The 93,325-nt window shown below is 66.3% G+C and carries 85 protein-coding genes, 31 pseudogenes and 1 riboswitch; of the genes and pseudogenes, 74 read left to right on the top strand and 42 right to left on the bottom strand.

The window, feature by feature from the left end:
* The 3 genes and pseudogenes from FQ389_RS05870 to FQ389_RS05860 all read left to right on the top strand — a co-directional run.
* Positions 1-797, top strand: a 797-nt coding sequence (locus FQ389_RS05870) for an APA family fibronectin-binding glycoprotein (protein WP_144206338.1), incomplete at its 5' end; no start/stop codon positions are given.
* Positions 798-934: 137 nt separating this feature from the next.
* Positions 935-1,587: pseudogene (locus tag FQ389_RS05865) on the top strand (acyl-CoA dehydrogenase family protein); the annotation flags it as partial.
* Positions 1,588-1,600: 13 nt separating this feature from the next.
* Positions 1,601-2,602 (top strand): annotated as a pseudogene (locus FQ389_RS05860) (glutathione S-transferase C-terminal domain-containing protein); the annotation flags it as partial.
* 122 nt (positions 2,603-2,724) lie between these two features.
* Here FQ389_RS05860 and FQ389_RS22165 read toward each other — a convergent pair.
* From FQ389_RS22165 to FQ389_RS05845, 3 genes and pseudogenes are all read right to left on the bottom strand, one after another.
* A pseudogene (locus FQ389_RS22165) lies at positions 2,725-3,541 on the bottom strand (hypothetical protein); the annotation flags it as partial.
* Positions 3,542-3,660: 119 nt separating this feature from the next.
* Positions 3,661-4,146, bottom strand: a complete 486-nt coding sequence (locus tag FQ389_RS05850; RefSeq protein ID WP_144206337.1) for a DUF2771 domain-containing protein — start codon at positions 4,144-4,146, stop codon at positions 3,661-3,663.
* Positions 4,143-5,798: an MFS transporter gene (locus FQ389_RS05845; protein WP_144206345.1), complete on the bottom strand. Its 1,656-nt coding sequence runs from the start codon at positions 5,796-5,798 to the stop codon at positions 4,143-4,145. Before FQ389_RS05845 ends, FQ389_RS05850 begins: the two co-directional genes overlap by 4 nt.
* A gap of 118 nt (positions 5,799-5,916) precedes the next feature.
* On the opposite strand from FQ389_RS05845, the gene FQ389_RS05840 reads away from it, so the two are divergent.
* The gene (locus FQ389_RS05840; protein WP_144206336.1) at positions 5,917-6,711 is read left to right on the top strand and encodes a DUF3027 domain-containing protein; all 795 of its coding nucleotides are present in this window, start codon (positions 5,917-5,919) and stop codon (positions 6,709-6,711) included.
* Positions 6,712-6,904: 193 nt separating this feature from the next.
* On the opposite strand, the gene FQ389_RS05835 is transcribed toward FQ389_RS05840, so the two are convergent.
* Together FQ389_RS05835 and FQ389_RS05830 are read right to left on the bottom strand one after the other, a co-directional pair.
* Positions 6,905-7,360 (bottom strand): SRPBCC family protein, encoded by a 456-nt coding sequence (locus FQ389_RS05835; RefSeq protein ID WP_144206335.1) that lies wholly within the window; start codon positions 7,358-7,360, stop codon positions 6,905-6,907.
* 27 nt (positions 7,361-7,387) lie between these two features.
* On the bottom strand, positions 7,388-7,663 hold the full coding sequence (locus FQ389_RS05830) for a DUF2530 domain-containing protein (RefSeq protein WP_144206334.1): 276 nt from the start codon (positions 7,661-7,663) through the stop codon (positions 7,388-7,390).
* Positions 7,664-7,755: 92 nt separating this feature from the next.
* Between FQ389_RS05830 and FQ389_RS05825 the strand changes: the two are divergent.
* A pseudogene (locus FQ389_RS05825) lies at positions 7,756-8,223 on the top strand (TrmH family RNA methyltransferase); the annotation flags it as partial.
* A 58-nt stretch (positions 8,224-8,281) separates the two neighbouring features.
* Positions 8,282-8,569, top strand: coding sequence for a DUF2537 domain-containing protein (locus FQ389_RS05820; RefSeq protein ID WP_144206333.1), 288 nt, complete (start codon positions 8,282-8,284; stop codon positions 8,567-8,569).
* Between the two features lie 21 nt (positions 8,570-8,590).
* Here the strand turns inward: FQ389_RS05820 and sepH are convergent, their stop codons facing one another.
* Complete coding sequence (gene sepH, locus FQ389_RS05815) at positions 8,591-9,391, bottom strand: septation protein SepH (RefSeq protein ID WP_144206332.1); 801 nt, start codon at positions 9,389-9,391, stop codon at positions 8,591-8,593.
* Positions 9,392-9,525: 134 nt separating this feature from the next.
* Positions 9,526-10,644 carry a phosphoserine transaminase gene (gene serC / locus FQ389_RS05810; protein WP_144206331.1) on the bottom strand — a complete coding sequence of 373 codons (1,119 nt, stop codon included), beginning with the start codon at positions 10,642-10,644 and terminating at the stop codon, positions 9,526-9,528.
* Positions 10,645-10,891: 247 nt separating this feature from the next.
* On the opposite strand from serC, the gene FQ389_RS05805 reads away from it, so the two are divergent.
* Both FQ389_RS05805 and FQ389_RS05800 read left to right on the top strand, forming a co-directional pair.
* A complete protein-coding gene (locus tag FQ389_RS05805) occupies positions 10,892-11,917 on the top strand; it encodes an AurF N-oxygenase family protein (protein ID WP_144206330.1) in 1,026 nt (341 codons plus the stop codon).
* 17 nt (positions 11,918-11,934) lie between these two features.
* Positions 11,935-13,626 (top strand): annotated as a pseudogene (locus FQ389_RS05800) (FAD-dependent oxidoreductase); the annotation flags it as partial.
* Here the strand turns inward: FQ389_RS05800 and FQ389_RS05795 are convergent.
* A pseudogene (locus tag FQ389_RS05795) lies at positions 13,623-14,066 on the bottom strand (VOC family protein); the annotation flags it as partial. The pseudogenes FQ389_RS05800 and FQ389_RS05795 sit on opposite strands and share 4 nt — an antisense overlap.
* 138 nt (positions 14,067-14,204) lie before the next feature.
* On the bottom strand, positions 14,205-15,326 hold the full coding sequence (locus FQ389_RS05790; RefSeq protein WP_144206328.1) for a citrate synthase 2: 1,122 nt from the start codon (positions 15,324-15,326) through the stop codon (positions 14,205-14,207).
* 71 nt (positions 15,327-15,397) lie between these two features.
* Here FQ389_RS05790 and pdxH point away from each other — a divergent pair, with 71 nt between their 5' ends.
* Both pdxH and FQ389_RS05780 read left to right on the top strand, forming a co-directional pair.
* Positions 15,398-16,069, top strand: coding sequence for a pyridoxamine 5'-phosphate oxidase (pdxH, locus tag FQ389_RS05785; protein WP_260860525.1), 672 nt, complete (start codon positions 15,398-15,400; stop codon positions 16,067-16,069).
* Positions 16,070-16,295: 226 nt separating this feature from the next.
* Positions 16,296-17,588 carry a citrate synthase gene (locus FQ389_RS05780; protein ID WP_144206327.1) on the top strand — a complete coding sequence of 431 codons (1,293 nt, stop codon included), beginning with the start codon at positions 16,296-16,298 and terminating at the stop codon, positions 17,586-17,588.
* Between the two features lie 5 nt (positions 17,589-17,593).
* Here FQ389_RS05780 and FQ389_RS05775 read toward each other — a convergent pair.
* The 5 genes and pseudogenes from FQ389_RS05775 to FQ389_RS05755 all read right to left on the bottom strand — a co-directional run bounded on the left by FQ389_RS05775 (position 17,594) and on the right by FQ389_RS05755 (position 22,831).
* A pseudogene (locus FQ389_RS05775) lies at positions 17,594-19,130 on the bottom strand (phytoene desaturase family protein).
* Positions 19,131-19,145: 15 nt separating this feature from the next.
* Positions 19,146-19,398 (bottom strand): annotated as a pseudogene (locus FQ389_RS05770) (DUF2630 family protein); the annotation flags it as partial.
* Positions 19,399-19,467: 69 nt separating this feature from the next.
* Positions 19,468-20,808 carry a sensor histidine kinase gene (locus FQ389_RS05765; RefSeq protein WP_144206326.1) on the bottom strand — a complete coding sequence of 447 codons (1,341 nt, stop codon included), beginning with the start codon at positions 20,806-20,808 and terminating at the stop codon, positions 19,468-19,470.
* A gap of 15 nt (positions 20,809-20,823) precedes the next feature.
* Positions 20,824-21,534, bottom strand: a complete 711-nt coding sequence (gene prrA, locus FQ389_RS05760) for a two-component system response regulator PrrA (RefSeq protein ID WP_139813522.1) — start codon at positions 21,532-21,534, stop codon at positions 20,824-20,826.
* Positions 21,485-22,831 carry an MFS transporter gene (locus FQ389_RS05755; protein WP_260860524.1) on the bottom strand — a complete coding sequence of 449 codons (1,347 nt, stop codon included), beginning with the start codon at positions 22,829-22,831 and terminating at the stop codon, positions 21,485-21,487. Before FQ389_RS05755 ends, prrA begins: the two co-directional genes overlap by 50 nt.
* A gap of 135 nt (positions 22,832-22,966) precedes the next feature.
* On the opposite strand from FQ389_RS05755, the gene FQ389_RS05750 reads away from it, so the two are divergent.
* The 3 genes from FQ389_RS05750 (at position 22,967) to FQ389_RS05740 (ending at position 27,191) form a co-directional block, all read left to right on the top strand.
* Positions 22,967-24,160 carry a glycosyltransferase family 4 protein gene (locus FQ389_RS05750; RefSeq protein ID WP_144206325.1) on the top strand — a complete coding sequence of 398 codons (1,194 nt, stop codon included), beginning with the start codon at positions 22,967-22,969 and terminating at the stop codon, positions 24,158-24,160.
* Positions 24,157-26,292 (top strand): amylo-alpha-1,6-glucosidase, encoded by a 2,136-nt coding sequence (locus FQ389_RS05745; protein ID WP_144206324.1) that lies wholly within the window; start codon positions 24,157-24,159, stop codon positions 26,290-26,292. The genes FQ389_RS05750 and FQ389_RS05745 overlap by 4 nt, the downstream gene beginning before the upstream one ends.
* A 464-nt stretch (positions 26,293-26,756) precedes the next feature.
* On the top strand, positions 26,757-27,191 hold the full coding sequence (locus tag FQ389_RS05740; RefSeq protein ID WP_260860523.1) for a TetR/AcrR family transcriptional regulator: 435 nt from the start codon (positions 26,757-26,759) through the stop codon (positions 27,189-27,191).
* Here the strand turns inward: FQ389_RS05740 and FQ389_RS05735 are convergent.
* On the bottom strand, positions 27,137-28,639 hold the full coding sequence (locus FQ389_RS05735) for an acetyl-coenzyme A carboxylase carboxyl transferase subunits beta/alpha (RefSeq protein ID WP_144206323.1): 1,503 nt from the start codon (positions 28,637-28,639) through the stop codon (positions 27,137-27,139). The two genes, FQ389_RS05740 and FQ389_RS05735, sit on opposite strands and share 55 nt — an antisense overlap.
* 26 nt (positions 28,640-28,665) lie before the next feature.
* On the opposite strand from FQ389_RS05735, the gene FQ389_RS05730 reads away from it, so the two are divergent.
* The 7 genes and pseudogenes from FQ389_RS05730 (at position 28,666) to FQ389_RS05700 (ending at position 33,870) form a co-directional block, all read left to right on the top strand.
* Complete coding sequence (locus FQ389_RS05730) at positions 28,666-29,397, top strand: enoyl-CoA hydratase (protein WP_144206322.1); 732 nt, start codon at positions 28,666-28,668, stop codon at positions 29,395-29,397.
* Positions 29,398-29,521: 124 nt separating this feature from the next.
* The gene (locus FQ389_RS19195; protein ID WP_260860522.1) at positions 29,522-29,665 is read left to right on the top strand and encodes a hypothetical protein; all 144 of its coding nucleotides are present in this window, start codon (positions 29,522-29,524) and stop codon (positions 29,663-29,665) included.
* A gap of 118 nt (positions 29,666-29,783) precedes the next feature.
* Positions 29,784-30,362 (top strand): MBL fold metallo-hydrolase, encoded by a 579-nt coding sequence (locus FQ389_RS19190; protein ID WP_313901956.1) that lies wholly within the window; start codon positions 29,784-29,786, stop codon positions 30,360-30,362.
* Between the two features lie 285 nt (positions 30,363-30,647).
* A pseudogene (locus FQ389_RS05715) lies at positions 30,648-32,626 on the top strand (HAD-IC family P-type ATPase).
* Between the two features lie 59 nt (positions 32,627-32,685).
* Complete coding sequence (locus tag FQ389_RS05710; RefSeq protein ID WP_144206321.1) at positions 32,686-32,880, top strand: antitoxin; 195 nt, start codon at positions 32,686-32,688, stop codon at positions 32,878-32,880.
* 4 nt (positions 32,881-32,884) lie between these two features.
* Positions 32,885-33,358: a type II toxin-antitoxin system Rv0910 family toxin gene (locus FQ389_RS05705; RefSeq protein WP_144206341.1), complete on the top strand. Its 474-nt coding sequence runs from the start codon at positions 32,885-32,887 to the stop codon at positions 33,356-33,358.
* 77 nt (positions 33,359-33,435) lie between these two features.
* Positions 33,436-33,870 (top strand): hypothetical protein, encoded by a 435-nt coding sequence (locus FQ389_RS05700; protein WP_144206320.1) that lies wholly within the window; start codon positions 33,436-33,438, stop codon positions 33,868-33,870.
* An 18-nt stretch (positions 33,871-33,888) separates the two neighbouring features.
* On the opposite strand, the pseudogene FQ389_RS05695 reads toward FQ389_RS05700, so the two are convergent.
* The 4 pseudogenes from FQ389_RS05695 to FQ389_RS05680 form a co-directional block, all read right to left on the bottom strand.
* Positions 33,889-34,320: pseudogene (locus FQ389_RS05695) on the bottom strand (VOC family protein).
* 75 nt (positions 34,321-34,395) lie between these two features.
* Positions 34,396-35,202 (bottom strand): annotated as a pseudogene (locus FQ389_RS05690) (carotenoid oxygenase family protein); the annotation flags it as partial.
* A 1-nt stretch (position 35,203) separates the two neighbouring features.
* A pseudogene (locus tag FQ389_RS05685) lies at positions 35,204-36,137 on the bottom strand (VOC family protein); the annotation flags it as partial.
* Between the two features lie 31 nt (positions 36,138-36,168).
* Positions 36,169-36,648: pseudogene (locus FQ389_RS05680) on the bottom strand (DUF2332 family protein); the annotation flags it as partial.
* Between the two features lie 53 nt (positions 36,649-36,701).
* On the opposite strand from FQ389_RS05680, the pseudogene FQ389_RS05675 reads away from it, so the two are divergent.
* The 7 genes and pseudogenes from FQ389_RS05675 to FQ389_RS19185 form a co-directional block, all read left to right on the top strand.
* Positions 36,702-36,905, top strand: a pseudogene (locus FQ389_RS05675) (mycofactocin radical SAM maturase); the annotation flags it as partial.
* A gap of 2 nt (positions 36,906-36,907) precedes the next feature.
* A pseudogene (mftD, locus tag FQ389_RS05670) lies at positions 36,908-38,096 on the top strand (pre-mycofactocin synthase MftD).
* Between the two features lie 122 nt (positions 38,097-38,218).
* Positions 38,219-38,740, top strand: coding sequence for a creatininase family protein (locus FQ389_RS05665; protein WP_144206317.1), 522 nt, complete (start codon positions 38,219-38,221; stop codon positions 38,738-38,740).
* Entirely contained in the window at positions 38,737-40,149 is a 1,413-nt protein-coding gene (mftF, locus tag FQ389_RS05660) for a mycofactocin biosynthesis glycosyltransferase MftF (RefSeq protein WP_144206316.1), read from the top strand. The genes FQ389_RS05665 and mftF overlap by 4 nt, the downstream gene beginning before the upstream one ends.
* A 7-nt stretch (positions 40,150-40,156) precedes the next feature.
* A complete protein-coding gene (mftG, locus tag FQ389_RS05655) occupies positions 40,157-41,587 on the top strand; it encodes a mycofactocin dehydrogenase MftG (protein WP_186296283.1) in 1,431 nt (476 codons plus the stop codon).
* 654 nt (positions 41,588-42,241) lie between these two features.
* A pseudogene (locus tag FQ389_RS05645) lies at positions 42,242-42,874 on the top strand (glycosyltransferase); the annotation flags it as partial.
* Positions 42,875-43,091: 217 nt separating this feature from the next.
* Positions 43,092-43,256: pseudogene (locus FQ389_RS19185) on the top strand (MbtH family protein); the annotation flags it as partial.
* Here the strand turns inward: FQ389_RS19185 and FQ389_RS19180 are convergent.
* On the bottom strand, positions 43,250-43,648 hold the full coding sequence (locus FQ389_RS19180) for an MFS transporter (protein ID WP_260860533.1): 399 nt from the start codon (positions 43,646-43,648) through the stop codon (positions 43,250-43,252). The pseudogene FQ389_RS19185 and the gene FQ389_RS19180 sit on opposite strands and share 7 nt — an antisense overlap.
* A gap of 394 nt (positions 43,649-44,042) precedes the next feature.
* Here FQ389_RS19180 and FQ389_RS05635 point away from each other — a divergent pair, with 394 nt between their 5' ends.
* Entirely contained in the window at positions 44,043-44,651 is a 609-nt protein-coding gene (locus tag FQ389_RS05635; RefSeq protein WP_144206312.1) for a TetR/AcrR family transcriptional regulator, read from the top strand.
* Between the two features lie 12 nt (positions 44,652-44,663).
* Here the strand turns inward: FQ389_RS05635 and FQ389_RS05630 are convergent, their stop codons facing one another.
* Both FQ389_RS05630 and FQ389_RS05625 read right to left on the bottom strand, forming a co-directional pair.
* Positions 44,664-44,978, bottom strand: coding sequence for a hypothetical protein (locus FQ389_RS05630; protein WP_144206311.1), 315 nt, complete (start codon positions 44,976-44,978; stop codon positions 44,664-44,666).
* A 30-nt stretch (positions 44,979-45,008) separates the two neighbouring features.
* Positions 45,009-46,241, bottom strand: a pseudogene (locus FQ389_RS05625) (cytochrome P450).
* Positions 46,242-46,698: 457 nt separating this feature from the next.
* Between FQ389_RS05625 and rpsJ the strand changes: the two are divergent.
* The 31 genes and pseudogenes from rpsJ to FQ389_RS19140 all read left to right on the top strand — a co-directional run bounded on the left by rpsJ (position 46,699) and on the right by FQ389_RS19140 (position 62,565).
* The gene (rpsJ, locus tag FQ389_RS05615; protein WP_144206310.1) at positions 46,699-47,004 is read left to right on the top strand and encodes a 30S ribosomal protein S10; all 306 of its coding nucleotides are present in this window, start codon (positions 46,699-46,701) and stop codon (positions 47,002-47,004) included.
* A 14-nt stretch (positions 47,005-47,018) separates the two neighbouring features.
* On the top strand, positions 47,019-47,672 hold the full coding sequence (rplC, locus tag FQ389_RS05610) for a 50S ribosomal protein L3 (RefSeq protein WP_144206309.1): 654 nt from the start codon (positions 47,019-47,021) through the stop codon (positions 47,670-47,672).
* Complete coding sequence (gene rplD / locus FQ389_RS05605) at positions 47,672-48,340, top strand: 50S ribosomal protein L4 (RefSeq protein WP_144206308.1); 669 nt, start codon at positions 47,672-47,674, stop codon at positions 48,338-48,340. Before rplC ends, rplD begins: the two co-directional genes overlap by 1 nt.
* On the top strand, positions 48,340-48,642 hold the full coding sequence (gene rplW, locus FQ389_RS05600) for a 50S ribosomal protein L23 (RefSeq protein ID WP_144206307.1): 303 nt from the start codon (positions 48,340-48,342) through the stop codon (positions 48,640-48,642). The genes rplD and rplW overlap by 1 nt, the downstream gene beginning before the upstream one ends.
* Positions 48,643-48,676: 34 nt before the next feature.
* The gene (gene rplB / locus FQ389_RS05595; protein ID WP_144206306.1) at positions 48,677-49,519 is read left to right on the top strand and encodes a 50S ribosomal protein L2; all 843 of its coding nucleotides are present in this window, start codon (positions 48,677-48,679) and stop codon (positions 49,517-49,519) included.
* Between the two features lie 18 nt (positions 49,520-49,537).
* Complete coding sequence (gene rpsS, locus FQ389_RS05590) at positions 49,538-49,819, top strand: 30S ribosomal protein S19 (protein WP_144206305.1); 282 nt, start codon at positions 49,538-49,540, stop codon at positions 49,817-49,819.
* Positions 49,816-50,325 carry a 50S ribosomal protein L22 gene (gene rplV / locus FQ389_RS05585; protein ID WP_144206304.1) on the top strand — a complete coding sequence of 170 codons (510 nt, stop codon included), beginning with the start codon at positions 49,816-49,818 and terminating at the stop codon, positions 50,323-50,325. The genes rpsS and rplV overlap by 4 nt, the downstream gene beginning before the upstream one ends.
* Positions 50,325-51,167, top strand: a complete 843-nt coding sequence (gene rpsC, locus FQ389_RS05580) for a 30S ribosomal protein S3 (RefSeq protein WP_260860520.1) — start codon at positions 50,325-50,327, stop codon at positions 51,165-51,167. Before rplV ends, rpsC begins: the two co-directional genes overlap by 1 nt.
* Complete coding sequence (rplP, locus tag FQ389_RS05575) at positions 51,145-51,561, top strand: 50S ribosomal protein L16 (protein ID WP_144206303.1); 417 nt, start codon at positions 51,145-51,147, stop codon at positions 51,559-51,561. Before rpsC ends, rplP begins: the two co-directional genes overlap by 23 nt.
* Positions 51,561-51,806: a 50S ribosomal protein L29 gene (gene rpmC / locus FQ389_RS05570; RefSeq protein WP_144206302.1), complete on the top strand. Its 246-nt coding sequence runs from the start codon at positions 51,561-51,563 to the stop codon at positions 51,804-51,806. Before rplP ends, rpmC begins: the two co-directional genes overlap by 1 nt.
* The gene (rpsQ, locus tag FQ389_RS05565) at positions 51,806-52,147 is read left to right on the top strand and encodes a 30S ribosomal protein S17 (protein ID WP_144206301.1); all 342 of its coding nucleotides are present in this window, start codon (positions 51,806-51,808) and stop codon (positions 52,145-52,147) included. The genes rpmC and rpsQ overlap by 1 nt, the downstream gene beginning before the upstream one ends.
* 184 nt (positions 52,148-52,331) lie before the next feature.
* Positions 52,332-53,638 (top strand): annotated as a pseudogene (locus FQ389_RS05560) (sulfatase-like hydrolase/transferase); the annotation flags it as partial.
* A gap of 447 nt (positions 53,639-54,085) precedes the next feature.
* Positions 54,086-54,340 carry a hypothetical protein gene (locus FQ389_RS05555; protein ID WP_144206300.1) on the top strand — a complete coding sequence of 85 codons (255 nt, stop codon included), beginning with the start codon at positions 54,086-54,088 and terminating at the stop codon, positions 54,338-54,340.
* A 141-nt stretch (positions 54,341-54,481) separates the two neighbouring features.
* Positions 54,482-54,697, top strand: a complete 216-nt coding sequence (locus tag FQ389_RS05550) for a hypothetical protein (RefSeq protein WP_186296278.1) — start codon at positions 54,482-54,484, stop codon at positions 54,695-54,697.
* Entirely contained in the window at positions 54,698-55,093 is a 396-nt protein-coding gene (locus tag FQ389_RS22160; protein WP_260860519.1) for a DUF4436 domain-containing protein, read from the top strand.
* A gap of 179 nt (positions 55,094-55,272) precedes the next feature.
* Positions 55,273-55,668, top strand: coding sequence for a DUF4436 domain-containing protein (locus FQ389_RS22155; RefSeq protein WP_260860518.1), 396 nt, complete (start codon positions 55,273-55,275; stop codon positions 55,666-55,668).
* Positions 55,658-56,725 (top strand): DUF222 domain-containing protein, encoded by a 1,068-nt coding sequence (locus tag FQ389_RS23065; RefSeq protein WP_456085316.1) that lies wholly within the window; start codon positions 55,658-55,660, stop codon positions 56,723-56,725. Before FQ389_RS22155 ends, FQ389_RS23065 begins: the two co-directional genes overlap by 11 nt.
* Positions 56,694-56,987, top strand: coding sequence for a hypothetical protein (locus FQ389_RS19155; RefSeq protein WP_260860517.1), 294 nt, complete (start codon positions 56,694-56,696; stop codon positions 56,985-56,987). Before FQ389_RS23065 ends, FQ389_RS19155 begins: the two co-directional genes overlap by 32 nt.
* Before the next feature lie 240 nt (positions 56,988-57,227).
* Positions 57,228-57,596: a 50S ribosomal protein L14 gene (rplN, locus tag FQ389_RS05535; RefSeq protein ID WP_003403649.1), complete on the top strand. Its 369-nt coding sequence runs from the start codon at positions 57,228-57,230 to the stop codon at positions 57,594-57,596.
* Entirely contained in the window at positions 57,597-57,914 is a 318-nt protein-coding gene (gene rplX / locus FQ389_RS05530) for a 50S ribosomal protein L24 (RefSeq protein ID WP_144206299.1), read from the top strand. It begins immediately after the preceding gene.
* Between the two features lie 4 nt (positions 57,915-57,918).
* Positions 57,919-58,482, top strand: a complete 564-nt coding sequence (rplE, locus tag FQ389_RS05525) for a 50S ribosomal protein L5 (RefSeq protein ID WP_144206298.1) — start codon at positions 57,919-57,921, stop codon at positions 58,480-58,482.
* A 2-nt stretch (positions 58,483-58,484) separates the two neighbouring features.
* Positions 58,485-58,670, top strand: a complete 186-nt coding sequence (locus FQ389_RS05520; RefSeq protein WP_003873499.1) for a type Z 30S ribosomal protein S14 — start codon at positions 58,485-58,487, stop codon at positions 58,668-58,670.
* A gap of 138 nt (positions 58,671-58,808) precedes the next feature.
* On the top strand, positions 58,809-59,207 hold the full coding sequence (gene rpsH / locus FQ389_RS05515) for a 30S ribosomal protein S8 (protein WP_144206297.1): 399 nt from the start codon (positions 58,809-58,811) through the stop codon (positions 59,205-59,207).
* Between the two features lie 23 nt (positions 59,208-59,230).
* Positions 59,231-59,770, top strand: a complete 540-nt coding sequence (rplF, locus tag FQ389_RS05510) for a 50S ribosomal protein L6 (protein WP_144206296.1) — start codon at positions 59,231-59,233, stop codon at positions 59,768-59,770.
* A 38-nt stretch (positions 59,771-59,808) separates the two neighbouring features.
* Complete coding sequence (gene rplR / locus FQ389_RS05505; protein ID WP_186296281.1) at positions 59,809-60,177, top strand: 50S ribosomal protein L18; 369 nt, start codon at positions 59,809-59,811, stop codon at positions 60,175-60,177.
* A gap of 22 nt (positions 60,178-60,199) precedes the next feature.
* On the top strand, positions 60,200-60,877 hold the full coding sequence (rpsE, locus tag FQ389_RS05500) for a 30S ribosomal protein S5 (RefSeq protein WP_144206294.1): 678 nt from the start codon (positions 60,200-60,202) through the stop codon (positions 60,875-60,877).
* On the top strand, positions 60,874-61,071 hold the full coding sequence (gene rpmD, locus FQ389_RS05495; protein WP_144206293.1) for a 50S ribosomal protein L30: 198 nt from the start codon (positions 60,874-60,876) through the stop codon (positions 61,069-61,071). Before rpsE ends, rpmD begins: the two co-directional genes overlap by 4 nt.
* The gene (gene rplO, locus FQ389_RS05490; protein ID WP_144206292.1) at positions 61,068-61,511 is read left to right on the top strand and encodes a 50S ribosomal protein L15; all 444 of its coding nucleotides are present in this window, start codon (positions 61,068-61,070) and stop codon (positions 61,509-61,511) included. Before rpmD ends, rplO begins: the two co-directional genes overlap by 4 nt.
* Positions 61,512-61,759: 248 nt before the next feature.
* Complete coding sequence (locus FQ389_RS19150) at positions 61,760-61,945, top strand: hypothetical protein (RefSeq protein WP_260860516.1); 186 nt, start codon at positions 61,760-61,762, stop codon at positions 61,943-61,945.
* A 226-nt stretch (positions 61,946-62,171) separates the two neighbouring features.
* Entirely contained in the window at positions 62,172-62,387 is a 216-nt protein-coding gene (locus FQ389_RS19145; RefSeq protein ID WP_260860532.1) for a hypothetical protein, read from the top strand.
* Entirely contained in the window at positions 62,335-62,565 is a 231-nt protein-coding gene (locus FQ389_RS19140) for an alpha/beta hydrolase family protein (RefSeq protein WP_260860529.1), read from the top strand. The genes FQ389_RS19145 and FQ389_RS19140 overlap by 53 nt, the downstream gene beginning before the upstream one ends.
* On the opposite strand, the pseudogene FQ389_RS05480 reads toward FQ389_RS19140, so the two are convergent.
* The 6 genes and pseudogenes from FQ389_RS05480 to FQ389_RS05450 form a co-directional block, all read right to left on the bottom strand.
* Positions 62,566-63,342, bottom strand: a pseudogene (locus FQ389_RS05480) (LLM class flavin-dependent oxidoreductase); the annotation flags it as partial. It lies immediately after the preceding gene.
* A pseudogene (locus FQ389_RS05475) lies at positions 63,342-63,967 on the bottom strand (AI-2E family transporter); the annotation flags it as partial. The pseudogenes FQ389_RS05475 and FQ389_RS05480, both read right to left, overlap by 1 nt.
* Before the next feature lie 73 nt (positions 63,968-64,040).
* Entirely contained in the window at positions 64,041-65,150 is a 1,110-nt protein-coding gene (locus FQ389_RS05465) for a 3-beta-hydroxysteroid dehydrogenase (RefSeq protein WP_144206339.1), read from the bottom strand.
* A 57-nt stretch (positions 65,151-65,207) separates the two neighbouring features.
* Complete coding sequence (locus FQ389_RS05460) at positions 65,208-65,480, bottom strand: exodeoxyribonuclease VII small subunit (protein WP_144206290.1); 273 nt, start codon at positions 65,478-65,480, stop codon at positions 65,208-65,210.
* Positions 65,470-66,729, bottom strand: coding sequence for an exodeoxyribonuclease VII large subunit (xseA, locus tag FQ389_RS05455; RefSeq protein ID WP_144206289.1), 1,260 nt, complete (start codon positions 66,727-66,729; stop codon positions 65,470-65,472). Before xseA ends, FQ389_RS05460 begins: the two co-directional genes overlap by 11 nt.
* Entirely contained in the window at positions 66,726-67,310 is a 585-nt protein-coding gene (locus tag FQ389_RS05450) for a lipid droplet-associated protein (protein WP_144206288.1), read from the bottom strand. Before FQ389_RS05450 ends, xseA begins: the two co-directional genes overlap by 4 nt.
* A gap of 91 nt (positions 67,311-67,401) precedes the next feature.
* Here FQ389_RS05450 and FQ389_RS05445 point away from each other — a divergent pair, with 91 nt between their 5' ends.
* The gene (locus FQ389_RS05445) at positions 67,402-68,400 is read left to right on the top strand and encodes a 4-hydroxy-3-methylbut-2-enyl diphosphate reductase (protein WP_144206287.1); all 999 of its coding nucleotides are present in this window, start codon (positions 67,402-67,404) and stop codon (positions 68,398-68,400) included.
* A 22-nt stretch (positions 68,401-68,422) separates the two neighbouring features.
* Here the strand turns inward: FQ389_RS05445 and FQ389_RS05440 are convergent, their stop codons facing one another.
* Positions 68,423-69,592, bottom strand: a complete 1,170-nt coding sequence (locus tag FQ389_RS05440; RefSeq protein ID WP_144206286.1) for a DUF6542 domain-containing protein — start codon at positions 69,590-69,592, stop codon at positions 68,423-68,425.
* Positions 69,593-69,727: 135 nt separating this feature from the next.
* Between FQ389_RS05440 and ychF the strand changes: the two genes are divergently transcribed.
* The gene (gene ychF, locus FQ389_RS05435) at positions 69,728-70,801 is read left to right on the top strand and encodes a redox-regulated ATPase YchF (protein WP_144206285.1); all 1,074 of its coding nucleotides are present in this window, start codon (positions 69,728-69,730) and stop codon (positions 70,799-70,801) included.
* 125 nt (positions 70,802-70,926) lie between these two features.
* A pseudogene (locus FQ389_RS05430) lies at positions 70,927-71,119 on the top strand (VOC family protein); the annotation flags it as partial.
* On the opposite strand, the pseudogene FQ389_RS05425 reads toward FQ389_RS05430, so the two are convergent.
* Positions 71,078-71,675: pseudogene (locus FQ389_RS05425) on the bottom strand (adenylate/guanylate cyclase domain-containing protein); the annotation flags it as partial. The pseudogenes FQ389_RS05430 and FQ389_RS05425 sit on opposite strands and share 42 nt — an antisense overlap.
* 129 nt (positions 71,676-71,804) lie before the next feature.
* Between FQ389_RS05425 and FQ389_RS05420 the strand changes: the two are divergent.
* Both FQ389_RS05420 and gnd read left to right on the top strand, forming a co-directional pair.
* Positions 71,805-73,214 carry a glucose-6-phosphate dehydrogenase gene (locus FQ389_RS05420; protein ID WP_144206284.1) on the top strand — a complete coding sequence of 470 codons (1,410 nt, stop codon included), beginning with the start codon at positions 71,805-71,807 and terminating at the stop codon, positions 73,212-73,214.
* A 14-nt stretch (positions 73,215-73,228) separates the two neighbouring features.
* The gene (gene gnd / locus FQ389_RS05415) at positions 73,229-74,251 is read left to right on the top strand and encodes a phosphogluconate dehydrogenase (NAD(+)-dependent, decarboxylating) (protein WP_144206283.1); all 1,023 of its coding nucleotides are present in this window, start codon (positions 73,229-73,231) and stop codon (positions 74,249-74,251) included.
* On the opposite strand, the pseudogene FQ389_RS05410 reads toward gnd, so the two are convergent.
* Positions 74,248-74,522, bottom strand: a pseudogene (locus tag FQ389_RS05410) (alpha/beta fold hydrolase); the annotation flags it as partial. The gene gnd and the pseudogene FQ389_RS05410 overlap by 4 nt on opposite strands.
* 18 nt (positions 74,523-74,540) lie before the next feature.
* On the opposite strand from FQ389_RS05410, the pseudogene FQ389_RS05405 reads away from it, so the two are divergent.
* From FQ389_RS05405 to FQ389_RS05395, 3 genes and pseudogenes are all read left to right on the top strand, one after another.
* Positions 74,541-75,089 (top strand): annotated as a pseudogene (locus tag FQ389_RS05405) (alpha/beta fold hydrolase); the annotation flags it as partial.
* Positions 75,090-75,093: 4 nt separating this feature from the next.
* Positions 75,094-75,315, top strand: a complete 222-nt coding sequence (locus tag FQ389_RS05400; RefSeq protein WP_144206282.1) for a hypothetical protein — start codon at positions 75,094-75,096, stop codon at positions 75,313-75,315.
* A pseudogene (locus FQ389_RS05395) lies at positions 75,249-75,668 on the top strand (DUF1298 domain-containing protein); the annotation flags it as partial. The gene FQ389_RS05400 and the pseudogene FQ389_RS05395, both read left to right, overlap by 67 nt.
* A gap of 1 nt (position 75,669) precedes the next feature.
* Here FQ389_RS05395 and FQ389_RS05390 read toward each other — a convergent pair.
* Positions 75,670-76,275, bottom strand: a complete 606-nt coding sequence (locus FQ389_RS05390; RefSeq protein WP_144206280.1) for a winged helix-turn-helix domain-containing protein — start codon at positions 76,273-76,275, stop codon at positions 75,670-75,672.
* A complete protein-coding gene (locus FQ389_RS05385) occupies positions 76,272-77,891 on the bottom strand; it encodes a pyruvate, phosphate dikinase (protein WP_144206279.1) in 1,620 nt (539 codons plus the stop codon). The genes FQ389_RS05390 and FQ389_RS05385 overlap by 4 nt, the downstream gene beginning before the upstream one ends.
* A 138-nt stretch (positions 77,892-78,029) precedes the next feature.
* Here FQ389_RS05385 and FQ389_RS05380 point away from each other — a divergent pair, with 138 nt between their 5' ends.
* Positions 78,030-78,542 (top strand): DoxX family protein, encoded by a 513-nt coding sequence (locus tag FQ389_RS05380; RefSeq protein ID WP_144206278.1) that lies wholly within the window; start codon positions 78,030-78,032, stop codon positions 78,540-78,542.
* A gap of 28 nt (positions 78,543-78,570) precedes the next feature.
* Here FQ389_RS05380 and FQ389_RS05375 read toward each other — a convergent pair.
* The 4 genes and pseudogenes from FQ389_RS05375 to FQ389_RS05365 form a co-directional block, all read right to left on the bottom strand.
* Positions 78,571-79,551, bottom strand: a pseudogene (locus FQ389_RS05375) (DUF222 domain-containing protein); the annotation flags it as partial.
* A 10-nt stretch (positions 79,552-79,561) separates the two neighbouring features.
* Positions 79,562-79,732 (bottom strand): hypothetical protein, encoded by a 171-nt coding sequence (locus tag FQ389_RS22150; protein WP_407662766.1) that lies wholly within the window; start codon positions 79,730-79,732, stop codon positions 79,562-79,564.
* A 96-nt stretch (positions 79,733-79,828) separates the two neighbouring features.
* A pseudogene (locus FQ389_RS05370) lies at positions 79,829-81,171 on the bottom strand (flavin monoamine oxidase family protein).
* Positions 81,172-81,370: 199 nt separating this feature from the next.
* On the bottom strand, positions 81,371-82,786 hold the full coding sequence (locus tag FQ389_RS05365; protein WP_144206277.1) for a short-chain fatty acyl-CoA regulator family protein: 1,416 nt from the start codon (positions 82,784-82,786) through the stop codon (positions 81,371-81,373).
* Positions 82,787-82,905: 119 nt separating this feature from the next.
* On the opposite strand from FQ389_RS05365, the gene prpD reads away from it, so the two are divergent.
* From prpD to FQ389_RS22140, 5 genes and pseudogenes are all read left to right on the top strand, one after another.
* Positions 82,906-84,411, top strand: coding sequence for a 2-methylcitrate dehydratase PrpD (prpD, locus tag FQ389_RS05360; RefSeq protein WP_186296280.1), 1,506 nt, complete (start codon positions 82,906-82,908; stop codon positions 84,409-84,411).
* Positions 84,408-85,163 carry an isocitrate lyase/phosphoenolpyruvate mutase family protein gene (locus FQ389_RS05355; protein ID WP_144206275.1) on the top strand — a complete coding sequence of 252 codons (756 nt, stop codon included), beginning with the start codon at positions 84,408-84,410 and terminating at the stop codon, positions 85,161-85,163. The genes prpD and FQ389_RS05355 overlap by 4 nt, the downstream gene beginning before the upstream one ends.
* On the top strand, positions 85,142-86,287 hold the full coding sequence (locus FQ389_RS05350; RefSeq protein WP_144206274.1) for a bifunctional 2-methylcitrate synthase/citrate synthase: 1,146 nt from the start codon (positions 85,142-85,144) through the stop codon (positions 86,285-86,287). Before FQ389_RS05355 ends, FQ389_RS05350 begins: the two co-directional genes overlap by 22 nt.
* Positions 86,288-86,445: 158 nt before the next feature.
* Positions 86,446-87,149: pseudogene (locus FQ389_RS19135) on the top strand (DUF3556 domain-containing protein); the annotation flags it as partial.
* Positions 87,150-87,164: 15 nt separating this feature from the next.
* Positions 87,165-87,817: pseudogene (locus FQ389_RS22140) on the top strand (DUF3556 domain-containing protein).
* A gap of 63 nt (positions 87,818-87,880) precedes the next feature.
* Here the strand turns inward: FQ389_RS22140 and metE are convergent.
* From metE to FQ389_RS05325, 5 genes and pseudogenes are all read right to left on the bottom strand, one after another.
* Positions 87,881-90,151, bottom strand: coding sequence for a 5-methyltetrahydropteroyltriglutamate--homocysteine S-methyltransferase (gene metE, locus FQ389_RS05340; protein ID WP_144206273.1), 2,271 nt, complete (start codon positions 90,149-90,151; stop codon positions 87,881-87,883).
* A 153-nt stretch (positions 90,152-90,304) separates the two neighbouring features.
* Positions 90,305-90,519, bottom strand: a riboswitch (cobalamin riboswitch).
* 37 nt (positions 90,520-90,556) lie between these two features.
* Positions 90,557-91,206, bottom strand: a pseudogene (locus tag FQ389_RS05335) (NAD(P)H-binding protein).
* A 32-nt stretch (positions 91,207-91,238) separates the two neighbouring features.
* On the bottom strand, positions 91,239-91,430 hold the full coding sequence (locus FQ389_RS05330; protein WP_144206272.1) for a hypothetical protein: 192 nt from the start codon (positions 91,428-91,430) through the stop codon (positions 91,239-91,241).
* 43 nt (positions 91,431-91,473) lie between these two features.
* Complete coding sequence (locus FQ389_RS17750) at positions 91,474-91,635, bottom strand: hypothetical protein (RefSeq protein WP_186296277.1); 162 nt, start codon at positions 91,633-91,635, stop codon at positions 91,474-91,476.
* A gap of 196 nt (positions 91,636-91,831) precedes the next feature.
* Entirely contained in the window at positions 91,832-92,071 is a 240-nt protein-coding gene (locus tag FQ389_RS05325) for a hypothetical protein (RefSeq protein ID WP_144206271.1), read from the bottom strand.
* Positions 92,072-92,373: 302 nt separating this feature from the next.
* Between FQ389_RS05325 and FQ389_RS05320 the strand changes: the two genes are divergently transcribed.
* Positions 92,374-93,325, top strand: a 952-nt coding sequence (locus FQ389_RS05320; RefSeq protein WP_144206270.1) for an NAD(P)H-binding protein, incomplete at its 3' end; no start/stop codon positions are given.

Raw genomic sequence — 93,325 nt, 5'->3', positions numbered from 1 at the left:
CACTGGCCGCCCCCGAGGTCCCCACCCCGGTCCCGGCAACGACCATCGTCCCGCCCCCGGCTGCCTCCCCGGCACCGGCGGGCACCCCGGCCTCCGCGTCTCCGGCACCGGCGGGACAACCGGCCTCCGCGTCTCCGGCACCGGCGGGACAACCCGCGCCCGTCGACCCCAACGCCGCGCGCATCACCAACCCCGTCGGCGGCTTCAGCTACATCCTGCCCGGCGGCTGGGCGGAGTCGGATGCGTCGCACCTCGACTACGGTTCGGCTCTGCTCAGCAGGATGATTGGCCCGCCGCCGGCGCCCGGCCAGCCCGCGCCGGTCGCCAACGACACCCGCATTGTGATGGGACGGCTCGACCAAAAGCTCTACGCCAGCGCGGAAGCCGACGACACCAAGGCCGCCGTCCGGCTCGGCTCCGACATGGGCGAGTTCTTTATGCCGTATCCGGGCACGCGGATCAACCAGGAATCAACCCCGCTGGTCGGCGCCAACGGGATCACCGGTAGCGCGTCGTTCTACGAGGTCAAGTTCAGCGACCCGAGCAAGCCGAACGGACAGATCTGGACCGGCGTCGTCAGCGCACCCGGGGCGTCCACCGCCGGACCACCGCAGCGCTGGTTCGTGGTGTGGCTGGGGACCAGCAATAACCCGGTGGACAAGGTCGGCGCCAAGGCACTGGCCGAGTCGATCCTGCCGTTCACCCCGCCGCCCGCTCCGGGAGCACCCACACCGGCGCCCGGGCAAGCGCCGGCCAGTGAAGTGGCGCCCGCCCCGGAGCGCAGCTATACCGCCTGAATTCGCCGACGATTGGCCACACCCGCGCGGGTATATCTCCTTCGTCCCGTCTGTAGCTAATACTCGAAGGAGCCGGTCGCGGTTTGCACATCATCTGGCTAAATTGTTTTGGTCTGGTCGCGCGTCTTCTCGTCCCGGGCAAACAGCCCATGCAGATCCGTGGCGGACGCGGCTACGAGACTGCGGAGTCGCTCGGCGCGCGCGGCAAGCGCGGTCCCCGCCAAGCAGGCGCTGCGCGATCTGCGGATCGACTTCAATCTTCGAGGGGTCCAGCGGGATCATGCGGCTGCTCATCGCCCGCGAGGCCGTCGACGCCCACCTGAATGCGGCCGGTGACCTGGCCAAACCCGATACGGGGTTGCGTGAGAAGGCCGCCACGGCGGTCGGTGCGAGCGGATTCTACGCAAAGTGGTTGCCCCAGTTGGTGTTTGGTGAAGGGCAGCGCCTCAGGGCTTACAGCGAGTTCGGTCCGCTGGCCACGCACCTGCGTGTCGCCGATCCGATGTTGGGCAAACAGGCTTACGCGCTGGCCGAAATGTTCTGTCGGCAAGCGACTTTGCGTGTCCAGGCCTTGTTCGAGGCGTTGTGGACCAACACCGATAACGGTGATGTGGATCTGACCCGTGAGGTGCTGCAGGGCCGCTTCACCTGGCTGGAGGACGGGATCGTCGACCAGTCGGAGGGCACCGGGCCGTGGATCGCGCATTGGGAGGCGGGCAAGTCGACCGAGACCAACTTAGCTCGCCGGTTCCTGACGGCCTCGGTGTCGACGGGCTCGACGGCGCATTAGCACAATTGTCGGCATGCCCACCTACGTTGCCGGCGCCGGCGAGTTCACCCGTGACACCGACTACATCAGCACCCGCATCACCGCCGACGGCGCGACGGCTATTTGGTGGAACCGGGCCGGTACGGGCTGGTGGTCGCCCGGGCCTGTCCGTGGGCTAACCGCGCCATCATCGTGCGGCGCTTACTAGGCTTGGAAGATGTTCTCTGCATTGGGTTTTGCGGATCCACCCACGACGAACGCAGCTGGACTTTCGACCTCGACCCCGGTGGTGTCGACCCGGATCTGAAGATCCCGCGGCTGCAAGACGCCGCCTTCAAACGGGTCCCCGATTACCTCAAAGGCATCATCGTCCCGGCCATTGTGGACGTGCCCACCGGCGCCGTCGTCACCAACTACTTCGCGCAGATGACGCTGGACTTCTCCACCGAATGGACCGCCTATTACCGCGAGGGGCGCCCCGGCTGTACCCGGAACACCTGCGTGCCGAGATCGACGAGGTGAACAAGTCGTCTACACCGAGATCAACAACGGCGTGTACCGATGCGGATTCGCCGGCTCGCAGGAGGTGTACGAGGCCGCCTATGACCGACTTGTTCACTGCCCTGGACTGGGTGAGCAATCGCCTGACCACCCAGCGATACCTGGTGGGCGACCCACCATCACCGAGGCCGACGTGCGGCTGTTCACCACCTTGGCCCGCTTCGACCCCGTCTACCACGGACATTTCAAATGCAACCGCAGCAAGCTCAGTGAGATGCCGGTGCTGTGGGCTTACGCACGGGATCTGTTCCAGACGTCGGGCTTCGGCGATACGACCGACTTCGTTCAGATCAAACAGCCCTACTACATCGTGCACTCCGACATCAATCCGACCGGGATCGTGCCGAAGACCCCGGAGCTCGCCGGCTGGCTTTCGGCGCATGGCCGGGAAGCGTTGGGCGGCCGACCTTTCGGCGACGGAAGTCCTCCCGGCCCGACGCCCGAGGCGGAGCGGGTGCCGGCCGACCACGGCGCCTGGGGTTTGTCGGGCCCGAACGTCGACTTGTTGTGCCCAAACGCTCCGAATCTCCCCGACGACTCGACGTTCGATGCATCAAAGTCGATAACCGGCGGCCAGCAGGGCTGCACTGGTGTCGCCACGATGACGTCGGGACGGTGACGCACCATGTCGGCGCTCACTCGGAGGATCGCCCCGCCCCGCGCCTGCAGCTCGGTCAGTCGATCGATGTCTCGCGTCCGCTGCGCCGGGTCGGTCCAGTGTTGGGCCCCGTCGAAGTTCCACGCCGACCTTCCATTCCTCCCACCCCATGTCGATGCGCGCTATACCGCACCCCAGTCGTTGAGTACCTTGATCTGTGTTTGCGTCCGCGGTAATCCACCGCCCACAGGGATCAGCCGGGTCTTGGTTTCGTAGGGCGATTCGGCGCCGGCGTCGGTCAGGAGCAGCGCTTGTCGTAATTGCACCACACCACGCGCTCCGCAATGCCGGTCGGCCAACAGTTCGACGCGGCCGACTTCAGCTCAGTTGCGTGCATCACGCGTCACGACGAATAACCGCCCTGGCCAAACCTTTTCGCCTGACCAGATCGAACACCGTGCGCGCCGGCGTGGTCATAGTGATCCCGTCGCGCACGCAAACCTCATCGTCGTCGAGCGCGTCACTGTGCAAGATGATGCCGCGCACGTTGTCTCGACTGCGCCGGTTCGACTCGGCCGGCAGCCAGTAGTCGATCCATGCCGTGCGGTGTAGTGCAGCCGCCGACAAGCCGGCCAGCGACGCCGAACGCCCCGACCACAGCCACGCGGCGAACCGCTCACGTCACGGGTATCAGTTTTGTTCCTCGCGGGATGTAAACGTTGCGAACCGGTTCGAAATCGGGTCTGCAACCGATGCGGCGTGAGGAGCCCGGCTGCCAGCGCTTCATCCTCTGGACGGCCACTCTAGGTTATGCATGCCGACACAGTGCCCCGCTGCCCCGACAGATGCGGTCCAACGTCGACTTGTTGGGCCCAAACGGCCGGAACTTCCCCAACAACTCGACGTTGGGAGAAGGTGTCGGTCGACGTTGGGCGTTAAAAGACGGTCCGCACTGACCATTCGGCGTGCGGGACGTCGTGCAGCTCGCCCGACGGATCGACCACCAACGTCAGCAGCTGCACCACGATTCCGGTCAGCTGGCCGCGATGCATGTCGACCGAGGGGATCGTGACGGCAGACCGGGTATTGGGCCGGAACATGGTGGTGGTGGTGTTGGCGGGATCCTCGTACACTTGCAGCAGCCGCCACGGCGCGCGCGAAATCGCGTCGGGCACCGAGAGTAGCACCGGGTCGCGGCCGTTGACGTGTAGTTCGCCTTGCGCCTGCGGTTCCTGACAGTCGTTGAGGTTGAGCACGTTGCAATACATGTAGGGTCCGACGCGGACCAACTGTCCATGCGAGTATGCGCTGATCTCGGGCGCCGGTGGGCCGGGCTTGTGCAGCAGCCACCAGGTGCCGACGACGGCACCCCCGGCCAACAGCACCGCCGCCACGACGGCGGCGGCCACACCACGTTTCACTGCGGCGCCGTCGTGGTCATGCCGGGGTCCCGGGGCATGCCTTCTTGTTCGATCATCACCGGCCGGTTACCTCCGAGACCCGGGATCAAGGAGTTGCCGCGGAAGCTGACCACGGTCTGCGCCAACCCCAGGATCAATATCGCGCTGATGGCCGTGAAGCCTACCCACAGCTCGGTGTAGACCAGAACTCCCAGCGTCCCGCCCAGCACCCAGGCCAACTGCAGCGTCGACTCGGAGCGGCCGAAGCCTGACGCCCGGGATTCCTCCGGCAGGTCGTCCTGCAGCGAGGCGTCCAGCGAGGCCTTCGCGATCGCGCTGGCACCTGAGGTGACCAGGGTGGCGATCGCGGCCGCCGCCAGGGTTCCCGCCACCGAGGCGGTCAGGGCCACCGCGCAGACGGCCACCGTGCAGCGGACGACGAGCACCGCGGGCCGCCCCAGTTTCAGCCGTGCGCTTATGAAGTTGCCGACGAAGTTACCGATCCCGGCCGCGGCGCCGATGATGCCCAGCATCGCGAGCTGCACCCACCCGTCGGCGTCGTGCGCCTTGGCGACGAACGCAGGGTACAGGAACAGGAAACCGACCATCACCTTAATGGTGCAGTTTCCCCACAGTGAGGTAATGATGTTGCGGCCCAACGGTTGTCGCAGCGCCCCGCCGACCTTCTTGAACTCCCCGTGCCAGTGGTACCGCTGCGGCTCGCTGTCCTGATGATAACTCAGGGTGGCGGGGACCTCGCCCGCGGTCACCTCCACCCACCGCGGAATCCGCATCGACAGCATGGCGCCGGCGACGGTGACCGCGACGACGACGAACAACGCCCCGGGCAGCTTGAGCAGGTGGGTACCGAGGAACTCGACACTGCCAGCGATCGCGCCGCCGACGATGGTGCCGCCGAGCAGACCGAACATGGTCAGCCGGGCGTTGACCCGGACGAGGTCGATGGTCGGCGGCATGACGCGCGGTGTCACCGCGCTGCGCAGCACGCTGAACGACTTCGAGAACACCATCATGGCCAGCGCGCAGGGATAGAGCACCCAGGAGGGGAAGCTGCCGCTCTCGCCGTCGTAGTTCATGATCAGCAGCACCGCCAGCGCGGTCCGCAGCCCGAACGACAGCGCCAGCGCGACGCGGCGGCCGTGCTGTAGCCGGTCGAGCGCCGGGCCGATCAACGGGGCGATCACCGCGAACGGCGCGATGGTGATCAACAGGTAGAGCGCCACGCGGGATTTGCTCTCCCCGCTGGCCGCGGCGAAGAATAGGGTGTTGGCCAGCGCCACGGCCATCGCCGAGTCGACGGCGGAGTTGGCGACCACCGGCCAGGTCAGCGCCGTGAGACCGGACTTGTCGGCGCCGTCGGCGGTGGCCGCCCGCTGCACCATCCAGTACATTCGCGATCCCATCTCCCGGCTGCGCAGGGCGGCGGCGCGGGTGACGGTGATCCGTGCCCCGGACGCGGGACGGCGCGGCAGTGGTGCGGCGCTGCGGTCCGATTCTTTCTGCCGGCCGAGCGGGAGCAGATAGCGATTGGCGCTGGGCGGAGGTGGCGGGCGGCGGGTGCGTCGACCCGAGTCGTCGGTCGGGTAGTTGGCCATGCCCGGATGCTCATTCGACACCCCGGTGCGGGTGCGGCGGCCCTGGTAGGGGCCCAACCGGCCCGCATCATCACGCCGTTGTCCAGACACGAATCAATTCTGTCTCATGGCGAGGGTCAACCGGGCGTGGCTCGCCCAACCTAGTATTGGAGACGCAATGCATGGAGACGAAAGCGTGACCGGACCCGTCGAGGAATCCGCCGTGGCAACCGTGGCCGAGTGGCCCGTCGAGTTGGCGGCGGTGCTGCGGGGTGCGGTGGACCAGGCCAGGGCGGCCGTGGTGGAGTTCAGCGGCCCGGACGCGGTGGGGGATTACCTGGGCGTCAGCTACGAGGATCCGAACACCGCGACGCACCGGTTCCTGGCGCATCTGCCCGGTTACAACGGGTGGCAGTGGGCCGCCGTCGTTGCCGCCTACCCCGGCGCCGGGCAGGCCACGATCAGCGAGGTAGTGCTGGTCCCCGGGCCGACGGCGTTGCTGGCGCCCGAGTGGGTGCCGTGGGAGCAGCGGGTGCGGTACGGCGATTTGAGTCCGGGCGATCTGCTGCCGCCGGCCGCCATGGACGAGCGGCTGGTCCCGGGCTACACGTTGAGCGGTGACCCGCAGGTCGACGAGACCGCTGCCGAAGTCGGGTTGGGCCGGCGGTGGGTGGTAGGCCCGTGGGGTCGCGCCGAGGCCGCCGAGCGGTGGCACACCGGCGACTACGGCCCCGACTCGGCGATGGCGAGATCCACCAAACGTGTGTGCCGCGACTGCGGTTTCTTCCTGCCTCTGGCCGGATCGTTGGGGGCGATGTTCGGGGTGTGCGGCAACGAGCTGTCCGCCGACGGACACGTCGTCGACAAGGACTACGGGTGTGGCGCGCATTCGGACACGCCCGCCCCGGCGGGTAGTGGATCGCCGATGTACGAGCCCTACGACGACGGCGTGCTCGACATCATGGAGCCGGCCCCCAGGTGCCCGACGTGACGGACGTGTCCCGAGCCGAAACCGATGGAGCATGCCGGGGCGCCCGAACCGGAGTCGAGCGACTCCGCCTAAACCACCTAATCCACTGGGGAGTCACCACCTAATCCACTGGGGAGTCACCACCTAATCCACTGGGGAGTCACCACCTAATCCACTGGGGAGTCACCACCTAATCCACTGGGGAGTCAATGGACTAGCCGTTCTCGGTGGCCGCCTTGATCTTGGCCAGCGAGGCGTTCATGCCCTCGACCAGTTCCCGCTCGAAGTTCGCCGTCCTGCCGAACAGCAGGTTTATCGCCATGTTGGAATACGCGGTGACGCCGTTTTCGGCATGCCGGCTCTCGACCACCCGGGTCCCGTGGTCGCGCGGCTCGAGCTCGTAGCTCCAGATGGTTCTGTTGGTGCCGATCCGGAAACCCAGCTTCTGCTGCGGAATGACCTCGACGATCGTGGCGGTCGTCGGCCAGTACGCGTGGAAGCGCCGGTTCAGGTTGAGCGTGCGCGTCCCCGGGCGCAGCGGACCGAACGCCTTCATCCAGCGGCACTGCGGACTCCACTCCGGCATCCGTCGCAAGTCAGCCACCAGGTCCCACACCTTCGCCGGTGGTGCGTCGTTGTCGATCTGCGCTTGCAACAGCGGGGCTACCATAGCTCTTTCGGTTCTCGTTCGTCGCACCTAGTCACGGTCGAGAAAGGCCTCCAACCCGGCCTGTGCGCCGCGTTCGCCCCGGCGGGCGCCGGCGAGCTGCAGCAAGAAGATCGACGTACCCAGCACGCCAGTGCCCAGCCCGGCCAGCGCCACCGGCCGCCAGCTCTGCAGCGACGGAACGAGGAACGCGGCGATGGCGACGCTCAGCCAGCCCAGGGCGCCGATGGTGATGAACGGCCACGCCCGGAGCAATGCGGGCGGCAGCGTCGGCGGCTGCGGGCTGGGGCAGGGTTCGGCGCTCATTGCGAACAATCTACCTAGCGCCGGCGTGAGCACGGCACCGACGTCTGTGGTGCAGCGAAGCGCGTCACATGCCACCTTCGCCGTTTCTCGGCGTCGAAGGCGCCCGGACCATCGCCGTGCTCGAAGGGGTCAACGACCACGAGAACCTGGGCTCGATCTTCCGCAACGCGGCGGGGCTGGGTGTCGACGCGGTGGTGTTCGGCAGTGGCTGCGCCGACCCGTTCTACCGTCGCGCAGTGCGGGTGTCGATGGGGCATGCGCTGCTGGTGCCCTACGCGCGGTCCACCGACTGGCCCGCCGATCTGGTGAGGCTGCAAGATCGCGGCTTCCGGCTGCTGGCAATGACTCCGGACGACACCGCCCGCCCGCTGGCCGAAGCGATGCGGGAGGCGCGCGACGACCGCGTCGCCGTGGTGGTGGGTGCCAAGGGGCCCGGGCTCACCCTGGCCACCCTGCGCCTGGCCGACGTGCGGGTGCGCATCCCGATATCGCGGGGAACCGACTCGCTGAACGTCGCTACCGCCGCGGCGCTGGCGTTCTACGAGCGGGTCGCCCGGTGACGATGCGGCCCGTGGCGCGGCCGGACCCGCGGCCCGGCGTTCGGGTTAGGCTCGCCGAGTGAGCGACAAACTCGGCAAGCAGGGCCAGTCTGTGCCCTGGGCAACGGGTTTGACGGTGACGGGATTTGTCGCCTCAGTGACCGGGGTGGCGATTATGGTGCTGAGCCTCGGGCTGATCCGGGTGCACGTGCTGCTCGCCGTGGGGCTAGACGCGGTGGCCGCCGGCGGCCTGGCGCCGACGTTGTGGGGCTGGCGGCGCACGCCGGTGCTGCGTTGGTTCGTGCTGGGTGCCGGGATCGGCGTGACCGTCGCGTGGGTGGCGCTGCTCGCGCACACCCTGTCCTAGTCAGTCCGGGTCAGGTCCTTGCTAGCGCTGTCCGCCCGAGCGCACGCCGAGCAGCACGTCCTCCCACGCCGGGATGACCGGCTTGCCGCGACGGCTGTGCACCGGCTGCCGTTGCCGGGGTTCCTCCGGCGCCTTTGGCTCCGGGAGCGCCGGCTCCGGCGGATCCGACGAAACGGGTGCGCGGGGCTCGTCGAACTCGACGTGGGCCACGGGCGCAAGGGGTCGCAGCGGTCGCTCGAAGTCCGGGTCGATCAGTTCACTGGCGCCGTCGTCGATGGCGGTGACGGTTCCGCCGTGCGCGCCCGGCGTGAAGTGGAAGTGCGCCAGGTTGTCGGAGTGGCCGACCTTCCACGCCAATAGCACGGTCCACCGGTTGTCTTCGTTGCGCCACGCGTCCCAGCTGAGTCCGGTGGGGTCTAGGCCGCGAGTGACCATCGCGGCGCTGACGGTTTCCAGCAGCGTCATGACCGCGGGCCCGTCCGCGAGCATGGGATGCGCCGCGGTTGCCAGCTCGGCGGCGCGGAACCGCTCCAGCAACACGGGATGGGCGAACCGCCGCACCCGCGAAATGTCGGAGCCGGACGCGGCGGCAACTTGCTCGACGGAGGCACCGGCGCGGATCTTGGCCTGAATTTCTTTGGGGCTCAGCATGTTGGTCACCTCGATGTCGAGGTGCGGTTGCTCGAGCGGCTCCGGTTTCTTGTTCAGCAGATCCCGTAGCCGGTCGTTGGCTGCCACCTTGAATTGCTCCGCGGGAGCATCACCCTCGCAGATGATGTATTTGCTGTTGGCGTCGAGCCCAACCACTTTGAGTTCCCGCATGGCTTCTCCTCGCAGGCTTCGTACAGGTCGGCTCCAATTTCTAGGGACCCATCACTCTGCCGCACTCTAGTCCAGCTAACGCCCACACCTGTGCTGACACGCTGGGTGGTTGCGCCTCGATGGTGGCCGCGACGCTACAAACGCTCGACCACCCAGTCGACGCACTGGGTCAATGCGCTGATATCGTCGGGGTCGACGGCGGGGAACATCGCGATCCGCAACTGGTTGCGACCGAGTTTGCGGTACGGCTCGGTGTCGACGATGCCGTTCGCCCGCAAAGTCTTGGCGACGGCCGCGGCGTCGACCTCGTCGACAAAATCGATGGTCCCCACCACCTGGGAGCGCAACGCCGGATCGGCGACGAACGGCCTGGTGTACGACCGCTCCTGCGCCCATGAGTATAACCGCTGCGATGAATCCGCCGTGCGTTTGACCGTCCAGTCCAGTCCGCCGTTGGCGAGCATCCAGTCGAGTTGCTCGGCCATCAATGCGAGGGTGCCGATCGCGGGGGTGTTGTATGTCTGATCTTTGAGGCTGTTGTCGATCGCGATCGGCAGCGACAGGAAGTCGGGCACCCAACGACCCGAGGCGGCGATGGCCTCGACCCGGGCCAGCGCGGCGGGGCTCATGATCGCCAGCCACAGGCCGCCGTCGCTGGCGAAGTTCTTCTGCGGCGAGAAGTAATAGGCATCGGTGTCGGCGATGTCGACGGGCAACCCGCCGGCACCCGACGTCGCGTCGATGACGACCAGCGCGTCACCCGAGCTGGCCGGGCGGCGGATCGGAACCGCGACACCGGTCGACGTCTCGTTGTGCGCCCATGCGATCGCATCGACCGACGGGTCGGTTTGCGGCTCCGGGGCGCTGCCGGGCTCGACCTTGACCACGATCGGGTTGCCGACGAACGGGTTGTTGGCGACCGCGGAGGCGAACTTCGCGCTGAACTCCCCGTAGGTCAGGTGCAGCGACCGTTTGTCGATGAGTCCGAAGGCGGCCGCATCCCAGAATGCCGTGGCACCGCCGTTGCCCAGCACGACCTCATACCCGTCCGGCACCGAAAACAGCTCGGCCACGCCCTTGCGCACCCGCCCCACCAAGTTCTTGACCGGCGCTTGCCGGTGGGAGGTGCCGAACAGGGCCGCGGCAGTGGTGTTCAACGCCTGCAGTTGTTTGGGCCGAACCTTCGATGGACCGCAACCGAAGCGGCCGTCGCGCGGTTTGATGTTTGCGGGGATCTGGAGCTGGTCAGCCATGCTCACCAGGGTAGTGAGCGGATCTGGCAGGGCGATGCGGCGGCCCGTTTGTTCCGCCACCCCAGCTGCTATGCACCAGCGGGCAACGGTCCGACGCCCCGTCTGGCCTGTGATGCAGGTCGCCCAACCGCGGTGACCCCCCGTCAGGCAACAGAGTCTCACAAAGGGCCTAGCTAATTCCCGGTACCTGCGGTACCGTTTTGGACATTGCACGTCCAAATGTAAACCTCGTTGGGGAGGCTTGGATATGGCCAGGACGCGAATGGTCCGGCGGTGGCGCCGCAATATGGAAGTGCGCCACGACGCCGAGTACGTGAAGTCGCTCGCCACACTGTCTGAGGGGTCGGTGCGGCGAAATTTCAACTCGTACACCGATATCGATTGGGATTCCCCGGAGTTCGCCGTCACCGAGAACGATCCCCGGTGGATTCTCCCGGCGACCGACCCGTTTGGCCGCCACCCCTGGTATCAGGCCCAGTCCGAAGAACGCAAGATCAAGATCGGCATGTGGCGCCAGGCCAACGTGGCCAAGGTCGGCCTGCACTTCGAGTCCATCCTGATCCGGGGTCTGATGAACTACACGTTCTGGGTGCCCAACGGATCGCCGGAATACCGGTACTGCTTGCACGAATCGGTCGAAGAGTGCAACCACACCATGATGTTCCAGGAGATGGTCAACCGCATCGGCGCCGACGTGCCGGGCATGCCACGACTGCTCAAGTGGATCTCGCCGCTGGTTCCGTTGGCGGCCGGGCCGTTGCCGGTGGCCTTCTTCATCGGCGTCCTCGCGGGTGAGGAACCGATCGATCATACGCAGAAAAATGTTCTGCGCGAAGGCAAGTCGCTGCACCCGATCATGGAGCGGGTGATGGCGATCCACGTCGCCGAGGAGGCGCGGCACATCTCTTTCGCGCACGAGTTCCTCCGCAGGCGCATACCGGAATTGAACAAGCGGCAGCGGTTCTTCACCGCGCTGTTCCTGCCGTTGACCATGAAGGTGCTCTGCCGGGCAATCGTGGTGCCGCCCAAGCAGTTCTGGCGCGAGTTCGACATCCCGCGCGAGGTCAAAAAGGAACTGTTCTTCCGGTCTCCGGAGTCGCGCAAGTGGATGTCCGACATGTTCGGCGATGTGCGGATGCTGGCCTACGACACCGGGCTGATGGACAACCGATCGGCGCAGCTGATGTGGCGCCTCTGCAGGATCAACGGAAAGCCGTCGCGCTACCGCAGCGAACCGCAACGGCAGCACCTGGCCGCCGTGCCGGCCGCCTGAGGACCGCGAGTTCCGTTATGCCGCACGTGATCACCCAGTCGTGTTGCAACGACGGGTCCTGCGTTTTCGCCTGCCCGGTGAATTGCATTCACCCGTCGCCGGACGAACCGAGCTTCGCCACGGCCGAGATGCTCCACATCGATCCGGATGCCTGCGTGGACTGCGGTGCCTGCGTGAGCGCGTGCCCGGTGGGGGCGATCGTCTCCGACAACCGGCTCGACGCCAAGCAGCTGCCGTTCGTCGAGATCAACGCCTCGTTCTATCCCGACCGGCCCACGGACGTGAAGCTGCCGCCGACGTCGAAGCTGGCGCCGGTGCTGCCGGCCCCGCAGGTGTGCGCCCGCCGCCGGCCACTAACCGTTGCGATCGTCGGATCCGGGCCGGCGGCGATGTACGCCGCCGATGAACTGCTGACCCAGCACGGCGTCCGGGTCAACGTGTTCGAAAAACTGCCCACGCCTTACGGTTTGGTGCGTGCTGGAGTGGCGCCGGATCATCAGAACACCAAACGGGTCACCAACCTCTTCGATCGGGTCTCGCGTCACCGTCACTTCCACTTCTACCTCAATGTCGAGGTCGGCAAGCACCTGAGCCACGCCGAGTTGCTGGCTCACCATCACGCCGTGCTGTACGCGGTCGGCGCGCCCAACGACCGACGGCTGGATATCGACGGCATGGGGCTGCCGGGGACCGGCACCGCGACCGAATTCGTCGCGTGGATCAACGGCCACCCCGACTTCAGTGATCTGCCCGTCGATCTCAGCCATGAGCGGGTGGTCGTGATCGGCAACGGCAACGTCGCCCTTGATGTTGCCCGGATGCTCACCGCTGACCCGGAGGATCTAGCCTGCACCGACATCTCCGACCGCGCCCTGGCCGTGTTACGTACCTCGGCGGTCCGCGAGGTTGTCATCGCGGCGCGCCGGGGTCCCGCGCACTCGGCGTTCACGTTGCCCGAATTGATCGGGCTCACAAAGGCATCCGACGTCGTGCTCGATGCCGGCGACCACGCGCTGGTGGCGCGTGATCTCGCGGCCACGACGGACCGGCTGACGCGACACAAGCTCGAGATCGTAAGCAACCTGGGCGACAGCACGGTGCCCGGGGGCGGCCGGCCCCGCATCCGGCTGGCGTATCAGCTCACCCCCGCACGCGTGCTGGGCGAACGCCGTGCGACCGGTGTGGAATTCTCGGTGACCGGCACCGGCGACGTGCGCCGCATCGATGCCGGCCTGGTGCTGACCTCGATCGGCTACCGCGGCAACCACACTCGCGATCTTCCCTTTGACGAAGCGGCTGCCGTGGTGCCTAATGCGCAGGGCCGTGTCGTCGACCCCGACTCCGGTCGGCCGATGTCCGGTGCCTATGTCGCGGGCTGGATCAAACGCGGGTCGACGGGCTTCATCGGCACCAACAAGTCCTGCGCGCTGCAGACGGTTCAAGCGCTGGTCGCCGATTTCAACGCCGGGAAGCTGACCGATCCCGTCGGCCAGCCCGCGGCACTGAACGAGCTGGTGCACACCCGGGCGCCCGACGTCGTCGACGCGGCGGGATGGCGCGCCATCGACGCCGCCGAGATCGCGCGTGGTCTCGACGACGGGCGGGCGCGCAACAAGTTCACCGCGCTGCACGACATGCTTGCCGCCGCCGCGGCTGCGCAGCCGGCGCCTCCGCGCCGGCTGCTGGCGCGGCTGCTCGGATCACCGGTCGACATCGCGGCCTGGATTTCCTCCGGGCTGACCTCACGCACCGGTTGCTCCAGCGACCAGTGGTGGCCGAACGGGTCCGCGAGCACCCCGTAGCGGTCTCCCCAGAACTGATCCGCCAGCGGGGCGACGACCGTGGCTCCCGTGTCCATCGCGCGCTGGAATTTGGCGTCGATGTCGGTGACCGTCAGATGGATCGTCACCGGTGTGCCGCCCAACGACTTCGGGGTCATCGACTAGCCGCCGCACGTCTCCGGGAAGTCGTCGTTGCGCATCACCAAAGAGCCGTTGATGCGGAGCGCGGCATGGACAAGTTTGCCGTCCGGCCCCGACACTCGTCCGAGCTCCTCGGCGCCAAATGCCTTGACGTAGAAGTCGATCGCCGCGGCGGCGTTGTCCACCATTAGGTGCGGGGATACTGCGGGTTCGATGTTGATGGCCATTGCGGTCTCCTTGCTGTCGTGGCGCGGACCGGCCTCGGGGGAAGGCCGGCTCGCGGTATTGACTGCCACAGCGACGCAAACTCATCGCGGTCTTATCGTGGACCGGACCATTCAATCGCCGGGCACCGACAGAATTCCTCAGGCGTGGGAGAGCACGCGGTCCCAGCCCTCGACGGATTCGGGGCTGCGCGGTCCCGGCCCCACGTAAATGGCCGACGGGCGCACCAGCTTGCCGAGCCGCTTTTGCTCGAGGATGTGCGCACACCATCCCGCGGTGCGCCCGCAGGTGAACATCGCGGGCATCATGTTCGCCGGCACCTGGGCGAAGTCGAGGATCACCGCGGCCCAGAATTCGACGTTCGTTTCGATGGCCCGATCCGGACGGCGCTCGCGCAGTTCTGTGAGGGCGGCCTGCTCCAACGCGACCGCGACTTCGTGGCGTGGGGCGCGCAGTCGCTCGGCGGTCGCGCGGAGCACCCGGGCTCGCGGATCCTCCGCCCGGTAGACGCGGTGACCGAACCCCATCAACTTGTCGCCGCTGTCCAGCATCTTCTTCACCAGGCCGCGCGCGTCGCCGGTCCGCTCAACCTCTTCGAGCATGGGCAGCACCCGGGCCGGCGCCCCGCCGTGCAACGGCCCACTCATCGCCCCGATCGCGCCGGACAGCGACGCGGCGACGTCGGCTCCGGTGGAGGCGATCACCCGCGCGGTGAACGTCGAGGCGTTCATGCCGTGCTCGGCGGCCAACACCCAGTAGGCGTCGATGGCCTCGATGTGCCTCGGGTCGGGGTCACTCTGCCAACGGGTCATGAAACGTGCTGTCACCGTTGGGCATTCGTCGATCACGCGTTGCGGGACGGCAGGTTGATAGATGCCGCGCGCGGACTGCGCGACATAAGACAGTGCCATCACCGAGGCGCGGGCCAGCTGGTCGCGGGCGGTGCCCTCGTCGGTGTCGAGCAGCGGCCGGTATCCCCAGATCGGGGCCAGCATCGCCAGGCCGGCCTGCACGTCGACGCGGACGTCGCCGGTGTGGATCGGCAGGGGGAACGGCTCGGCCGGCGGCAAACCGTGACCGAATCTACCGTCGACCAGCAGGGCCCAGACATCGCCGAAGGTGACCTGCTGATTCACCAGATCTTCGATGTCGACCCCGCGGTAGCGTAGCGCGCCACCATCTTTGTCCGGCTCGGCGATCTCCGTGGTGAACGCGACCACACCTTCGAGGCCGGGGACGAAATCTTCCGGGACCAGAGTCATGGGAAAATTCTCGCACTCCCGCTCCGGGCCGATGCTACCGGCCGGTAGCAAGCGCCGGTAGCGTTGTGCCGATGGCAGGCCCAGACCCTGTAACCGACCAAGAGCACTTGCAGCGAATGCGCGTGGAGTACGGCTCGGCCGAGCGGGACGGCAGTTCCGATCTCGATGCCTCCTGGCTCGACGACGGTTGGCTTGGGTTGTTGCGCACCTGGATTGGCGACGCCGAGCGGTTCGGCGTCGCGGAGCCCAATGCGATGGTGCTGGCGACCGTCGCAGACGGCCAGCCGGTCACCCGCACGGTGCTGTGCAAGAGTCTCGATGAGACGGGGATCACTTTCTTCAGCAACTACGACTCGGCCAAGGGTCTCGAGCTGGCGCGGACACCCTACGCGTCGGTGACGTTCCCCTGGTACCTGCTGGGGCGGCAGGTTCACGTCCGGGGCGCGGTAACCAAGGTCGACTCGCAGGCCACCCAGGACTACTGGTCCAAGCGGCCGCGCGGCTCACAACTGGGTGCCTGGGCGTCGCATCAGTCGCAACCGATCGCGTCGCGGCCGGCACTGGTCGAGCAGCTCGCCGAGGTGACCGCGCGCTTCGCGGACCACGAACAGGTCCCGCTCCCCTCCAACTGGGGCGGATATCTGATCGCACCCGAGGTGGTCGAATTCTGGCAGGGGCGAGAAAATCGGCTGCACAACCGGATCCGGGTGGCCGGCGGGAAGGTCGAGCGGCTGCAGCCCTAGCCCGCAATACCGGGAGTGATAATTCCCTCACTGCGGCGCCCGAATCGTCGATTACCTGCGCTGCGCGATCATCAACACAGCACGATAAGGCCTGGTTCGGCGGCCCGTGCGCGGTCGGCTGAGCGGACCCGACCCCGCACGGGCGCGCTGCCGCCACAACGACTACCTTCAGCTATACGCACCTAGTCAGAGGCAGCCATATCAGCCAGAGCGCAAAGGGGTTCTCGTGGCCGACAGCTACGACACCGCAAGTTTGAAATACCCGGGCGGTGAGATCGACCTGCAGATCGTTAATGCCACCGAAGGAGCTGACGGTATTGCTCTCGGCCCGCTGTTGTCGAAGACCGGCTACACGACCTTTGACAACGGACTCGTCAACACGGCCGCGTGTAAGAGTTCCATCACCTACATCGACGGCGACGCGGGGATCCTGCGCTATCGCGGTTACCCGATCGACCAGCTCGCCGAGAAGTCGACCTTTATCGAGGTTTCTTACCTGCTTGTCTACGGCGAGCTGCCGACCAGTGAGCAGCTGGCCGATTTCACCAAGCGCATCCAGCTGCACACGATGCTACACGAGGACCTGAAGCGGTTCTTCGACGGCTTCCCGCGCAACGCGCACCCGATGCCAGTGCTGTCCAGCGCCGTCAACGCGCTGTCAGCGTACTACCCCGATTCGCTCGACCCGATGGACTGCGAGGACGTGGAGCTCTCGACGATCCGGCTGCTGGCCAAGCTGCCGACGATCGCCGCGTACGCCTACAAGAAGTCCGTTGGGCAGCCGTTCCTCTACCCGGACAACTCCATGACGCTGGTGGAGAACTTCCTGCGGATGACGTTCGGGCTGCCCGCCGAGCCGTACCACGCCGACCCCGAAGTGGTGCGGGCGCTGGACATGCTGCTGATCCTGCACGCGGACCACGAGCAGAACTGTTCGACGTCGACGGTTCGGTTGGTAGGCTCCTCGCAGGCCAACCTGTTCACCTCGATCTCCGGTGGCATCAACGCGCTGTGGGGGCCGCTGCACGGCGGCGCCAACCAGGCGGTGCTTGAGATGCTCTCCCAGATTCACGAAAGCGGCGACGACGTCAGCGAGTTCGTACGCAAGGTGAAGAACCGCGAAGAGGGCGTGAAGCTGATGGGCTTCGGCCACCGGGTCTACAAGAACTACGACCCGCGGGCCCGCATCGTCAAGGAGCAGGCCGACAAGATCCTGGCCAAGCTCGGGGGCGACCCGCTGCTCGACATCGCAAAGCAGCTCGAAGAGGCTGCGCTGACCGATGATTACTTCATCGAGCGCAAGCTGTACCCGAACGTCGACTTCTACACCGGGCTGATCTACCGGGCGCTGGGCTTCCCGGTGCGGATGTTCACCGTGTTGTTCGCGCTGGGCCGGCTGCCCGGCTGGATCGCGCACTGGCGTGAGATGCACGACGAGGGTGACAGCAAGATCGGCCGTCCGCGCCAGATCTACACCGGCTACACCGAACGCGACTACGTCGGTATCGACGGGCGGTAACGCTCCTACCCGAGCGAGGCTAGCACCGCCATGGCGGCGTTGTGCCCTCCGATACCCGATACGCCGCCACCGTGCCGACTACCGGCCCCGCACAACATGATTCGTTGGTGGGCGGTGGCCACACCCCAGCGCCGGGCCGACGTATCCAGCACCTCGCTGTCATCGGCGTACGGCCACGACAGCGCGCCGTGAAAGATGTTGCCGCCGGTCATCGCCAGGGACTGCTCCAAATCCCGTGTGGTCGTTGTCTCGATGCATGGCCGGCCCTGCGCGTCGCTGCTCAACACATCCTGAATCGGTTCGTCCAGAACGGAATTCAGCGATGCCCGCACCGATTCGGTGAGGTTGTCGCGGGATACCGGTGGGTCGGCGTGCAGCAATGAGTGGGGTGTGCAGGCTGAACACCGTCATCGTCTGGGCGCCCGCCTTGCGCAGCCCGGCCTACAGGATGCTCGGGTCGGTCAGCGAGTGGCAAGAGGCTTCGCACGGCAACGGGTTCGGTAGCACCGCGGCGTCGGCGCGGGTGTAGGCCGCATCCAGTTGGCACCACGTCTCGTTGACGTGAAACGTCCCGGCGAACGCCTGCTCGGGGCGCATCGTGGTGTCGCGCAGCCGGGGCAGGCGCAGCAGCACCGTGTTCACCTTCACCTGCGCTCCCGGGGCTAGCGGAGGCTCTTCGTCGAGAAGTCCGGCCAGCACCGCCGGGGCGTCACGCCGGCCAACACGAACCGGGCGCGTAGCCGGTGTTCTTCGCCGTCTCGCCGGAAACACACCAGGCCGTCCGGCTGTACCTGGAAAACCTATGCGCCGGTGGCGATTTCGGCGCCGTGGTGCACGGCCGCCGCGGCCAGGGCGGCGGTTACCGCCCCCATTCCGCCGATCGGGACGTCCCAGTACCCGCCGATCAGGTGGTAAAGAAAGCAGATGTTCTGCCGCAGCGACGTCTCGTCGAGACGGGGGTAAAGATACCGATCAGCGCTTCGGTGGCGATCACCCCGCGGACCAGGTCGTCGCGCACCGCCTCGGCGATGGCATGTCCGATCGGCTCGTCGACCATCGCCCGCCACGCCGTGGCGGCTTCGGCGTCGTTGCCGTCCAGGACGAGCCGGCGCGCCTGCTCGCGGGTGCGCACCGGTTCCAGCAGCGTCGGCCAGAGCCGCTCGGTCATCAGCCGGCGGCGCCAATGGCGCTGAAGGTGTTGCCGGGTGATCCGATCAGCAGACCGTCGCGACCGCCGCTTGCGGGATTGGGGGTGTACGACGACACCGGCCGCGTGGCCAGCGGTATCCCGGCGCCCAAGTCGGTGGCGATGCGGGCGGGCAGCAAGCTGACCAGGTAGGAGTACCGCGAGACCCGGATGTCGACCCCGTCGAAGGGCTGCACGGAAACCACGGCGCCGCCGACCTGGGCCAGCCGCTCCAGCAGCCGCACCCGCAGACCGGCTCGGGCCAGGTAGCCGGCCGCGACCAGCCCGTTGTGGCCTCCGCCCACGACCACCGCGTCACAATCGACGTCATCGTCGGTCCCGTCGTCGAGGGGCATCGCTAACTTAGGTAGCCCCTCGACCTGGCCGGCGGGACGCACCGACGCCTCCCGCGGGTCACCACCGGTTTCACGCAGCGCACGACGCTGCCGCAGCAGATCCCAGCATTGGTCGAGTTCGACTTCGAGCCGGCGCAGCCCGCTCGTGCTCCTCGGACTCGCTGATATCGCTATGCAGCAGGCCGCGCCGCAGGTCCTTCTCCTCGGCCACCAGGGAGCGAATGCGCGCCAGGGTGTCGCTGTCGGTCGGTTTGCTGCCATCGCTCATCGCTCCAGTGTGCCCGACGCGCGTGTTGGTAACCCCTGCCGACGGTGAATTTCCCAGCCGCCCAGGGCGTCAGCGCGGGGCGGGCAGCCGCAGCAGTAGCCGGGCGCCGCCCAGCGGGCTCTCTTTCAGCGAGGCCGTGCCGCCGTGCAGGTGGGCCTGCTGGGCGACCAGCGCCAGCCCCAGCCCTGACCCGGAGTGCGACGCCGTCGACCCTCGGGAGAACCGCTCGAACACCACATGCCGCTCGTTTTCGGGCACGCCGCTGCCGTTGTCGTCGATGGCGATCTCCACACCGGCTCGCGAACTGACCGCCGACAACTGGACCCGGGTCGCACCACCGTGCTTGACGGCGTTGGCGATCGCGTTGTCGACCGCGAGGCGCAGCCCGGCCGGCAGCCCGACGATGATGCAGGTGGGGGAGGGCACCAAGGAGACATCCAGGCCGGGATAGATCCGGGATGCGTCGTGGGCGGCGCGGTCCAGCAGCTCGGTGACGTCGACGGGTACATGGTCGTCCGAGGTGGACAGTTCGCCCTGGGCCAACCGCTCCAACGCGGTCAGCGTTGCCTCGATCCGGGACTGGGTGCGGATGACGTCGTTGAGCACCTCTTTGCGCTGATCATCCGGAAGATCCAGGGTGGACAGCACCTCCAGGTTGGTGCGCATCGCAGTCAGCGGGGTGCGCAGTTCATGTGAGGACACGGCGGCGAAGTCGCGGGCCGAGGACAGCGCCTCCTTGGTCCGGTTCTGCTCGTCCCAGATTCGCTGCAGCATGCCGCGCATGGCCTCGGCGATCTCGACGGCCTCGGTGGCGCCGTGCACCTCGACCCGCGGCGCCTCGTCGCCGGTGTCGATCAGTCGGGTCTGCTGGGCCAGCTGTTTGAACGGGCGCACCGCGAAGGACGCCAGCAGCCAGGCGAACACCGTCGACGCGAAGATGGCGAACCCGCAGATCAGTAGAACCCGGCGATGCAGGTTGTTGGTCTCTGCCAGCGTGGTGTCGTAAGTCGCGCCGACCGCCAGCGAGGTCGGCTGCGGCCCGGGGATCTCAACGGTGCGCACCCGGTAGCGCACACCGTGGACGTAGGTGTCGGCATAGTCGACGTCCAGCTGCGGCAGTGTCACGTCGGAATTCGACTTGACCTGGCTGCCGCGTCGGATCGTCATGATGGCGTCGCGGTCGTTGGGCGAACGGGGGATCTCCTCCAGGCCGCGGGGCAGGAACGGCAGCGCGAAGCCGGCGGTCTCGTCGAGCCGGCGGTCCAGCCGTTCCTTGCGGTCGTTGGTGATGCCGACCCAGACGACGGTGCCGACGATTAGCACCGGGATCGCCGCACCGATGGCTGTCGCGAGCACCACCCGGGTCCGCAGCGACGGGGTACGGGCCAGGATCCGCGACAGGAATTTCATGGCGGTGGCTGCGCCCTACTGCATGCGCAGCACAAACCCAACGCCGCGGACGGTGTGCAGCAGTCTGGGGCCGCCGTTGGCCTCGAGCTTGCGGCGCAGGTAGCCGATGAACACGTCGACCACGTTGGTGTCGGCGGCGAAGTCGTACCCCCACACCAGCTCCAGCAGCTGCGCGCGGGATAGCACAGCCGTCTTGTGCTCGGCCAACACCGCCAGCAGGTCGAATTCGCGCTTGGTCAAATCCACGTCGACGCCGTTGACCCGGGCCCGCCGACCGGGGATGTCCACCTCGAGTGGCCCCACCGTGATGGTTTCTGAGGAGGACGTCGCCGTGGCGCCGCGGCGACGCAGCAGCGCCTTGACCCGTGCGACCAACTCGGCCAGCACGAACGGCTTGACGAGGTAATCGTCGGCACCCGCCTCCAGCCCGGCCACCCGGTCGTCGACCGAGCTGCGGGCGGACAGCACGCAGACCGGTACGTCGTTGTCCATCGCCCGCAGCGCGGTGACAACACTGACGCCGTCAAGCACGGGCATGTTGATGTCGAGCACGATCGCGTCCGGCCGGGTCTCGGTGGCGCTGCGCAAGGCTTCCGCGCCGTCGACTGCGGTCGATACCTCGAACCCGGACAGCCGCAGCCCGCGTTCCAGGGAGGCGAGTACGTCGGAGTCGTCGTCAACGACCAAAACCCGAGGTGAGGTGACACCAGAGTCCATGTCGCCCATTTTGCCGGATTGTTGGCGTCGGCTGCGGGAGGCCGACCGGGTCGGCGCTTTCCGATCGACGATTTGCCCCGGTCGGCGGCCTCGCGCAGTCGACCGGACGCACCGTGGCGGCGAGCCCGACCCAGATGACCAGCGATCCCAGGGACAGGGCGCCGAGCATGGCGAAGGCGACCGGGAACCCGAGATGTTGGGCGACCACGCCGCCCAGGACCGGGCTGAGCGCGCCGCCGAGGCCCTGCGCCGCCATGATGGCGCCCTGGCCAACATTGATGTGCCCGGTGCCTTCGAGCACCCCTGCGACCAGGCCCGGCACTGCTGCCGACAGCATGCCGGTGCCGACGCCGTCGAGGATCTGCACGGGGATGACGCCCCAGGTGGTGATGGTGCTTGCGGCGAGCAGCGCGCGTACTGGCAGCGCGCCGAACGCGATCAGGATGGCCGGCCAGTAGCCGTGGCGTTGGGCGATCCGCATCGCCACCAGCGACGCGACGATCATCACCCCCTGCGCGACGACGACGGTTTCGGCCACCGTGATGAACGGGTTGGCGTGGGTGGCGACCACGGCCAGTCCGTAGAGCGGCAGCATCGCTGCGTTTCCCAGGTGGAACAGCACTAGGGCGGCGGCCAGAGCGAGCAGCGGTCGGGATTCGAGCAGCACGCGCATCCCCTTGATCGGGGGCCTGCCGGCCTCGGCGGCCTCGCCGCGCGCGATGTGATTGTCGATCCGCGCCGCGGGGATCGCCAGGACGGACAGGATGGCCAATCCCGCGAATCCCACGGAGAGCCAGAACACCCCGGCATATCCGAAGACCCAGCCGACCAGCCCGGAGGCGGCGGCGCCGACCATGTTGCCCGCGTGGTTGTAGGCCTGGTTTCGCCCGTTCTGGGCGGTGAAGCCGGCCTGTCCCACCAGCCCGAGCGTGATGCCGATGACGGCCGGGGCGATGGTGGCCCCCGAGATGCACATGACGGATTGCGCGGCGGCGACGACCCAGAACCGGCCCGAGATAAGGATGACGGCGGAAGCCGCGACGGCGCCGAGGCCCACCACGACGACGCAGGCCCGTTTCCGGGTGGTGGCGTCGATCAGTGCGCCGGCCGGGGCGACGGTCAGCATGCCGACGATCGCGCTCAGGGTGATGACCGCTCCGATGGTGCCGGTGGTCCAGTCGCGCCCGGCGAGCAGCACGCCGAGAAAAGGACCCATGCCGGCTTCCATGTCCGCCATGAAGAAGTTCAGCGCCTGCAGCGCAACGCGGTCCCGCCGGAAGACCATCGCCCTGTCCCGATGAGGCATGCCTCGATTGTGGCGAAGGTGCACCGGCGCAGCGCAACTCCGCGCTTGGCGGACCGCCGGAGATCGGCCATAATTGGCACTCGTCAGGTGAGAGTGCTAACGCGTGTGGTGAAGTTGTTGAGGAGGAGAACGTCGATGCGCGGCGCCGAATTCGTCTTACCTACCACCTCCGTGGAGTCCAGCCGTCCCCTGCGGATCGTGCTGGTCGCCCCGCCGTACTTCGACATCCCGCCCTCCGGCTACGGCGGCGTCGAGGCGGTTGTCGCCGACCTGGCCGACACGCTGGTAGCCCGCGGCCACCAGGTCACGCTACTCGGCGCCGGGCGGCCGGGCACCGTGGCCGACTTCGTCCCGCTGTGGGAGCGCGCCATTCCCGACCGGCTGGGCGAGCCGTATCCGGAAGTCATGCACGCGTTGAAGGTGCGTAGCGCGGTGGCCCGGATCGCCGCGACCGACGGTGTCGACATCGTGCACGACCACACCTTCGCCGGACCCATCAACGCCCCAGTTTACCACGCGCTGCGGGTGCCAACGGTGGTCACGGTGCACGGGCCGATCGACGACGATCTGTATCCGTACTACCGGGAGCTCAGCGCCAATGTCGGGCTGGTGGCGATCAGCGACCGCCAAAAAGAGCTGGCCCCGGATCTGAATTGGGTTGGCCGCGTTCACAATGCGTTGCGTATCGACGAATGGCCGTTCGAGACCGAGAAGCACGACTACGCGCTGTTCTTGGGTCGGTTCGCACCCTACAAGGGCGCCCATCTGGCGGTGCGGGCGGCGCACGAGGCAGGGATCCCCCTGGTGCTCGCCGGCAAATGCAACGAATCGGCCGAGAAGGAGTACTTCGAGGAGTGCGTGCGGCCGCTGTTGTCCGACAGCGACCACGTGGTCGGTGAGGCCGACGCCGTCAACAAGCGAAAGCTGTTGTCGCGCGCCCGTTGTCTGCTGTTCCCCATCGGCTGGGAGGAGCCGTTCGGAATCGTGATGATCGAGGCGATGGTCTGTGGCACGCCGGTCGTGGCGTTGCGTGGCGGGGCGGTGCCCGAAGTCGTCGTCGACGGGGTGACGGGCGTGGTGTGCGAGCACGCTGACGAGTTGCCCGCCGCCATAGACCGGGTGCGAACGTTCGACCCGCATGCCTGCCGGCGCCACGTCGCGGCCAATTTCGGTGTGGCTCAGTTCGGCTCGGCGTATGAGCAGATCTACCGTGGCGTGCTGGGCCAGGCCGGCGATCCACATCGTCATGCCCGAGGCAAGGGTCTGGTCGAATCGCTCGGGCACGGCAGGCGCGTCCATGACTTCGTCATCCGCCAGGTCACCGCGTGACGGCTCCGACGCCCTTCAACAGCGGCTCGCCGGTTCAGATCGGTTCGGGCGGCGACACGGTGACGCTGGTCGACGGCGCAACCTTCTGCTTGTCTGACCGCTACGGGAACGTCGTGGTCGGCAGGGCACACGGATTGTTTTTCCGCGACGCGCGGGTCCTGTCGCGCTGGGAATTGCGCGTCGACGGTGAAACCGGCGATGCGCTGTCCGTGGAATCGACGGAAGCATTTGCCGCGCAATTCATTTTGCGGCGCCGACCACGGTCGGGGCAGGACAGCACACTGCTGATCGTGCGCGAGCGACTGGTGACCGACGGGCTGCGGGAAACGATCTGGCTACAGAACATGGACAAGGAGAGCACGGTCGTCTCCCTTGAACTGCACGCCGACGCGGACTTCGCGGACCTGTTCGCGGTCAAGGAGGGGCGGGCACCGGTAGGCGGGGCCGAGAAGACGGTGGCCGGATCCGAACTCGTGTTGCGGGGCCGGGACCAGTTGCGGGGCCTGACGGTGTCCGCCACCGGTGACCCGATCGTGTTGCCGGGGTCGCTGAACTGGCGGGTGGTGGTGCCGCCCGGGGGACGCTGGCAGGCCGAGATCACGGTGCATCCGACGTGGGGGAACCGTAAGGTCTGGACCCGCGCGCCGCGTGGTGAGACCGCGCGAAAAAGCGCGCCGGCCCGTAAGATCGAGGCGTGGCGCGACAGTGCGACCACGGTCGAAACCGACCACACCGCACTGGCCCAGGTGCTGGCGCAAACCGAAAGTGATCTGGGGGCGTTGCTGATTCACGACGCCGACGGCCGCCGGTCCTATGTGGCGGCGGGTGCGCCGTGGTTCATGACCTTGTTCGGCCGGGACAGCCTGCTGACCGCGTGGATGGCGCTGCCGCTGGATGTCGGACTCTCGATCGGTACCCTACAGCGGCTCGCGGCGCTGCAGGGGCGGCGCGTCGACGCCGTCACCGAGGAGCAGCCCGGCCGCATCATGCACGAGCTCAGGCATGGCCCGGACAGTGCCGACGTGCTGGGGGGCGGCGTCTATTACGGCACGGCCGATGCGACCCCGTTGTTCGTGATGCTGCTCGCCGAATGCTGGCGCTGGGGCGCCGACGAAGCGGTGATCCGGGGGTTGCTGCCCGCGGCCGACTCCGCGCTGGCCTGGGCGGAGGAGTACGGCGACCGGGACGGGGACTGTTTCGTCGAATACCGGCGCGCCACCGACCGGGGGCTGATCAACCAGGGCTCGAAGGACAGCTTCGACGGCATCAACGACGCGGCCGGCCACATCGCCGAGCCGCCGATCGCGCTGTGCGAGGTGCAGGGCTACCTGTACGCGGCGCTGCTGGCCCGGGCGGAACTCGCCGATGCGCTGGGGGACACCGGCAGCGCGGCCCGACTGCGCGAGCGGGCGCAGCTGTTGCAAGACAGGTTCCTCGAGGCGTTCTGGTTACCCGAAAAGGGTTGGTATGCAGTCGCTTTGGATGGAGACAAGCGCCCCGTAGATGCGTTGACGAGCAATGTCGGCCATTGCCTGTGGACCGGGATTGCGACCGATGAGCACGCCATGACCATCGTGCAGCGGCTGTCCGGGCCGGAGATGGATTCCGGCTTCGGGCTGCGCACGCTGGCTACTACGATGGGGGCGTACAACCCGATGAGCTACCACAACGGCTCGGTATGGCCGCATGACACCGCCATCGCGGTGGCCGGCCTGCTGCGCTACGGCCATGTGCCCGGTGCGGTGCAGCTGGCGCAGCATCTGGCGAACGGACTCCTCGACGCCGCAACGGCTTTCGGCGGGCGCCTGCCCGAGTTGTTCTGCGGCTTTCCGCGCACTCAGTTCGGCGCGCCGGTGCCTTATCCCACGTCCTGTTCGCCACAGGCATGGGCCAGCGCGGCGCCGCTGCTGCTGCTGCGCTCGGCGATGGGGCTCGACCCGCACGTGCCGAACCGCACCTTGTCGATCGCGCCGCGGCTGCCGGTCGAGTGGGGCCGGATCACGTTGACTAATCTGCGCTTGGGCTCCAGCACAGTGCACCTGGAAGCCGAGGGCGAGACGGCCAAGGCGCACGGTCTGTCCGCCGACTGGCAGCTGGTGACACCCGAGGCGATCGATGAGGCCGGCCGTTGACGGCGGCTCAGGCCGCTCAACTGCAAAGCCAAGGGCTCAAGCACCGTCAAGCCGTCCCGGGCATACAACAGTACGACCTCTTCGCGTGGTGCCGCACCGGACAGTGGGACGTCAGCCAGCGTGTAAGGATTCGCTGAATTCGCCACCTGCGAAACCAATTCCGGCCTGCACCCGCACTGTGCTTGTGTATGCCGTCGGCCCCGACCAGGTAGCCGGCGCGGATGCTGTCGCCGTCACGAAGGTGGCCGTCACGCCGTCGGCATCCTGGGTGAAGTGGCTCAGGGCGGGCCTTCGGTCGGATCACCATGCCGCAGAGTTCGTGCAATCGCTGCAGCAGCCGTTCGTCTCGACCTGCGTAGAGTATTAGCTTGTAGGGATGCTCGGTCGGCAGTCCGCTGAAGTCGACGGGAATAGCCACGATCCGCGGCATCGCCGCCGACGCCGGGGTGGACCCGGCGATGGTTATGCGCTACTACGGCAGCAAGGACAAACTGTTCGCGGCCGCGGCGGAGTTCGACCTCCGCTTCCCCGACGTCACGGCGCTGGACCGAACGCAGCTCGGACGGTCGCTGGTCCGGCATTTTCTCGAACGTTGGGAGGACGACGCGCTGGTCATCCTCCTGCGCTCCAGCGACGCCGCACAACGCATGCAGGAAATCTTCCAAGCTCAGATCCAACCGCTGGCTGCGTCGCTGGTGCCCGAAAAGGAGGTCGCCACGCGCGCCGGGCTGGTGGCGACCCAAATCCTCGGTATGGCCTTGTGCCGCTTCGTGTTACGGCTTCCGCCGGTTGTCGAGCTGAGCCATGACGAGGTCGTGGAACGGCTCGGCCCGACGATCCAGCGTTATCTCGGAGTGCCGGAGGCCGATGACGCGGCGGGCAACCCGATGTTGCGGTAGCGCCGCAATCGCGCGGCCATCCGCTTGGGGCCGGGGATGTAGCGCAACGACCGGACCTCCATGGCTATCGCGTGCGACAGCCGCTGGGAGAACTCGATCGGTTCCTCGGCCGCGTCGGGATGCTCCGGCACGATCGCGTCGATGATGCCCGAGCGCAGCAAATCAGCCGATCGAATGCCTTGGGCGGCAGCCAGTTCGGGAGCATGCGCGGTGTCGCGGAAGACGATCGCGCTGGCGCCCTCCGGCGGCAGCGGCGCCAGCCAGCCGTTCAGGGCGGCCAGCACCCGGTCGGCGGGCACCATCGCCAATGCGGGCCCGCCACTGCCCTGACCGAGCAGCACCGACACCGTCGGGGTGTCCAAGGTCACCAGCTCGGCCACGCACCGGGCGATCTGACCGGCCAGCCCACTCTGCTCGGCTTCGGCGGACAGCGCCGGGCCCGCGGTGTCGATCACCAGCACCAGGGGCAGCCGCAGCTCGGCGGCCAACGCCATTCCGCGGCGGGCCTCCCGCAACGATGCCGGCCCGACGAGCTCACCGGTGACACGCTGCTGGCCGAGGACCACCGCGGGCTGGCCCGCTAACCTAACCAGTGCCAACAGGGTGGTTGCGGCCTCGACACTACCGGTGCCGGACAACAACACCCGGTCGGTGGCGCCGTGTCGCAGCAAATGTCCGACGCCGGGACGATCCGGGCGCCGCGACGCGATCACCGAATCCCACGCCGGCACATCGGGAATCGGCTCTTCGTGCTGCGGGGCGAGCAATTCCTCCGGGGCGTCGACGATGACCTTCAGCGCGCGGTCCGTCGTGTGTCGCAGTTCTTCCATGGACACCACACCGTCGATCACGCCGTGGCGGTGCAAGTTCTCCGCGGTCTGGATGCCCTTCGGGAACGGCTCGCCGTAGAGCTGTTCGTACACCCGCGGCCCGAAGAAGCCGATCAGTGCGCCAGGCTCGGCCACGGTGATGTGGCCCAGCGACCCCCACGAGGCGAAAACCCCGCCGGTGGTGGGGTTGCGCAGGTAGACGAGATAGGGCAGGTGCGCTTGCTTGTGCAGGGTGACGGCCGCAGCGATCTTCACCATCTGCACAAACGCGACCGTGCCCTCTTGCATGCGGGTACCGCCGGAACTCGGCGAGGCCAGCAGCGGAAGGCGCTCGGCCGTGGCCCGCTGGATCGCGTTGGTGATCCGCTCGGCTGCCGCCACGCCGATCGACCCGCCGAGAAAACCGAACTCACACACCACCAGCGCCACCCGGCGCCCGAATATTCGGCCTTCCCCGGTCAGCACGGCTTCTTCCAGGCCGGTGGCGGCCCGGGCGCCGGCGAGCTCCTGTGCGTATGCATCGCTGATTGGTATCTCCAGCGGTTCACTGTCCCAGCTCACGAAGGAGCCTTCGTCCAGCACCGCATCCTGCAGTTGTTTGGTCATGATGCGACTCACGCCATGAGGCTATATAGGGTGTCGCTATGATCGGTATCACCCAGGTAGAAGCCGTTATGACCATCGAGTTGCAGCGCCCGGAGCGTCGCAACGCCCTCAACTCTGAATTGGTCGACGAACTGCGCGAGGCCGTGCTGAAGGCCAGTGAGGGGTCTACCCGCGCGGTCGTGCTGACCGGGCAGGGCGCGGTGTTCTGCGCGGGCGCGGACCTGTCCGGCGATGCGTTCGCGGCCGACTATCCGGACCGGCTCATCGAACTGCACAAGGCTCTGGATGCGGCTCCCATTCCGGTGATTGGCGCCATCAACGGCCCCGCGATCGGCGCGGGCCTGCAGCTGGCCATGCAGTGTGATCTGCGGGTCGTCGCACCGGACGCGTTCTTTCAATTCCCGACCTCGAAATACGGTCTGGCCCTTGATAACTGGAGCATCCGTCGGTTGTCGACGCTGGTCGGGCACGGCCGCGCCCGGGCGATGCTGCTGGCCGCGGAGAAGTTGACCGCCGAAACGGCACTGCTGACCGGAATGGCCAACCGGATCGGGACACTGGACGACGCCCAGGCCTGGGGAGCCGAGATCGCCGTGCTGGCGCCGCTGGCTATACAGCACGCCAAACGGGTACTCAACGACGACGGCGCGATCGAGGAGGCCTGGCCGGTGCACAAGGAATTGTTCGACAAGGCCTGGGCCAGCCAGGACGTCATCGAAGCGCAAGTTGCCCGGGTCGAGAAGCGACCACCGAGGTTTCAAGGGGCCTGACAGGGATGGTGCCCGCCGCACTGCGGCCCACCCGCCCGCGGCAAGCGTGAGGGTGCCGCGGGCGGGTGGGTGCTGCATGGGGCACCGGCCGCCCTAGGGTGCCGATCCAGTCTCGATCGGGGCGGTGACGCAACACTCGCCCAATTGCCGCGACGGGGCGTTCCTCAACCTCGAGCCACGTTCGAATACCGACCTGAACCGCGAGCAGCTTACGCTGATCGCGTGGGACCTCGTCGGCCACGCGGTCGGAGTCGGCCGCCCGACCTGATCCCGTTGGCGGCGCCGGGCACCTTCGACGCCGACCCCGGCCTCCTGGCGGTCAGCTGGCTGGGCCACTCCACGGCGCTGCTTGAGATCGACGGTTAACGGGTGCTCACCGATCCGGTGTGGAGCCAGCGGTGTTCGCCGTCGGACGTGGTGGGTCCCCGAGCGTCTGCACCCGCCGCCGGTGGCGCTCGAGGCGCTGCCCGTGGTCATCAGCCACCACTACGACCATCTTTTCGGGCCGCTTCACCGACCGTAACAACACCCTGTGGGCCTCCTGGGGCCACCATCGGTCCCACCCCCGTCGGGTCTACTTCGGCAGGGACGCAGGGTACACCAAGAGCTTCGAGCAGATCGGCTTCGACCACGGGCCGTTCGGCGTGACCCTGTGCCGGTCGGCGCCTACAACCCCGCGTGGTCGGACATCCTACATGAATCCGGAGGAAGCGGTGCGGGCCCACCAGGATCTCAACGCCGCCGGGTCCGGGCTGCTGATGCCCACCCATTGGGGCACCTTCCGGTTGGCCCCGCACCCGTGGGCCGAGCCCCCGAAAGGCTGCTCGCGGCCGCGCAGAGCGCCGACGTCGCGGTTGCGGTCCCCGTTCCCGGCCAGCGCGTCGACGCTGCCGGGCCGCCGCGCCTGCACCCGTGGTGGCGGATGTAGCGGGACCCGGACCGGATTGTTCCAGTGCACAACGTAGCTCGGTGTACGCACGGACGAGGTCGTCAAGCGTGAAGCTTCTGTTGAGACCGCTCGGGTTCGGCAGCACCCATGCGGTGGTGCCGGCGAAGCCGGGTGCGTAGCGGCCCCAGGACCCAGGAATCGGACCCCGCTGACCCCACTGGGACGGCGATACCTTCACCTTCTCGATAACCGACGAAAATGCGCCGCCCGGAACGATTTCCAAGACGGTGTTCTCCGGTTTCCCCGGCGCCAGGTTGAATCTCGAGTACTACGACACCGACCAGCTGGGAACGTTCACCCGATGACCCGCGTCGTCGCCGCAGGCCTCACCGACGTCGAGGTGGCCCAGCGGATGGCCGACGGGCGCACCAATGCACTTCCGGCACGCGCCACCCGCAGCGTCGCGGAGATCGTCCACGCCAACGTATTCACCCGGATCAACGCGATCCTGGGTGTGCTGCTGATGATCGTGGTGGCGATGGGCTCAACGGCCTGTTCGGCCTGCTGATCATCGCCAGCAGCATCATCGGCATGATCCAGGAGATCCGGGCAAAACGGACATTGGATGCACTCGCCATCGTCGGGCAGGCAAAGCGCGTCGGTGCGCAGGCAATCCGTTACTCGCGCAGTGCCGCCCGGCGAGTTCGTGCTCGACGACATTATCGAGCTCGGCCCGGGAGACCAGATCGTCGTCGACGGCCAGGTGGTCGAGGGCGACAACCTGGAGGTCGACGAATCGTTGCTGACCGGGGAAGCCGACCCGATCGGCAAGCATGCCGGCGATCTGGTCATGTCGGGAAGTTTCGTCGTCGCCGGCACCGGCGCCTACCGCGCAACTAGTGTGGGCGAGGCGGTCTACGCCGCCAAGCTCGCCGCGGAGGCCAGCAAATTCACTTTGGTGAAATCCTAACTGCGCAACGGCATCAACCGGATTCTGCAGTTCATCACCTACCTCCTGGCGCCGGCCGGCCTTTTGACGATTTACACGCAGATGTTTTCACCACGCATGCGGGTTGGCGTGAGTCGGTGCTGCGGACGGCGGGCGCGCTGGTGCCGATGGTGCCCGAGGGCCTGGTGCTGATGACATCGATCGCGTTTACGGCCGGCGTCATCAGGCTCGGCCAACGTCGTTGTCTGGTACAGGAATTAACGGCCAACGAGGGATTGGCCCGGGTCGACGTGGTGTGTGCCGACAAGACTGGCACGCTGACCGAAAGCGGTATGCGGGTTTCCGAGGTCATCGAACTTGCCGGTGAGCATTCGGCGGCGGTGACCGATGCACTCGCCGCGCTGGCCGTGGCCGACGCACGTCCCAATGCGAGCATGCATGCGATCGCCGATGCCTGCGGCCGGCCGCCCGGCTGGACCGCCACGGCGTGGGACCCGTTTAAGTCGGCCACCAAATGGAGCGGGGTGCCCTTCGGCGAGCACGGCAACTGGGCGATCGGCGTGCCCGACGTATTGCTCGAACCGGGGTCACCGGCGGCCGCGCAGGCCGAACAGCTCGGCGCGCGGGCTGTGGGTGCTGCATCTCGGCGTCGCAGACCTCGCGGTGGACGACCCGGGTGCGCCCGGCCGGGTAACGCCGGCCGCGCTGGTGGTGCTGGAGCAGAAGGTGCGGACAGACGCGCGCTCAACGATGAAATTTTTTGCAGCACAGCATGTTTCGGTGAAGGTGATCTCCGGCGACAATGCGGTGTCGGTCGGCACCGTCGCGGCCAAGCTCGGCTTGCACGGTGAGGCGCTGTACGCCCACCACCTGCCCGAGGACCCCGCCGCGTTGGCGTACACCCTGGACGCCTACACCATCTTCGGGCGGGTGCGGCCGGATCAGAAACGTGCCATCGTGCACGTCCTGCAGGCGTATGGACACACCGTGGCGATGACCGGCGACGGCGTCAACGACGTGCTGGCGCCCAAGGATGCGGACATCGGTGTGGCTATGGGAGCCGGTAGTCCAGCGTCGCGCGCAGTGACCCAGATAGTGTTGTTTGACAACAAATTTGCCACGCTTCCCTATGTCGTGGGCGAGGGCCGGCGGGTGATCGACAACATCAAGCCTACCTCGCGATTTTCAGCATCCCGCTGGCTAAACATAAGTTTCTGCTGGATCCGTCGGATCACGTGGTGACGCTCACCGCGGTGGGCATCGGGGTCGCGGGCGCGGCGGCAATCGAAGCCACCTGGTGGATCCGGGCCAGGATCCTCGGGATCGAGCCGCGGTTGTGGCGGCCACCGGCAGGCGAGGGTGATTTAGGCCACACCGGCATCGGCAAGTAGGGTGCTGCCAGCAAGAGGGTCCCCGGCGGCCCCGGGGATCCGCGGCGAAGGGACAACAGATGGGATTCCTGGACAAGGCCAAGGATCTGTTGACGCAGCATGCCGACACGGTCGAGACGGCGATCGACAAGGCCGGCGAGTTCGTCGACGACAAGACGCAAGGTAAGTACTCCGACACCATTCACAAGGTGCAGGAGGAGGCCAAGAAGGCCGCGGCTTCAGCCGCCGCCGATGACGATGACCAGCACAACTGAGCACATGGCGAAACTTTCCGGATCCATCGACGTCCCGCTGTCCCCTGCGGAGGCCTGGAAGCACGCCTCCGACCTGTCCCGCTACAAGGACTGGCTGAGCATCCACCGCGTCTGGCGTAGCGCGCTGCCCGACGACCTGCAAAAGGGCACGGTGATCGAATCGATCGTCGAGGTCAAGGGCATGCTCAACCGGATCAAATGGACGATCGTGCACTACAAGCCGCCGGAGGCGATGACCCTCAACGGCGACGGCGTCGGCGGTGTCCGGGTCAAGCTGCTGGCCAAGGTCAAACCGAAAGACAACGGCTCGGTCGTAAGTTTCGATGTGCACCTCGGGGGACCGGCGTTGTTCGGGCCGATCGGCATGATCGTCGCCGCCGCGCTGCGCAGCGACATCGACCAGTCTCTGGAACGGTTCGTCACCGTGTTCACCGCCGCCGATCCCGGCAGGAACGGAGCTCACGGCCTCGGCCACTGATTTGTTGCCACGTTCCCGGGTGCCCGGGTTCTGCGTGGCGCACGACGGCGGGTCTGACGGCCGATTAAGGTCGCAGCATGACAAGCCGCCTACGCCTCGGATGGTTGGTTGCGTTGTATGCCTTGCTGATCGCGGTCAGCGGGTGGCTGCCGTGGCTGACGACCTCCGACGGTGGCGGCGGCTGGGCCAGCGCTATCGGCGGTAAACACGGCAGCCTGCAGTTGCCGCATGGCTTCGGCCCGGGTCAGCTCATCACCTTGTTGTCCTCGGTGTTGCTGGTGTCCGGGGCAATGCTGGGCCGTGGCCTTTTGGTCCGGCTTGCTTCGGTTGCCGCCCTGCTCATTTCGCTGCTGATCGGGGTGCTGGTGGCGTGGTACTATAAGATCAATGTTCACCCGCCGGTGTCCGCGGAATACGGTTTCTATATCGGCGGGGGTGCCGCGGGGGGGGCGGTTGTGTCTTCGGTGGCGTCGCTGATCGTGGCCGTTGTCTCGCGTGGCTCCGGTCGGTGAAACTCAGCGCGTCGGGAATTAGTGTTTGCCCGACACCACGCTGTCGCTGGGCTGGTTGACTCCGAACACGAACGGAGCGAACACCACCTCCCGGCCGTCCGGGTCGCGAAACGTGACGGCACCCGTCGCCACCCAGTAGGGTGCTGCTGCACTTCCGGTGCCCCGGCGGCTGCAGGACGCGCGATCGCGGCCTGCTGGGCTTGCCGATTCGGGGAAGTACAGGCACAACTGTTCGTGGTTGTCGAACGCGACCTCGCCATCGGTCGCCTCGACGATCTCCATCGTAAGGTTCCATCTGGGCAAACCGAAGATCGCGCCGTTGCTGCCGTAGCTGGCCTCGAACGTCTCGAACAGCGGCAGACCGACCAGCTCGCGGTAAAACCGCACTGTCTCTTCGAAATTCGCAGATCTGCGGGCAAAGCGAATCTCGCCGATCGGCTCCAAGTGCATGGGCCAATGGATACTACGTCGGGACGTAGGGGGTCATCGCCATGTAATGGTGGACGGGTCGCAGCAACACTGAGTTCACAGCCCGACGGCGGCGACCGCCGAATCGCTGGTGCGCCAGCGCCGCAACTGGTCGCCCGGCGCCCACGTCGAGTGGGTACCGCTGGAAATACGTTCCGGCGGTTGCAGTTTGCACACCGGACCGTCGGCTACCTGGGCGGCGTCGAACACCACGCAATAGGAGGCATCGGTGTTCATGTCCGTGGTCAGGGTGACTAAGTAGCCGTCGTCCTCGGCGGCCACGCCCACCCGCGGCGCCATCGCGGTCTCGCTGCCGTACACACCCCTTGCCGAACGAGAACGCCTCCTGGTCCCCCAGTGACCACATCGTGTTTGACCAGCCCGTCTAACAAAAACCAGCCCGGCTTGCCCGTTGCCGCGTAGGTATAGCGATAGCTGCCGCCGGCGTATCCGGGGTTGATGGTGCCGAACTCGGTGATCGAGTCCGACAACTGTTCCTCCTTGACCACGCCGGTGACCAGGTTGAACCGCCACCGGTGCACGCGGTCCTGCAGCCGGTCCAGCGCGAGGAACCGAAACAGCTTCTCCCACTTCCTACCTCCGATATCGAGGGGCTGTGGGTCGCCATCGAAGAAACCGTTCAACACGATCTCGTCGCCGTCATCGTGGGCGTTGGTGAAGTGCAGCACGAAGGTTGGGGTCCGCCTCGAACCAGCGAATGTCCTCGGGCGAGCCGCGTCGCGGTATCACCGCGAAGCGCGACGGCAGGTCGGGATCGAACCAGGGCAGGTGCACGTCGTGCTCGAGCAGACGAGGATTCTAGAACAGCGGGAAATCGTTGAGTATCGCGTAGTTTTTGGTAAACGTCGATGTCGGCCACCGTCCACATCGGGACGGTGATCGGATCCGGGCTCCCTCCGGCGGCACCGGCCATCGGATGTGTGCTCAACACCTGCCAGCTGTCGGCCACCCTGCCGGGTTCGAACGTCCACTCCAGCAACCGGCCGTAGAAGTCGCGGAATCTGGCCGCATCGGGGACTTGGTAGGTGACGTAGGACAGCTCACCAGGACCAGATCCGTCGATTTACAGTCGTTTTCGGACTGTGGTGGGCTGGTGAACCGCGAACGGGATGCCCTGCGGATCGGTGGCGCCGAGCACGAGGCCGTGCTCGGCGATCGCGGTGCGCGCCGCGGGCAAGTCCTCGACGGCGTAGCAGCAGAACAGGGTGGCGGGTCGTTCGGTGGCGAAGATGCCCGTCGGCAGGTCGGTGTTGGTCACCTGATGCGACGCGGGATCGTAGGTCCAGCCCAGCACGTGGCCGTAGAACGCGGCTGCTCGTTCGGCATCGGGCGTCCACAGCGAGACGAAGGCGATGTCGCCGTGCCGGATGCCGGGCACGGTCGCGACCGTCGGCCCGGACAGCATCCAGCGGTGACCGAACGGGTCGATGAGGGTTGCGTTGCGGCTTCCGTAATTCTCGTAGGCCTCGCGCTCGACGGTGGCCCCGTGTTCGCGTGCTCGACGTAATGTCTCGTCGGTGTCGGCGACCGGCAATATCAGGCTGACTGAAACGGCGTCCGGTGCAGGCGCTTTCAGCCCGAGCTCCGGGTATTCGTCGGCCAGGTACAGCACACCGGCACCGATCCTGAGCTCGGCGTGCCCGATCCGCCCGTCGTCTATGACGATCGAGTCACCGACGACGGCGGCGCCCGAACGCGTCGGCGTACCAGCCGATGGCCGCGCGCGCATCCGCCACGGCCAGGTAGGGCAGTGCCGCCGGCCGCGGCGCCGGGTCGGATTCGGTGTCGTCGTTGGTCACGTCGACCGGTGGGTGCGATGTCGTATCCGTGTCGCGCCACGATCCGCACGTCGCCGGGCGGGGACAACTGATCGTGCCAGGCGTCGTCGATGGTGACCGGTGACGCGGTCGGTCCCCACTGCCCGCCGTCGAAGCGGTAGTGGTACTGGTAGGCCCGCAAATTGAGTCCGGCGCTGCAGCCGATCTCGACAAGCCGGATGGGTAGCCGTGTTTCGTGATTCAGCCGCAGCAGCGCACCGATCAATGCCGCCGAGCGCCCGACCTCGTTGATCTGCGGTGGGTGGCCCAGGGCGGCACGCAGCGCGTCGGCATGTTCATCGGCGACGACCGTGATCTCGGGCCAGGCGCGGTCGGCGTCCCAGCTGCCGCCGGTACGAGGATACCAACGGCGCAACGCCGATGCCCGGCCGTCGAGCACCAGCCGGTGCAGACCACCCAGCAGCCGCAACGGCACCGCCGCGCCCGACGAGTCGTCTTCTTGGCCGGACACACACCAACGAGCACCTTTTGCACACACTGCGCTCGCAGGGATGGTTCTGCGGCTTCACCGGCCTGCCGATGGACGGTCCGGACCCCGAATGCGTTCAGGTACATAGCGTTTCGGCGCTGGCCCGCGATCGGGAGACGCCGCGCCCGCGTGCCGACCATTCGCGCGGGCAGCGTGTCCGCCACCCGGTGCCGCTGACTCTGTCGGTGCGGCCGCCGCAGCACCCGCCGGCACGGCTGTGTACTGAAAGCCCGGTGTGACCATGGCCGACGAATGGTTCGAGACCGTTGCCATTGCGCAGCAACGCGCCAAGCGCCGCCTGCCGAAGTCGGTTTATTCGGCCCTGATCGCGGCCAGCGAAAAGGGAATTACGGTTTCTGACAACGTCGAGGCTTTCGCTGAGCTCGGTTTCGCGCCACATGTCGTGGGTGCGGAAGAAAAGCGTGAATTGTCGACCACGGTTATGGGACAAGACATTTCCATGCCGGTGTTGATTTCACCGACCGGTATCCAGGCGGTGCACCCGGACGGCGAGGTCGCCGTGGCGCGCGCCGCCGCGACGTGGGGAACGGCGATGGGGTTGTCCTCGTTTGCCAGCAAGCCGATCGAAAAAATCATAGCCGCAAATTCCAAATTGTTCTTCCAGGTGTACTGGCTGGGCGGCCGAAACGCGTTCGCGGAACGGGTGGATCGCGCCCGTGCGGCCGGTGCGGTCGGCATGATCGTCACCACCGACTGGTCTTTCTCGCACGGGCGCGACTGGGGCAGTCCGAAGATCCCCGAAAAGATGAACCTGCGGACCGTCTTGCGGCTGTCCCCGGAGGCGGCCGTCAGGACCCGGTGGTTCCTGACGTGGGCGAAGACCATGCGTCCGCCGACGTTGTCGGTGCCCAACCAGGCCCGCCGGGGCGAGCCGGGCCCGCCCTTCTTTGCTGCCTACGGAGAGTGGATGGGCACGCCCCCGCCTACCTGGGACGACATCGCGTGGCTGCGCGAGCTGTGGGGCTGTCCGTTCATGCTCAAGGGAGTCATGCGGGTCGATGATGCGAAACGCGCTGTGGATGCCGGTGTTTCGGCGGTCTCGGTGTCGAACCATGGCGGCAACAATCTGGACGGGACGCCGGCGACCATCCGCGCTGCCCGCGGTGGCGGCGGCCGTCGGCGACCAGGTCGAGGTGTTGCTGGACGGCGACATCCGGCGCGGCAGCGATGTCGTGAAAGCGGTGGCGCTGGGGGCGCGGGCGGTGATGATCGGTCGGCCCTACTTGTGGGGGCTGGCCGCCAACGGTCAAGCCGGGGTCGAGAATGTCCTCGATGTGATGCGCGGTGGTATCGACTCGGCACTCATGGGGCTGGGACACGCTTCGGTTCACGACCTGAGCCCGGCCGACGTTCTGGTGCCGGACGGTTTCGCCCGGGCGCTCGGTGTGCCGGCGGCCGGGCAGGCCTAGCCGCGGGTGCCGCCCGGGCAAAATGCGGGCACGTCGGCCGGCTCGCCCAAGATATCGCGCGATTCGGCTCCAATTGGCGATTGCCAGCGAAAATCGACGTGTGCGAAAATTTTGATACGCGCGTGACAACCGTGACGGACGAGGAGAGTTTCGGCGCCTTGATGAACCGGCCAGGAAAAAATAATTTTGAACGCAGAACAATTGGTGCACACCAGGTGAATTCGTCCTACCATCACCGACTGCCCGTACTCGGCGAACTAGGAGCTGCGACGTCGAGCGACCTATTGGGCATCTCGCTGTCGATTTTGATCCCGCTGGGCTCGACCGAGCAACATGGTCCACACCTGCCGTTGGACACCGACACCCGGATCGCCACCGCGGTCTGCCGTGCGGTCGAAACGGCGTGCGAAGCCCAGCTGCACGGGGCGTGGTCGGTGGCGCCCGCCATTGCCTACGGCGCCAGCGGCGAACATCAGAGTTTTCGCGGCACCATTTCGATCGGGAACGACGCGCTGGCACTGCTGCTGGGCGACCCCACCACCGCGACCGCGGCCGAGGGCCGGGGGATCTTCACAGAGATGGTGGACGGCTGTGTGCGCAGAATCGGGCGCTGGTCGCCCGGCCCCGACGGAATGCTGACATGAGCTCACCTCGACTACCGGACGGGTTCGCCGTCCAGGTGGATCGCCGCGTGCGGGTGCTCGGCGACGGGTCGGCCCTATTGGGCGGATCGCCGACCCGGCTGCTGAAGCTCGCACCGGCCGCCCAGGGCATGCTTTCAGATGGCCGGCTGAAAGTCCGCGACGACGTCAGCGCCCAGCTGGCCCGCACGCTGCTCGACGCCACCGTCGCGCATCCGCGCCCCGCGGGGGGTCCTTCACACCGCGACGTGACCGTGGTAATCCCGGTGCGCGACAACGTTTCTGGAGTAAGAAGGTTGGTCAGTTCGCTGCGCGGCTTGCGTGTCATCGTGGTGGACGATGGTTCGTTGACGCCGATTCAGCCCGACGACTTCGCCGGCACGTACTGCGACATCGAGGTGTTGCACCACCCTCGCAGCCGGGGTCCGGCCGCGGCGCGCAACACCGGGCTGGCGGCGTGCACCACCGACTTCGTCGCTTTCCTGGATTCCGATGTGGCCCCGCGGCGCGGCTGGCTCGAGGCACTCCTCGGCCACTTCTGCGACCCCACCGTGGCGCTGGTGGCGCCGCGCATTGTCGGCCTGGCGCACAGCGAGAACGTCGTGGCGCGCTACGAGGCGGTGCGCTCCTCGCTGGACCTCGGGCAGCGGGAAGCGCCGGTGTTGCCGCACAGCACGGTCTCCTATGTCCCGAGCGCGGCGATCATCTGCCGCCGTGCGGCGCTGTGCGAGGTCGGTGGGTTCGACGAGACCATGCAGTCCGGTGAGGACGTCGACCTATGCTGGCGGCTCATCGAAGCCGGTGCCCGTCTGCGCTATGAGCCGATTGCCCTGGTCGCGCACGATCACCGGACGCAATTGCGGGATTGGCTTGCGCGCAAGGCATTCTACGGCGGTTCTGCGGCGCCGCTGTCGGTGCGCCACCCGGACAAGACGGCCCCGGTGGTGATCTCGGGTTGGGCCCTGATGTCCTGGATATTGATAGCGCTCGGCACCAGCCTGTCCCAGCTGACGTCGATCGTGATCGCGTTGCTGACCGGCCGGCGCGTTGCCAAGGCCATGCGCGGCACCGAGACCTCGTTCAGCGACGTGCTGATAATCGCGGCGCGTGGCCTATGGTCGGCGGCGCTGCAGCTCGCCTCGGCCATCTGCCGGCACTACTGGCCGGTGGCCTTGGTCGCGGCCATGCTGTCGCGCCATTGCAGACACGTCGTGGTGGTCGCGGCGGTGATGGACGGCGTGGTGGACTGGATGCGCCGCCGGGACGCCACCGGTGACGACGCAGAAACGATCGGGTTGCTGACCTATCTACTGCTCAAACGCGTCGACGACCTGGCTTACGGATTGGGGCTGTGGTGGGGCGTGCTGCGCGAACGTAATCTGCGCGCACTCAAGCCACAGATCCTCAGCTAGCCGCCACCTGATCGTGCACAGCGATGTGCTTATCGTCGGCGCCGGAAGTGCTGGATCGGTTGTTGCCGAACGTCTTTCCGCCGACTCCAGCTGCGAGGTAACGGTCCTGGAGGCCGGTCCCGCGCTCACCGATCCGGTTCTGCTCTCGCAGACCAGTAATGGGCTGCAGCTGCCGATCGGGGCCCGCAGCCCGCTGGTGCAGCGGTATCAGACCACGCTCACTGATCGGCCCGTCCGTGCGGCGCCGATCGTGCGCGGCGCGACGATCGGCGGCTCCGGGGCCGTCAATGGCGGATATTTCTGTCGCGGATTACCACAGGACTTCGATCGGTTCGGCATACCCGGTTGGGCGTGGTCCGACGTCGCCGAGCATCTCCGCGCGATCGAGACCGACCTGGATTTCACCGGGCCTGCGCACGGCGATTCGGGACCGATACTTGTTCGTCGAACCCAAGAAATGACCGGTCCCACTGAACGTTTCATCGATGCGGCAGACCGCGCCGGCTTTTCCTGGATTGCCGATCTCAATGATGTTGGACCGCAATTGGTTCCGGGTGTCGGAGCGGTGCCGCTAAACATCGTCGACGGGGTACGGATTGGTCCGGGTGCAGCGTATCTGCTCCCCGCCCTTGGCAGAGCGAACCTGACCGTGCTGGCAGAAACCCGGGCGGTGCGGCTGCGATTCAACCAGGCCGCGGCCGTGGGCGTCGACGCGGTGAGCCCGGAGGGGGCGATGGCATTCAGCGCCGATCGAATCGTTTTGTGCGCCGGCGCCATTCAATCGGCACATCTGCTGATGCTGTCGGGTATCGGTGACGAGGCGATGTTGCGGTCGCTCGGTGTGCCGGTGGTGGTGCCGCTTCCGGTGGGCATGTCCTGCAGCGACCACCCGGAATGGGTGTTGCCCACCGACTGGACGGTCGCCTCCGGACGGCCGGTGCTAGAGGTAGTCCTGACCACCGCCGACGACGTGGAGATCAGGCCGTACACCGGTGGCTTCGTCGGGATGACCGGTGACGGCGCCTCCGGTCATCCCGACTGGCCGCACCTCGGCGTCGCGCTGATGCGACCGCGGGCCCGGGGCCGTGTCTTGCTGGTGTCGGCGGATCCCGCGGTGCCCCCGCGCATCGAGCACCGTTATGACAGCGAGCCCGAGGATGTCGCGGCCCTGCACCGGGGAAGCGCGTTGGCCCGCGAATTGGCGAGCACAGCGACGCATGTCGGGGCTCCGGTGTGGGCCACCTCCCAGCACCTGTGCGCCAGCGCGCCGATGGGCGTCGACGGCGACCCGCGTGCCGTCGTCGACCCGGAGTGCCGGGTGCGCGGCATCGAGAATCTGTGGGTGATCGACGGTTCGATCCTACCTACGGTCACCGCTCGCGGACCGCACGCGACCATCGTGATGCTGGGGCATCGCGCTGCCCCGTTCGTCCGCTGAGTGTGCGCATACCTATGCTTCTGACCAGCAGGGACATCCCAAGCAGAGCGAAGACAGCCGCAAGGATGCGGGGACGGTGCGCCAGCGACCGGTCATGCACCACACCGAGTAGTGCTCGGGTTCTGATCGGTGCCGCCAGATGCCTGACGAAAACAATCTCGACAACCCCGAACATCCCGACGATGAAGGCTGGACGATGAAGGCTGCAAGAACGCTGGACGTGGTGCCGATGTCGGCTCGCGAAGACGCGACGATGGCAAGCAGGAAGGGGAGGCCGTCGAGGGGTGGACCACTCGACATCAGACCGATAACGAACGCGACCCACACGGATCCGGCATCCCAGGCATCGAGGACAAACCTGCGCCGCCGCCGAATCGGCGATCTTCTCTTCCCGGCCGGGTCCCGGTCTTTGACCAGAAGTGGTGAGATCGGCTTGGGTGTGGGGGACTTGCCGTCAGGGTGGCAAACATCCGGGGCCGCGACCCAAACATGGGTGTGACCCGCAGCAGTGTCAGTGGAATGACGATCGTCGGAATGCACGCCGTCAGCCCGCCGAACCCGTAGACGAGTAGGTTCCGCAGCGGATGTCGTCGCGAGACCAAAGTGATGCTGAGGCGCAACGGATCTAGTGCCGCGAGTAGCGTGGCCGTAGGCCCTTATGTCGGCGCATTGACGATGGAATTGCAGGCTGACACCGACTCGGAGGTCGCGGCATGGATTGCCGCAGGGAGGCCGCCAATCTTCTTTGGCTTTGGCAGCATAACGGTTAAGTCTCCCGCCGAACTGCTCAAAATCGTCAGCACAGCTTGTGCTCAGCTGGGCGAGCGAGCGTTGATTTACTCTGCTGCAACAGATTGCGGCGATACCGCAACTCTGAGTCACGTCAAAGTGGTGAAAGCGATGAATTACGCCGCCGTATTTCCGGCGTGTCGCGCGGTTGTGCACCACGGCGGCACTGGCACCACCGCAGCGAGCCTGCGCGCCGGAGTTCCCACCTTGATCCTGTCGGCAGACCTCGATCAAACCATCTGGGGTGTCGTGGTCAAACGATTGAAAGTGGGCACTGCACGGCGCTTGTCTGGTCTTACCAAGCAGTCGTTGATTAGCGCTCTCGGTACCGTCCTTGCTCCGGAATGCGCAGCTCGTGCCCGCGATATTGCACAGCGGATGACCAAACCGGCCGCGAGCGTGAAGGCGGCCGTCGATCTGGTGGAAACCATCGCCGCTGAGTCGCCGATGACCGGATCCCATCTACAGACGTTCAGCCGAAGCCGCGCTACCACCTAGCGGTATCGCGGCGGACAGCGAGGAGATCCTGGCGTCCAACCTCTGCCGAGAACATCGCCGGCCCAACTTGTTAGCCACAAGTGACGACGCGATCTATATTACCGCATATAATAATATTAATCATATTAATCATATATTGTCAGTCAGTAGAACCGAATGCGATCATCGCAGGTGGCGGATCGGCTTGTCGGCGCTGGCCTCACCTCATGGATAAATGTTGACAACCAACCCCTTTGACGACGATGCCGGAGCCTTCTTCGTGTTGATCAACGAGGAGGAGCAGTGCAGTTTGTGGCCGGTTATCGCGGATGTGCCGCCAGGTTGGCGGATAGTGTTCGGTGAAGCGGATCGCGCCGCGTGCATGGACTACGTCGATCAGAACTCGCCCATCTCCCGTGGGGTGTCGTTCACCGCGGAGGCTACCCCCTGCATTTCGTCGGGAACCGCTCCCATGATGGCCGATGTCGTGGACGCCGTGCAGATTTCGATGCCGGTGGCCAGAATCAAAGTAGGCCAAGCTAACTGCGTATATGTGCAATGCAGGGTCAGGCCCGACATGCACGCGAGGCCGGCTGCCATCAGCGCGGTTCCGATGAACAGCACCAGCCGCAATCCGAATTTCGGCACGTACCAGAACGACAACGCCGAGAAGATGCCGAGCGGCACCATGAAGGGGCCGAACGTAATTGCCGTCATCACGGCGAGTAGCCCACCATCTGTTACACATACGGCATGCCGACGTAGAAAGAAGCCGAACGTTGCGCCGAACAGCACGACGTTAGCTGCCACGCCGGTGCGAAGTTGGGTGTAGCCGTCGACGATCCAGTTCAGCTGTGACTACGTCGCGGAGACGGCCACCGCGAGGTCACCCAGCGCGGTGTTCAGTGCCGTAATCGAGGCGACGACCAGCGCGACACCCATGCAGGCGACCGCCGGCGTCCAGGCTCGCGCCCAAGGGCTACCTCCGATACCGACACCATCAGTACGCTGTTCACGCCGGACCTGGACAGCGGCGACATCGATTATGAACGCGTCTCCCTTCGGGGGTGTAACGAGATTCGAGCCAATGGTCTCGTTGATAGACCGATAGCCTTGGTTCTAAAACAGGAGGTGAGTCACAATCACCTAGGAGAGCACCGATCCCCGGCCCGCGCGGTCCCGGGCTCGTTTGCTGGAGGCCGCGGCGGCACTGCTGCGTTCCGGGGGCCCCAGCGCAGTGACCGTCGAAGCGGTGACTCGTACCGCGAACGTCGCGAGGGCCACCCTGTATCGCCACTTTCATAGTGAAAAAGATTTTCTGGCCGCTGCATTTAACAGTTTGATCCCGCCGTCGCCGATGCCGCCGCAGGAGGGTTCGTTACGCGATCGGCTGATCGCCTTAGTGCTCGAGCGGGCCGAGGCGGTCGCGCATGCGCCGGCGGTCATGACCGCCATGTCCTGGCTGGCGCTCGGGCGCGACCTGGAAGGCTTGCCCGAGCCCGATCACGCGCGCACCGCCGACAGCCTGGCTATCACCACCCTCCGCGAGCGCATCGCCCAGCAGTATGCGGCACCGTTCGACGCCCTGTTCGACAGCCCCGAGGCTGCCGAACTCGGGGAGGTGAACCGGTCCCGGGCCATCGCCCTACTGATCGGTCCACTGGTGCTGAGCCGGCTGTCAACCCTGCCGGATTTCGACTATCGCGAATGTGCATTGGCCGCGGTCGACGGGTTCCTGCACGTGCAGCGGACGCAGCGGCGTGCCAGCGCCGCGAGCATCGAATCGGCGGGTGCCTGAAACCGCGGCTGTTCAGATCGTGCTGTGCGCCAGCGCGGTCAGCTTGTCCAGGTATCGCAGTGCGTCCGACTCCGCCAGTGTCGGGAGCAGGAACGCGGCCTCATCGGCACTGGAGGCGGAAGCCATATCCGACATCGCAAACACGTTGTAGCGCAGCCTAACTAGACGCGGCGCGCCGGTTCTCGGGAACGGTTCGGCATAGGCGACGGGCATGTGGGAGTGCTCGGTAACGATCAGCGAGTGAAACCCTCGCTCTTCGACCGCCATGGCGAGCACGCCCGCAGAGATGCTTTTGTCGGTGACGAAAGTGGCGATGGATTGCGTCATGCATGGAGCTGGTTTCCTTTCCGGCCGTGGCTAGCGCAGTGCGTACCGAATGGGCAGCCGCTTGAGCCTGCCGACGAACGTCGTGGCGAGGAGTTCCGTTTCCCCGTTCAGATCAATGGATTTCAGCCGTGGTGACAGCTCGCTGAAGAACCCTTTCAGCTCTATCCGGGCCAGTGCCGCTCCCGGGCAGAAGTGCACACCATGACCGAATGCCAAGTGCTTGTTCGGATTTCGTCCGATATCGAAACGGAACGGATCGCCGAACACCTCTTCGTCTCGGTTGGCCGAGACGTAGGACAGGTACACCACTTCGCCCTTGGCGATCGGCACCCCGCGGATGACCGTGTCCGCCGCCGCGGTACGCATGAACTCTATTCACCGGCGTCACCCAGCGGATCATTTCCTCCGTTGCCAGCGGCATCAGGCTCAGGTCGTCGGTTAGCCGCTCGAGCTGATCGGGATGTTCGATCAGGGCTCTCAGGCCGCCGGCGATCGTCGAGCTGGTGGTGTCGTGGCCGGCGGTGGCGACGATCGTGTTCGGATAGGGGCGCCCCGTTGACCGTGACGTTAGCGATCGCGGAGGCCAGGTCGTCGGTGGGGTGTTCGCGTCGCAACGCGGTGAGCGCGGTGAAGTACGCGAACAATTCCGCCACCACTTCGTACTGCTCCTCGGGTGTGCCGCCGCGCTGGCGCTCGGGGTCGCTCACGCCGACAGCTGTTGGGTTAGGGTCAGCATGCGAGGAAAGTCCGATTCCGGCAGGCCCAGCAGCGACAGGATTACGTACAGCGGAAAGTTCACCGCGACCTCCGCTACGAAGTCGCATTCGCTGCCCGCGGCGGCCCTCTTGGCGACGTAGGTCTTGGCCAACTCGTCGACGCAGAGCTGTAGTGCTTGCATTGCCTTGGGCCGGAACCAGTCGGCGCCGATCGCGCGGGAATGCCCGATGGTCCGGTCGTCCATGTGGATCAGCGTGCGCAGGCCCGCGCCGGCCGCCACCTGGGCGCGGGGTCAGCGCCTCGGCCTCCGCGGGGACCAGAAGCGGCCGCGGGTCGTTGGTGAACAGCTGATGGGCTCGCTCGATCGGCCATGATGTCGGCGGGCTTGGTGATCGCCCAGAACGGGTTGTAGGGCGCACGATCGACCAGCGATACCGGCGCGTGCGCGCGTAGGTGGGTCAGCGCGGCATGTAACCGCGGCTCGTCGGTGAAGGCCGCGGGGTCGGCGAGGACGTGTGTGGCCGCATCGATCATTGGTGTGTCCATACTCCCCCGACGCCGGATTTTGTGCCTGGTATGTACGGGCGGCCACTCGGCGAAGGACCGTCCTCCTCTCAGCTACGCAAAATCGCCTATCGGGCCTGGTAGCGGAATATCGAGCGAGATATGGCCCGGAATTTTGAACAAGCCAGGATGTAGGGCATACTGTTCGGGTTGCCTTGAGCCGGGTCGCGCCTGGCCGGGCATACGACCCGCGCCCAAGCGGGCGCGTCCGGTCCCATCCTTGGAGCGACTATTTTTGGGAGCGACTATTTTTGGCCGCGAACGAGGCTGTGTGCGGGTGACACGCCCGACCGCGGGGACGGTGGACCACGACAGGTAAACAGCGGCGCAGCATCTGGCGCAGTGCTCGATCGGCCCCAGATGGGCCGGGTCGAGTCGGCGCGTCGGTGGCACCAGGCCCGGATACCCGGGCTTCCAGATGAGTGAGGGTAGGAGAAGCGTGGCGGGACAGAAGATCCGCATCAGGCTTAAGGCCTACGACCATGAGGCCATCGACGCCTCGGCGCGCAAGATCGTCGAGACCGTCGTCCGTACGGGTGCCAGCGTCGTAGGGCCGGTGCCACTGCCGACCAAAAAGAATGTGTATTGCGTCATCCGCTCCCCGCATAAGTACAAGGACTCGCGGGAGCACTTCGAGATGCGTACGCACAAGCGGTTGATCGACATTCTCGATCCGACGCCGAAGACCGTTGACGCGTTGATGCGCATCGATCTGCCGGCCAGCGTTGACGTCAACATTCAGTAGGAGATCCAGAAGAAATGGCGAGAAAAGGCATTCTGGGTACCAAGTTGGGTATGACGCAAGTGTTCGACGAGAACAACCAGGTTGTGCCGGTGACCGTGGTCAAGGCGGGACCCAACATAGTGACGCGCATCCGCACCCCGGAGCGCGACGGATACAGCGCTGTGCAGTTGGCCTACGGTGAGATCAGCCCACGTAAGGTCACCAAGCCCGTCACGGGCCAGTACGCCGCCGCGGGGATCAACCCGCGGCGTTTCCTGGCCGAGCTGCGGCTGGACAACCCCGACGCGGCGGCCGAGTACGAGGTCGGCCAGGAACTGACGGCCGAGATCTTCGCCGACGGCGCCTATGTCGACGTGACCGGCACCTCCAAGGGCAAGGGCTTCGCCGGCACCATGAAGCGGCACGGTTTCCGCGGCCAGGGCGCCAGCCACGGCGTTCAGGCGGTGCACCGCCGGCCGGGATCGATCGGCGGCTGCGCCACCCCCGCGCGCGTGTTCAAGGGCACGCGGATGGCCGGCCGGATGGGTAACGACCGGGTGACCGTGCAGAACCTGGTGGTGCACAAGGTCGATGCCGACAACGGCGTGCTGTTGATCAAGGGTGCGGTCCCCGGCCACACCGGTGGACTCGTTGTGGTCCGCACGGCGATCAAACGAGGTGAGAAGTAATGGCTGCCCTGAAAATTCAGGTCAAGACTCCGGATGGCAAGGTCGACGGTTTTGTCGAGCTGCCCGCCGAATTGTTCGATGCTGCGGCCAATATCGCGCTGATGCACCAGGTGGTCACCGCGCAGCGGGCCGCGGCTCGCCAGGGCACGCACTCGACCAAGACGCGCGGCGAAGTCAGTGGTGGGGGCCGCAAGCCCTACCGCCAGAAGGGCACCGGACGTGCCCGGCAGGGTGCGACGCGTGCCCCGCAGTTCACCGGCGGTGGCACCGTGCAAGGACCCAAGCCGCGCGACTACAGCCAGCGCACGCCGAAGAAGATGATCGCCGCGGCGCTGCGCGGGGCGCTATCCGACCGGGCCCGCAACGGCCGCATCCATGCGGTCACCGAGCTGGTGTCGGGTCAGACCCCGTCTACCAAGAGCGCCAAGGCATTTCTGAGCACCCTGACCGACCGCAAGCAGGTGCTGGTCGTCATCGGCCGCACCGACGAGACCGGTCAGAAGAGCGTGCGCAACCTGCCCGGCGTGCACATCCTTTCACCCGATCAGATCAACACCTACGACGTGTTGCGCTCCGACGACGTGGTGTTCAGCGTTGAGGCGTTGGGCGCCTACATCGCCGCGGCGACGGGCACCGCTGACAACACCGATGTGGAGGTTTCGGCCTGATGGCGACCGTCACTGACCCACGCGACATCATCCTGGCTCCGGTCATCTCGGAGAAGTCCTACGGACTGCTCGACGACAACGTGTACACCTTCGTGGTGCACCCCGATTCGAACAAGACGCAGATCAAGACCGCTATCGAGAAGATCTTCTCCGTCAAGGTCGCATCGGTTAACACCGCGAACCGACAGGGCAAGCGGAAGCGCACCCGGACCGGTTTCGGCAAGCGCAAGAGCACCAAGCGCGCGATCGTCACACTGGCCCCGTGCAGCAAGCCGATTGATCTGTTCGGAGCGCCGGCCTAGCCGGCCGTGCGCGGAGAGAAAGATCTGATTAGACATGGCAATTCGCAAATACAAGCCGACCACCCCGGGTCGCCGTGGTGCGAGCGTGTCCGACTTCGCCGAGATCACTCGTACGGAACCGGAGAAGTCCTTGGTGCGTCCGCTGCACGGGCACGGCGGCCGCAACGCGCACGGCCGCATCACCACTCGCCACAAGGGTGGCGGCCACAAGCGCGCGTACCGGGTGATCGACTTCCGGCGTAACGACAAAGACGGCGTCAACGCCAAGGTCGCGCACATCGAGTACGACCCCAACCGCACCGCCAACATCGCGCTGCTGCACTTCCTCGACGGGGAGAAGCGTTACATCATTGCTCCGCTTGGTCTTTCGCAGGGCGACGTGGTCGAGTCGGGCGCCAACGCCGACATCAAGCCGGGTAACAACCTGCTGCTGCGCAACATCCCGGCCGGTACGTTGGTGCACGCGGTGGAGCTGCGCCCGGGCGGCGGCGCCAAGATGGCACGCTCGGCGGGCACGAGCATCCAGCTGCTCGGTAAAGAGGGCGGCTACGCGTCGCTGCGCATGCCCAGCGGTGAGATCCGCCGTGTCGATGTGCGCTGCCGCGCCACCGTCGGCGAGGTGGGCAACGCAGAGCAGGCGAACATCAACTGGGGCAAGGCTGGTCGTATGCGCTGGAAGGGCAAGCGTCCGACCGTCCGCGGTGTCGTGATGAACCCGGTGGACCACCCGCACGGTGGTGGTGAGGGTAAGACCTCCGGTGGTCGTCACCCGGTCAGCCCGTGGGGTAAGCCCGAGGGCCGCACCCGTCAGCCGAACAAGGCCAGCAACAAGCTTATCGTCCGACGCCGGCGCACCGGCAAGAAGCACGGTCGCTAGGAAGTCGAGGAGTAACAGATGCCACGCAGCCTGAAGAAGGGTCCGTTCGTCGACGACCACCTGCTCAAGAAGGTGGACGTACAGAACGAGAAGAACACCAAGCAGGTCATCAAGACCTGGTCGCGTCGTTCGACGATCATCCCTGATTTCATCGGTCGCACGTTCGCGGTGCATGACGGCCGCAAGCACGTCCCGGTGTTCGTCACCGAGGCGATGGTCGGCCACAAGCTCGGTGAGTTCGCGCCGACGCGCACCTTCAAGGGGCACATCAAGGACGATCGGAAGGCCAAACGGCGATGACCTCAACTGAATTCCCATCGGCAACGGCCAAGGCGCGGTTCGTGCGGGTGTCGCCGACGAAGGCACGCCGGGTGATCAACCTGGTTCGCGGCAAGTCGGTGACCGACGCGCTCGACATCTTGCGTTGGGCGCCGCAGGCCGCCAGCGAGCCCGTCGCCAAGGTGATCGCCAGCGCCGCGGCCAACGCGCAGAACAACGACGGCCTGGACCCGTCGACCCTGGTGGTAGCCACGGTCTACGCCGACGAGGGGCCGACCGCCAAGCGCATCCGGCCGCGCGCCCAGGGGCGTGCCTTCCGGATACGCCGCCGCACCAGCCACATCACCGTGATCGTGGAGAGCCGTCCGAGTAAGGACCAGCAGTCGCCCAAGTCGTCGCGGGCCCGTCGCGCCGAGGGCAGCAAGGCCGCCGGCAAGGCGCCCGCCAAGAAGGCGGCTCTGAAGGCTGAGACCAAATCCGAAGCCAAGACGTCTGAGACTGCCGAAGCGAAGGGAGGCTCAGACTAGTGGGCCAAAAGATCAATACGCACGGCTTCCGGCTGGGGATTACCACCGACTGGAAGTCCCGCTGGTACGCCGACAAGCAGTACGCCGACTACGTCAAAGAAGACGTGTCGATCCGCCGGCTGTTGTCCACCGGTCTGGAGCGCGCCGGCATCGCCGACGTGGAGATCGAGCGCACCCGCGACCGGGTCCGCGTCGACATCCACACCGCGCGTCCAGGCATCGTCATCGGCCGCCGCGGCACCGAGGCCGACCGCATTCGCGCCGACCTGGAGAAGCTGACCGGTAAGCAAGTCCAGCTGAACATCCTCGAGGTCAAAAACCCCGAGTCGCAGGCACAGTTGGTGGCCCAGGGCGTTGCCGAGCAGCTTAGCAACCGGGTGGCGTTCCGTCGCGCGATGCGTAAGGCCATCCAGTCGGCGATGCGTCAGCCCAACGTCAAGGGCATTCGGGTGCAGTGCTCGGGCCGCCTCGGTGGCGCTGAGATGAGCCGCTCGGAATTCTACCGCGAGGGTCGGGTCCCGCTGCACACGCTGCGCGCCGACATCGATTACGGCCTGTACGAGGCCAAGACCACCTTCGGCCGGATCGGTGTAAAGGTTTGGATCTACAAGGGCGACGTCGTCGGCGGCAAGCGCGAACTCGCCGCTGCCGCACCGGCGGCCGCCGATCGTCCGCGCCGCGAACGGCCATCGGGCACCCGCCCGCGCCGCAGCGGTGCGTCGGGTACCACGGCCACCAGCACCGAGGCCGGCCGGGCCGCGGGCGCCGCGGCCGAGGGCGGTTCCGCCCCCGACACCGCAGAGCACGGAGAGCTGGATCATGTTGATTCCCCGCAGAGTTAGGCACCGCAAGCAGCACCACCCCCGCCAGCGCGGCATCGCCAGCGGCGGTACGGCGGTGAACTTCGGCGACTACGGCATCCAGGCTTTGGAGCACGCCTACGTCACCAACCGGCAGATCGAGTCCGCTCGTATCGCGATCAACCGGCACATCAAGCGTGGTGGCAAGGTGTGGATCAACGTCTTCCCCGACCGTCCGCTGACCAAGAAGCCCGCCGAGACCCGGATGGGTTCCGGTAAGGGTTCCCCGGAGTGGTGGGTGGTCAACGTGAAGCCGGGCCGGGTGCTGTTCGAGCTCAGCTATCCCAACGAGCAGACGGCACGGGAGGCCCTCACCCGGGCGATCCACAAGCTCCCGATCAAGGCACGCATCATCACACGAGAGGATCGGTTCTGATGGCAGTCGGTATTTCGCCTGGCGAACTGCGCGAGCTCACCGACGAGGAGCTCACCGATCGCCTGCGTGAGTCCAAGGAGGAGCTGTTCAACCTGCGCTTCCAGATGGCGACGGGGCAGCTCAACAACAACCGCCGGCTGCGCACGGTGCGTCGGGAGATCGCCCGTGTGTACACGGTGCTGCGAGAACGAGAACTGGGCCTGGCATCTGCTCCTGAGGGTCCCGACGGAAACAAGGAATCGTGATGGCAGAAGCTAAAGCCGCCTCGAAGGCCGCCGCAAAGGACGGCGCTTCGAAAGGGAAGGGCCCCCAGCGCACTCCGGCCAACCCCAAGACGCGCGGGCGCCGCAAGACGCGCATCGGCTACGTGGTGAGCGACAAGATGCAGAAGACCATCGTGGTCGAGCTGGAAGACCGCACCCGCCACTCGCTGTACGGCAAGATCATCCGGACCACCAAGAAGGTCAAGGCGCACGATGAGGACAGCGTCGCCGGTATCGGCGACCGCGTGTCGCTGATGGAGACGCGTCCGATGTCGGCCACCAAGCGGTGGCGGCTCGTCGAGGTGTTGGAGAAGGCCAAGTAGTCCCCGAGCATTAAACGTCCGAGACCGGATGGACTCGGGTGTTTTGCTTTTCGAGCGGCGGCACCGCTACGACGAAAAGAGATAGCAATATTCGCCGCGGCGTTACGCTCGGCGCATGTCTGCTGACTCGCGCGAATTTCAAGGCAAGATACCCCGAGGATGGCTACCATTGGTCAAAAGATCTGTGGATGTGCAGGGCCCCGACAGCGAGCCGTGGTCGCCGCAGGACACGGTGCGGCCCTGGGACTCGCTGGGCGACGAGGAGAAGAGATTGTTCAGCCGGATGACCGAGGTGTTCGCCGGCTTATTCAGTTACACCGATGCCCAAATCGTCCTTATCCTCGACCATCTCGAGGAATCCGGCCAGCTGGACAACACCCTCGTCGTGGTGATCTCGGACAATGGGTGCCAGCGGTGAGGGCGGCCCGAAACGGATCGGTGAACGAGAACAAGTTCTTCAACGGGTACATCGACAACGTCGAGGAGAGCATGAAGCCCTTCGACCACCTCGGCGGGCTGCAGACCTACAACCATTACCCGATCGGATGGGCGATGGCGTTCAACACTCCCTACAAGCTCTACAAGCGCTATGCCTCAGACGAGGGCGGCGTCGCTCGGCAATCATCTGCTAGCCCAACGGGATTGCGGCGCGCGGCGAGGCCCGTGACAACTACGTCAACGTTTGCGACATCACCCCGACGGTCTACGACCTGCTGGGGATGACACCGCCGGAGACCGTCAAGGGCATTGCGCAGAATCCCTTAAACGGTGTCAGTTTCAAAGCGGCCCTTGCTGATCCGAACTCTTACACCGAACCCAGTTCTACACCATGCTGGGCACCCGTGGGATTTGGCACGACGGCTGGTTTGCCAACATCGTCCACGCCGCCAGCCCAGCGGGGTGGTCACACTTCGACGTCGACCGTTGAAAGCTGTTCCACATCGATGCCGACCGCAGCCAGTGCCACGACTTGGCCGCCGAAATCCGTGGCCGTTCATTCGGGATTCTGGCCGACGTGACGGTGGATACCACAGGGGCCGAAGGGGTGCTGTTCAAGCAGGGCGGCGCGCATGGCGGTCACGTGTTGTTCATCCGGGACGACCGTTTGCACTATGTCTATAACTTCCTGGACGAGCGCCAGCAGTTGGTTTCCTCCTCGTGCACGGTGCCGTTGGGCAGACATCTATTCGGCGCCAGTTACGCGCGGACCGGCACGGTGCCGAACAGCCACACTCCGCTTGGCGACGTGACGCTGTTCATCGACGACGAGGTGATCGGCACGCTCGCGGAGGTGATCACGCACCCGGGCGCGTTCGGTTTGGTCAGCGCTGGCATCACCGTCGGCCGCAACGGCGGTTCCGGCGTATCCAGCTGCTACAAAGTGCCATCAACCTTCACCGGGGGCAGCATTGCTGCGGTCACCGTCGATTTGTCCGGGCGACCCTATATCGACGTGGAGCCGAACTTGCACTTGCCTTTTCGCGCGACTGAGCGCGCAAGGCGAGCCAGGTCCGCCGCGACGGACGCGGCGGGGACCATCTGCGTCCTGACATGCGTTGCGGTGGTATGCGGAAAGTCCATGGATGGCAAAGCCGTTCGCGCCTGCACGACGTCTTCGACGGCGAACGCGACGACCACATCGGGTGCACCGCGCCGCTTTGACCCGACCGAGCCGGTACCCGGCATCGAGACCACCCTCCCCGCCCACATCCCACCGAACGCCCTGGTGTGCTTCCCGCCGCCTAATGGGAACGGCCGGATGACCCCCGCTGCGGTGTCGGATCCGGTGGCCCCCAAGCTGACCGTGCCGATACCCGATGGCTGGAATTCGGCTCCCGGCACCGTGGCGTTGACCGCAACCGACCCCGACGGTTTGTCGCTACAGGTGACCATCAGTTCTGACCGGCCTCGAACCGGGCGGGGCATTCCTGCGGTACGGTGCCGCTGCGCACTGCCAAGCCGGATGTGCAGGACACCGTCACCGCGACACAGTTCTGTGGCTACAGCAGCCAGTTTATCAGCGGCACCATCGGACGACCCGCCCGCGTGACCTTTGCCGACCGCATCACCCACATCTGGACAAACGCCCAGACCTACCTGGTGGCTATTCACATCGAGGGACCCGCGGGCGCAGTGGGGTTCGGTCCGGCGAAATCCATAGCAATGCAGCAATTCGCGGTCGTAATCCCTTGAAACCCCGGCGTGGCTGCTAGCATCTGCCCGTGCCCTAAGCAGCAGGCAGCAAACTGTTCGTCCAACTTGTGGTGGTGATGGCCGTTGACTGTACAAGCTCCGCCGCTACCGCCGTCGCCGCCAGAATCGCTGGCACGGCAAATGGCGATCGCGTTCGGGATCGTGGTGGCCATCCTGAGCGTCTACGTGATGTCCCTGATCGCAGTACACCTGTTGGCGAAGTCGGCGCCCCCGCTGCCCGCGGTGGACTTCAGCAAGGTCGAGGCCGAGGACAGTGTGGTGCAGGTGAGCCTCAGCGAGTTCAAGACTGTGATCAATCGACTTACGGTGAATGTGCTTGTCTATCACAATGATTAGTTGTACGACAAGAATTTCCGGTGTGCTGACCACCGGCGCGGCCGTGCGAATGTACCCGGACAACGATCTCGGCGACCTGCAATATCTCGTCTGTTCGGCGTCCACTACCTGCAGCGATCCGAGGAGCCGCTGCCGCCACTGGATCTGAGCCAGGGCGGCGGCAACGACACGATCGTGCAGTTGCTACCCGACGACCTCAAGACAACCGCGCATAGCTCAAGGTCGATGTCCTGGTTTATCCCCCGGATTCGTTGTACGACAAGCGATTCAACGTACTCAATACCGACGTCGCGGTTCGCCTGTACATCTCCGGTTCCCGGCGGGGAAGGCCCGGCGCAGTTGGACACCGCCATCGAGGCCCACGGCGATCCGGCCAATTGGCCCTTCTACACCTAATACGGCCGAAAAGATCTCGGCCGGCATGCTGATCGGTGCCGGCGATCGCCGCTAGAAGGTGCCGGCCCGGGTCGAGGTCACCGGCGGACTGGACGGCTGGGACGTCGAAGTCGAGCGTGTGGATGAGACGAGCCGCGTGAAACTCGGGCAGACTAGCCGACGCCGCTTTGGTCATCACCATGAAGCGGGCCAAGGGTCCGCTGGTGTTCGACCTGGCCCTCTGCGTTGTGCTGTTCACCCTGCCCACCTTGGCGCTGTCGGTCACCATCCCGATGGTGCGGGGCAAGAGGAAATTCGTGCCGCCGTTCGGTACCTGGTATGCCGCGATGCTGTTCGCCATCGTCCCGCTGCGCGGGATCCTGCTCGGCTCGCCACCACCGGGATCCTGGATCGACCAGGCGGTGGTGCAATGGGTGCTGATCGGGCTGGTGGTGGCCATGAGCCTGTACATCATCGCCCTGGGTGCGGTAGGGCGACTGATTTCCGGAGGCGGGCGCCGGGGGTTATCCACAGGCCCGACGATCGGACTGGAAAGCGTCGGCACCGGGGTGACGTTTCGAACACATGTTCGATAAGCTACCGGCGGAGGTGATCGCCGGGTTCGACGAGCTTTTTGAGCGGCGCCATCCGAAGGCGACGCCGGAATCGGGCACGCTGCTCGAGCAGGTCTCGTGCTTGTCGCGCGCCGAGAACCGGGCGGCCGCCGGACAGTTGGCGGCGATCGGGGCATTGTTCGCCTATCGGTTGTCGCGGTGTGCGGAGTCCGAGGAGTGGGCGGTAGACACCGAGGCGGCGGTGTCCGCCGAGGTGGCCGCGGAGCTGCGGATCAGTCAGGGATTGGCGGCCAGCCGGATGCAGTATGCCCGGGTATTGCGCGAGTGGCTGCCTCGCGTCGCGGAGGTGTTCGCCAGCGGCGACCTCGATTTTCGGATGGTGCAGACGCTGGTGTATCGCACCGATCTGCTCACCGATGTCGACGTGTTGGCCGCCGTGGATGCGCAGTTGGCGGTGTCGGTGGCGTGCTGGCTTCCCCTGACCCCGGCCCGGCTGGCCGCGCAGGTCGACAAGGCGGTGGCCCGCGCCGATGCCGATGCGGTGCGTAGGCGCCGTGACGGCGCGGCAGGCCGGGAGGTTGGATCGATGATGGGCGACGGGGTTGGCCCGCCTCGAAGGAGTACTGCTCAGCCCGGACGTTGCGGCCCTGGATGCGCGGCTGGACGCGGTGGCAGCCACCGTTTGTGCCCAGGATCCGCGCACCCGCGAGCAGTGCCGCGCAGATGCATTGGGCGCGTTTGCGGTCGGGGCGGATCGGCTGGGATGTCGTATGCGGGCGCGTCGATTGCGCGGCCGGCGGGGCCGGCGCCAGGCGCCTCCCGTGGTCATCATGTCATCGCCGAGCAGGCCACCGTGGCCGGCCGTGGCAGCGCGCCGAGTTGCCAGCTCGGTGCGGAGGGGTTGATTCCGCCCGAGCTGGTCGCCGAGGCCAAACACGTGCCGCTGATCCACCCCGCCGACGTGCCACCTGAGCCCAGCTATGTGCCATTTGGTGAAAACGTTCTGGGGCTGGACCGAGAAGCAACTGCCCGACGGCACGCTGATTTTGACCTCCCCGGCCGGGCCGCACCTACGTGACCACGCCGGGCAGCGCCCTGCTGTTTCCCAGCCTGTGCCGGGCCACCGGGGGCCTTGCTGCCCCGAGGCCAAGCCCCCGCAGGACTACTGCGGCGAGCGCACCGCGATGATGCCCCGCCGACGGCGCACCCGGGCCCAAGACCGCAGCACCCGCGTCGCCGCAGAACGCCGACAGAATTGGGCGGCCCGACTGGTCACCCGTGCCGCGCGCACCGGTCCCGCCGCCCCACCCGAGACCGACGCGGAGTCGCCACCCTCCTAGGGAAGGCTGCCCCGCGCACTGGGCTAATGAGGTCGGACCGGGAATTTGGCGCTGAGTAGCTCGTCACCTAGACTCTAGAGTCTGCCTTGGGCAGACCTCGGCCGGTGCGTGCAAGCGTCACAGGCCCCGCGTGCCCTTCGGTGACAAAGACCGCGCACGTCAGGTTGGTGGGCCTCGTTTGTGGGGGCCTCGCAGAGGCGTTTCCTGCCGTGCACACGTGAACTTCAGTCAGGAGATCGAGTGATTCAGCAGGAATCGCGGCTGAAGGTCGCCGACAACACCGGCGCCAAGGAGATCTTGTGCATCCGGGTGCTCGGTGGTTCGTCGCGACGCTACGCCGGCATCGGTGATGTCATCGTCGCCACCGTGAAAGACGCCATCCCCGGCGGCAATGTCAAGCGGGGCGACGTCGTCAAGGCCGTCGTGGTGCGCACCGTTAAAGAGCGCCGGCGTCCCGACGGCAGCTACATCAAATTCGACGAGAACGCCGCGGTGATCATCAAGCCCGACAACGACCCGCGCGGGACGCGCATCTTCGGGCCGGTCGGGCGTGAACTGCGTGAGAAGCGATTCATGAAGATCATCTCGCTGGCTCCGGAGGTTTTGTAAATGAAGGTCAAAAAGGACGACACCGTCCTGGTGATTGCGGGCAAGGACAAGGGCGCCAAAGGCAAGGTGCTGAAGGTCTACCCCGGCCACAACCGTGTGCTGGTCGAGGGCGTCAACGCGATCAAGAAGCACACCGCCATTTCGACCAACCAGCGCGGAGCGCGGTCCGGCGGAATCGTCACGCAGGAAGCGCCGATCGACGCCTCCAACGTCATGGTGGTCGACTCCGACGGCAAGCCGACCCGCGTCGGATACCGGGTCGACGAGGAAACCGGTAAGCGCGTCCGTATCTCCAAGCGCAACGGCAAGGACATCTGAGGCTATGACCACAGCAGAGAAAGTGCAGCCGCGCCTGAAAGAGCGCTACCGCAACGAGATTCGCGATGCGTTGCTCAAGGAGTTCGGCTACCGCAACGTCATGCAGATCCCGACGGTGGCCAAGGTCGTCGTCCACATGGGCGTTGGCGACGCGGCTCGCGACGCCAAGTTGATCAACGGCGCCGTCAACGACCTGGCGCTGATCACCGGGCAGCGGCCCGAAGTCCGCAGGGCGCGCAAGTCCATTGCACAGTTCAAGCTGCGTGAGGGCATGCCGATCGGCGCGCGGGTGACCCTGCGGGGAGACCGCATGTGGGAGTTCCTCGACCGGCTGACGTCGATCGCGCTGCCGCGTATCCGTGACTTCCGCGGGCTCTCGCCCAAGCAGTTCGACGGTGTCGGCAACTACACCTTCGGCCTGTCCGAGCAGTCGGTGTTCCACGAGATCGACGTGGACAAGATCGACCGAGTTCGTGGCATGGACATCAATGTCGTCACCTCGGCGACGACTGACGACGAAGGACGAGCGCTGTTACGGGCCCTCGGCTTTCCGCTCAAGGAGAACTGAGCATGGCCAAGAAGGCATTGGTCAACAAGGCCGCGCGCAAGCCGAAGTTCGCGGTGCGCGGCTACACGCGCTGCAACAAGTGCGGCCGCCCGCGTGCGGTCTTCCGCAAGTTCGGCCTGTGCCGGATCTGCCTGCGCGAGATGGCGCACGCCGGCGAGCTGCCGGGCGTGCAGAAGAGCAGCTGGTAACAGCCGAGATCCCAGGACCAACCCAGAACAGGTGCGCGACAGACCCGGACCGGGAACCACCGCGAGGAAGGTGACAGACACTGTCATGACTGCGACAACGACGATGCAGAGCGCAGCGATGAAGAGGAGTTGCGCTCGATGACGATGACGGACCCGATCGCAGACTTCTTGACACGTCTGCGCAACGCCAATTCGGCATACCACGACGAGGTGACGTTGCCGCACTCCAAGCTGAAGGCCAACATCGCGCAGATCCTCAAGGGCGAGGGCTACATCAGCGATTTCCGGACCAAAGACGCTAGGGTCGGCAAGTCGCTGGTGGTTCAGCTCAAGTACGGCCCCGGCCGGGAGCGCAGCATCGCCGGCCTGCGCCGGGTGTCCAAGCCCGGTCTGCGCGTGTACGCGAAATCTACCAATCTGCCGCGAGTGCTCGGTGGTCTGGGCGTGGCGATCATCTCGACCTCCTCGGGCCTGCTCACCGACCGTCAGGCAGCCAGACATGGCGTGGGCGGCGAAGTCCTCGCGTACGTGTGGTAGGCGGGGAGAGGTAACGAAAGACTATGTCGCGCATTGGTAAGAAGCCGATTCCGGTTCCCGCAGGAGTCGACGTCACGATCGACGGTCAGAGGGTCTCGGCTAAGGGTCCCAAGGGCACCCTCGACCTGACCGTGGCCGAGCCCATCACGGTGGAGCGCAGTGCAGACGGCGCCATCGTGGTCAACCGTCCGAATGACGAGCGGGAAAGCCGGTCGCTGCACGGGCTGTCGCGCACTCTGGTCTCCAACCTGGTCACCGGCGTCACGCAAGGTTACTCCACCAAGATGGAGATCTTCGGCGTCGGTTACCGGGTGCAGCTCAAGGGCTCCAACCTCGAGTTCGCGCTCGGCTACAACCACCCCGTGGTGATCGAAGCCCCGGACGGCATCACCTTCGCCGTCGAGTCGCCGACGAAGTTCAGTGTCACCGGAATCGACAAGCAAAAGGTCGGCCAGATTTCGGCGAACATCCGCCGCCTGCGCCGCCCGGACCCGTACAAGGGGAAGGGCGTGCGCTACGAGGGTGAGCAGGTCCGCCGCAAGGTCGGAAAGACAGGTAAGTAGTCATGGCGCAAAAGCAAGCTACCGTCAAGCGGAAGCCGGTGGGGCAGAGCGTATCTGCAATTCGCCGGGTTTCCCGGCTGCGTCGGCACGCCCGCCTACGCAAGAAGATCTCGGGCACCCCGCAGCGCCCGCGGCTGGTGGTGAACCGCTCCGCGCGGCACATCCACGTGCAACTGGTCAACGACGAGAACGGCACCACGCTGGCCGCCGCCTCGTCGATCGAGGCCGACGTGCGTGGGCTGGACGGGGACAAGAAATCCCGCAGTGTGCGGGTCGGCCAGTTGATTGCCGAGCGCGCCAAGGCGGCCGGCATCGACAGCGTGGTGTTCGACCGTGGCGGATACACCTACGGCGGACGGATCGCGGCCCTGGCTGACGCCGCCCGCGAGAACGGATTGAAATTCTGATGACAACTGGAAGGATCGCGTAATGGCGGAGCAGTCCGCTGGGGGGCAAGGCGCCCCGGACGGCCGCGATTCCCGCGACTCCCGTGACGGACGGGGCCGCCGCGACGGCGGCCGTGGTGGTCGTGATAGGGACCGCGACTGCGACAAGAGCAACTATCTCGAGCGGGTCGTTGCCATTAACCGGGTTTCCAAGGTGGTCAAGGGTGGTCGGCGATTCAGCTTCACCGCTCTGGTCATCGTGGGTGATGGAGTCGGCATGGTCGGCGTCGGCTACGGCAAGGCCAAGGAAGTTCCGGCCGCGATCGCCAAGGGGGTGGAAGAGGCGCGCAAGGGCTTATTCCGGGTCCCGCTGATCGGCGGCACGATCACGCACCCGGTGCAGGGTGAGGCGGCCGCCGGGGAGGTGCTGCTCCGTCCGGCCAGCCCCGGTACCGGTGTGATCGCCGGCGGTGCGGCCCGCGCCGTGCTGGAATGCGCTGGGGTGCACGACATCCTGGCCAAGTCGCTGGGAAGCGACAACGCGATCAACGTGGTGCACGCGACGGTGGCCGCGCTCAAGCTGCTGCAGCGCCCGGAGGAGGTGGCCGCACGCCGCGGTCTGCCGATCGAGGATGTCGCCCCCGCCGGGATGCTCAAGGCACGACGTGAAAGTGAAGCGCTGGCTACGACCGCCGCGCGCGAGGGAACGGCACAGCAATGAGCCAGTTGAAAATCACCCAGGTGCGCAGCACCATCGGTGCGCGCTGGAAACAGCGAGAGAGCCTGCGGACTCTGGGCCTGCGACGGATTCGCCATTCGGTGGTTCTCGAGGACAACCCGCAGACCCGCGGGCTGATCGCCGTGGTGCGCCACCTCGTCGAGGTGGAGTCGGCGCCTGAAGGGAAGACACAATGACCATCAAGCTGCACGACCTCAAGCCCGCCCCCGGGTCGAAGACGGCGCGCACCCGTGTCGGTCGCGGTGAGGGATCCAAGGGGAAGACCGCAGGCCGTGGTACCAAGGGCACCAAGGCGCGCAAGAACGTGCCGACCACCTTCGAGGGTGGTCAGATGCCGATCCACATGCGGCTGCCCAAGCTCAAGGGGTTCCGTAACCGGTTCCGCACCCAGTACGAGATCGTCAACGTCGGTGACATCAACCGGCTGTTCCCCGAGGGCGGTGCCATCGGCATCGCGGAGCTGGTGGCCAAGGGTGCGGTTCGCAAGAACTCGTTGGTGAAGGTTCTGGGGGACGGCGACCTGACCGTCAAGGTCGAGGTGTCTGCGCACAATTTCAGCGGCAGCGCCCGCGAGAAGATTACCGCCGCCGGCGGCTCGGCAACCGAAGTTTCCTAACACCTTTCGGATTTCGCAACGGCCCCCGCGCACATCTGCGCGGGGGCCGGGTTAGTGTCGTCACACTAGATGGGTTCACCGTGCTTGACTCTGCTACTCACATAGATAACGTATCGTTACGATAACGACGTCTATCCAATGACCTCGCGAAAGGTGCTCCCCATGGTCAGTACGCAAGCAAAAGAGTTCGCCGACTTTTCGGCGCGCTGAGTGCCCGCTCCGCCAACCCCCACTCCGACCTGGCCGCGGTGCGCTACGTGGTCGAGACGATGCACGTCGCGACCACCGAACCCGAGGGTGTCAGCTACGCGGAAGTGAACGCCGGCGGCGTGCAGGCGCTGTGGTGCATTCCCGCCGACAGTGACCCCGGAGCGGGTGCTGCTGCACAACCACATGGGCGGCACCGTCGTCGCGTCGATGTACTCCGACTGTAAGGGCCGCCGCGAACATTGCGCAGGCGGCGGGCGCCCGGGCCCTGGTGCTCAACTTCCGGCGGGCGCCCGAACACAAGTTCCCCCCGCCCCCCAGATCGAAGATGTGCGCAACGCCTATGATTGGCTGCTGTAGGGCTACCGTCCGGAAAACATTGCCAGCATTGACCATTCGATCGGCGGCAACTTCCAGGTCGGTCTGGCCATCGCGCTGCGCGACGGAGCCGCGATGCCGGGCGCGATCGTGTCGATTTCTCCGTGGGTCGACCTGACGCTGTCCGACAACAACGCCGACCGGGACCGGCTGTTGTCGCGTCCGCTTGCGGAGTTCTTCCGGTCCTCGTGGTTGGACGGCACCGGCGTCAGCGCCGACGGACCCGCGGGTCAGCCCGATCACCGCCGACCTGTCTGGCCCGCCGCCGATCGCGGTGTTCTGGGGCAGTGACGAAGTGCTCGCCGGTGAGGACGCGAAGTCCGCCCGGCGCCTCGAGGCCGCCGGCAACGAGGCGCGTGAGGTCGAGGGCGGGCAACACTCCTTCATCATCTCCGCCGGCTGGGTGCCCGAAGTCGACGACGCGATCGCCGAAATGGGGAAGCGGCTGATCGCCAAACTCGGACGCTGATCAGTTCAGCTGCGGAATCACCTCTGCGGCAAGGCGTTCCATTTGCTCACGATTTTCCGGCACATCCAGGCCGAGAGGATTCAGCAGCAGCGTCTGCGCCCTGGCGTTGATCGCCTCTTTCAGCCCACGGGCGACGTTGTCGGGGGTGGCCGGATACCGGGAACGTGTCGACGCCGGGCATCTGGCCGTAGAGGCGGCGCAGGCCGTCGAGCACCCGCTCGCGAGCACGAGCCGCGTCGTCGTCGATCATCAAGTAGACGCGCTTCCTGATCGGGAAGCGCGCCGAATCTTTCCCTGTTCGGCTAGTTCACGCTGGACGCCGGGGACCGTCGTGGCAAAGGCTTCGGTGCTCGACGCGCCTGCGCCCATGTACGCGTCGCCGAGGCGTACCGCCCTGGCCAGCGCCTTGGGGGCTACGCCGCCGAACCAGATCGGCGGGTGCGGCCGCTGGATCGATTTGGGCTGGAACGGTAGGTCGGCGACGTCGCGGAACCGGCCGTGGAAATCCACCGTCGGATCGTCGGACTAGGCCGCCTTCATCAACTTCAGGCCCTCGGTGAAATACGAGATGTAGGTGTCCTTTTCGACACCGAAGGCGGCCAGCGCGGGTCCGCCGCGGCCCGGTGCCACGCCGACGTCGAGCCGGCCGTGGCAGATCCGGTCGAGCGTGGTCACCGTGGAAGCCAACTCCAGCGGCTCGTGCTGGGACTTCACCAGCACGGCCACCCCGAGCCGCAGCCGCTCCGTGTACGCCGCGCAGAAGGACAGCAGTTCCAGCCGAAGATGTTGCCGTAGAAGATCATTCCGATGCCGAATGGGATCGTGACGATACCGCCGCCCAGCGGGATGATCGACAGCGTCGTCAGCAGAATCGCGAAAATGAAGAAGCCGTGGTGAAACCCGGCGATGTAGATCGATGCGGCCTCGGCCACGCCTTGGCACAACGCGATGACGAACTGGCCGAACACGGTGTCGCGCACCATGGCGCCCGTCTTGCGCAGGTACAGCTTGGTGACTTCGGGCCCGAGCGGATTGAGCTGACCCGAGCAGCGTGCGCAACCTCTCCCGGTGCACCAGCAAGGCCAAGAATACGGGTCGGTGGTCTTGACACAGTCGGAGATGCTGCCCAGCGTGCGGGAGACCTGGACGACGGCCAGGACCCCCAGCAGGCCGACCTGCACGATGACCATCGCCAGCGCCGACAACAGGGTGCAGGCCGCCGCCAGGCCGGTGCCCAGCTGCCGGTTGAACCGGGTGAACAGCGTCGTGAACAGATTACGCCCCGACAGCAGCCACGACGATGAGTACGAAGAAGTCGCGCAGGAAGTAGGCGCCGAACAGCAGCGCGATCAGCGTGAAAACCGCCAGCGCGTTTTTGTGTGAGCGTGAATTCGGTGTTCATCCGCCGCCCTCCGCCTCGCTGTTGTGCTGAACCCTAGCCTGCGACGGCGGTTTTCGGCAGCGGCCTCGCGGTGTTACCGGGAACGCCGGGCGGTCTTAGCCGCCAGCGCTTCGCGTTCCATCTGGTGGTACATCTCCACGTAGTACGACAGGCACTCGGTGAGTGCCTTCTCAGTGGTGAACAGGGGCTGGTAGCCGAGATCCCGGGTCGCCTTGGCGACCGAGAAGAAGTTGTCCAGGTACAACCGCTCCACGGCCAGCGGTTCCAGTAGCGGCGCCGGGATGCCGAACCGGAAGTGCAGGCGCTGCCATCCGGTCATGGCCGCGCGTACGATAGGCCCGTTGACGCGGAGGCGGGGCCAGGTTTGCCCGCACGCTTCCACCACTGGTCGGGCGAACTCGAACATGTTGATCGGCTCGGCATCGTTGATGAAGTACGCCTGGCCGGGTGCGGTGCCGCCGGGCACCAGGTGCTGGGCGGCCAGCAGAAAACCGTAAATCAGGTTGTGCACGTAGGAGTTATCCAGCCGGGCCGACTTGCGGCCGATCAGCACCTTGACATGCCCGGCGATCACGCTTTCGAACAGCTTGCGGAACATGGTCTGGTCGCCGCGGCCCCAGATTCCGCTGGGACGGATCGCGCATGTCAGCATGCTGGCAACACCGTTCTGGGACAACACGTATCGCTCTGCCACCACCTTGGTCTCGGTGTAAAGGTCGTTGAAACGTGTGGTGTAGGGCATGGTCTCGTCGCCGCCCGCGATGTTCTGGCCGCCCATCACGACGCTGTTGGAGGACGTGTAGACGAATCGCTGCACGCCCGCGGCGCGGCCGGCGGCCACCAGATTCTGGGTACCGCCGACGTTGATGGCGAAGCTGCGCTGACGGTATTCGTCGGTCACCGACACGCCGCCCATCAGGTCGATGATTGCCGCGGTGTGGAACACGGTGTCGATGCCGTCCACCGCCTGCGCGCAGACGGCCTCGTCGGTGATGTCGCCCTGCAACACCTGCAGTTGCGGATGCGGGGGCAACGGCGAGGGGGCCCGGTCGAAGGACCGTACTGAGTATCCGCGGTCGAGCAGTGTGGTCACCAGGTTGGCGCCGACAAACCCGGAGCCCCCGGTGACCAGAACGCGCCCGAGCTCGGTGGTCAGCGCTGCATCACCCATGCCGCAGAGGATAACTGAAACATGTTCCAATTTAAAACCTGAACAATCGGGTTTTCTGAATAACCCTGTTCAGGCGTCGTCGCCGTGGCCTGCTGCCAGCGCGTCCTCCACACGCTTGCGGGCGCCAGCTAAGTGTTCCTCGCAGCGTCTTGCCAGCTCTTCGCCGCGTTCCCACAGCTTCAGCGATGCGTCGAGGTCCAATCCACCCTTTTCCAGCGTGCGCACGACCTCGATCAGCCCGTCCCGGCACGCTTCGTAACCGAGCTGACTAATGGGTGTAACCGCATCGCCTTTGCCACGGCCCGTGCGGTTCGTATCGCGGTCGTTGTCGTCAGTGACCATCGGTCAGCCCTTCACTCACCGCCGCTACTGCGCCGTCGGAAACCCGGACCCGTAACGCGGTGCCGGCCGGCGCGTCGTCCACGGAGCGCAGCACGCGCATGGGCTCGCCGGAGCCGGCCCCGGGCACCGTCTGCACCACCGCATAGCCGCGGGCCAGGGTGGCCGCCGGGCCCAGGGTGGCCAGCCGCGCGCCGAGGTGGCCGACGCGTTCGGATTCGGCGGCGACCAGCCGGGCGATGTCGCGGCGGACCGCCGTGCGGGCGCGGTGGATTTCCTCGGCCCGAGCGGTCAACGCGGTCAGCGGTTTGGCCAGTACGGGACGGCTGCGCAGCTGGGTCAAGGCACGCTGTTCGTGCGACACCCAATTGCGCAACGCCTGCGCGCTGCGCCGCCGCAGATCGCGAAGCAGTTGTTGCTCCGCGGCGGTGTCGGGGACCATCTTCTTGGCCGCGTCGGTGGGCGTGGCGGCCCGCAGGTCCGCGACCAGATCGCAGAGCGGATTGTCCGGTTCGTGGCCCACCGCGCTGATCACCGGAGTGCGGCAGGCCGCGATCGCCCGGCACAGCGTCTCGTCGGAAAACGGTAGCAGATCCTCGACGCTGCCGCCCCCGCGGGCGAGCACGATCACGTCGACGGCCGGGTCGCGGTCGAGTTCCTTTAGCGCGTCGACGATTTGGGCAACCGCGTTGGGTCCCTGCACGGCGGTGTTGCGGATGGCGAAACGCACGGCCGGCCAGCGGGCACCGGCCACCGTCGTGACGTCGCGCTCGGCGGCGCTGGCTCGTCCGGTGATCAACCCAATCACGTTGGGCAGGAAAGGAATTGGCCTCTTGAGTCGTAGGTCGAACAGGCCTTCGGCGTCCAGCAGCCGGCGCAACCGGTCGATGCGGGCCAACAGTTCGCCGACACCCGCGGCGCGGATCTCGGACAGCCGCAACGAGAACGTGCCACGCCCGGTGTAGAACGACGGCTTACCGCAGACCACCACCTGGGTGCCCTCGACCAACTTCACCGGCGCATTGTGCACCAGGTCGCGCGGGCACGTCACGCTGAGCGACATGTCGGCCGCCGGGTCCCGCAGCACCATGAACACGGTCTTGGAGTCGGCGCAAATGTTGATCTGGGCCAACTGCCCTTCGACCCACACCGTGCCCAGCCGGTCGATCCAGCCCGCGACCCGGATCGCGACGGCGCGAACCGGGAACGGGTTTTCGGCCGAGTTCGGCCCCGGATTCGCCGCTCGCGTCACTTGGCGGTCGCGCGGGTGATCCTGTTGGCCAGCAACGTCTGAAACGGGGCCCGAGCCTTGGTGGCCTGCTCGTAGGCCAGCAGCTCTTCGAGTTCGTCGACGCCCAGTGACTGCACGCGGGCGCGCAGCTGGGCCAGCGTCAACGCCGGGTAGTCGAGCTCGGCCGCCACCGACGGCTCGGGGACCGACGCGTTGCTGGGCTGACGGGTCGCCGGTGCGCCGGCGTCTACCGCGGCGTCGGCGACCGAGTATAATGCGAACCGGCCCTCGGCCCGGCGATCACCGCCGGCTCCTTCGGGCAATTCGGCGCCGCCCGCCACGTCGTCGGCGTCGTTAGTGTCCTCGTCAAACGTCGCCCAATCCGGCTTCTCGTCCTTGGGCGGAAAGATGGATTCCAGGGTCGAATCGCCCTTGATCACCAGCTCCGCCAGATTCTGCTGAAACCGCATCACCAGGTGCGTCGCCTGACTGGCTACCGTCATCGGGCACATCAGGATTGTCTTCGGCAGTCTCAGCGTTTCCTCGACCGCGACTGTCGCTGCGCCGATCAGTAGCCGAACTCCATACGGTGCCGTAGCCATGCATCCCAGATTGCCCTAAGCCGCGGCGAAGTCCAAGCCCAGCGCCGCGAGCTGGCAGTGCCGTGTCGGCAGAACGTATACCCTGGATGCCATGCCGCCGACTGTTGACATGGGGATTCCCGGCGCATCCAGCTCGGTAACCACCGATCCGTCTAGCAAACGAGTGCTACTGGCGGAGCCGCGCGGTTATTGCGCGGGCGTGGACCGGGCCGTCGAGACGGTCGAGCGCGTCCTGCAGAAGCATGGCGTGCCGGTCTACGTGCGGCACGAGATCGTGCACAACCGGCATGTCGTCGACACCCTGGAAAAGGCCGGCGCGGTTTTCGTCGAGGAGACCGACCAGGTGCCGGAGGGGGCCATCGTGGTGTTCTCCGCGCATGGCGTGGCGCCGACGGTGCACGCGGCCGCCGCCGCGCGCAACCTGCGCACCATCGATGCGACCTGCCCGTTGGTGACCAAGGTGCACAACGAGGCGCGCCGATTCGCCCGCAACGACTACGACATCCTGCTGATCGGCCACGAGGGCCACGAGGAGGTCAGCGGGACGGCCGGCGAGGCCCCCGAGCATGTGCAACTGGTCGACGGCGTTTCCGCGGTAGACGACGTGACGGTCCGCGACGAGAACAAGGTGGTGTGGCTGTCGCAGACTACGCTGTCGGTCGACGAGACCATGGAGATCGTCGAGCGGCTCCGGGAGCGATTCCCCAGGCTGCAGGACCCGCCGAGCAACGACATCTGCTATGCGACGCAGAACCGGCAGGTCGCGGTCAAGGCGATGGCGCCCGAATGTGAGCTGGTGATCGTGGTCGGCTCGCGCAATTCGTCGAATTCGGTGCGGCTGGTCGAGGTGGCCAAGGACGGCGGCGCGGCGGCCGCGCACCTGGTCGACTGGGCCGACGACATTGACCCGGCGTGGCTGGAGGGTGTGCGGACGGTCGGAGTCACCTCCGGTGCATCCGTTCCCGAGGGGCTGGTGCGCGGCGTGCTGGAGCGGCTGGCCGAAGCCGGCTTCGACGTGGTGCAGCCGGTGACGACCGCGCAGGAGACGCTGGTGTTTGCGCTGCCCCGCGAGATCCGTTTGCAGCCCTGAACAGAACCTAATCAGGCCCCACTCAGGTGTCGTATTCCCATGAGTTCGCGGGCGGTCGTCCCTGCGTCCGGCCGTTGGCTTGCGGCCGGACGCGACGATCTCCGCGGTACTCCTCGGACGGGCCCGATCCGCGGTAGCGCACCTGCGAGATCGGGGGATGCGTCGAGTCCGGGCTGCCGGTGCCGTTGGTCGCGGGCCGACGGCGGGGCTCCGGGGGTCGCTGATAGGACTCGTACGGGTCGTAGGACTGGTAGCGGCGGTAGGGATCCCGCGAGCTGGGCGGTTCATAGCGGTCGGGGTCATCGAACCGGCTGGTGCGCGGGGCGGGGCGTTCGTACGGGCTCCGGCGGCCGCGTGGGTCGCGGCTTTCCCGCGGCGACTGCGCGCGCGGGTCATCCTGTGGTTTCGGACGGCGCCGCGGCGACCGGTGCGAGGGATCGGCGGGATCGACATCACGAGGCGGTGGCTGGTGCCGCCGGCGCGGACGCTCGTCCGGGGCGCCATGGTCGTCGTTCGGCGCCGGGCGGGCGTGGTGGGATCGGTTTCGGGTAGCGCCGGACCGGGAGCCGCGGACCGGGCGGCCGGATTTGGTCGTTCCCCGCGCCGGGCGTCGCGCGGAGTCTGCGTCGTGCTTATCGGGGTCCTCGGGGTATTCCTGCGGCGACGCGACGCCCAGCAGCGAGTTGAGTTTCGCGCTGACGGCCTGGAGGAGCGACGAACCGGCCAGGCTACCGGCGTCGTCTTTGGCGGCCATCCGCTGTGACGCCGCGAAGTACCATCTGATCAGGCCGATCAGCAGCACCCCGCCGGCGGTACCCAGCATCAGCGGGAACCGCTCGATCAGCGGATAGCCGCAGTTGATCAGCAGGTCCTTGAGGCTGCCGATCTTGCCGCCGTGGAACAGCCAGTAGGCGCCGGGGACGGCGCAGAACAGGATCAACGGTGGCTGGATGACCGCGGTGAATAAGCCGTCCTTTCGCACGGCCAGCACTGCCGCCACACAGCCCGCTATATAGAGGCAGGCGAAAATGCCGGTAAGCTCCTTGTGCCCGACCCCGGAGTCGATTCCATAGCCGACGGCAGTGCCGGTCACGGCGATGAGCAAGGCGACCCACCACGGCACGCCCGGAATGTTGGGATGGGCCGAGCGATGGGCAGCTTCTACTGCCGAGGTTCCCCGCTGCGCTGACACATGTAGACCGTACCGGGAATGGCCCCAAACGCCCGTAAATAGCTTGTTAGGTATGCCGCGCGTGCCATGGCGCCGTGCATGAAACGGTCCGCGGCGCCCGGGGGACCCCGGCGCGGCCCCTAAACTTGGTTCCCCGTGAGCCTGAGCCTGGGAATCGTGGGCCTGCCCAATGTCGGCAAGTCGACTCTGTTCAACGCGCTGACCCGTAACAACGTGGTGGCGGCGAACTATCCGTTCGCCACGATCGAGCCGAACGAGGGCGTCGTCTCGCTGCCCGACCCGCGACTGGAAAAACTGGCCGAGCTGTTCGGTTCGGAGCGGATCGTGCCGGCGCCGGTGACGTTCGTCGACATCGCCGGAATCGTCAAGGGTGCCTCCGAGGGCGCGGGGCTCGGTAACAAGTTTCTGGCCAACATTCGGGAGTGCGACGCCATCTGCCAGGTGGTGCGGGTGTTCGCGGACGACGACGTCGTGCACGTTGACGGCAAGGTCGACCCGCGCTCAGACATTGAGGTGATCGAAACCGAGCTGATTCTCGCCGACATGCATACCCTGGAGCGGTCGATTCCGCGGCTGGAGAAGGAGGCTCGCAACAACAAGGAGCGCAAACCCGTGCACGAAGCGGCAGTCGGCGCCGAGGCGGTGCTCGACTCGGGTAAGACGCTGTTCGCCGCTGGCGTCGACGGGTCGGTGTTGCGCGAGCTGAACCTGATGACCGCCAAGCCTTTTCTGTACGTGTTCAACGCCGACGAGTCGGTGCTGACCGACGAGGCCCGCAAGGACGAGTTGCGCGCGATGGTCGCCCCGGCCGACGCGGTGTTTCTCGACGCGAAGATCGAGGCCGAGCTGCAAGAGCTGGACGACGAATCGGTGCCAGAACTGCTCGAGTCGATCGGGCAGACCGAGCGGGGACTGGCTGCGTTGACGCGAGCCGGTTTTCACACACTCAAGCTGCAGACGTATTTTACCGCGGGCCCAAAAGAGGTGCGAGCATGGGTGATTCACCAAGGCGATACCGCGCCCAAGGCCTCCGGGGTAATCCATTCCGACTTCGAGAAGGGCTTCATCAAGGCCGAGGTCGTGTCGTTCTACGACCTGGTGGAGGCCGGGTCGATGGCGGCGGCCAAGGCGGTCGGCAAGGTCCGCATGGAGGGCAAGAACTACGTGATGGCCGACGGCGACGTGGTCGAATTCCGTTTCAACGTGTAGGGGCCGGCCCGGGGTTCGGCCTTCTTCGGTTGTCGGTGGGGGTCTCTAGCATCGCAGTACCAGACGCTGTGGGTGGCAGTGTCACGGCACCCAAACGGAGAACCTTGAAATTCGTCTAGACCCGTATCATCACCGCTGACGTCCCCCGCCTCGTCGCGTTCTACGAAATGGTCACCGGCGTCTCCGTGGGGCAACAAGTTGTTCGCCGAGATCCCAACGCCGGTCGGGGTGTTGGCCATCGGTAGCGACAAGACCGTTGCGCTGTTAAGTCCGGGATCGGCGGAACCGACGGCCAACCGCAACGCGATCATCGAGTTTACTCTTTGCGTCCCTGCGCAGGGCCTGATGAAGATCGATGCCGCACCGCACCGCCTGGTCGGGCCGGGCGAAGGCGATCATGAAACCGTCGCCCTGGCTCTTGACCACGTGGCCGAAGTGGTGCTTGACCAAACCGGAGACGAACTTGTCGTACGAGCCGATCAGCTTGACCCACGCCCGGTCTCCGATCCGCTCGTTCAGCGCGGTGGATTCCTCGATGTCGGAGAACAGAATCACCACCCGGCCGGTCGGCGGCGTCACCCGGGCAAAATCGGGTCGTTCGACCTCTGCCCAGTCGGCGAGGTCCTCGATGCTGCTGCTGCGCACGGCCGCGCCAAAGCCTTCCTTGCGCATCACGTTCGCAGTGTTCCACACCGTCTTGACGACCTCACGACCCCCGGGAGATCAACCAGCTGCGCGTGTCGGCGCGCTGCCTCAGCTCCTCGGCCTCGGCCCGGCTCCGCGCCAGCAACCTCCACAGCACCGCGAGCGCGCCGGCCTCGGCCACGGCGATCCCCGTCAGCGCGTAGAGCGCGACATGCAGCGCGTCACCCACACAGGCATCCTCGCAAAGCCCCCGATTGCTAAGGTTGTCGGGCCTATACGCAATGTCTAGGGTTGACGGCGAACGCTCCGGGTAGTGAATCTCAAGAAACTGATCAGGTGATCTTTGGGAGGTTCGGTCTTGGCCGAAGACGGTGGGCGTTCGTCGAATTTGATGGTGATCTTCGGGATCACCGGAGATCTGGCCCGCAAGATGACATTCCGGGAGTTGTACCGGCTGGAATACCGACACTTGCTGGACTGCCGAATCCTGGGTGTGGCCAGCGACGACATCACGGTGGACCAACTCGTCGGCCGTGCCCGCCAGGCCATCGCCGACGCCGGGGAAAAGATCGACGAAACGGTCTTTAAGCGGTTCGCGGGCAGGCTGAGCTACCTGCACGGCGACGTCACCGACGGCCAGCTCTACGACTCGCTGGCCGAGATGATCGGGTCGGATTGCCGCCCGCTGTACTACCTCGAGATGCCGCCATCGTTGTTCGCGCCGATCGTGGAGAACCTGGACCGGGCCGACCTGCTGGAAGGCGCGCACGTCGCCGTCGAAAAGCCGTTCGGCCACGACCTGCAGTCGGCTCGCGAGTTGAACGGGCGGCTGCGGGCGGTGCTCGACGAGGACCAGATTCTGCGGGTCGACCACTTCCTGGGCAAGCAGCCGGTGGCCGAACTCGAATGCCTGCGGTTCGCCAACCAGGCGCTGGCCTCGATGTGGGACCGGCAGAGCGTGTCGCAGATCCACATCACCATGGCCGAGGACTTCGGGGTCCAGGACCGCGGCAAGTTCTACGACGCGGTCGGCACGCTGCGCGACGTGGTGCAGAATCACCTGCTGCAGGTGCTCGCCCTGGTGGCAATGGAACCTCCAGTCGGCCCCAGCGGCGAAGACCTCAACGACAAGAAGTACGAAGTGTTCCGCTCCATGCCGACGGTGAATCCCGCGCACTGCGTGCGCGGCCAGTACCGCGGCTATACCGACGTGCTCGGCGTCGCGAAAGACTCAACGACCGAGACGTTCATCGCGCTGCGGACCGAGATCGACAACTGGCGCTGGTCGGGCGTGCCGATCTTCCTGCGGGCCGGAAAAGCGTTGGCGGAGAGGGTCACTGAGGTTCGATTGTTTCTGCATCACGTTCCCCGGCTCGCCTTCCTCAACCACAAGGGCCCGGACGAACCCAACCAGCTGGTGCTGCGCATCGACCCGGACCCAGGTATGCGCCTGCAGATATCCGCTCAGGTCGGTGACGCGTTTCGCGACGTTCATCTGGATTCCGAATTCGCGGCCGATCTGGGCGAGGCGGAGCGGCCCTACGAACTGCTGTTCCAGGCCGCGCTGGCGGGTGATCACCAGCTCTTTGCGCGGGAGGACAGCATCGAGGAGACGTGGCGGATCGTTGCGCCCTTGCTGGACAAACCAAGTGACATTCATCAGTATGAGCCGGGGTCCTGGGGCCCGGAGGTCGCGCAGTCGCTGCTGCCCGGTCAACGCCGTTGGCAGGAGCCGTGGATGCCGGCGAACACGAACGCCGCACAGTAAGGAGACCGGAGACAATGCAGCTGGGAATGATTGGCCTGGGCCGGATGGGCGCGAACATCGTCCGCCGCGTGGTCAGCGGTGGACACGAGGGCGTGGTGTACGACCACGACGAGGACGCCGTCAAGACGCTGGCCGCCGAAGCGGGGATGACCGAAGCATTCTCAGTCGCGGAGCTGGCCCAGAAGATGACCACGCCGCGGGTGGTGTGGGTGATGGTGCCCGCCGGCGACATCACCACGTCGATGATCGAGGAGCTCGCCGCGACGCTGGACCCCGGCGACATCGTGATCGACGGCGGCAACTCGTACTACCGGGATAACCTGAAGCACGCAAAGTTATTGGCCGAGAAGGGAATTAATCTCCTGGACTGCGGAACCAGCGGCGGTGTCTGGGGCCGGGAGCGTGGCTACTGCCTGATGATCGGCGGTGACGACGAATCCTTCGCCCACGCCGAACCGCTGTTCGCGACCATCGCGCCCGGTGTGGATGCGGCGCCGCGGACTCCCGGTCGTGACGGCGAGGTCGCCACGGCCGAGAAGGGCTATCTGCACTGCGGCCCGTCCGGGGCGGGCCACTTCGTGAAGATGGTCCACAACGGAATCGAGTACGGGATGATGGCCTCGCTCGCCGAGGGGCTCAACATCCTGCGCAACGCCGACGTGGGCAACCGCGTCGTCAAGGGAGATGCCGAAACCGCCCCGCTGTCCAACCCCGAGTGCTACCGCTACGACATCGACATTCCCGAAGTTGCCGAGGTGTGGCGGCGGGGCAGCGTCATCGGCTCCTGGCTGCTGGACCTGACGGCGAGCGCGCTGTACGAATCGCCCGATCTACACGAGTTCTCCGGGCGGGTGTCCGATTCCGGGGAGGGCCGGTGGACGGCGATCGCGGCGATCGACGAGGGCGTTCCCGCGCCGGTGTTGACGACGGCGCTGCAGTCCCGCTTCGCCTCGCGCAGCCTCGACGACTTCGCCAACAAGACGCTCTCGGCGATGCGCAAGCAGTTCGGCGGCCACGCGGAGAAACCGGCCAACTAGCCGGTCAGCCGCCGGACGAAGTCCACGACGGTGTCGGTGAAGGCGTCGTTGTCGCCCACCGACGGCGGTGTGCCCGGCGTGGGACAGCTCGACGAATTCCGCGCGGCACAGTGTCCAGGAAATGCTGGACGCCCTCGGGGCTGACGACATCGGAGAGCTTGCCGCGGATCAGCAGAATCGGGATGTGCAGCTGCGCGGCGGCCCGCTCGAACTTGTCCGTCCGCAGTTCCGGGTCGTCGCCGGGGGCGGTCATGAACGCCGGATCCCAGTGGCCAGTACCCAACAGTCGTTCACCAAAGCGGTGATCATGTCGGTGCCCGTCCCGGCCGCTTTCCGCGGCCAGGTCAGCGAGCGGGGCCGGCTGATTCGGCTGCTGCCATACCAGTTGCTGCGCAGCTGGTACATGTTCTACTTCCAATTGCCTTTGCTGCCAGGGCGTTCCACGCGCTGGATCCTGCCACTGTTGTGGCGGCGATGGTCGCCGGGTTACGGGAACCCGAGGAGGACCTGCGCCACGTTGACGCCGCGATCGGAACGCCGGAGAGCTGGCGGGCGGCGCTGGACACCTATCGGGCCACGCTGCGCAACACCGCAGCCGTCGCAGCCGTTATGCCGAACTCAACGAGCAATGGACCGAGGCGCCCATCCTGCCCAGCCTGTATCTGCACGGCCGTGACGACGGCTGCATGACTTCGGCGTTCGCGCACTGGACCGCCAAGGTGCTGCCGGCCGGGAGCGACGTAGAGCGATCATCGACCACGCCGGCCATTTCCTGCAGCTCGAACAGCCCGAGAAGGTCGCCGAACGGGTGCTGGCATTCATCGGCTCACCCGGCTGACGCCGTGACTCGCGTCGTGTCCGGGCGGCGAATGGCGGCCGTCGACGCGCATTTCTACTGGATGTCGGCCAAAATCCCCAGCGACGAGTTCCTGCTCTACGCCTTCGACGGTGCGCCCGCCGACCTGGATCGGGTCATCGCACGGGTACGCAGCCGGGCGCGGTGGTGGGCGTTTACCCGTAGCTTGGCTTGGACGCTCGGATGCAGCGCATCCGCGCCGACCTGACCAACGCCCGGCGGCGCTTCGAGCATCCCGCGACAAAGAGCGGCAGTCGGGCCTTCGCCGCGGTGCCCGCCCCGCTGCTGCGTTGGGGCACCTCACAATTCGACGCCGACGCCCGGCACACTGAAGTGCTCGGCATCACCGTGCTGTCCAGCGTCAACCGGGGTCCGGCCGATCTGCGTTTCGGGGACGCGCGGGTGGTGCTCACGGCCGGCTATCCGGCGTTGTCGCCGGCCATGGGGCTGACGCAAGGCGTGCACGGCATCGGTGAGACGATCGCGATCAGTGTCCACGCGGCGGAGTCAGGCTTCGGCGACATCGACGCCTACGTCGAATTGCTGGCCGCCGCGCTGTGACCTATTGCGCGTCGCCGGATCGAGCCGCTTCCTCGCGGGTGAGCCCGGCGGCGCCGATCAACTCCTCGTGCCATTCGAACCACACGGTGTGGTAGGAGTCGGCCAGCGGCCGGGTCAGGAAGGAGTTGTCGCCGTCCCTGATCTTCTCAAGAGCCGCAACTAATTTCGTAGAATATGCGGTGATCCGGGGCAGTTGGGCGGCGACGGCCGCGATGATCGGCAGCACCCTGGCGTGCACCGCGTCCAGACGGGCCAACACCGCGGCGTCGTAGTCGACGTCGTCGTGAGGATTGGGCCGGCCGCCCTTGACTTGCCAGTCGGTGACCAGCGACTTGAACTCCGCATTCACGCTTCGGAAGTCGGCGTAGGCCGCGGTGATCGCACCCATGTCGACACCGTCGCGTTCCTCGGCGAGCAGCGCTGCCAGCCGGTCGCGGCCGTCGGGGCTGATGCGCAAGGTCGCCCCGCCGGCCAGCAGGCCCGCGGCGGTCAGCCGTTCGGCGATCCGGGTCACGGTGGCGACGTCGTGCCCCAGGGTGGCGGCCAGATCCGTCGGCGATACCCGGCCCTTGAGCCGAACCGCTTGCAGCACCGCAAGTTCCGTCATGTCCTTTCCCTCAGCCGCAGCGCGGCCAGCATCGCGATCAGTGGTGAGTCCGACAATACATCCGTCTGGCCCGCGTCCAGGGCGGTGCGTACCGCTTCGTCGGAGGTGTCGGCCAGTCCGGGGTAATCGCCCTCGGCGTGCGCCCGCAGCGGGCTGATCTGCCGGGCGATGTCGGCGAGCTCGCGTAACTTCGGGGTGTCGCTCTCCGACCAGGAGGACGGTGTCAGATTGCCTTCTCGAACTTCGCCTTCGCAGCCGTCGACGGTGATTTGTCTGCCCGCCAGCGCGGCGGCAACCCCGTGGCCGCATCCCACCACCGCGACCCGGCCGAGTTCGCGGCTGACCACCGCCGCATGGCTGGCCGCCCCGCCCACCTCGGTGACAATGCCCTGCACGGCGAGCATCCCCAGGACATCCTCGGGCCGGGTGTGGTCGCGGACCATGATGACCTGCTCACCCCGGTCGGCGGCCGCCAGCGCCTCATCCACTTCGGTGTAGGCCTTGCCCGACGCAACACCCGGACATGCGGGCAAGCCCTGCGCTAAAAGCGGTGCGGATAACCGTGTTTCGGGCTGCAGGGCGGGCCGCAGCAGGGCTTCGACGTGGGCCGGGGCCACCCGGCGCAGTGTCTCGGCCGGCTCGATGAGTCCCTCATGCAGCAATTGCAGCGCCAGCCGCACCGCCGCATGTGCCGAGCGTTCGGCCGAGCGGGTCTGCAGCAGCCAAAGCTTGCCGTCTTCGACGGTGAACTCGATCTCCTGCACGTCGGAGCCGAGCCGCTCCAGGGTGCGCGCGGCGTCCATCAGTTCGTCGTAGACGGCGGGCTGTTCGTCGCGCAGTGCGGTGATCGGTTCGACGTCGACCAATCCCGAGACCACGTCGTCGCCCTGGCCGCCGGGCAGCCACTCGCCGAACGGCTCGTTGGCCCCGGTGATGGGGTTGCGTGAAAAGAACGCTCCGGCACCAGAATTGGGACCGTGATTGCCGAACACCATGGCCTGTACGACCACCGAGGTGCCGCCCCGGTCGTCGAGGCCGTAGTGGTCGCGGTAGGCGACCGCGCGCGGCGAATTCCACGACGCGAACACGGCTTCGATGGCCGCCCGCAGCTGCGCGTACGGGTCGGCGGGGACCGACTGCGATCCTACGACGCGCCGATACATGCCGGTAAATCGAGATCGGGTGTCGCGGGCGAACTTTGCGGATCCGGCTGCGGCCAGCGCGTGCTCGACGGCGTCGTTGCTGCCGACGTTCAGGATCGTGTCCATCATGCCGGGCATCGAGAGGTTGGCTCCCGAGCGCACGCTGACCAGCAGCGGCCGCGGCCCCTGGCCGAACGTGCGGGAGGTCTCGGCCTCCAGCCACCGCATCCGGTGCAGCACGTCGTCCCAGATCGCGTCGAGCGTCGCGGCGGGGTTTCGCAGATACCGCGATCTCACTTCGGTGGTGATGCAGAACGCGGGCGGCACCGGCAGCTTGTGCCGGCGCATCACCTCGATGCCGTGGCCCTTGTTGCCCAGAAGTTCCCGCGAATGGTCCGCGTCGCCGTTCAGCAACACCAAGGTGTGGTCGGTGGAGGCCGCACGCTCAGTTGCATGCCCGTCACCTCGCGCGATACGCGCCGTGGTTCACCCCCTCCTGATCCGGCTGGTTTCGGCAAACGCGGGATGTCGTTATGTTCCCATACCGCTCGCCGGACACCGCGGCTTATGGTTGCTGCAAACCCATCGCCCCAATGATCTAGGTTTGCACGTATGACTCCCTATGACGTCGGATTACTGCTCCTGCGGCTGGTGTTGGGCCTGACGTTGGCCGCACACGGCTACAACAAGTTCTTCGGCGGTGGCCGGATTCCGGGGACCGCGAGTTGGTTCGAGAGCATCGGCATGAAGCCGGGGAAGTTCCACGCTACGGTGGCCGCCACCACCGAAGTCGCCGCGGGCCTGGGACTGGCGGCCGGGCTGTTGACCCCGATCCCAGCCGCGGGCTTCGTCGCCCTGATGCTGGTCGCGGCGTGGACGGTGCACCGGCGCAACGGGTTCTTCATCGTCAAGGAAGGCTGGGAGTACAACCTGGTCCTCGCGGTCAGCGCGGTGGCGGTGGCCACGCTCGGACCGGGCCGGCTCAGCCTGGACTGGCTGATCTTCGGGACCCACAACCCGCTAATCGGCTGGCCCGGCCCGCTGATCGCGGTGGGACTGGGCCTCGCGGGCGGACTGGGCCTGTTGCTGATCTTCTACCGCCCGCCGGCCCAGCAAGCCGGCTGATCACGGATCGTCGTTGCCGCCACCGCGCTAACTGCTCGGGGTGGTGGACGGTGTTGGTGCGCGGTTGGCCGCGATTAAGGTGCGGCGGCGGGGATCCATTCGGTGTCCCCGTTGGCGTGTTTGCGGGTGAGCCAGCCGCCCGGTTTGACCAGCCGATGGTGCGTTCCGCAGACGAAGGTCAAATTGTCCATGTCGGTTGCCCGGCAGGTCGCGTAGTCGTCGACGTAGTGGACCTCGCAGAGGTAGCTGGGCACGTCGCAGCCGGGCGCCGAACAGCCACGGTCCCTGGCGTGCAGCACAATTCGCTGTCCGGGTGAGGCCAGTCGCTTGGCGTGCCACAGGGCCACCGTCCGGCCTTTGTCGAAAACCGCCAGATAGTGATCGGCGTGGGTGGCCAGCCGGATGACATCGTTGATCGGTAGCCGGGTTCCGTCTCCGGTGAGGCCGGTGCCGGTGGCGGTTTCCAGTTCGCGCACCGTGGTGCTGACGATGATGGTGGCCGGACGCCCGTTGTGCTGGCCGAGTTCGCCGTTGGCCAGCACGGCCTCGACCGTGGCGCACGCTTCGGGAGTCAGCCAGCCGTTGAGCCGTGACATGCCGTAGACGTCCTGCTTGCCCAGCACTAGTCTGCGCCGGCGGGCCCGATCAAGGTCGGTGAAGTTGCCATCGGGGTTGAGGCACCAGGCGAGCCGGTCGGCGAGCTTGTGCAGTTGCTCGAGCCGAAACTGGGTCGCGTGGTGAGCCAGCTGTTGTTCGGCCAGCGCTTGGGTTTCGACGTCCACCCACTGCGGCAGTTGATCGAAGAACCGCCGAATCGCCGCGACGTGGCCGGCGCCGATGGCACCCTCGCCCTGGGCGGCGGCGGTGGCCGGTAACCGCGCTCCAAGCGCTCGCCGGTGAGTGCTTGGAGCGGGCCCAGATCGGAGGCCCATCGGGCCGACTCGGCGCGGCTGATATGCAGCCGCTCGGCTAGGGCGTGGGTGAGTTTCCCCATCTCGTCGGGGGTGGCCTGGTGCGATCTAGGTGATCAGCTGGTGACCGGGAGCCTGCACGCGACGCGTCTCGTGTTCGAGAGTCTGCAACAGCCCAAAGCGTTCCGGGAGGGTCAGCGCGTCATAGGAATGCGCTCGGATGCGCGAGACGGCGGCGCGTAATGCGTCATGGTCCGCCGCGATCCTCTCTCGATCCATGGAACACATGTGCGAATTATCGCGGTCCACCGACACAAACGACCGGCCAGTAACCACTGAAATCAAAGTGGAGCAAGTGATTTTAAGATCATCGTGCTAGGCCACCGCGACGGTTTCGGCGGCGATCACCTCGGATGCGGCGCGCTCCCCGGACCGCACGGCACCGTCGATCCATCCACACATGACAGCCGGGCTTTCGGTGCCCGCCCAGTGGATGCGACCGCACGGCTCGCGCAGCGTGTAGCCGTATTCGATCAGCACGCCGGTGGGGTGTGCCCGAATCATTCCGCCACCCGAATAGCGATCGACCGTCCAGTTCTGCTCGTGGAATTCGTGTGGAGCTTGGGCTTTGGTGCCGAACCGGTCGACCAGTTCGCCGATGATCAGCGCCCTGCGCTCGGCCTCGTCGAGCCGGCTCAGCCGGCGCGCGGCGGGTCCTTCGGTGATCACGCACATGATCCCGCGGTCCCCGGTGTCGGTGCAGGCGTCGATGGTCAGGGTCGCCGGAGAGTTCGTCGCCGCGGACTGGCCGGAGAATCCGTCGGCACGCCAGAACGGCTCGTCGTAGAAGATCGACGTCTTGATTACCACGCCGCTCGGCACGCGCTGGTGCAGAAATGCGCGGTCCCACCGGGAGTATCGGCTCGTAGTGGATCGAGGTGGCGATCGCCAGCGGGATCGCGACGATGGTCCGACGTGCCCGCACCGTCAGATCGGCCGCGCTGACCGTGACGCCGTCGGCATCCTGGGTGATCTGCCGGACCGGTTGCGACAGGTGCAGCGCGTCACCGAGTGCGGCCACCATCGGCCGGTGCAGGGCGCCCATGCCGCCGACCCGGAGGCGCATTCTGGGAGCCGCCCCTGCCCGAAATCGCGAAGGTGAGCCCGCCGGCGGAGACGGTTTGCAGCAGTCCCCACAACAACTTTGCAGCAGTCCCCACAACAACGAGGTCTCTGACGCCGCCGACGTGTACAAGCCGGCGAACGCTATATCCAGCATCTCGGCCGCTTCTTTGGACATCGAATTCTTTTCGATCCATTGCCCGGCTGATGCGGTCCCACTCCTGCGCCTTCTTCGCCTCCCACGGGGCTTCGCGCGGAATCGCCTTGCACATCTTTTCGATGGCGGCCAACCCGATGCCGAGGTTGGCGACCGCCCACGGGGCTCACGGTTTACGGGATGGTGCCGCCGTAGCGGTGCTTCTTGCCGCCGACCACCATCATCGCGTCGCCGTCGTTGTGCTGCTTGTATTCTGGTACGCCGCACTCGCTCATCAACGCATAGATCCGGTCCTGGCCCGGCCCGATCCACGCGCCGCCGCGGTCGATCGACACCCCGTCATCGCGGGTGACGGTGAATGTGCGGCCACCCACCCGGTCACGCGCTTTCAGCAAGGCCACCGGTGGCCCGCCTGTTGCAACCGCAACGCGGCCGTCATGCCCGCGAACCCCGCCCCGACCACGCAATAATCGACGTCCGCCACCAGGGCTCCCCGTTTGCAGGTTGTTGCCAGCAGCAAACTACACCGAATGTGTGTCGGGAACAACGGTTCGGCGCGATTCGAGCGCCGGCGGCTTGATTTATTTTGACGTAGATTCAAATTAAAACCGTTGAAGAAACTGGTTTTTCATCGTCATTCAGGAGATGATTGCGGGCGGGTAGGGGAGATCGGTACTGGAATGCGGGTCTACCCGTACCGGGCTGCCCAGATACGGAAAGGCGCGCTGCCGACAGGTGGGCCGGTCGCAGATCTTGCAGCCGGCGCCGATCGGAACAAAGGCCTGCCCGTCGCGCACATCGATTCCCGCCGAGTAGATCAACTTTTCGGCGTGCGCAACATCGCAGCCCAAACCGATGGCGAAGCGCTTGGCCGGTCCCAGGTAGCGATCGGCCTCCGTCATGGTGGTCCGCGCGACCCAGAAATAAGTTCTCCCGTCCGGCATTTGGGCGATCTGCGTCAGGAACTCCCCGGCTCGGGAGAAGGCATGGTGTACCACCCACAGCGGACAGTTTCCGCCGGCCCGGGAGAAATGAAAAGCCGTGGCGGACTGGCGTTTAGAAATATTTCCCGCGCTGTCGGCCCGGACGAAGATGAACGGGACGCCGCGCGCACCCGGGCGCTGCAGGGTGGACAGCCGATGGCAAACGGTCTCGAAGCCCACCTCGAAACGGCGTGCCAACTGGTCGATGTCGTAGCGCACGCGCTCGGCCGAGTCGAGGAAACTCCGGTACGGCAGCAACAGGGCGCCGGCGAAATAGTTCGCCAGGCCGATCCGCGCGACACTGCGTGCCTCTTCGCTGAGCTGCTCGTCGCCGGCGAGTATGCCGGTGATCAGCTCGTCCTGGGTGAGTAGCGCGATCTGGGTCGCCAGCTGAAATGCGCGCTGGCCGGCATGCAGCCACCGGGCCAGATACAGGGTCTTCGATTCGCCATCAAACACGCGTTTGACGTTGGCAGACAGAACTTTACCGTCGTCGATCAGCACAGTCACGCCGAGCTGGTCGTTGAGCAGATCTGTCAGCTGACGATCGAGACCTCCAGTGCGCAAATGTTTTTCGTCGAACATCGCTTCAGCCGAGAGGTCCAGCTCGGCGAAGTAGTTCTTGCGGTCGTAGAAGAAGTCGCGGACCTCCTCAAAGGGCATCGGCTTCGTGGGTGGCGCGGCGACGTCGGCGTTGGCCCGGTCGTGCAGCGCTTCGAGGTCGGCCGTGGCGTCATACAGGCGTCGGTGCAGGTTGACCAGCGTCTGTCCGACCTCCGGCATGCGCGCCACCAACTCTTCGATCTTCCCGGCGGTCGCGGGTTCGTCGGCGAAGATCTCGCGCAGGTCCGCCACCAGCCGAGCGTCGGAGTCCGGCGCGAAGTACTGCGTCGGCAGGTCGAAGCGTTCGCTGAGCGCCAGCAGGACCGGCACGGTGATCGGGCGCTGATCGTTTTCCAGTTGATTGACATAACTGGTCGACAAGTCCAGGGCGCGCGCCAGCGCCACCTGAGTGAGTCCGTGCTCCTCACGCAGCCGCCGTAGCCGTGCACCGGCGAACGTTTTTGCCATCTGCACTACGGTACGCCCAGTGTCTTTCACAAGATCCGCAAAACTGCTCGGACGAGGACACAAAATTACGCCTGTTTAGGGCATTTACCGTGATGACGGTGTTGCGTACCGTGCGTCTTATGCGTATCCATGAGGTTTGGGCCCGCCGCAGCGCCGACGATTTCCCCCGTCGCGAGCACCTCGCCGCCAAGATCGCCGAGGTTGCCACCGATCCGGTTCCGGTCGACCCCGACACCGTCGAAATGGTGCGCAACCGGATCATTGACAACACCGCCGTGAGCGCCGCGGCGGTGATCAGGCGACCCGTGACGGCGGCTCGTGCGCAGGCGCTGGCGCATCCGGCGCGGCGGGGCGCACCGGTCTTCGGGGTGCCGGGCTGCTTTTCGACGGAATGGGCGGCCTGGGCCAACGGCGTCGCCGTGCGCGAACTCGATTTCCACGACACGTTTTTGGCCGCCGAGTACGCGCATCCCGGTGACAACATCCCGCCGCTCGTCGCGGTCGCCCAGCAGCTCGCGGTGCCCGGCGCCGACCTGATCCGCGGCCTGGCCACCGCATACGAGATCCAGATCGACCTGGCCAAGGGAATCTGCCTGCACGAGCACAAGATCGACCACGTCGCGCACCTGGGCCCGTCGGTGGCCGCCGGCATCGGGACGATGCTGGGGCTGGACGCGGACACCATCTATCAGGCCGTCGGGCAGGCCCTGCACCTCACCACCAGCACCCGCCAATCTCGTAAGGGGCTGATCTCGAGCTGGAAGGCCTTCGCGCCCGCATTCGCCGGCAAGGTCGCGATCGAGGCCGTCGACCGCGCGATGCGGGGAGAGGGGTCGCCCGCACCCATCTGGGAGGGCGAGGACGGCGTCATCGCCTGGCTGCTCGGCGGGACGGATCGCGTCTACCGGGTGCCGCTGCCCGAGCCCGGCGAACCCAAGCGCGCGATCCTGGACAGCTACACCAAGGAGCACTCCGCCGAATACCAAAGCCAGGCGCCCATCGACCTCGCGCGCCGGCTGCGCGAGCGGATCGGCGATCTCGGGCAGATCGCCACGATCGTGCTGCACACCAGCCAGCACACCCACGTGGTAATCGGGACGGGTTCGGGCGACCCGCAGAAGTTCGACCCGGACGCCTCTCGGGAAACGCTGGACCATTCGCTGCCGTACATCTTCGCGGTCGCGCTGCAGGACGGCAGCTGGCACCACGAGCGCTCCTATGCCCCCGAGCGGACGCGCCGGCCGGACACCATCGAACTGTGGCAGAAGATCAGCAGCGTGGAGGATCCGGAGTGGACTCGTCGCTACCACTCGAATGACCCGGCCGAGAAGGCATTCGGGGCGCGCGCCGAGGTGACTCTCAAGAGTGGTGAGGTGATATCCGAAGAACTGGCGGTGGCCGACGCTCATCCGCTCGGAGCGCGTCCGTTCGCGCGCGAGCAGTATGAGCGAAAGTTCACCGAGCTCGCCACCGACATCGTGGAACCCGCTGAACAGCAACGGTTCCTGGGCGCTGTCGAGAGCCTTGCCGACCTCGGGAGCGACACGCTGGGGGCGCTGAACATTCTCGTCGATCAGCGGGTGCTGGACAAAGCGCCGCTGATCCCCTCCGGGATCTTCGGATGACGAGCGCGGCCGACAAGCGTGCGGCGCTGCGGTCCGGGATGAATTCCGGTCGCCTGCAGCGCTTTCCGGGTGTATTCTCGCCGCTGGTGGCCAAGGCCGTCGCGGACGCGGGCTTCGAGGGTGTCTATGTGTCCGGTGCCGCGCTGTCGGCCGACCTCGAGTTACCCGACATCGGGTTTACCACCCTGACCGAGGTCGCGAGCCGTGGCGCCCACATCGCCGCTGCCACCGAACTGCCGACGCTGATCGACGCGGACACGGGATTCGGCGCACCCGTCAACGCCGTACGCACCGTGACGGCGCTGGAAGATGCCGGGCTGGCCGGATGCCATCTGGAGAACCAGGTCAACCCGAAGCGGTGCGGCCACCTCGACGGCAAGGACGTCATCCCGACCGCCGACATGGTGCGACTGCTGCGCGCGGCCGTATCCGCGCGCCGCGACCCGGATTTCGTCATCTGCGCCCGCACCGACGCTGAGGCGTTCCGCGCCGCCGTCGACGTGCCGATGCTGGCCAACATGACCGAGTTCGGTAAGTCGCCGCTGCTCAGCGCGAGCCAGCTAACCGACCTCGGCTGCAACATAGTCATCTACCCGGTCACCACACTGCGGCTGGCCATGTTCGCCGTAGAGGCGGGTTTGCGTGAAATCGGCACAACGGGAACGCAATTCGATCTCCTCGATCGAATGCAGCACCGCAGCAGGCTCTATGAGCTGCTGGGGTACGACGTATGGGAGGTAACACCGTGGTGACCGCACCGACCACCGATATCCGCAAGGGCCTTGCCGGCGTGGTGGTGGACACCACCGCCGTTTCGAAGGTGGTGTCGGAGACCAACTCGCTGACGTACCGTGGCTATCCGGTGCAGGATCTGGCCGCGCACTGCACCTTCGAGCAGGTCGCGTTCCTGCTCTGGCGCGGTGAGTTACCGACCGACGCGGAGCTCGCCCTGTTCACTCAGCGTGAGCGGGCAAGCCGGCGGCTGGACCGGTCGATGCTGTCGCTGTTGAGCAAGCTTCCCGACAACTGTCACCCGATGGACGTGGTCCGCACCGCCATCAGCTTTCTGGGCGCCGAGGACCCCGACGAGGACGACGACTCGGCGAACCGGGCCAAGTCGCTGCGCATGCTCGCGGTGCTGCCCACCATCGTCGCGGTCGACATGCGGCGCCGCCGCGGGCTCGAACCCGTCCCGCCGCACAGCAGCCTCGGTTACGCCGAGAACTTCCTGCGGATGTGCTTCGGGGAGGTGCCCGAACCCGACATCGTCTCGGCATTCGAGCAGTCGATGATCCTCTACGCCGAGCACGGCTTCAACGCGTCCACCTTCGCCGCGCGGGTGGTGACCTCGACGCAGTCCGACATCTACAGCGCGGTGACTGCGGCCATCGGTGCGCTCAAGGGTGCCCTGCACGGCGGTGCCAACGAGGCGGTGATGCGCGACATGATCGAGATTGGTGATCCGCGCAATGCGCGGGAATGGTTGCGCGGCAAGCTTGCTCGCAAAGAGAAGATCATGGGATTCGGGCATCGGGTCTACAGGAACGGTGACTCCCGCGTGCCGACGATGAAGGCCGCGTTGGCCCGGGTCGCCGCCGCCCGCGACGGACAGCGCTGGCTGGACATGTACAACGTCCTGGAAGCCGAGATGTTCGCGGCCACCGCCATCCTGCCGAACCTCGACTTTCCGACCGGGCCGGCGTACCACCTGATGGGGTTCGACACCGCCTGCTTCACGCCGATCTTCGTGATGAGCAGGATCACCGGGTGGACCGCCCATATCATGGAGCAAGCGGCATCGAACGCGTTGATCCGGCCACTGAGCGCCTATTCCGGGCGCGAGCAGCGGGCTTTGACGCTGCGCCGGACCGGCTAGTCGCACTGCCCGGCGCCGGTGCCGCTGGCTTGAGCAGGTACCGAGCAATCACGCGACCCGGCCAGTGAACTGTGAGCTCGATATGTCATCGGCCGCCCCGGGCGCGCTGCCCTGTTGGGGTTCTAGTCTGTGGAACCATGGGATTCCTTTAACCCGAACTGCCGCAGGTCGACATTGATCAGTGGAGCAAGCTGTCCCGCAGCGAAAAGATCCGGCCGATGGCCCGGCACTGGGAGGAGGTCGGCTTCGGAACGCCGGTCGTGCTGTACCTGTTCCACGTCGGCAAGGTGCTGCTCTACATCCTGTTCGCGTGGTTGATGGCGGTGGCGACCACTCGCGGTCTGGCCTTCACCCGCGTCACCTCGTGGTACGCCGAACCGATCGCGTTTGAGAAGGTCGTGCTCTACACGATGCTATTCGAGGTCGGGCTCGGGTGTGGTCTCGGGCCGTTGAACAACCCGCATCTGGCCGCTGCTGGGTTCGATCCTGTATTGACTTCGGCCCGAGACCATCCGGTTGTCCCCTGGCCGAATCGCGTCCCGGCGACCACGGGCACCGCCCGCACCCTGGTCGACGTCGCGCTATACGGGCTGCTGCTGTTGCTTTTCCTCACCCTGTTCGCCGACGGCACCGGGCCCGTCTCGGAGCAGGGCACACAGGTCGGGTTGATCACCACCTGGAGGATCGTGCTGATCCTGGTCGTGCTCGGGTTGCGGGACAAGGTGATCTTCCTCGCCGCCCGGGGTGAGGTTATGCATCGCTGGCGGTGACGTTCGTATTCGGTGGTGCCGACATGAACATCGCGGCCAAGTTAGTTTTCTTGGTCATCTGGACTGGCGCGGCGACATCCAAACTTAACAAGCACTTTCCGTTCGTGATGTCGACGATGATGTCCAACAACCCGGTCTTCCGGCCCCAGTTCAGTGCTTATCGTGATCCTGGGCAATCTGTTTCCGCGCAGGATCTCGTTTCTGCGCGGCATGCGCTATTACGCCGTCAATTGGGACACCACGCTGTAGTGCATCAAGCCGTCCGCGGACAAGAAGATCAACCACAACATCGTTTCGATCGCCAGCATGCCGGCTGCCCAGAACGCGCGCAGATCCCGATGTATTTCGGATATGCGTTCCGCGCCATGAACACTCACGGCCGGGCGCTGTTCACGCTGGCGCATCGGGCGATGGCCGGCCAGAACGAGGACGATTACGTCATCACAGACGGAGAACGGATCTGCAGCACCGCCGTCGGGTGGAACTTCAGCGACGGTCATATGCACAACGAGCAGCTGATCGCCGCGATGCAGCAACGGTGCGGCTTTCTGCCCTGCGAGGTGCGGGTGGTGCTACTCGACGCGCAGCCGATCCATAAACAAACCCAGACCTATCGGCTGTGGACGCCGCGACCGGTGAGTTCGAGCGCGGCGTCGTCAAGGTCGCCGACATGGTGACCCGACAGCCCTGGTCCGACGATGTGCCGGTTCAGGTGTTGTCGGATGCTGAGTCCGAGGCCGAGGAAGAACCGCGAGCGTGATGCCAGCGCGAAAAAATTCGCTGAAACGCGCCCTGATGTTACGCTCGGCCACAAGCCCGGGGACTAGACGCCGCCGCGCACTTCCTGTGCGGCGGCAACCATGTTGCGAAGCGACGCGTTCACCTCGTTGGTGTTGCGGGTCTTGAGCCCGCAGTCCGGGTTGACCCACAACCGCTCGGCCGTCACCGCGCGCAGCGCGGCGCGCAACGACTCGGCCATCTCCTCTGTACTCGGCACGCGCGGGGAGTGGATGTCATAGACCCCCGGGCCCACGCTGTTGGCGAAGCCGACCGCGTTCAGGTCGTCCAGCACCTCCATGTGTGAGCGGGCCGCCTCGATGGACGTCACGTCGGCGTCCAGGTCGGCGATCGCGCCGATCACCTCACCGAATTCCGAGTAGCACAAGTGCGTATGGATCTGCGTGGCATCGGCGACGCCGGAGGTGGCCAACCTGAAAGACCCAACGGCCCAACGCAAATACTCCTCCTGGTCGGCCCGGCGCAGCGGCAACAGCTCCCGCAGCGCCGGCTCGTCGACCTGAATGATCGCGATGCCCGCGGCCTCCAGATCCACCGTCTCCTCGCGGACGGCCAGGGCCATCTGATGCGCGGTGTCGGCACGGGGCTGGTCGTCCCGGACGAACGACCACGCCAGGATCGTCACCGGCCCGGTCAACATGCCCTTGACCGGCTTGTCGGTCAGCGACTGCGCATACCTCGCCCACTGCACGGTCATCGGATGCCGGCGAATCACGTCGCCGAACAGCACCGGGGGTCGCACGCAGCGGCTGCCGTAGGACTGCACCCAGCCGTTCCTGGTGGCGAAGAAGCCGTCCAGCTGCTCGGCAAAATACTGCACCATGTCGTTGCGTTCGGGTTCCCCGTGCACCAGCACGTCGAGGCCGAGCTGCTCTTGCAACTCGATGATGTCCGCAATCTCCTGTTTCATACGGCGGTCGTACTTGGCCTGGTCGATGTCGCCGGCCACCAGCGCGGCACGGGCCTTGCGGATCTCGACGGTTTGCGGGAAGGAGCCGATCGTGGTGGTCGGCAGCGGCGGAAGGTGCAGCCGTTCCTCCTGACGGGCGCGGCGTTGCGCGGCGTCACCGCGGTGGGTGCCGGAGGCCAGGATCGCGTCGATGCGGGCGCGCACCTCGTCGTTGTGCAGCCGCGGGTCCTTCCGGCGGGAGGCCACTGCGGCGTTGGAGGCCGCGATCTCGTCGGCCACCACATCGCGGCCCGCATGCAACGCCCGCGCCAGCGTCACCACCTCGGTCACCTTCTCCTGGCCGAACGCCAGCCAGCTGCGCAGCGCATCGTCAAGCCCGGTCTCCGGCTGCAGCGAGTACGGCACGTGCAGCGTCGAGCACGACGTCGACACCGCGACCGAACCGACCGAATCCCGCAGTGCCGTCAGCTTGCCCAGCGCCGCCTCGAGATCGGTACGCCAGACGTTGCGCCCGTCGACGACGCCGGCCACCAGGGTCTTGGTGGCAAGCTCGGGCACCGCCGCGAGCGCGGTGTCCGGGCCGTAGACGAGGTCGACGCCGATCGCCTCGACGGGGGTGCGGGCTAACGCGGCTAACGAATCGCGCGGGTCGCCGAAGTAGGTGGCGACGTAGATGGCGGGCCGGTTGCTCACCGCGCCCAGCGCGGTGTAGACCGCCTCGGCCAGTGCCGGCGCATCGGGGGACATGTCGGTGACTAGGGCCGGCTCATCGATCTGCACCCACTGCGCACCATTGTCGGCGAGCAGCGACAGCAGCTCCGAGTAGATCCCGACCAGCTCCTTCCACCGGTCGATCGGCGCACCACCACCGTTCACGGCCTTGCTCAACAGCAGGAACGTGATCGGTCCGATGACCACCGGGCGCGCGGGAATCCCAAGTCCGTGAGCCTCTTTCAGTTCGGCGAGCACCTTGTCGGGGTGCAGTGAGAACTGCGTCGCGGGCTCGATCTCGGGAACGATGTAATGGTAGTTGGTGTCGAACCACTTGGTCATTTCCAGCGGCGCGACATCTTGGTTACCGCGCGCGGCGGCAAAGTAGCGATCCAGGTCGTCGGGGACCTGCGCGGCCCGGGCCGGCAACGCACCCAGCATGACCGCGGTGTCGAGTACCTGGTCGTAGTAGGAGAAGGTGTTGACGGGCACCGAGTCCAGCCCGGCGTCGATCAGCCCTGTCCAGGTTTCGCGCCGCAGGGTCGCGGCCACGCGTTTCAGATCGGCCCGGCTGGTGCGTCCGGCCCAGTACCCTTCGGTCGTACGTTTGAGTTCGCGGTTCGGTCCAATGCGCGGCGAGCCGACAACCGTTGCGGTGAATGCTTGAGCGGTCACGATTTTCGTCCTTCGATCGGCGTGGTGGTCACCGCCGGCGGACGTGCAGCCGAACCGGTAGCGGAGCGCACCCCCATCTTCGTAGAGGTACTAACCCCACCAACGGCTGCAGCCAAACGCCCATTCCTCGGAGGCGATGAGCCGCCGGGCGCGGCGCGCCCGGCACAACTGGCAGGTCTCCGGACTCACAGGCGCGCACCGGTTGGTGCACCTCATGGCCGTCGCTTCCCAGTCTTTCGACCAGTGCTTGCCAAAAACGCTGACGGCAGTCGTTCCTGCATACCGTTGCGGGACAGTCCCGGATTCTCACCGGGTTCCCTCTCACGAAGCGTGGTCCTGCTTGCTTCGCTCGATGCGCGCGCCGCAACCGCGGCGCGCGCAGACCAGCTGCGAGATGCAGCTTAGTCAGCCGGCCAGCGCTTGTGCGATAGGGATGTCGTCGTTGTTGAATTCGATGGTTCGCCGGGTCGAATCGTCGGCCTGCGCGACGGCGGCAACCAGCGCGACGTCGGCAACCAGCGCGACGTCGGCAACCAGCGCGACGTCGGCAACCAGCGCGACGTCGGCGCGGGACACCTCACCCTTGCCTTCGCCGAGCACGATCTTGCCCATCGCCGGCTCCAGCGTCAGCCGGCCGGGACCCAGCACGGTCCAGTCCAGGTCACTGTCGCGCAGGTGGGCATCGGCCGCGGCCTTGGCCTCGGCGTAGGCGAAGAACGAATTATCGTGCGGTACACCGTGATCCGGCCCGGCGCCGAAGTAGGACACCGTCACGAACCGATTGACGCCGGCCTGCGCGGCGACGTCGATCACCCGGATGGCGGCGTCTCGGTCGACGGCATAGGTCCGCGCCGGGTTGCCGCCGCCCGCCTCGGCCGAGAAGACGACCGCGTCGTGCCCGGCTAGCAGGCGGCCAACGCGCCGGTGGTGGCGACGTCGTCGCGGTGATCGGGATTGCGGAAGACCGAGCTTACCTGGTCTTGGCGCTCGATCAGGATGCGAGCCAGCTGCAGCGCGACCTTGCCGTGGCCGCCGATGAGGATGATCCGTGCCATGGTTCCGACGGTAGCGCCGTCCGGCGGGCGTGTCAGTCCGCGGGCAGCCGGCTATGCAGGTGGTCGTCATACGCCGTCATGTCCAACAGCCTATAACTAGAATAGTTGAACAAGATGACGGTCTCCTGTTGCGCCTCCCGCACGGCCAGCGCCACGTCGATCACACCGCGGATGGCGTGGGCGGTCTCCGGCGCCGGGACCATGCCCTCGGTGAGGGCGAACATCACGGCCGCCTCCAGTACCGACTTCTGAGGGCAGGCAACGGCCTCAATCCAAGTCGCGGCCAATCGTGTACATCCACATCCGTGGTGTCAGGCCGGCGGCGTCACCGATCAGCGTCTGATGCAGCAGCACATGGTTTAGCACCGAACCGAGCGCATAGTGCGTGTCCGCGCGCCCGAGTGCCTCTTCGACGGCTTCGCTGATCACAATGCCGAGCGAACCGGGGTGATCGGGGACAGCGCTGTAGCACCGCCCTGCCCGCCTCGGTGATGGGCGACGGGCTCGCGATCACCTCCGCACACCACGTCTCCATCAAGACGCGGCGCGCCGGCTTCTGCCGGTGCGACCAACCGATCGACAAAAGTCGTGGGAAATACCCTTATCGGAAAATGCCAACACGGTTCTAACTTGGCTCAACTGTTTGGGTAACAGTTATTTGGTCAATACCGGGTCGGATTTGGTAAGATTTATTTGCCGCGGACGGCGACGCCGCGCAAAACGGTGTCACGAGTGTGCCGATGTCCACCTCTTCGGGCCGGACCTTGGCCTCGTCGAGCGCGGCGCGCAGGGCCCGCTCACCCAATTCCAGTGCGACCTCGACATAGGCCTTGTTCGCCTCGCTGAAACCGGTCAGCTGCTCCATCCGGTCCATGGAAATCGCCAGGTGCCGGTGGTCGACACCGGCCGACAACGCGAAGCGCCGAAAGTGTTCCCCCAGAACATTACTCAGCCGGTCAATCAGCTCTTTCTGTGGATGGTAGTGCTACGGAAACTGCACAGACATTGCTGCGATTGTTGGATCATCGCTGGCCGTGGTCGAAAAGCCCGCGCGCGTGGCATTTCCCCCTGTTATTTCGTTCATACACTTAGTTACGGTTACCTATACTTAGTTGGTTCAACCCCAACCCGCTTTAGGTATGGCACCCGTGGGATAGGGTCGAATGTATGCGGATTGTGGTGACCGGCGCGACCGGCTATGTGGGATCCAGGCTGGTCACGGAACTCCTGGAGCGCCACCACCAGGTGGTGACCGCGAGCCGAAATCCGAAGCGGTTCAAGCGGTTCGGTTGGTTCGATGACGTCGCACCGGTTCGCCTGGACGCGGCAGATCCGGCGTCGGCACAGGCGGCGATGGACGCCGCCGGGCCGGTCGATGTGCTGTACTACCTGGTCCACGCCATCGGCCAGCCCGATTTCCGGGACGCCGACCGGGCCGCGGCCGCCAACGTCGCGACGGCCGCCCGGGACGCCGGGGTGCGTCGCATCGTCTACCTGGGCGGCTTCGTGCCGGACGACCAGGCACTCTCCGATCATCTGGCCAGCCGCGCCGAGGTGGCCGAGGCGCTGACCATCCCGGACGGCTCGGAGCTGGTGTGGCTGGGCGCGGCGGTGATCATCGGCGCCGGCTCGACGTCGTTCGAGATGATGCGCTACGTAGGTGACCGATTCCCGCTGATCCCCGTCCCGAGCTGGATGGACAACCCGATCGATCCGATCTCCGTCCGCGACCTGCTGCACTATCTGGTCGCAGCGGCCGATCCGGAGCTCGTCCCGCCGGGGGGCTACGACATCGCCGGCCCGGAAACCACGTCCTATCGGGACCTGCTCAGGGCGTATGCGCGGGTCTCCGGCAGATGGCACGCCGCGCTTCCGGTCGGCCGGGTCGACACCTCGTTGGCGTCGCTGATCACCAGGCTTGCGTTGCCGGTGCCTCCCGGCCTGGCCGGAGACCTGGTGGAGTCGCTCGATCATCCGATGCGGGCCTCGGCCAGCGGGCTGCGCGGACTGGTGCCCGATCCGCCTGCGGGCCTGCTGGGTGTCGAGGACGCCATTGCGCTGGCGTTGGCGGGCGCGGCGGGTGGCAGGCCGCGGCCGGGCGACGAGCGTGGCTCGTATG

The organism is Mycobacterium tilburgii, from assembly GCF_902168065.1.
GTDB classification, from domain to species: Bacteria; Actinomycetota; Actinomycetes; order Mycobacteriales; family Mycobacteriaceae; genus Mycobacterium; species Mycobacterium tilburgii.
Note: the sequence above shows the minus strand (reverse complement) of the source record. Positions and strands in the feature narration are given on the sequence as shown.

Coding starts and splice junctions, on each gene's coding strand:
- FQ389_RS05630 (WP_144206311.1), bottom strand. CDS start 44,978: ATGACGCAATCCATCGCCACTTTCGTCACCGACAAAAGCATCTCTGCG.
- rpsQ (WP_144206301.1), top strand. CDS start 51,806: ATGGCAGAAGCTAAAGCCGCCTCGAAGGCCGCCGCAAAGGACGGCGCT.
- gnd (WP_144206283.1), top strand. CDS start 73,229: ATGCAGCTGGGAATGATTGGCCTGGGCCGGATGGGCGCGAACATCGTC.
- FQ389_RS05750 (WP_144206325.1), top strand. CDS start 22,967: ATGCGCGGCGCCGAATTCGTCTTACCTACCACCTCCGTGGAGTCCAGC.
- FQ389_RS05730 (WP_144206322.1), top strand. CDS start 28,666: ATGATCGGTATCACCCAGGTAGAAGCCGTTATGACCATCGAGTTGCAG.
- FQ389_RS05805 (WP_144206330.1), top strand. CDS start 10,892: ATGGCCAGGACGCGAATGGTCCGGCGGTGGCGCCGCAATATGGAAGTG.
- rplW (WP_144206307.1), top strand. CDS start 48,340: ATGGCGACCGTCACTGACCCACGCGACATCATCCTGGCTCCGGTCATC.
- sepH (WP_144206332.1), bottom strand. CDS start 9,391: ATGCGGGAACTCAAAGTGGTTGGGCTCGACGCCAACAGCAAATACATC.
- FQ389_RS22155 (WP_260860518.1), top strand. CDS start 55,273: ATGAAGCGGGCCAAGGGTCCGCTGGTGTTCGACCTGGCCCTCTGCGTT.
- rplB (WP_144206306.1), top strand. CDS start 48,677: ATGGCAATTCGCAAATACAAGCCGACCACCCCGGGTCGCCGTGGTGCG.
- FQ389_RS05450 (WP_144206288.1), bottom strand. CDS start 67,310: ATGGCTACGGCACCGTATGGAGTTCGGCTACTGATCGGCGCAGCGACA.
- rpsH (WP_144206297.1), top strand. CDS start 58,809: ATGACGATGACGGACCCGATCGCAGACTTCTTGACACGTCTGCGCAAC.
- pdxH (WP_260860525.1), top strand. CDS start 15,398: ATGGCAGGCCCAGACCCTGTAACCGACCAAGAGCACTTGCAGCGAATG.
- FQ389_RS23065 (WP_456085316.1), top strand. CDS start 55,658: ATGTTCGATAAGCTACCGGCGGAGGTGATCGCCGGGTTCGACGAGCTT.
- FQ389_RS05790 (WP_144206328.1), bottom strand. CDS start 15,326: ATGACTCTGGTCCCGGAAGATTTCGTCCCCGGCCTCGAAGGTGTGGTC.
- rplV (WP_144206304.1), top strand. CDS start 49,816: ATGACCTCAACTGAATTCCCATCGGCAACGGCCAAGGCGCGGTTCGTG.
- serC (WP_144206331.1), bottom strand. CDS start 10,644: ATGGCTGACCAGCTCCAGATCCCCGCAAACATCAAACCGCGCGACGGC.
- FQ389_RS05355 (WP_144206275.1), top strand. CDS start 84,408: ATGACGAGCGCGGCCGACAAGCGTGCGGCGCTGCGGTCCGGGATGAAT.
- FQ389_RS05705 (WP_144206341.1), top strand. CDS start 32,885: ATGGCGAAACTTTCCGGATCCATCGACGTCCCGCTGTCCCCTGCGGAG.
- FQ389_RS05380 (WP_144206278.1), top strand. CDS start 78,030: ATGACTCCCTATGACGTCGGATTACTGCTCCTGCGGCTGGTGTTGGGC.
- rplE (WP_144206298.1), top strand. CDS start 57,919: ATGACCACAGCAGAGAAAGTGCAGCCGCGCCTGAAAGAGCGCTACCGC.
- FQ389_RS05835 (WP_144206335.1), bottom strand. CDS start 7,360: ATGGTAGCCCCGCTGTTGCAAGCGCAGATCGACAACGACGCACCACCG.
- FQ389_RS05350 (WP_144206274.1), top strand. CDS start 85,142: ATGGGAGGTAACACCGTGGTGACCGCACCGACCACCGATATCCGCAAG.
- rplC (WP_144206309.1), top strand. CDS start 47,019: ATGGCGAGAAAAGGCATTCTGGGTACCAAGTTGGGTATGACGCAAGTG.
- rplO (WP_144206292.1), top strand. CDS start 61,068: ATGACCATCAAGCTGCACGACCTCAAGCCCGCCCCCGGGTCGAAGACG.
- rplP (WP_144206303.1), top strand. CDS start 51,145: ATGTTGATTCCCCGCAGAGTTAGGCACCGCAAGCAGCACCACCCCCGC.
- FQ389_RS05700 (WP_144206320.1), top strand. CDS start 33,436: ATGACAAGCCGCCTACGCCTCGGATGGTTGGTTGCGTTGTATGCCTTG.
- FQ389_RS05755 (WP_260860524.1), bottom strand. CDS start 22,831: ATGCCTCATCGGGACAGGGCGATGGTCTTCCGGCGGGACCGCGTTGCG.
- FQ389_RS05330 (WP_144206272.1), bottom strand. CDS start 91,430: ATGTTCGCCCTCACCGAGGGCATGGTCCCGGCGCCGGAGACCGCCCAC.
- FQ389_RS22150 (WP_407662766.1), bottom strand. CDS start 79,732: ATGGATCGAGAGAGGATCGCGGCGGACCATGACGCATTACGCGCCGCC.
- FQ389_RS05710 (WP_144206321.1), top strand. CDS start 32,686: ATGGGATTCCTGGACAAGGCCAAGGATCTGTTGACGCAGCATGCCGAC.
- FQ389_RS05765 (WP_144206326.1), bottom strand. CDS start 20,808: ATGAAATTCCTGTCGCGGATCCTGGCCCGTACCCCGTCGCTGCGGACC.
- FQ389_RS05325 (WP_144206271.1), bottom strand. CDS start 92,071: ATGGAGCAGCTGACCGGTTTCAGCGAGGCGAACAAGGCCTATGTCGAG.
- FQ389_RS05550 (WP_186296278.1), top strand. CDS start 54,482: ATGGCGATCGCGTTCGGGATCGTGGTGGCCATCCTGAGCGTCTACGTG.
- FQ389_RS05460 (WP_144206290.1), bottom strand. CDS start 65,480: ATGGTCACTGACGACAACGACCGCGATACGAACCGCACGGGCCGTGGC.
- rplD (WP_144206308.1), top strand. CDS start 47,672: ATGGCTGCCCTGAAAATTCAGGTCAAGACTCCGGATGGCAAGGTCGAC.
- FQ389_RS05365 (WP_144206277.1), bottom strand. CDS start 82,786: ATGGCAAAAACGTTCGCCGGTGCACGGCTACGGCGGCTGCGTGAGGAG.
- FQ389_RS05740 (WP_260860523.1), top strand. CDS start 26,757: ATGCGCTACTACGGCAGCAAGGACAAACTGTTCGCGGCCGCGGCGGAG.
- mftF (WP_144206316.1), top strand. CDS start 38,737: ATGAGCTCACCTCGACTACCGGACGGGTTCGCCGTCCAGGTGGATCGC.
- FQ389_RS05830 (WP_144206334.1), bottom strand. CDS start 7,663: ATGAGCGCCGAACCCTGCCCCAGCCCGCAGCCGCCGACGCTGCCGCCC.
- FQ389_RS19145 (WP_260860532.1), top strand. CDS start 62,172: ATGCCGGGCGCGATCGTGTCGATTTCTCCGTGGGTCGACCTGACGCTG.
- prrA (WP_139813522.1), bottom strand. CDS start 21,534: ATGGGCGACATGGACTCTGGTGTCACCTCACCTCGGGTTTTGGTCGTT.
- rplX (WP_144206299.1), top strand. CDS start 57,597: ATGAAGGTCAAAAAGGACGACACCGTCCTGGTGATTGCGGGCAAGGAC.
- rplF (WP_144206296.1), top strand. CDS start 59,231: ATGTCGCGCATTGGTAAGAAGCCGATTCCGGTTCCCGCAGGAGTCGAC.
- prpD (WP_186296280.1), top strand. CDS start 82,906: ATGCGTATCCATGAGGTTTGGGCCCGCCGCAGCGCCGACGATTTCCCC.
- FQ389_RS05520 (WP_003873499.1), top strand. CDS start 58,485: ATGGCCAAGAAGGCATTGGTCAACAAGGCCGCGCGCAAGCCGAAGTTC.
- FQ389_RS05390 (WP_144206280.1), bottom strand. CDS start 76,275: ATGACGGAACTTGCGGTGCTGCAAGCGGTTCGGCTCAAGGGCCGGGTA.
- rpsE (WP_144206294.1), top strand. CDS start 60,200: ATGGCGGAGCAGTCCGCTGGGGGGCAAGGCGCCCCGGACGGCCGCGAT.
- rpmD (WP_144206293.1), top strand. CDS start 60,874: ATGAGCCAGTTGAAAATCACCCAGGTGCGCAGCACCATCGGTGCGCGC.
- FQ389_RS05445 (WP_144206287.1), top strand. CDS start 67,402: ATGCCGCCGACTGTTGACATGGGGATTCCCGGCGCATCCAGCTCGGTA.
- rpsS (WP_144206305.1), top strand. CDS start 49,538: ATGCCACGCAGCCTGAAGAAGGGTCCGTTCGTCGACGACCACCTGCTC.
- rpmC (WP_144206302.1), top strand. CDS start 51,561: ATGGCAGTCGGTATTTCGCCTGGCGAACTGCGCGAGCTCACCGACGAG.